93 protein-coding genes, 5 tRNA genes and 3 rRNA genes (2 of these 101 cut by a window edge) are annotated in these 115,343 nt (G+C 50.9%); 63 read left to right on the top strand and 38 right to left on the bottom strand.

The features are described 5' to 3' along the window. The 8 genes in view from HUU59_07240 to prfA are tightly spaced (at most 32 nt apart) and all read right to left on the bottom strand, a layout consistent with a single transcriptional unit that may run on beyond the window. On the bottom strand, positions 1-589 hold the 5' portion of the coding sequence (locus tag HUU59_07240; protein ID NUO19219.1) for a zinc metallopeptidase. 98 nt of this gene lie to the left of the window's left edge; the window shows 589 of its 687 coding nt (coding positions 1-589); it begins with the start codon at positions 587-589; its stop codon lies beyond the left edge, outside the window. 26 nt (positions 590-615) lie between these two features. Continuing rightward, positions 616-1,539, bottom strand: a complete 924-nt coding sequence (locus HUU59_07235) for a methionyl-tRNA formyltransferase (protein ID NUO19218.1) — start codon at positions 1,537-1,539, stop codon at positions 616-618. A gap of 2 nt (positions 1,540-1,541) precedes the next feature. Further along, positions 1,542-2,084 (bottom strand): peptide deformylase, encoded by a 543-nt coding sequence (gene def, locus HUU59_07230; protein NUO19217.1) that lies wholly within the window; start codon positions 2,082-2,084, stop codon positions 1,542-1,544. A gap of 32 nt (positions 2,085-2,116) precedes the next feature. Beyond that, positions 2,117-2,446 (bottom strand): preprotein translocase subunit YajC, encoded by a 330-nt coding sequence (gene yajC / locus HUU59_07225; GenBank protein NUO19216.1) that lies wholly within the window; start codon positions 2,444-2,446, stop codon positions 2,117-2,119. 12 nt (positions 2,447-2,458) lie between these two features. Continuing rightward, positions 2,459-3,601 (bottom strand): tRNA guanosine(34) transglycosylase Tgt, encoded by a 1,143-nt coding sequence (tgt, locus tag HUU59_07220; GenBank protein NUO19215.1) that lies wholly within the window; start codon positions 3,599-3,601, stop codon positions 2,459-2,461. Further along, entirely contained in the window at positions 3,598-5,658 is a 2,061-nt protein-coding gene (locus HUU59_07215) for a thioredoxin domain-containing protein (GenBank protein ID NUO19214.1), read from the bottom strand. Before HUU59_07215 ends, tgt begins: the two co-directional genes overlap by 4 nt. A 1-nt stretch (position 5,659) precedes the next feature. Continuing rightward, positions 5,660-6,517, bottom strand: a complete 858-nt coding sequence (gene prmC, locus HUU59_07210) for a peptide chain release factor N(5)-glutamine methyltransferase (GenBank protein ID NUO19213.1) — start codon at positions 6,515-6,517, stop codon at positions 5,660-5,662. Continuing rightward, entirely contained in the window at positions 6,514-7,590 is a 1,077-nt protein-coding gene (gene prfA, locus HUU59_07205; protein NUO19212.1) for a peptide chain release factor 1, read from the bottom strand. The genes prmC and prfA overlap by 4 nt, the downstream gene beginning before the upstream one ends. A gap of 316 nt (positions 7,591-7,906) precedes the next feature. Here prfA and HUU59_07200 point away from each other — a divergent pair, with 316 nt between their 5' ends. The 3 genes from HUU59_07200 (at position 7,907) to HUU59_07190 (ending at position 10,150) form a co-directional block, all read left to right on the top strand. After that, positions 7,907-8,230: a hypothetical protein gene (locus HUU59_07200; protein NUO19211.1), complete on the top strand. Its 324-nt coding sequence runs from the start codon at positions 7,907-7,909 to the stop codon at positions 8,228-8,230. Between the two features lie 62 nt (positions 8,231-8,292). Next, a complete protein-coding gene (locus HUU59_07195) occupies positions 8,293-9,264 on the top strand; it encodes a hypothetical protein (protein ID NUO19210.1) in 972 nt (323 codons plus the stop codon). 25 nt (positions 9,265-9,289) lie between these two features. Beyond that, positions 9,290-10,150: a sigma-54-dependent Fis family transcriptional regulator gene (locus HUU59_07190; protein NUO19209.1), complete on the top strand. Its 861-nt coding sequence runs from the start codon at positions 9,290-9,292 to the stop codon at positions 10,148-10,150. Positions 10,151-10,225: 75 nt separating this feature from the next. Here HUU59_07190 and HUU59_07185 read toward each other — a convergent pair whose 3' ends face one another. The 3 genes from HUU59_07185 to HUU59_07175 are packed head-to-tail and all read right to left on the bottom strand — an operon-like array spanning position 10,226 to position 13,138. Further along, positions 10,226-11,248 (bottom strand): TerC/Alx family metal homeostasis membrane protein, encoded by a 1,023-nt coding sequence (locus HUU59_07185; GenBank protein NUO19208.1) that lies wholly within the window; start codon positions 11,246-11,248, stop codon positions 10,226-10,228. A 16-nt stretch (positions 11,249-11,264) separates the two neighbouring features. Then, positions 11,265-12,290, bottom strand: coding sequence for a glycosyltransferase family 9 protein (locus tag HUU59_07180; protein ID NUO19207.1), 1,026 nt, complete (start codon positions 12,288-12,290; stop codon positions 11,265-11,267). After that, complete coding sequence (locus tag HUU59_07175) at positions 12,260-13,138, bottom strand: lysophospholipid acyltransferase family protein (GenBank protein NUO19206.1); 879 nt, start codon at positions 13,136-13,138, stop codon at positions 12,260-12,262. The genes HUU59_07180 and HUU59_07175 overlap by 31 nt, the downstream gene beginning before the upstream one ends. A 121-nt stretch (positions 13,139-13,259) precedes the next feature. Here HUU59_07175 and rsmB point away from each other — a divergent pair, with 121 nt between their 5' ends. From rsmB to miaA, 10 genes are read left to right on the top strand one after another with little or no spacing between them, the layout of a single operon-like run. Continuing rightward, complete coding sequence (gene rsmB, locus HUU59_07170) at positions 13,260-14,606, top strand: 16S rRNA (cytosine(967)-C(5))-methyltransferase RsmB (GenBank protein ID NUO19205.1); 1,347 nt, start codon at positions 13,260-13,262, stop codon at positions 14,604-14,606. A 2-nt stretch (positions 14,607-14,608) separates the two neighbouring features. Continuing rightward, the gene (locus HUU59_07165; protein ID NUO19204.1) at positions 14,609-15,415 is read left to right on the top strand and encodes a PASTA domain-containing protein; all 807 of its coding nucleotides are present in this window, start codon (positions 14,609-14,611) and stop codon (positions 15,413-15,415) included. Then, positions 15,416-16,090: a ribulose-phosphate 3-epimerase gene (gene rpe / locus HUU59_07160; GenBank protein ID NUO19203.1), complete on the top strand. Its 675-nt coding sequence runs from the start codon at positions 15,416-15,418 to the stop codon at positions 16,088-16,090. After that, positions 16,084-16,710, top strand: coding sequence for an MBL fold metallo-hydrolase (locus HUU59_07155; protein ID NUO19202.1), 627 nt, complete (start codon positions 16,084-16,086; stop codon positions 16,708-16,710). The genes rpe and HUU59_07155 overlap by 7 nt, the downstream gene beginning before the upstream one ends. Beyond that, the gene (locus HUU59_07150; protein ID NUO19201.1) at positions 16,670-17,629 is read left to right on the top strand and encodes a tyrosine recombinase; all 960 of its coding nucleotides are present in this window, start codon (positions 16,670-16,672) and stop codon (positions 17,627-17,629) included. Before HUU59_07155 ends, HUU59_07150 begins: the two co-directional genes overlap by 41 nt. 7 nt (positions 17,630-17,636) lie before the next feature. Then, positions 17,637-19,091, top strand: coding sequence for a D-alanyl-D-alanine carboxypeptidase/D-alanyl-D-alanine-endopeptidase (gene dacB, locus HUU59_07145; GenBank protein NUO19200.1), 1,455 nt, complete (start codon positions 17,637-17,639; stop codon positions 19,089-19,091). 7 nt (positions 19,092-19,098) lie between these two features. Then, positions 19,099-20,145 (top strand): glutamate formimidoyltransferase, encoded by a 1,047-nt coding sequence (gene ftcD, locus HUU59_07140; GenBank protein ID NUO19199.1) that lies wholly within the window; start codon positions 19,099-19,101, stop codon positions 20,143-20,145. A 10-nt stretch (positions 20,146-20,155) separates the two neighbouring features. Next, complete coding sequence (locus HUU59_07135) at positions 20,156-20,809, top strand: cyclodeaminase/cyclohydrolase family protein (protein NUO19198.1); 654 nt, start codon at positions 20,156-20,158, stop codon at positions 20,807-20,809. Further along, positions 20,802-22,550 (top strand): DNA mismatch repair endonuclease MutL, encoded by a 1,749-nt coding sequence (gene mutL / locus HUU59_07130; GenBank protein NUO19197.1) that lies wholly within the window; start codon positions 20,802-20,804, stop codon positions 22,548-22,550. Before HUU59_07135 ends, mutL begins: the two co-directional genes overlap by 8 nt. Continuing rightward, a complete protein-coding gene (gene miaA, locus HUU59_07125; protein ID NUO19196.1) occupies positions 22,534-23,478 on the top strand; it encodes a tRNA (adenosine(37)-N6)-dimethylallyltransferase MiaA in 945 nt (314 codons plus the stop codon). The genes mutL and miaA overlap by 17 nt, the downstream gene beginning before the upstream one ends. A 50-nt stretch (positions 23,479-23,528) precedes the next feature. Here miaA and HUU59_07120 read toward each other — a convergent pair whose 3' ends face one another. The 5 genes from HUU59_07120 to HUU59_07100 all read right to left on the bottom strand — a co-directional run bounded on the left by HUU59_07120 (position 23,529) and on the right by HUU59_07100 (position 29,019). After that, on the bottom strand, positions 23,529-25,148 hold the full coding sequence (locus HUU59_07120) for a response regulator (protein NUO19195.1): 1,620 nt from the start codon (positions 25,146-25,148) through the stop codon (positions 23,529-23,531). 26 nt (positions 25,149-25,174) lie between these two features. Further along, positions 25,175-26,257, bottom strand: a complete 1,083-nt coding sequence (locus HUU59_07115) for a response regulator (GenBank protein ID NUO19194.1) — start codon at positions 26,255-26,257, stop codon at positions 25,175-25,177. Then, on the bottom strand, positions 26,254-26,925 hold the full coding sequence (locus HUU59_07110) for a hypothetical protein (GenBank protein ID NUO19193.1): 672 nt from the start codon (positions 26,923-26,925) through the stop codon (positions 26,254-26,256). The genes HUU59_07115 and HUU59_07110 overlap by 4 nt, the downstream gene beginning before the upstream one ends. A 209-nt stretch (positions 26,926-27,134) precedes the next feature. After that, positions 27,135-28,712, bottom strand: coding sequence for a hypothetical protein (locus HUU59_07105; protein NUO19192.1), 1,578 nt, complete (start codon positions 28,710-28,712; stop codon positions 27,135-27,137). A gap of 40 nt (positions 28,713-28,752) precedes the next feature. Next, positions 28,753-29,019, bottom strand: coding sequence for a hypothetical protein (locus HUU59_07100; protein ID NUO19191.1), 267 nt, complete (start codon positions 29,017-29,019; stop codon positions 28,753-28,755). A 291-nt stretch (positions 29,020-29,310) separates the two neighbouring features. Here HUU59_07100 and HUU59_07095 point away from each other — a divergent pair, with 291 nt between their 5' ends. From HUU59_07095 to HUU59_07085, 3 genes are all read left to right on the top strand, one after another. Then, positions 29,311-30,510: a PDZ domain-containing protein gene (locus HUU59_07095; GenBank protein NUO19190.1), complete on the top strand. Its 1,200-nt coding sequence runs from the start codon at positions 29,311-29,313 to the stop codon at positions 30,508-30,510. Between the two features lie 80 nt (positions 30,511-30,590). Further along, a complete protein-coding gene (locus tag HUU59_07090; protein ID NUO19189.1) occupies positions 30,591-31,031 on the top strand; it encodes an NUDIX hydrolase in 441 nt (146 codons plus the stop codon). A 73-nt stretch (positions 31,032-31,104) separates the two neighbouring features. Next, the gene (locus HUU59_07085) at positions 31,105-33,150 is read left to right on the top strand and encodes a CPBP family intramembrane metalloprotease (protein ID NUO19188.1); all 2,046 of its coding nucleotides are present in this window, start codon (positions 31,105-31,107) and stop codon (positions 33,148-33,150) included. Here the strand turns inward: HUU59_07085 and HUU59_07080 are convergent. Next, complete coding sequence (locus HUU59_07080; GenBank protein ID NUO19187.1) at positions 33,139-34,341, bottom strand: MFS transporter; 1,203 nt, start codon at positions 34,339-34,341, stop codon at positions 33,139-33,141. The two genes, HUU59_07085 and HUU59_07080, sit on opposite strands and share 12 nt — an antisense overlap. A 24-nt stretch (positions 34,342-34,365) precedes the next feature. Here HUU59_07080 and HUU59_07075 point away from each other — a divergent pair, with 24 nt between their 5' ends. Next, the gene (locus HUU59_07075; GenBank protein ID NUO19186.1) at positions 34,366-35,337 is read left to right on the top strand and encodes a D-2-hydroxyacid dehydrogenase; all 972 of its coding nucleotides are present in this window, start codon (positions 34,366-34,368) and stop codon (positions 35,335-35,337) included. Between the two features lie 11 nt (positions 35,338-35,348). On the opposite strand, the gene HUU59_07070 is transcribed toward HUU59_07075, so the two are convergent. The 3 genes from HUU59_07070 to HUU59_07060 form a co-directional block, all read right to left on the bottom strand. Further along, on the bottom strand, positions 35,349-36,272 hold the full coding sequence (locus HUU59_07070; GenBank protein NUO19185.1) for a cation transporter: 924 nt from the start codon (positions 36,270-36,272) through the stop codon (positions 35,349-35,351). Between the two features lie 10 nt (positions 36,273-36,282). Beyond that, positions 36,283-37,770 carry a S8 family serine peptidase gene (locus tag HUU59_07065; protein NUO19184.1) on the bottom strand — a complete coding sequence of 496 codons (1,488 nt, stop codon included), beginning with the start codon at positions 37,768-37,770 and terminating at the stop codon, positions 36,283-36,285. Between the two features lie 159 nt (positions 37,771-37,929). Next, entirely contained in the window at positions 37,930-38,661 is a 732-nt protein-coding gene (locus HUU59_07060) for a hypothetical protein (GenBank protein NUO19183.1), read from the bottom strand. A 498-nt stretch (positions 38,662-39,159) separates the two neighbouring features. Between HUU59_07060 and HUU59_07055 the strand changes: the two genes are divergently transcribed. From HUU59_07055 to HUU59_06960, 20 genes are all read left to right on the top strand, one after another. Beyond that, positions 39,160-40,639: ribosomal RNA gene (locus HUU59_07055) — 16S ribosomal RNA — on the top strand. 189 nt (positions 40,640-40,828) lie between these two features. Then, positions 40,829-40,902, top strand: a tRNA-Ile gene (locus HUU59_07050). 29 nt (positions 40,903-40,931) lie between these two features. Next, positions 40,932-41,004, top strand: a tRNA-Ala gene (locus HUU59_07045). Positions 41,005-41,334: 330 nt separating this feature from the next. Further along, positions 41,335-44,230: ribosomal RNA gene (locus HUU59_07040) — 23S ribosomal RNA — on the top strand. Between the two features lie 110 nt (positions 44,231-44,340). Then, positions 44,341-44,457 (top strand): 5S ribosomal RNA (gene rrf / locus HUU59_07035). The 16S, 23S and 5S rRNA genes sit together here with 2 tRNA genes alongside, the layout of an rRNA operon. Before the next feature lie 81 nt (positions 44,458-44,538). Then, positions 44,539-45,369, top strand: a complete 831-nt coding sequence (locus HUU59_07030) for a hypothetical protein (GenBank protein ID NUO19182.1) — start codon at positions 44,539-44,541, stop codon at positions 45,367-45,369. Positions 45,370-45,502: 133 nt separating this feature from the next. Beyond that, on the top strand, positions 45,503-47,155 hold the full coding sequence (hutU, locus tag HUU59_07025) for a urocanate hydratase (GenBank protein NUO19181.1): 1,653 nt from the start codon (positions 45,503-45,505) through the stop codon (positions 47,153-47,155). Then, a complete protein-coding gene (locus HUU59_07020; protein NUO19180.1) occupies positions 47,155-47,937 on the top strand; it encodes an enoyl-CoA hydratase/isomerase family protein in 783 nt (260 codons plus the stop codon). Before hutU ends, HUU59_07020 begins: the two co-directional genes overlap by 1 nt. Positions 47,938-47,939: 2 nt before the next feature. Further along, the gene (locus tag HUU59_07015; GenBank protein ID NUO19179.1) at positions 47,940-49,199 is read left to right on the top strand and encodes an imidazolonepropionase; all 1,260 of its coding nucleotides are present in this window, start codon (positions 47,940-47,942) and stop codon (positions 49,197-49,199) included. 13 nt (positions 49,200-49,212) lie between these two features. After that, on the top strand, positions 49,213-50,595 hold the full coding sequence (locus tag HUU59_07010; protein ID NUO19178.1) for a GGDEF domain-containing protein: 1,383 nt from the start codon (positions 49,213-49,215) through the stop codon (positions 50,593-50,595). Further along, entirely contained in the window at positions 50,592-52,076 is a 1,485-nt protein-coding gene (locus HUU59_07005; GenBank protein NUO19177.1) for a glycogen synthase, read from the top strand. Before HUU59_07010 ends, HUU59_07005 begins: the two co-directional genes overlap by 4 nt. Continuing rightward, positions 52,073-52,927 (top strand): hypothetical protein, encoded by an 855-nt coding sequence (locus HUU59_07000; protein NUO19176.1) that lies wholly within the window; start codon positions 52,073-52,075, stop codon positions 52,925-52,927. The genes HUU59_07005 and HUU59_07000 overlap by 4 nt, the downstream gene beginning before the upstream one ends. Before the next feature lie 19 nt (positions 52,928-52,946). Further along, a complete protein-coding gene (locus tag HUU59_06995; protein ID NUO19175.1) occupies positions 52,947-56,360 on the top strand; it encodes a hypothetical protein in 3,414 nt (1,137 codons plus the stop codon). Positions 56,361-56,383: 23 nt separating this feature from the next. After that, positions 56,384-58,051, top strand: a complete 1,668-nt coding sequence (locus HUU59_06990; GenBank protein ID NUO19174.1) for a BamA/TamA family outer membrane protein — start codon at positions 56,384-56,386, stop codon at positions 58,049-58,051. Between the two features lie 59 nt (positions 58,052-58,110). Then, positions 58,111-59,673 (top strand): Rne/Rng family ribonuclease, encoded by a 1,563-nt coding sequence (locus HUU59_06985; protein NUO19173.1) that lies wholly within the window; start codon positions 58,111-58,113, stop codon positions 59,671-59,673. 53 nt (positions 59,674-59,726) lie between these two features. Continuing rightward, a complete protein-coding gene (rplU, locus tag HUU59_06980; protein NUO19172.1) occupies positions 59,727-60,041 on the top strand; it encodes a 50S ribosomal protein L21 in 315 nt (104 codons plus the stop codon). Between the two features lie 18 nt (positions 60,042-60,059). Beyond that, positions 60,060-60,323, top strand: coding sequence for a 50S ribosomal protein L27 (gene rpmA, locus HUU59_06975; GenBank protein ID NUO19171.1), 264 nt, complete (start codon positions 60,060-60,062; stop codon positions 60,321-60,323). A gap of 118 nt (positions 60,324-60,441) precedes the next feature. Continuing rightward, a complete protein-coding gene (gene mdh, locus HUU59_06970; protein NUO19170.1) occupies positions 60,442-61,365 on the top strand; it encodes a malate dehydrogenase in 924 nt (307 codons plus the stop codon). A gap of 21 nt (positions 61,366-61,386) precedes the next feature. Continuing rightward, entirely contained in the window at positions 61,387-62,052 is a 666-nt protein-coding gene (gene elbB, locus HUU59_06965; protein ID NUO19169.1) for an isoprenoid biosynthesis glyoxalase ElbB, read from the top strand. 427 nt (positions 62,053-62,479) lie between these two features. Continuing rightward, positions 62,480-64,270, top strand: coding sequence for a PAS domain S-box protein (locus HUU59_06960; protein ID NUO19168.1), 1,791 nt, complete (start codon positions 62,480-62,482; stop codon positions 64,268-64,270). A gap of 48 nt (positions 64,271-64,318) precedes the next feature. Here the strand turns inward: HUU59_06960 and metG are convergent, their stop codons facing one another. Genes metG through HUU59_06940 form a run of 4 tightly spaced genes read right to left on the bottom strand, consistent with a single transcriptional unit; the run spans position 64,319 to position 69,855 of the window. Further along, positions 64,319-66,247 (bottom strand): methionine--tRNA ligase, encoded by a 1,929-nt coding sequence (gene metG, locus HUU59_06955; protein NUO19167.1) that lies wholly within the window; start codon positions 66,245-66,247, stop codon positions 64,319-64,321. A gap of 6 nt (positions 66,248-66,253) precedes the next feature. Beyond that, on the bottom strand, positions 66,254-67,588 hold the full coding sequence (locus HUU59_06950) for a hypothetical protein (GenBank protein ID NUO19166.1): 1,335 nt from the start codon (positions 67,586-67,588) through the stop codon (positions 66,254-66,256). Positions 67,589-67,600: 12 nt separating this feature from the next. Beyond that, entirely contained in the window at positions 67,601-68,770 is a 1,170-nt protein-coding gene (locus HUU59_06945; protein NUO19165.1) for a hypothetical protein, read from the bottom strand. Continuing rightward, a complete protein-coding gene (locus tag HUU59_06940) occupies positions 68,743-69,855 on the bottom strand; it encodes a peptidoglycan DD-metalloendopeptidase family protein (GenBank protein ID NUO19164.1) in 1,113 nt (370 codons plus the stop codon). Before HUU59_06940 ends, HUU59_06945 begins: the two co-directional genes overlap by 28 nt. 131 nt (positions 69,856-69,986) lie before the next feature. Between HUU59_06940 and HUU59_06935 the strand changes: the two genes are divergently transcribed. From HUU59_06935 to HUU59_06900, 8 genes are all read left to right on the top strand, one after another. Then, on the top strand, positions 69,987-71,921 hold the full coding sequence (locus HUU59_06935; GenBank protein ID NUO19163.1) for a T9SS type A sorting domain-containing protein: 1,935 nt from the start codon (positions 69,987-69,989) through the stop codon (positions 71,919-71,921). Then, positions 71,921-72,394, top strand: coding sequence for a 23S rRNA (pseudouridine(1915)-N(3))-methyltransferase RlmH (locus HUU59_06930; GenBank protein NUO19162.1), 474 nt, complete (start codon positions 71,921-71,923; stop codon positions 72,392-72,394). The genes HUU59_06935 and HUU59_06930 overlap by 1 nt, the downstream gene beginning before the upstream one ends. 79 nt (positions 72,395-72,473) lie before the next feature. Further along, positions 72,474-73,538 (top strand): Mrp/NBP35 family ATP-binding protein, encoded by a 1,065-nt coding sequence (locus HUU59_06925; GenBank protein ID NUO19161.1) that lies wholly within the window; start codon positions 72,474-72,476, stop codon positions 73,536-73,538. A 53-nt stretch (positions 73,539-73,591) separates the two neighbouring features. Further along, a complete protein-coding gene (locus tag HUU59_06920) occupies positions 73,592-73,891 on the top strand; it encodes a DUF59 domain-containing protein (GenBank protein NUO19160.1) in 300 nt (99 codons plus the stop codon). 121 nt (positions 73,892-74,012) lie between these two features. Beyond that, the gene (pyrR, locus tag HUU59_06915; protein NUO19159.1) at positions 74,013-74,561 is read left to right on the top strand and encodes a bifunctional pyr operon transcriptional regulator/uracil phosphoribosyltransferase PyrR; all 549 of its coding nucleotides are present in this window, start codon (positions 74,013-74,015) and stop codon (positions 74,559-74,561) included. Further along, positions 74,558-75,496 (top strand): aspartate carbamoyltransferase catalytic subunit, encoded by a 939-nt coding sequence (locus HUU59_06910; GenBank protein ID NUO19158.1) that lies wholly within the window; start codon positions 74,558-74,560, stop codon positions 75,494-75,496. The genes pyrR and HUU59_06910 overlap by 4 nt, the downstream gene beginning before the upstream one ends. A gap of 34 nt (positions 75,497-75,530) precedes the next feature. Beyond that, positions 75,531-76,841, top strand: a complete 1,311-nt coding sequence (locus tag HUU59_06905) for a dihydroorotase (GenBank protein NUO19157.1) — start codon at positions 75,531-75,533, stop codon at positions 76,839-76,841. Between the two features lie 85 nt (positions 76,842-76,926). Continuing rightward, complete coding sequence (locus HUU59_06900) at positions 76,927-77,877, top strand: hypothetical protein (GenBank protein ID NUO19156.1); 951 nt, start codon at positions 76,927-76,929, stop codon at positions 77,875-77,877. 84 nt (positions 77,878-77,961) lie between these two features. On the opposite strand, the gene HUU59_06895 is transcribed toward HUU59_06900, so the two are convergent. The 3 genes from HUU59_06895 to HUU59_06885 are packed head-to-tail and all read right to left on the bottom strand — an operon-like array spanning position 77,962 to position 82,108. Then, positions 77,962-78,180: a hypothetical protein gene (locus HUU59_06895; protein NUO19155.1), complete on the bottom strand. Its 219-nt coding sequence runs from the start codon at positions 78,178-78,180 to the stop codon at positions 77,962-77,964. Beyond that, positions 78,180-79,229, bottom strand: a complete 1,050-nt coding sequence (locus tag HUU59_06890) for a class I fructose-bisphosphate aldolase (protein ID NUO19154.1) — start codon at positions 79,227-79,229, stop codon at positions 78,180-78,182. Before HUU59_06890 ends, HUU59_06895 begins: the two co-directional genes overlap by 1 nt. Before the next feature lie 32 nt (positions 79,230-79,261). Next, positions 79,262-82,108 carry a hypothetical protein gene (locus tag HUU59_06885; GenBank protein ID NUO19153.1) on the bottom strand — a complete coding sequence of 949 codons (2,847 nt, stop codon included), beginning with the start codon at positions 82,106-82,108 and terminating at the stop codon, positions 79,262-79,264. Positions 82,109-82,604: 496 nt separating this feature from the next. Here HUU59_06885 and HUU59_06880 point away from each other — a divergent pair, with 496 nt between their 5' ends. The 7 genes from HUU59_06880 (at position 82,605) to dusB (ending at position 93,474) form a co-directional block, all read left to right on the top strand. Further along, positions 82,605-83,063, top strand: coding sequence for a hypothetical protein (locus HUU59_06880; protein NUO19152.1), 459 nt, complete (start codon positions 82,605-82,607; stop codon positions 83,061-83,063). Positions 83,064-83,121: 58 nt separating this feature from the next. Beyond that, complete coding sequence (locus HUU59_06875; GenBank protein ID NUO19151.1) at positions 83,122-84,786, top strand: methylmalonyl-CoA mutase; 1,665 nt, start codon at positions 83,122-83,124, stop codon at positions 84,784-84,786. A 99-nt stretch (positions 84,787-84,885) separates the two neighbouring features. Then, on the top strand, positions 84,886-85,611 hold the full coding sequence (locus tag HUU59_06870; protein ID NUO19150.1) for a hypothetical protein: 726 nt from the start codon (positions 84,886-84,888) through the stop codon (positions 85,609-85,611). Further along, positions 85,608-88,361, top strand: coding sequence for a response regulator (locus tag HUU59_06865; protein NUO19149.1), 2,754 nt, complete (start codon positions 85,608-85,610; stop codon positions 88,359-88,361). Before HUU59_06870 ends, HUU59_06865 begins: the two co-directional genes overlap by 4 nt. An 88-nt stretch (positions 88,362-88,449) precedes the next feature. Next, entirely contained in the window at positions 88,450-91,125 is a 2,676-nt protein-coding gene (locus HUU59_06860; GenBank protein ID NUO19148.1) for a hypothetical protein, read from the top strand. A 488-nt stretch (positions 91,126-91,613) separates the two neighbouring features. After that, on the top strand, positions 91,614-92,414 hold the full coding sequence (locus HUU59_06855; protein ID NUO19147.1) for a methyltransferase domain-containing protein: 801 nt from the start codon (positions 91,614-91,616) through the stop codon (positions 92,412-92,414). A 16-nt stretch (positions 92,415-92,430) separates the two neighbouring features. Continuing rightward, the gene (dusB, locus tag HUU59_06850; protein ID NUO19146.1) at positions 92,431-93,474 is read left to right on the top strand and encodes a tRNA dihydrouridine synthase DusB; all 1,044 of its coding nucleotides are present in this window, start codon (positions 92,431-92,433) and stop codon (positions 93,472-93,474) included. Here the strand turns inward: dusB and HUU59_06845 are convergent. After that, a complete protein-coding gene (locus HUU59_06845; protein ID NUO19145.1) occupies positions 93,471-93,902 on the bottom strand; it encodes an arsenate reductase ArsC in 432 nt (143 codons plus the stop codon). The genes dusB and HUU59_06845 overlap by 4 nt on opposite strands. Continuing rightward, the gene (locus HUU59_06840) at positions 93,899-95,395 is read right to left on the bottom strand and encodes a bifunctional metallophosphatase/5'-nucleotidase (protein NUO19144.1); all 1,497 of its coding nucleotides are present in this window, start codon (positions 95,393-95,395) and stop codon (positions 93,899-93,901) included. Before HUU59_06840 ends, HUU59_06845 begins: the two co-directional genes overlap by 4 nt. A gap of 88 nt (positions 95,396-95,483) precedes the next feature. Here HUU59_06840 and HUU59_06835 point away from each other — a divergent pair, with 88 nt between their 5' ends. The 6 genes from HUU59_06835 to HUU59_06810 all read left to right on the top strand — a co-directional run bounded on the left by HUU59_06835 (position 95,484) and on the right by HUU59_06810 (position 102,050). Then, entirely contained in the window at positions 95,484-96,608 is a 1,125-nt protein-coding gene (locus tag HUU59_06835; GenBank protein NUO19143.1) for a glycosyltransferase family 4 protein, read from the top strand. Then, entirely contained in the window at positions 96,605-97,387 is a 783-nt protein-coding gene (locus HUU59_06830) for a glycosyltransferase family 2 protein (protein NUO19142.1), read from the top strand. Before HUU59_06835 ends, HUU59_06830 begins: the two co-directional genes overlap by 4 nt. Continuing rightward, on the top strand, positions 97,362-98,345 hold the full coding sequence (locus HUU59_06825; GenBank protein NUO19141.1) for a glycosyltransferase family 9 protein: 984 nt from the start codon (positions 97,362-97,364) through the stop codon (positions 98,343-98,345). The genes HUU59_06830 and HUU59_06825 overlap by 26 nt, the downstream gene beginning before the upstream one ends. Before the next feature lie 73 nt (positions 98,346-98,418). Continuing rightward, complete coding sequence (locus tag HUU59_06820; protein ID NUO19140.1) at positions 98,419-99,309, top strand: glycosyltransferase family 9 protein; 891 nt, start codon at positions 98,419-98,421, stop codon at positions 99,307-99,309. Continuing rightward, a complete protein-coding gene (locus HUU59_06815; GenBank protein ID NUO19139.1) occupies positions 99,306-100,169 on the top strand; it encodes a glycosyltransferase in 864 nt (287 codons plus the stop codon). Before HUU59_06820 ends, HUU59_06815 begins: the two co-directional genes overlap by 4 nt. 12 nt (positions 100,170-100,181) lie before the next feature. Continuing rightward, the gene (locus HUU59_06810; GenBank protein NUO19138.1) at positions 100,182-102,050 is read left to right on the top strand and encodes an oligopeptide transporter, OPT family; all 1,869 of its coding nucleotides are present in this window, start codon (positions 100,182-100,184) and stop codon (positions 102,048-102,050) included. Positions 102,051-102,093: 43 nt separating this feature from the next. Here the strand turns inward: HUU59_06810 and HUU59_06805 are convergent, their stop codons facing one another. The 6 genes from HUU59_06805 to smpB form a co-directional block, all read right to left on the bottom strand. Continuing rightward, positions 102,094-102,765, bottom strand: coding sequence for an energy-coupling factor ABC transporter ATP-binding protein (locus tag HUU59_06805; protein NUO19137.1), 672 nt, complete (start codon positions 102,763-102,765; stop codon positions 102,094-102,096). A gap of 20 nt (positions 102,766-102,785) precedes the next feature. Further along, entirely contained in the window at positions 102,786-103,400 is a 615-nt protein-coding gene (locus HUU59_06800; GenBank protein ID NUO19136.1) for an ABC transporter ATP-binding protein, read from the bottom strand. Next, a complete protein-coding gene (locus tag HUU59_06795) occupies positions 103,387-104,652 on the bottom strand; it encodes a hypothetical protein (GenBank protein ID NUO19135.1) in 1,266 nt (421 codons plus the stop codon). Before HUU59_06795 ends, HUU59_06800 begins: the two co-directional genes overlap by 14 nt. A gap of 1 nt (position 104,653) precedes the next feature. Next, positions 104,654-105,514 carry a glycosyltransferase family 9 protein gene (locus tag HUU59_06790; protein ID NUO19134.1) on the bottom strand — a complete coding sequence of 287 codons (861 nt, stop codon included), beginning with the start codon at positions 105,512-105,514 and terminating at the stop codon, positions 104,654-104,656. A 125-nt stretch (positions 105,515-105,639) separates the two neighbouring features. Continuing rightward, positions 105,640-106,620: an FAD:protein FMN transferase gene (locus HUU59_06785; protein ID NUO19133.1), complete on the bottom strand. Its 981-nt coding sequence runs from the start codon at positions 106,618-106,620 to the stop codon at positions 105,640-105,642. Positions 106,621-106,640: 20 nt separating this feature from the next. Beyond that, positions 106,641-107,111, bottom strand: coding sequence for an SsrA-binding protein SmpB (smpB, locus tag HUU59_06780; GenBank protein ID NUO19132.1), 471 nt, complete (start codon positions 107,109-107,111; stop codon positions 106,641-106,643). A 95-nt stretch (positions 107,112-107,206) separates the two neighbouring features. Between smpB and HUU59_06775 the strand changes: the two genes are divergently transcribed. Both HUU59_06775 and HUU59_06770 read left to right on the top strand, forming a co-directional pair. After that, a tRNA-Leu gene (locus tag HUU59_06775) sits at positions 107,207-107,293 on the top strand. Between the two features lie 431 nt (positions 107,294-107,724). Beyond that, positions 107,725-108,984 (top strand): T9SS type A sorting domain-containing protein, encoded by a 1,260-nt coding sequence (locus HUU59_06770; protein NUO19131.1) that lies wholly within the window; start codon positions 107,725-107,727, stop codon positions 108,982-108,984. A 341-nt stretch (positions 108,985-109,325) separates the two neighbouring features. Here the strand turns inward: HUU59_06770 and HUU59_06765 are convergent. Both HUU59_06765 and HUU59_06760 read right to left on the bottom strand, forming a co-directional pair. Further along, a tRNA-Arg gene (locus tag HUU59_06765) sits at positions 109,326-109,399 on the bottom strand. Positions 109,400-109,462: 63 nt separating this feature from the next. After that, positions 109,463-109,535: transfer RNA gene (locus HUU59_06760), tRNA-Thr, on the bottom strand. Positions 109,536-109,592: 57 nt separating this feature from the next. On the opposite strand from HUU59_06760, the gene HUU59_06755 reads away from it, so the two are divergent. Continuing rightward, positions 109,593-110,186 carry a DNA-3-methyladenine glycosylase gene (locus tag HUU59_06755; protein NUO19130.1) on the top strand — a complete coding sequence of 198 codons (594 nt, stop codon included), beginning with the start codon at positions 109,593-109,595 and terminating at the stop codon, positions 110,184-110,186. Positions 110,187-110,208: 22 nt separating this feature from the next. On the opposite strand, the gene HUU59_06750 is transcribed toward HUU59_06755, so the two are convergent. After that, positions 110,209-111,321: an SPASM domain-containing protein gene (locus tag HUU59_06750; GenBank protein NUO19129.1), complete on the bottom strand. Its 1,113-nt coding sequence runs from the start codon at positions 111,319-111,321 to the stop codon at positions 110,209-110,211. Between the two features lie 117 nt (positions 111,322-111,438). Between HUU59_06750 and HUU59_06745 the strand changes: the two genes are divergently transcribed. Next, a complete protein-coding gene (locus HUU59_06745) occupies positions 111,439-114,231 on the top strand; it encodes a T9SS type A sorting domain-containing protein (protein ID NUO19128.1) in 2,793 nt (930 codons plus the stop codon). Next, positions 114,228-115,343, top strand: partial view of a T9SS type A sorting domain-containing protein gene (locus HUU59_06740; GenBank protein ID NUO19127.1) — the 5' portion only. 120 nt of this gene lie beyond the right edge of the window; the window shows 1,116 of its 1,236 coding nt (coding positions 1-1,116); the start codon lies at positions 114,228-114,230; the stop codon falls past the right edge of the window. Before HUU59_06745 ends, HUU59_06740 begins: the two co-directional genes overlap by 4 nt.

The raw sequence follows: 115,343 nt of genomic DNA, 5'->3' as shown, positions 1-115,343 counted from the left end.
GCCGGGCTCCGGCCACTTCATCGGGGGCAAGGAAACTTCCGTTGCCGAGAATCGCCACGGCACGGCTGGACGCATCAAACTCAACCGGTAATGTCACCAAATGAAACAGCACGGCACCGGCAAAAAAGATTATTCCAAGATCCATCAGCCAACTGATGTTGGGAATGAACATTCCGATGAAGAAGAGCGGCATCGCGGCCATACTGCCGATATTTGCAACCGGAACCAGAGACGCGCGCCATGTCATCGGCGCATACCCGGTTTTATGTTGAATGGCATGTCCCACCTCGTGCGCGGCCACGGCAAGTGCTGAGAGACTTGTTGAACCAAAGATGCCTTCGGACAGCCGTACCTTACGGTCACCGGGATGATAGTGGTCGGTCAATTCTCCGGCAATGGGTTCAACGGCCACATCGTAGAGACCGTTTTGGTCAAGAATTCGGCGCGCCACCTGTTCACCAGTCATTCCGAGACGCGAGCGGACTTCACTGAATTGGCGATAAGTACCCTTCACCTTGAACTGTGCCCACAACGCCAACGCGAAGGCAGGCAGAATGAGAATCATCGTCCAATCAAAAATCGGTAACATAGGTTCTTTTTAGCTCCATAATGGGTTTAATCAAATCTTTCCGGGAGTTGCGGTCGGCCGCGCAAATATTCTGCGACAGGCATGGCCTTGCCTCCGGAAGGTTTCACATACTTTAACGAGAGGGGATGGTCGGCCGTTCCAATGCTCATAGAGTCATGGAATAGCTTGAGTTGCGCCGCGGGAATCGGGCTTGCCTCAGAGTCGATCTGAGCGGACAGAATCTTCAGGCTGAATTGACCGGCCTTGGCAATTGCTCCGGGGAACGGAGCAAATGCACGAATTCTGTTCAGGAGATCGGTTGCCGGCAGATTAAAGTTCAGCAAGTAATCTTCCGGCTTAAGCTTCCGCGCGGTGGTGACTTGCGACTCGTCCTGCATGACGGGCTGGAGACTGATTCCGGACTCAAGAGCATCCAGGACTTCAACAAGCATGCCGGCACCCATGCGTGCAAGACGATCATGCAGGTCACCGAAACTCTCATGGCTTTGAACGGGAGTCCTCCGCTGGTCGAGGATACCGCCGCCGTCAATCTCTTCTGTCAGCCGGATTATAGAGACACCAGTTTCGGTTTCACCTCGAAGCAGAGTCCATTGAATCGGAGCCGGACCGCGCCCTTTCGGAAGCAGGCTGGGGTGGACATTGAGCGCGCCCCAACGCGGCAAAGTGAACATCTCATGCGGCAGGATTCGAAAGGCAACGACGATGAGCGCATCGAGGTTCAGGCCGGTCAGTTCAAGCAGAAAGTCCGGGTCTCTAAGTTTTTGAGGAGTGAGGACCGGTAGATCCTTCTCCAATGCGAACTTCTTGACGGGCATGGGCGCGAGCTTGCGTCCGCGTCCCTGCGGCCGGTCAGGGCTTGAAATGACGGCAACGACTTCATGGGCACTTTGCAGCAACGCTTCAAGAGTAGGCAACGCAAAAGCCGGATTGCCGCAAAAGGCAACACGCACTGTCAGGACTCCTGCGATTCGCGTTCGAGGCGTTTAAGCTTGCTGCTCAACAAGGCACGGCGAACCGGAGAGAGGTGGTCAATGAAGAGAATCCCGTTCAGGTGATCGATTTCGTGCTGCAGGACACGGGCGAGCATCCCCGACGCGTGCAACGTTTTGTGTTCACCTTCGAGAGTGTCGTATTCGACGGTAATGGACTCCGGCCGCGTGACGGTTTCACGAATATCCGGAATAGACAAGCATCCTTCTTCGTAATCGAGTGTGCCCGAGGATTCCTTGACAACGGGATTGACCGCGGCCATAAAGAACATGTCTTCGCGTTCTTCATCAGGAATGCCGACGACAATCAGGCGGACAGACCTGTCCACCTGCGGCGCGGCAAGTCCGACGCCTTCGTATTCCTCCATGGTGGCAAACATCTCGCGCGCAAACCGGCGCAGGTTATCGTCAAAGACGGTAACATCGGCCGCGCGCTTGCGCAGCGTCGGATGACCGTAGATGATAACTTTGTGGGTTTCTGTCGTCTCGTCGAAGGGCTTGTTCATCGTTGTAGTTTCGTACCGGCGAAGGCGTTTAATCAGGCGCTGATGACGCGCGCGATGGAACTGCGTTCGACCTTGATTTTGACTTCGTTTGCTATCTTCAGCCACATTGTATTCTCTTTCTCATCGATGCCGGCAATCGTGCCGTAAACTCCGCCCATGGTGACGACTTCGTCGCCCTGCTTCAACGCAGCGAGCATGGCGGCGTGTGCTTTCTGCCTTTTTTGCTGGGGCCGAATCATCAGGAAGTACATGACGACGATGATGAGCACAAACGGCAGTAATGCGCCGAGCATACTTGGAGCCTGCTGGCCTTCGGCTTGAAGAAGGGGATAGAAAACAGGTGACGTGAATAGGTTGGGCATTTTGCCTCCGGTTTAGGAATCTTTTTGTTCAACAGTCGGCAGGACGGATTCGAGCCACGACTTAAAGTCACCGGCTTCGATGTGTGTCCGGATCTGCCGCATCAGGTCTTGATAGAAATGGACATTGTGCAAAGAAATCAGTCGTAATCCGAGCAATTCGTCACAGACGAAGAGATGGCGGAGATACGCGCGATCATAGGTTTGACAGGTGTAGCAGCCGCAGGAGTCATCAAGTGGAAAAAATGACTCTTTGTGTCGGGCGGCTTTGATGATGACGCGGCCGTTCCAGGTGAATGCGCAACCGTTGCGGCCGTTGCGCGTAGGAAGAACGCAATCAAAGAAGTCAATTCCCCATGAGACGCAACGCAGCAAGTCTTCCGGAAAGCCAACTCCCATCAGATAGCGCGGTTTGTCCTTTGGCAGCAAATCAGCTGTAAGCGGCACGAGTTCGTTAAAGATGCTTTTGGGCTCGCCAACGGCCATTCCACCAATGGCGTAACCGGGGAAGTTCAAGTCGATTAGCGCGGCAGCAGACTCGCGGCGCAAATCGGGATAAGTGGAGCCTTGTACGATACCCCAGAGGTTTTGGCGATGGCCGTAGAGCAACGGTTGTTCGAGTTCGGCTACTTGTGCCATTCTCGCCCACTTTACAGTCAGTCGATTCCATTCATCAGCCTGTCCATGCGAGCATGGATAGGGCGGACAAAGGTCAAGCACCATCATGATATCGCTGCCGATGTGGCGCTGTATGTTGACGACGGATTCGGGCGTGAATTCGTGATAACTGCCGTCCAAGTGCGATTGAAAACGGACGCCGTCTTGGTGTACTTTGCGAATCTCTGCGAGTGAAAAAACCTGAAAACCACCGGAGTCGGTGAGAATCGGTCTGTCCCACTTCATGAAACGATGCAAGCCGCCGGCTTGTTTCAGAATGTCCAGACCGGGTCGGAGGTACAGGTGATAGCTGTTGGACAGCATCGCCTGCACATTGGATTCATGAAGCTCGCGCGGTGTCAATGTCTTGACGACACCCAGTGTTCCGACGGGAAAGAAGTGCGGAGTGTGAATGTCGCCGTGTTCGGTAGAAAGAACAGTTCTGCGCGCGCTCGTGCCGGAGGAATCTTCGTGTAGCACGCGGAACGGGTGCGCGGTTATCTCTGTTTCCGTATTGGATCCTCCCACGGCTTCACAACTCGTGCATAGGCCGCCGCGGCGTCCGTCGTCGGCAATTCGCAGATGAAGTTGCGGCAAATGTAATAGGTCTCTTTGCCATCTATCATTGATTTGCCGTCGAGAAGGGCAAGCAATGGATGCTTAGGAGGAAGACTGTGAATGAAGTCCTCAGTTACGTAGAGAATCTGCCGGTTGATCCGCGATGCGAACCCAACGTTTTTATGCGAAGGCTGAACTATGATAATCTGCTCCGGCGGAAACATCAGCCATTCGGCAGTTAACAAGGCTTGTGAAAAGGCAGTCGGCATGCGCTCCAGATAAGGCATTAGAGCGTTAATCTGCTTTTCTGCGCGTTCTCGAAACTTCTCTTCGCCGGTCAGGTAGTAGAGCTTGATAAAGAGATTTCCCGCGAGGGAGTTACCGGAAGGCATCGCGCTGTCATACAAGTCTACTGAGCGCACTCCGGCGACGGAGTCTTCACTCATATAATAGAGGCCATCACCTCTGGCGAAGCGGCGTTCTATTTCATCTGCGAGTTTATACGCATTGTCGAACCACCTGACGTCACTTGTCATATGGAAGAGTTCGAGACACCCATTTCCAAGGGACGCGTAGTCAAGAAGCAATTGTACCCGCAGTTCCTTATTACCAAGGAACGAATGCACTAACTCACCGTCGGACTCAAATGCCGAGACGAATCGTTCGGCAGCGGGAATAACAGACTTTTCTCCGGGCAAAGCTGAGATTAAAAAGCCATTCCAATCGCAAAGTATTTTGTCATCTTGCAATGGTTGGACACGGGAATCCCGCGCCTCCCGCAGCGCCGTCAAGCTTCTGTTTGACGACCCCTGTTTGAACAAGACTTCTCCGTCGTAGGCAAGAAGATTAGGAATGGAAAGCCCGTGTTCAAAATTGCCCTGTTCAGTAATATCGTATTCAGTGCAGAACGCTGATGCGTCATCTCCAAGCACGTTTTGAACCTGCTCTGGATTCCACAAGTAAAACCACCCCTCTTCGCCTTCGGAATCCGCGTCAAGAGACGAAGCAAAACCGCCTTCCTGTACGGCTAATTCACGAAACATCCAACGTGCTGTTGACTCAATGGCTCCAACTGGAATGCGCAATCCTGAATTTAGAGCGTCAAGCATGACACCTGACAAAAGCGCGTTGTCATAGAGCATTTTTTCGAAGTGCGGGACGAGCCACTTCTCGTCAGTCGAGTAACGATGGAATCCACCGCCAATCTGGTCAAAGATTCCGCCGCGTACCATTTTGTCCAGTGTGAATTCGACCATGTGCTTGACCGAGTCGTCACCAGTGCGGGAATAGTATCGCAGGAGCATGGCGAGTTCCATGGCGTGCGGAAACTTCGGCGCTCTTGAGAAGCCACCGTTAATCGGATCGAAATTGCGTTTGGACTCCGCGACCGCGCTGTCGAGCAGAGCGGGGGAGAGCTTGCTTTGAGCAGGGGCTAAGACCAGCTCCTCGTGTATCGCATTGTGCAACTGCGTTGCGGATGAAAGAACAGAATCGCGCTGAGTCTCCCACGCTTTAGAAAGCCCTTTCAGAACATCCATGAAACCAGGGCGGCCATAACGGGCTTCGGGTGCGAAGTAGGTTCCGGCGTAGAACGGTTTGCGGTCGGGAGTCAGAAAAACAGACATCGGCCACCCGCCCGAGCCTGTCATCTTCTGCACGGCCTGCATGTAGTGATGGTCCACGTCGGGACGCTCTTCGCGATCAACTTTTATGGAGACGAAGTGCTCGTTCAAGAACTCGGCAATCTGCTCATTCTCGAATGACTCATGCTCCATGACGTGACACCAGTGACAGGCCGCATAACCAACCGATAAGAACACAGGCTTGTTTTCAATTCGGGCCTTTTCAAATGCAGCGTCGCCCCACGGCAACCAATCGACGGGATTGTGCGCGTGCTGCAGTAGATAAGGGCTGGCTTCGTGAATGAGCGCGTTGGTGTGCACGTGTGGCTTAGCGGAGCAGGATGTAAGCAGTAATAGCGAAACGAATGCGATTCTCATTCTAATAATTCCCTATGAGATACCGCTCAACTCCCTGCATATCGTGATAGATATCAAACCTTGTAAGTATCGATGTGAACAGGCGTCGAATACGCCCGGCTTGATCGTGTCCAAACTCGAGCGCGAGAATTCCTCTTGACTTAAGCAGGCCGGGCAGCAGTTGTGCGATACGCACATAACACTCATCGCCCTCACTACCGGAAACCAGAGCGTGCTTGCGTTCAAAGTCTTTTACTTCGGTTTGCAAAGATTTCCACTCTGCTTCGCGAATATAGGGCGGGTTTGAAACGACGACATCAAAAGGCGCACCGCATTTAGCCGGGAAATTGTCATCGAACAGATCCGCCGTAATTGAAGCTATGTGTTCCGCGACTTCGTTGCGGCGAGCATTGAGTGAAGTGGATTCCACGGCATCGGGGTCAATGTCGGCGGCAACGACCTGACAATCCACACAGGATTTCGCAAGTGCGACACTGATGCAGCCCGTGCCAGCACCGATGTCGAGGATTCTGGCGCCCGACGGAACATGTTTGGATAGTTCGACCACGAGCTCTTCGGTTTCGGGTCGCGGAATCAGCAGTCCGGGCCGGGGGACGATTTCCACGCCGGCGAAGTCAAGTTTGCCGAGAAGATACTGCAGGGGTTCGCGGTTCGCCCGACGGCGAATCAACTCGCGCAGAGCGATGAGTTCGAAGTCATTGACCGGTCGGTCGTGCTGGACGTAGAGTTCAATACGCGGTACTCCAAGTGCATGCGCGAAAATCGCTTCCGCATTTCGGCGCGGAGATTCGATACCTTTACGTAGGAAGAACTTCTCAGTTGAAGCGAGCAGATCAATCAAGCGATTGCTATCGCTCACGCAACGCTCTCCGCCGCTCGATTAAGTTTCTCGGTTCTGTCGGCCATTCGCAGGGCTTCTATCAGCTCGCTGATGTCGCCCTCCATGACGCGATCGAGCTTGTACAGAGTAAGATTGATGCGATGGTCGGTGACACGATTTTGCGGATAGTTATAGGTGCGGATTTTCTCCGAGCGGTCCCCGCTGCCGATTTGGCTCTTGCGCTCAGCGGATAGCTTGGCGGCCTCTTCGTCACGTTTCATTGCCAGCAGTCTTGAGGTAAGCACCTTCATCGCCTTTGCTCGATTTTTGATTTGCGAGCGCTCATCCTGAATTGCCACGACCAGTCCAGACGGCAAGTGCGTAATGCGAACGGCAGAGTCTGTCGTATTAACGTGCTGACCACCGGCGCCGGAGGAGCGATAGACGTCAATCTTCAAATCCGTCGGTTTGATTTCGATGTCGGTTTCTTCGGCTTCGGGGAGTACCGCAACGGATGCGGCGGACGTGTGAATACGTCCTTGAGCTTCAGTAACAGGCACACGTTGGACGCGATGCACGCCACTTTCCCACTTGAGCATTCCGTACACTTCCTGACCGCGAATTTCCACGACAACTTCCTTGATACCGCCCGCCTCTGCTTCGTTCAAGGATGCGACTTCGAACTTCCAACGCATAGTCTCGCAGTATCGGGAATACATTCTGAACAGGTCAGCGGCAAACAATGCAGCCTCTTCACCACCCGTGCCGGCTCGGATTTCGAGAATGGCGTTGCGCTCATCCGCCGGGTCGCGCGGCAGGAGAAGCGTGCGAAGGTCTTCTTCAAGCTGCTGAAGCTGAGTTACGAGACTTTCCAACTCAAGAGACGCCATTTCGCGCATGGCACTATCGGATGAGCCAGCCAGTTCCCGCGCGCCATTGATTTCCTCGGTGACCTTCAGATACTCCTTCGCCTTCTCGACAAGGGCAGACAGTTCTTTGGCCTCTTTGAGCAACGGAGTAGCAAGGCTTGGGGTGCTTGCGATCTCGGGGTTCGAGAGCCTGGCCTGAATGTCATCGTGGCGTTTTAGAATATGTTCAATTTTGTCAAGCACTTAATTTGTTGGAGTAGGTTGCCAAGGGGAGTAGTTAATCCAACTAATTTACACAACTTCAAGTCTGAACACAAGCTTGGCAAATTGAGGTAGACGCAGTGCCCGGCGGTCTGCTTTTGGGAAATCATGCCTCTCGAAAAGGGCGAAGAAATTGGCGGGAACCGAGGAGGGGTCAGTAAGAGTATATGGTTACATGACATAACATGCTCAAGAATTATATGAGGTATTTCGCAATCTCTTGACAACATGTTATAGTTTCGCTAATTTTAGGACGTCTGCTACGGGTGGGCCGTATAAATTTAGGAAGAGGATGAGCATGAAGAAAATCATCACCGTAATTCTGGTTGTAAGTGTATTTAGTTTGGCGAGTTACGCTGCATTGACGCCAGTTGTGCCGCCGCAGCCCGGTAAGGGAATCTCGGCATTGACGCCTGTTGTACCTCCGCAACCTGGCAAGGGAATCTCGGCCTTGACACCGGTCGTGCCTCCCCAGCCTGGTAAGAAGCTTAGTGCTTTGACGCCGGTGGTGCCTCCTCAGCCGGGGAAGAAGCTGAGTGCTTTGACGCCAGTTGTGCCGCCGCAACCCGGCAAAAAGCTGAGCGCCTTGACTCCAGTAGTCCCTCCGCAGCCTGGTAAGTAATTAGAATTCGCGGGTTTTACCCGCAGCGACCATTGGCTTGAGGATTGCAATTCCTCGACCCAATGGTCGCTTTTTTTGTTTACAGCATTATCACCCTTGGTTTGCTGAGCGCGGCGCTCCTGCATCCGGCAACTCCAGAATGGGTTTGGGAATTCAGCTTTTTGGTGAACATTGCCATTCTAGGCCTGATGTCCCTACTAAGCTTTCTGGCTTTCCGACGAGAACAGCACTACCGCCACGTCTTTTTCGCACTCTGGCTTGTGTTCGCGTTCAATGCGCTGGGGGCACCGTTCATGACCATGTTTCATATCGCAGGTGACTTTGATAATTACCTGCGATACTATGTGTGGTACCCGATCATTGGAATCCACACGCTATTTGCGTGGGCGGTGACGACCATCACGGCAGGGTATATCGCTCCGCCAAGGAAGCGACTCTTGCATGTTGCAATTGCAGGTTTGGCTCTTTTCATCGTAGTGGGATGGTTGTATTCCCCCTACATATGGGATCCGCTGAAGGCGGTGGCGACAGCGGCGGACGGCTCACAGTCCGTAAGTTACGATGAAATCAATCGTTCCTCGGCGATTTTGAATGTTTACAGTCTGCTGGTACTTTTGGCATTCTATGTGCATAAGTACAAGACGGATAGACCTATTGGGGCATATGCCGACACGCTGCTGTTCCTGTTTGGAATTGCGCTGGCAATAGACACAGCGGAGATGTTATTGCCGTCGGCGGAGATGGAACTTCTGGTAGTCTCACAGTGGGCCATGATGTTCACGAACATTGCGATGACGGTTTGTCTGGCATTGCGATTGAAATTCAAGTCACAAACGATCGCTGATTACTATGAATCCCAATGCATATCTGATGACCCTTCTATTGATCGGCGGATTGGCCGGTTTGACCGCCTTATTCTACGGACTTTTTTTGATACGGAAAAGGTTGGGAAGAAGATATTCCTTGGGACCGGCTCGGCCCGAATGAAAGTACGGAGGACACCGACGCACGTTGCAAGACGGGCGAGTAGTTAAGGTGTAACGGAGAAAGGAGACCACGATGTTGGACAAGAACTGGATGGAGAGCAGATACACGATTGGATCGCTGGTCGCGCGCAGCGCGGCCATGCAGCGCGTCGTGAAGCTTGCCAGCCTTCAAATAGAAAGCCCTGCGCGACTATTGATCGTCGGCGAGACTGGCACGGGCAAGACTGTCCTTGCCCGCGCGATACATAATTCGTCATCTCGTGCAGGGAAGCCGTTTGTCGCAGTCGCCGCGCACAGATTGACTCCGAACTCGCTGGACAACGTCCTGCTGGGAACACCGGGCGAACCGGGTGTTTTCGCACGCGCAGAAGGCGGAACGATGGTCTTAACGGGAATCGAAGACCTCTCTCCGCTCGCACAAGAGCGGATTGGACAAGTGCTGGATTCGGGAGTCTATACGAACACCGCAGGACAGCGGGTCCCGGTTGAGACACGCATGATGTTCACCGCTCACAGCGGAGAACTTGCTGAGAGAATTTCACGCGGGATGTTCGCAGAGGATATGTACAGCAGGATTTCGCAAGCTGTTATCAGCATGCCGACATTGGCTGAACGAAATGCGGATATTCCATATCTGGTATCTGATGTGCTGCAGGCTTTCGCGGCACGTGAGCGGGTCACCCGGCCATCCGTTCCGTATCACTATATGGAATTGCTGACTCGGGTGGAGTGGCCTGAGAACGTCCGGCAGCTCAGAAACCATGTTGAAAGTGTGATGTCGCTTTCGAGTGGAAAGTTTGATCCTGAGATTCTGCTGGCGCACTTCGAAGAGATCGAGTCGCCGCAAACACTGCGCGGACTCGTGCACGACCTTCTGCAGAAGCTTGTAGCCGCGCCGAAGACTGCCTCGGCAATGGCCGGAGCAAGACAGTAGAGACATTCAACAATGGCAAAGAGAGAGCCGCCGAAGAATCTTCGGCGGCTCTTTTGACATTTGGACGAATGCTGACTACACCGACTGAGAGCGGTTGTTCCTTGTCACCATCAGACTTGCTGCAATCGAAACAGCGAGGATGACGCCGATAATTGCCAAAGACCATGTAATTGGAAACTTGCCTCCGAAAGCTTCGTTCAGCCAGACCATTTTCAGACCCACGAAAACCAGAATAAGTCCCAGACCGTATTTCAGGAGACGGAATCTTGTTACGAGTCCTCCGAGCAGGAAGTAAAGGGAGCGAAGGCCGAGAATGGCAAAGACGTTCGATGTGTATACAAGAAACGGCTCTTTGGTAATGGCGAAAATCGCGGGCACCGAGTCAACGGCGAAGATGATATCCGAGACTTCTATAAACACAAGGCAGACGAGCAGGGGAGTCGCGTGGAGTACACCGTTCAGGCGGACGAGGAATTTCTGTTCGTGCAGTTGAGGCGTAACAGGCAGGAATTTCTTCAGCAACTTGATCAGCGGGTTCTTGTCGGGATCAACACCCTTTTCAGGTGCCAGAAAGATCTTGACACCGGTCGCGATCAGGAAGATTCCGAAGATTATGACCAGCAGTTTGTACTGCATTAGCACTGATCCGAGAGCGATGAATATGATGCGAAAGAAAAGCGCACCGAGTATGCCATAAAAGAGGATTCGGTGCTGGAACTTCGGCGGGATTGCAAAGAATGAGAAGACGACCACGAAGATGAACACATTGTCCACCGCGAGTGACTTTTCAACCACGAATCCGGTCAAATATTCAAGCGTAACCTGCTTCGCGGATGCGGCCGCGTCGAAGCCGGGCAGAGCCAAGAGTCGCGCATCCTGCGGGAATTTCCACAGTGAGTACTCATAGAGTGCCCAGCCAAACGCCAGAGCAAGCACCACCCAAATCGTTCCCCACGTTGCCGCCTCCTTGAAACTGACTTCGTGAGCTTCGCGGTGAAACACGCCGAGGTCCAGGGCGAGCATGACAAGGACAAATGCGGTGAATCCGGCATAGAATTCCCAATACTCAGCAAACGGAAACAGTAAGACCTGTTCCAATCCTTCTCCTTATAGATTATTCAAGAATCAACTTGAGCACACGTTCGCGGGTAATCTGGTTCATGCACCACGCAGCGCCGCCCGTCCACGCGCAGACTTTTTCGCCGTGACCAGTCCGGGGCAAGCAGCAGGGAACACCAGCGGCGATTGCCCGGTGAGGCGGGGGGAATTGATAATTAATCTGAGTGCTGCCGTAGAGAACCAGAACTTTACGGCAACCGGCTGCAATTGCGAGAAACGATACGCCTGTATCATTACCGAGGGCCAGTTCGCAACGGTTCAGAAGCGCGGCACAATTTCTCAGGGACTGTTCAACGATGATGAATCCGGAGTTGCCGCCGGTCGGGAATTGAGACTTCAGAGAAGACTCATTTGGCCCGAGAAATACCAGGACACATCCGTGCGGGGATTGATTGAGCCACGCACTTCCGATTTCATGGAAGTTTGATGTCGTCCATTGCTTAGTTTTGCGTGCGCTACCGGGTATCAGGGCCAGAAAGCGGTTTCGTCCGGGGCAGTTCACGCGTAAGAATTCTTCAGCGTGGGCGCGTTCCTCCGAAGTAAGTCCGATTTTCAGAGGCGGGGTGTGACGGACCGGTAAGATGGCCCGCAACAGGTTCAGCCTGCGCTCAACGTGATCGGGCTCAACTGCCAGGTCGTTATGAACGCAGTGTGTGAAGGCCTTCGAACTGAGAAATCCGTCGTGTCCGACTCTAACCTGAGCGACAAGCATGGAGCAAAGGAGACGTGACCGGAAGGAAGGATGAGCATTCAGCACCAAATCGAATTTCATTGCATTCAACTCAGCGGCAAGTTTTCTTAACGGCGTGAAACCGCCTTCGGAACCGCGCTTATCAAACACGCGGATGGTAGTTAAATCGGGATGGTTTGCCACAAGTTCCCGCGCGCGGGGAGCTGTCAGGAAGTGAATTTCGGAATGCGGCCAAGCGGCGCGCGCGGCACCGATCAGCGCAGTGCTGAATAAGACGTCGCCAAGCCAGGCGGTGTCAATTATGAGGATGCGGGAGGGGTTGATTTCCATCTTTTGTGCATCCAGAACCATTGTTCAGGCGCAACACGAATTGCTTGTTCAAGCCGAGCTGTCAGCTTAGCCATGATCTCTTCCTGCGATTGAGCCTCAGAGATGTCAACCGTTTCAAGAACAAATTTATACCGTTCGCCGGGAAGCCGATAGGAAGACATGAAAATAAGGGGACATCCGGTTCTAAGGTGAAAGACAGCGGGGCCGCGGGGAGTAGAGCTTAGTTTACCAAAGAAGGGCACGAATACACCTTCCTCATGGGCGTCCTGGTCAATCAAGATCGCAACGATTCGATTCCGGTGGAGAGCAGAAAGAACTCCCTTGATGGCTTGTTTTCGCGGGATGATTTCGACTCCGGCGCGCCTGCGAACGTTGTCCAGCCACTCCTGGACGAGCTTGTTTCGTTGAGTCGTGACTACAAAAGAGACTGGGTAGCCGAGTCGGGCACATGCTGTACCGACCATCTCCCAGTTCCCCAGATGACCAGAGACGACAATTGCTCCCTTCCCGGACGCGACGGCGCGATCGAGGTGTTCGAGTCCACAGGGGAATAACCAATTTCCGCAATCAGACGCGGTTATCTTGTGGACCACGGAGAGGCTCGTCGCCACGGTCCCAAAATGTTCGAAACAACGCCGAATAATGGTAGATTTTCCTATCTGTGGAATCCCTGGAAAGGCAATCTCGAGGTTGCTGCGCATAACCGACCTGCGAATTCCAATAGCACTTGCAGCCCATCCCAGCGCCACCCCGCACCAGCCTCTGGCTCTTCTGGGGAGGAGCCCGAGGGCAAAGTACAGCGTTCTGACCACCCAGAACTGGAGATAGTGTGCAGGTTTGTGGCGCATGGAAACTCTATAGCCGTTGGCGGAGTCTAAGTAACAGAAATTCCCTTGCGTTGTCAACAGAGGGGAATCCACAGTCTTGCGTTTCTCTCATAGATTTGCTTAATTTCACAAGGATTGACCTATGCCAACGGGGACCACGGCATCTTCGGCACGAGTTGTGGCGGCTGATGCACTAACGGAACTGGAAAAGACGGAGGAGTATGCCGATGAGGTGCTTTCAAAGTACCTCGGTTCGTCGCACCTTCGTGGCAGTGACCGTGCGCTTGCAGCGGACTTGTATTGGGGGACAATACGCTGGCGGGGACGGCTGGACAGCATCCTGACACCAGTATTTCACGGGGACTACCGGCGGGCGGACCCTGTTGCAAGAATACTGCTTCGAATGGGCGCATATCAGCTTTACGGTCAGGACAGAATACCCGACCATGCTGCGGTCAGTCAGACCGTCGAGCTGGCGATCCAGCGACTCGGCAAGAAGGCCGGAGGACTTACGAACGCTATCCTGCGGCGGCTGGCACGTGAACGGGAACGCTGGAACACGCCTCCTGAGGGTGCGGATGAGCTTGCGCGGTTGGCTTTTCTGTATTCGATGCCTCGTTGGATCGTCCGCGAGTTGGTTGAGCGGTTCGGGCAGGAAGAGGCAGAGCTTGCGCTGGACGTAGCAAACCATCGGCCTCCGATAAGTGTATTCTTGATGGATGAAAGCGGCGCGGAGGCCTTTGAGCACAAACTTGACGAGCACGAAGTCAAGTGGGAGCCTTCGCCGTTTCTTGATGGATATTACAGACTGCATGCACCTTCATTCCCGGTAATTCAGCCTTGGCTTGATGAGGGGCGAATTACGGTGCAAGACGAGAGCGCGGGGCTGGCGGCGGCGCTGCTTGATCCAGCGCCGGGTGACAGTGTGCTCGATTTATGCGCAGCACCGGGCGGAAAGACGCTTGCCGCTTGGCGGAAGATGGGTGGAACCGGGGCGATTACCGCTGTGGACATCGACTCTGCCCGGTTGGTTCGTCTCAAGGAGAATTTGGACAGGGTGGGGGCGAAAAACGTCACAGTCGTGGAATCGGACGCCACAAAGTTTGAATCAGAGCAATATGACCGGGTGCTTGTTGACGTGCCATGCAGTGCAACGGGGCTGCTGAGAAAGCAGCCGGATTTGCGGTGGAGGAGGAAGAGCCATCATGTCGGATTGCAGCACGCGTTGCAGCACGAAATACTTGATCATGCAGCAGAGCTTGTTAAGCCGGGCGGAGTTCTGGTATATTCGACGTGCAGTATTCTTCCTTCGGAGAACATTGAAATCGTGCAGTCATTCTTGAAGAATCATCCGGAATACTTGCGGGAAGACGCACGAGGATTTCTGCCGGAATCGGTAGTCGGGGAACACGGAGATCTTGAAACTTTCACACACATACACGAGACGGACGGAGCATTCGCAGCGCGGCTGCGGCGAATGTCCCATTAGACATGACTGAACCTCGTGTGTCAGGCGGTCGTCTGCGCACGTTTGGCGCCGGCGCACTTCTCATTTTCTTGATCGTATTATTTGCGGGCATGGTGACGGATTTGGTCATCATGCCCCTTTATACTCGTCACGGAGCAGAGAAGCCAGTGCCTTCATTTATTGGCATGACAGTTTTGCAGGCCAAGACGCTTGCGGAGCAGGAGGGTTTTCGCCTCGTTGAGCAGCCGGCAAAGATCGGCGGTAAGGTCCCGCAGGGGACGGTGCTTGAGCAGAGACCGCTTGCCGGATCATTCTCGAAGCCGGGAAGAGTAATTCATGTAGTTCCGGCAAAGGAAGGCATGGCCACGGAGATTCCTGATCTGACAGGTTTAGATCAGCGGTCGGCGGAAATCGAATGCAGGAATCTTGGTTTGCTGGTGTCACCCTCAGGGACGAGTTATGATTTTTCCGCCATAGTTCCGCGAGGGGGGATTGTTCGTCAGCGCCCATCCCCGGGTTCACCGGTCATTTCGGGGCAGGCAGTGCAATTGACCATATCGCTCGGTCCGCGACCGAATGCAATAGTAGTGCCTTCGCTTGTAGACATGTCACTTCACGAAGCGAGACAAGCCATTTTGGAGGCGGGTTTGAAGTTGGGCGAGGTCACGCGCAAGCAAACGAATTTATTTACGGCGGGCACGGTAATCGCGCAAAGCCTTGCATCGGGGACTGAGGTCGAACAGGATACAGAATTAGATTTAGTTGTGGCTGTCCCGGAGAGCAGCTCTGGGCAGGCCGCAGAAGAAACTCCTCCGCCGGAGGCTGATTAAATGGTAAGACTCGCCGAGACACAAGTTCATATTGCACCATCACTGCTTGCGGCGAACTTCATGCAGTTGGAGCATGAGGTGAAGCGATGCACTGAGGCCGGTGCGACGGTTTTGCATTGTGACGTGATGGACGGTCAGTTTGTCCCGAATTTAACGTTCGGTCCACCGATCATTTCACAGCTTCGAGAGATAACGAGGCTTGAATTGGACGTTCATTTGATGATCGAAGCTCCGGAGCGCTCATTGGAGCAATATGCCCGCGCCGGCGCTGACGCGATAACAGTGCATGCGGAGGTCAGTCCCCACTTGCACAGGACTCTGACGCGGATAAAAGAGCTTGGCTGCAGGTCAGGAGTTGCGCTTAATCCATCCACTCCGATATCTCAAATTGAGAGTGTATTGCCGGTCTGCGATATCGTGTTAATCATGAGCGTGAATCCCGGATTTGGCGGACAGAAGTTTATTCCAGGGGCACTTGAAAAGTTGGCCACACTTCGAGTCTTGCAGCAATCCGGACGCGGTGACTTCATGCTGTCGGTGGACGGGGGAGTAGATGCGCAGACAGCACCGTCTGTGGTGGAGGCGGGGGCAGAACGGCTTGTGGCAGGGAACGCGCTTTTCGGTCCGGACTTGCACGCCAATATGAAGCGGCTTCGACAGGCAGCGGGATGCTGAGAATCTACTCACTTGAGGTTGGTCCATTCGCGATGAATACCATCGTGGCGTGGTGCGATGAGACTCGAGAGGCTATTTGGTTCGATCCGGGTGCGGAAGCAGAGGAAGTTTTGCGGTGGATTGAGAAGAACGATTTGCGGGTAACGCGAATTGTCAATACACATGGACACGTGGACCACATTGCCGACAATTCCATTGCCAAAGCTGCGCTCAAGGCGCCACTGTGTATTCATCCGTTGGACAGGCCGAAACTGACGGATCCGGCGCTGAACCTATCGATATGGACGGGTAATGCAGTAACCTCGCCCGACGCCGATGAGACTCTTGACGAGGGCGACAGACTAAGCTGCGGGAATGTGTCGTTCGCGCTCTTTCATGTACCCGGGCATTCGCCTGGTTCTCTCGTGTTTTTCGCAGACAAGACTTTAATTGCCGGTGACACGCTTCTTTGTGAGTCTATTGGAAGAACGGACTTTCCTGATTCTGACGAAGCGGCGCTACATGAGGCAATTCGCAGGAAAATATACAGTTTGCCAGATGACACTGTAGTATACCCGGGGCACGGAGAACCCACCACAGTTGGCCACGAAAAAAAGTACAATCCCTTCGTCCGTCCTTGATCCTCAGCAGGAGCATCTTATTGAGGAGTGGTTGCGCGCCCGTAAGTACGAACGGCAGATCTCCAAGAATACTATAATCGCGTATCGGCGGGACTTGAGTTTGCTGGCAGGCGAACTTGCGAGGATTGGCGAGAGACTTGAAGAGATCAATCACGACCAACTGGAAACAGCACTGCGTTCACTGGAAAGCGGATCGGCGCGATCGGAAAACCGCAGGTATTCTGCCATACGCAATTTCTACAAGTGGCTGTTGCGCGAACGACGGATTGAACGGAGCCCTGCGGAGGACTTGCGGGGAGTTTCTGCAGGAAGACGGCTGCCCAAGGTGGCCCCGTTGAGAATAATAGAAGAGCTGCTTTCCGCCTCTGAAGGCGAAGATGCAGTTGCTCTGCGAAATCGAGCAATGATTGAGTTAGCCTATTCCGCAGGCCTCAGAGTATCCGAGCTGTGTGACTTACGTGTTTCACAGTTGAATGCCCGTGAACGAGTGCTGCGTATTCGCGGGAAGGGGGGGAAGGAGCGATTGTGTCCGTTTGGCGAGGCCGCAGCTTGTGCGGTTGACAAGTATCTTGAGCACGGTCGCCCTGTATTATGCGCCGGTCGCGAAAATAACAGCACAACTGACTTGAGGTCAGTGGCAGGGGACTTCTTGTTCCTTTCCACGCGGGGCAGGCCGATGACCCGGTTCGGCTGCGGGATTATGCTCCGAACCTTGAGTAAAAAGGCCGGACTCGGCAATCACATAACTCCCCATACCCTTCGCCACAGTTTCGCGACGCATCTGCTTGAAGGCGGAGCGGATTTGCGAGTGGTACAGGAATTGTTAGGCCATTCTTCCATCTCCACGACAGAAGTATATACACACCTTGACCGGGAGTATCTCACTGAGACCATCCGGTCGTTTCATCCTCGCGGTTAAAAGCATCTTGAGCAAGAGAATTTCTTCGTGCAGTATTGCGATTGCGACGCTGCTCTTTCTAACTACGCACGTTTCGCGGGCAGCCGGTCTGGAATCACAATTGGATTCATTAATAAATCTTGAACCGGTCAAGGGTGCCTCATGGAGTATCTTGTTTGCTGACGTGGAGTCCGGCCACGACATCGCGGCAATTGACGCGGAACGTCTCTTGATACCTGCATCGGTCACCAAGCTCTGGAGCACCGCAGCTGCATTTCAAACACTTGGCCCCGACTACAGGTTTTCGACAAAAATAGTGTCGGGTTCAGGCATGGATGCTCAGGGCGGAGTGAGCGGAGCGGTCAAAGTAATCTGCACGGGCGACCCAATGTTTGACCGCAAGTATCGCAAAGACATTGGCAAACCTGCGCTCGACAAAATGGCCGATGAGCTCTATGCCAAAGGTCTTCGCAGCATTAACGGCGACCTTGAGATAGTCGTCAGCCGGTTTAAACGATCCTGCGGCAATGGGGTATGGGAGATGGGGGATTTGCGTGAGGGATTTGCCCCAAGTGTTGACGGCACGGGCTACAACAGCAATGTTTGTCACATTGCCATTGGTCCCGGAATGGCAGAGGGACTTGGCGCGGACGTCATCATTGATCCTCCGTTTGCGCCCGTGAAAGTTCTGAACAACGTTGTGACGAACTCCGGTGCAGATGAGAGCTGGATAGAGTTCAATGTGACGCCGTGCAGGGATGAACTGGAGATAAGCGGAGTCATGGCGCGCGGCGACGATCCGCAATACATTTGGTTTCCGATTCAGGAGCCGGCATACTATTTCGGGCTTGCTTTGAAAGACGCGCTGGCACGAAAGGGAATCACAGTGAGCGGGAAAGTGATTGTGTCCCGAAACTCGAACGGGAACGGGACAGTTCTGCTGGAGTTTTTCTCTCCGCCCGTGACCGACATAGCCGCTATCACAAACAAGGACAGTGACAACTATCTTGCCGAGTATTTGCTGTCCGCTTCGGGCTACAAGGAGTTCGGGGAGGGTTCGCCTTCGTCTGGACTTCGGGTGGTGCAGAAGATTGCGCGCCAGTTTGGAGTCCACAGGGATCAAGTTTCGCTGCAAGACGGTTCAGGACTATCGAGACAGAACATTGTATCGGCGCGCGCGAATGTTCAACTGCTTATTAAGATAGCAAAATCAGAGTTCGCAAATGACTTTGAGGCATCGCTGTCACAATCGGGTGTGGACGGGACCGTGGGAGGACGGTTGTCCACAGACGGATTGCTTGGAAGAGTGAGGGCAAAGACGGGGACAATGACGAATGTTTCGGCATTGGCAGGTTACATTGGCTTGGACAGCGGAAGAAAGCTGGCCTTTGCGATTTTGTGCAACAATTTCAGATGCTCAAGGAATTTTGTGAGAAACATCCAGGATAACATGGTGCGCGCGGTTTATCGCGCGGCGAATTGAGTTTACAATGAGCAATAAGAAGATCGTAGAGTGTGTTCCAAACATTTCGGAAGGCCGGGACAGGGAGAAGATAGAGCGAATCGCAGGTGCGGTTCGAAGAGTGCCGGGAGTGAAACTGCTTGATGTAGATCCGAACGGGGACTATAACCGCTGTGTGATTACGTATGCCGGAGAGCCCGACGCTTGTGTCGAAGCCACTTTCCGGTTGACGGCTGCGGCGGCTGAGGAGATTGACATGACGGTGCACAAGGGCGAGCATCCGCGCAGCGGCGCTGTTGATGTGGCACCTTTTGTACCCGTGCGCAACATCACGATGTCCGAGTGTGCGGAACTTTCGAGGCAATACGGCCGCAGAGTCGGCGAGGAACTTGGTGTGCCTGTTTATCTGTATGAGGCCGCGGCATCAACTCCGGAGAGACGGAATCTTGCCAAAGTCAGAAAGGGCGAATACGAGGCGCTGCCTGAGAAAATGCAGAGTCCGGAATGGACACCTGATTTCGGGCCGCACAAATTTGTGCCGAAATTCGGTTGCGTAATCACAGGGGCGAGATTCTTTCTGGTCGCGTACAATGTCAACGTGCAGACTGCGGACGTTGCCGCGGTTCATGATGTTGCCTTGCATATTCGTCAGATGGGATGGCCACTGAAGCATGACAACGGTGAGGACGTATTGAGCGCGACAGGCAAGACCGTGTATCATCCGGGGCCGCTGCAAAACTGCAAAGCGATGGGTGTCTACCTCGATGAGGCACGCTTCTGTCAAGTATCCATAAATCTGACAAACTACTTGATAACCGCACCGCATATTGCCTTTGAGCAGTCAAGATTCGAAGCGGAGAAGCGCGGTTTGAATGTGTTCGGCTCGGAAGTTGTCGGGTTGATTCCGCTTGAGGCGCTTCTGTTGGCATCCGACTATTACGTATGGAGGGAAAAGCTTGCACGTCCAAAGCAGACGTCTGAAGCGATTGCGCTGGTTGAGGAGAAACTTGGTCTTTCTTCCTTTAATGTATTTGATCCAGTAAAGAAGATTATCGAATACGCGATTTCAGAATAGGAACTTAGTCATGTCATATACGCCGGAAATGCCGTCAAAGCTTGTTTATCAGCCTGTGGCGGGATTTGTAGAACAGATCGCCGCAAAGTCACCTGCACCCGGTGGCGGAAGTGCAGCGGCCTTGTCAGGGTCTGTTGGTGCCGCATTACTCGTCATGGTGTGTGAATTCACGATTGGGAAAAAGGGATATGAAGCAGTTTCGACCGAACTTGCAACTGTCCGCGACAAGCTGGAAGAGCTCAGATTAAAGCTGCTTAAGCAAATTGATGAGGACACATGGGCGTTTTCAAGATTCAGGGTAGCAGTCAAACTTCCTGAAAGTACAAGTGAGGAAAAGTCGCGCAAGGAGAAGGAAGTTGCAGAAGCCACGACGGACACAATTGAAGTGCCTCGTCAGACAATGCATCAGTGCCGTGCCGCGCTTGAATTTGCTTTGACTATTGTGAGTAAAGGAAATCCCAATACTGTTTCGGACGCGGCGACGGGAGCTGAAATGCTCTTGGCCGGGCTTGAAGGCGCTGCGAATAATGTGCTGATAAATCTGCTTGGTCGGTCTGACGACAAAAGCAATCTGCTGCGAACCGAAGTTGAGCGCACGCGAACAGAAGCACGCAGAGAACTCGCGGAAGTCCGCAGTCATGTTGAGATGAAGCTGCGTGGCTAAAATTAGAATATTGCCCGAGCAATTGGTCAATCAGATTGCGGCGGGAGAAGTCATTGAACGTCCGGCGTCGGTATTGCGCGAACTGATCGACAATTCGCTTGATGCGGGTGCGTCGAAAATCGACATTGAATTGGACGGATCGGGCAGAGAGTTGATCGCCGTGCGCGACGACGGCGGGGGTATGTCCCGCGACGATATGCTTCTTTCCCTCGAGCGTCACGCGACTTCGAAACTGACGTCGGAGTCAAATCTCTTCGCAATCGCGACACTTGGTTTTCGAGGCGAAGCGCTGCCAAGTATCGCGTCGGTCAGCGACTTGGAAATCGTCTCACGAGATGCAACGTCAGACTTTGGATTTCGTCTGCATGTGATAAGCGGAGACATCGTGCACGAAGAGGCAGTACCCTCACCAAGAGGAACACTTGTCCGAGTGCGATCAATCTTTTTCAACACTCCTGCGCGGGCGAAGTTTCTCAAAGCAGATGCGACCGAGCTTTCGCATTCCATCCGGACACTTCGAACCTATGCTTTAGCGTACCCAGAAGTGTCGTGGTCATTCCGTCATGGCGATTCACTGCAGTTTGTGTGGCCAGCGGGAACTTTTCGAGAGCGAGTTGCTGACGTATTTGGTGCGGGCATCGATGAAAAGCTGCTCGTAATTGAGCACGAGATCAGGGGCGTTCGTGTGCACGGAGTGTTGGGACGGCGCGAATTGAACCGGCGAGGGCGCGGCGATCAGTTTCTTTTCGTGAACAGGCGGCCGTTTCAGAGCACTGGACTTGCGGGGGTTGCTAAAGGTGCTCTCCGCGATTGGCTTGACGAAGGCGAGTGGCCGTTCTACATTCTGTTCATAGAGCTTGAGGCCTCAGGTGTTGATGTCAATGTTCATCCTGCCAAAAGGGAAGTTCGGTTTTCCGATGAACGGCTTGTTCACGCGGCGGTTTTTGAAGCGCTGCGTGAGGCACTGAAAGGACAGCAGACCACACTGAACGAATTACGACAAGGATTCACGTCGCCGATTCCTGAAGGAACTGTCGAGCCTCCATCACTGTTCACTGCGAAACCTCCCGTTTATTCACTGCCGATGGTGCAGAGCGTTTCGACCAGCAGCCCTGCCCAGCACACTCCGATAACCTCTTATCAGTCGTCGCAGCCGACTCCGGCTGCAAAGCTTCGCGCGCAAATCTACCAAGTTCATGCAAAGTACTTAATCGCGCCGATTCGGTCAGGGCTGGCGATTATTGATCAGCATGCAGCGCACGAGCGGGTTTTGTATGAGCGCGCGCTGCGAAGTTTTGACAACAGGACTTTTGCATCGCAGCAGCTGTTGTTTCCACTGCTTCTTGAATTGAACCCGGAAGAAGATGCATCGTTTCGCGAGATGCAAAGCGAGATATCTGCATTCGGTTTTGTGGTTCGCGAATTCGGGCCCAGGGCATACAGTGTTGAGGCGGTTCCAGCGGGTCTTCGACGCGCATCCGAGGTAAGTATGCTCCACGAAATGATCTCGGAGTACGATGAGTTCAGGCGCGCCAGATTGGGACCACGTGAGGCTTTGGCAGCGGGGTTTGCCTGCAAAGCGGCAATTCGCACCGGGGATGAACTTTCCACGGAGGAAATGACCGTGCTTGTAGACGAGCTTTTTGCAACGCAGCAGCCCGGAAGCTGCCCGCACGGCAGGCCGACATTCATCGAGATAAAGCTTAGCGAATTGGACCATCGATTTGGACGAACAGGTTGACAAAATACCTGAAGTCGTCGTATTGGCGGGCACGACTGCATCGGGAAAAACCGATGTTTCAATTCCTCTTGCGCAGCGACTAGGCGCGGAGATCATTAATGCCGATTCACGGCAAGTTTATCGCGAACTGAGAATTGGTTCTGCTCCTCCCTCAAAGGCGCAGCTTGACGCGGTAAAACATCATTTTGTCGCGAGCAAATCGATATCGGAGAGATGGACTGCAGGTGATTTTGCGCGTGAAGCTCGGCAGGTAATTAATGACCGCTGTTCATTCGGCCGCCGGACGCTGGTGGTGGGCGGTTCAATGCTTTATCTGCGCGCACTGATCGACGGACTTTATACGGTTGATGATGAACCTCTGATCGACTACTTGGCGCTGAGGCGGGAGTGGGAGAGACGGGGAGCGGAGGAGATGCTTCGTGAACTGCAGAGCATTGACGCTGACATTGCCGGGAAAACGCGTGTGAACGATTATCATCGAGTAATGCGTGCAATCGGAGTTTACCGGGCAACGGGGTACCGGCTGTCAGAACTTCGCAGTCGACCTACAACGGCACTGACCGCAAGATTCAGGATGTTCTTCCTTTACGGCGACCGTACTGAAACGTATGCTCGCGTCAATGAACGGGTTGACAGAATGCTCGAGGCCGGGCTTGTGGATGAAGTGAAAGGACTTTGGCAGAACGGATACGACGAATCTAATACGAACGCCTTGCGCACTCATGGCTACCAAGAGGTTTTCCCGTTTTTGCGAGGTGAGTACGATTTCGGCGTAATGCGGGACAAGATCAAGCAAGCCGTTAGGCACTATGTCAAGCGACAATTGACGTGGTACAGGAATGACGCTCGGGTGCAAAAGGTTGAGCGAAGTTTTGCCGATTCAGCCGACGAGATAGCGATTCGGATATACAGTGAATTGAATGAATAAGGAAAGCCCGCCGCATATGCGGCGGGCTTTCTCTACAATTACTGTGCGTATCAGTGCATTGCCTTCAGCTCTTCCTCGGTTGGCTGGTTCTGCTCAATTGGAATAAAAAGTGTAAAGGCAGTGCCTTCACCAACCTTGCTCTGTACGTCAAACCTGCACGAATATGGCAGAAGCAACTTCTGCACAGTCGACAGACCGAGGCCGGTCCCCGTGGGTTCACCGTTGTTTGATTTGCCTACCGGCGGTTTGGTCGTGAAAAACGGGTCAAAGATCTGGTTCAAGTTTTCGGCCGGAATTCCCGAACCAGTGTCCTTAATCGTAACGGCTATGTTACCGTCGACCTTTGAGGTGATCACGTGAAGCTGCTTACGGGGCGAATCGTGCATCGAGTCAAGCGCATTCCTGATTATGTTTACAATGGACTGCGAGAAGTCGCTGTACCTGCCCCAAATAGGCGGTAAGTCCGAAGCAAATTCAAACATCTTCTCGACATTGTGCTTGAACATCATATCGGCCTCTAGAAAGCGCAGTTCTTCCTGCAACAGAATATTAAAATCAATGTCCTGTCTAGCCTGCTCCTGCTCCTGACGACTTTTCCACATTAGATTGCGTACGATGCCGTTGATTCGCTCGACTTGCGCGATGACACCGTCAATATCTTCAAGTTCCGGATGTTTAATCTTGATGATTTGCGCCAGACCGTATATACCCATAAGCGGAGTGTTGATATTGTGCGCGACACCGCTTGCGAGCAGTCCGATGTTAGCAAGACGCTGTTCGCTCATCAATTCCAATTCCATCAAACTTGCGCGTTGAGCGAGTTCCCTGTTATCGCCGCCGGAGTCACGCGCAACAATCTGCAGAACGGTTTCACCTTCAAGCTTAATCTTGTTCACCGTCGCTGCAGTCAGATGTTCATTTAACTCGTGGTCGCGAAAAACGAGTTCGGGAATTCGCCAAACCTGGAACTCTGAATCGTCATTAATCAGGCACCGATCGAGCTGTTCGCCTACGTAGTTTCTTATGCTTGTTCCGACGATATCAAATGACTTGCGTCCGGCAAGCTTCACGGCAGCGCCGTTCAGTTCGATAATCAACCCGTCCTTGGGGTTGACAAGCATGATGGCGTCAACGGCATTGTTGAAAAGAGTCCGATAGCGCAGTTCACTGTCACGCAATTGATCAGTGCGTTGCCCAACAAGCGCTTCGAGCTGAATGCGATAGCGCTCGTTTTCTTCTTCCAACTCGACTTTCCGAATCAGCAACTTGTATTTGTCAAGCGCCAATTCCGTTACACGCAGGAGTTCTTCGCGGCGAATCGGCTTCAGCAGATAGTCGTAGGCTCCTGTTTTCATAGCATGCCGCATACTTCCGACGGTTGGATCTCCTGTTATCATCACAACCTGAGTGGTCGGGTACTTGGTTCTCAAGTTCTGCAGCAATTCGCCGGAGTCTCCGGGCAAATGCACATCGCACAAAACGACCGGCCAGCGGTTCGAGTCCATGCTTAGAAGTGCTTCTGCAGGCGTGCAGGCATGACCTGTCGTCCAGCCGGACTCGGCCAGAATGCTTTCAGCGATTTCGCATATGACCGCATCGTCGTCAACAATAAGAATTCGTTGACCTTCGTTTTGTGACTTGCCTATAGGCGAGTTCGTACGTTCAATCACGTTGTTTTCCTGCTTGATCATCATTTTCAAGCGGCGGCGTTGCTGGGCAACGCACGCTCGATGATTTGGCGAAGTTCTTCGATACGGAACGGTTTTCCAAGGAATCCGTCCGCCCGGTACTCACCGGCCGTTTTTCGCGCGTCTTCTACACCATAACCTGTGACCAGAATGACTGGGAACTCCGGATTTCTGGACTTAATGGACGTCATTAGCTCTATTCCGTTCATATCAGGCATATGTACATCACTGACCACAAGGTCAATCTTCTCTACCATGTATTTCTCATAAGCTTCACGGCCACCGAATGCGGAGATTACGTCGTAGCCCAGAACTTCAAGAATCTTTGCCAGCGTGTGCACCATGAATTGCTCGTCGTCAACGACGAGAATTTTCTGGCGCCGGGTTCCATCAGACGCAATCGAAACCGCCTTTGCCCGCGGGACGTCAATGTCAATCATGTGATGCTGTCCCACAGAGTACTCTCGAGTCCGAGAAGGACTCGCGACTGTGGCAAGCTTCTGAATCACTGACTTGATCTTTGCGACTTCTTGCACAATGAAATCCAAAGACTGGCGGATATCGATTGCATCCGGCATTCTTGTCAGTCTAATGTATTCCGCGCTGTTCAGGATGACATTGAGTGGTGTATTGATCTGGTCGTTCACTGTCACAGCGGTCTGAGCAATCGCTTTCATCTTTTCAGAATCCAGCTCTTTTGCTTTTAGTTCCGCGCGCAAGTCAGCTCGTTCAATACCCAACTTAATCCGGTGCAGGAGTTCGTTGTCGTCGCAAGGTTTAATAATGTAATCCGCGGCACCACGCCGAAGGGCGTCCACGGCACCGCGAACGGAAGCGAATCCAGTGACCACAATGACCACGCAATCGGGATCGGCTCCAAGGGCAGCTTCCAGTACGTCCATGCCTGTTACCTTTGGCATGAACAAATCAGTCAAAACAACGCTGAACCGTCGTGCATTCAAAGCATCAATCGCTGCCTGTCCGGACGAACAGGCCACGACATTGTATCCGGCCCGGCTCAACACCTCACGGAAACCTGACAGCACTAACGGATCATCATCGACAACCAAAACTTGTGTCAAATCTGTCATGAATAAATCTCATCATTTTCAATCTTTTCCTCGCGAGACCATGCTGCTATGTCGATATCCAGCTCAAACGATCCCAAACTGTCTTCCATTACTTCAGCGGCACCGCCAGCCGCAATCATAAACTCACCGATAGCGGCGGGGTATCCGGCCACCTCGCTTGCCAATCCATGCTTGGTGATTGAATCTCGATCACCTTTCCTCAGTGTCGCCTGCAGAAGCCAGCGGTCACCTTTCGGCCGCAAGGCGATATGCAGACAGTTTCCGCGGTCTCTGGAGATCGATGCCCAATTTGCTATTAGAACGGGCAGTACAACCGGGTGCATTTTCAGTGCAACTTGAGACGACGGCCAATCGTCGATATGCAAGGTTACTTTTGCATCTGCGCATTCACTAGCGATATCAGACCTGAGCTTGTCACTTGAAACCGAGGTTGGCGGGAGACAGGAACTTTCCTTCACGGCTTGAACCGTTTTGATAACGGCTGCCACTCGGTCGAGAGCGGTCTCGATTCCATGCAGACGGTCCTGGCGGTCGCGGTCGACATTCTCCGTATGCCAAAGATTCATGGCAGTCCTTGCGGCCTGAACCGGGTTAGCCAGCTCATGAATCAAGACTTCGACCAGCGCCAGCGCGGGACCGAGGGGTTCGTGTGTGTTTTGCTCAGGCACTATTGCGCTTAAATTGGCGTTATTGTCCACATGGTAACCAAAGTTACATCGGACATATTGAAAGAGCAATTCTCTTACTGGATCAGGTAGATTATATTGGGTTCATGATATAGTTACTACACTCTGACCAGCGCTTGACTACACTAACTATACTTCGCATACTCAATTAAAAGAAAAAGCGGCTGTCGCCGCTTTCCAGAGAGTCTGTGTTACTTTGCCTGAACAGAATTTGGCCTAAGCTCTCCGGCAATAGACGCCATTTGTGAGCGTAGAAAGGGTGCCAGTTCGAGTAACGTCCTAAGCTCTTGGACCTGCGGGTGTGTGTATGAGGCGACACCAAGTGTCTTTTGCTGCCTCAACCACCTGAGCAGATGAATCTGCACGGTATCGGGAGTCACGGTCTGCAGAATTTCAGCGCCAAAAATCTCCGTCAGACGGGTCATTTGCCTCCGCAGGGTAAGCATAGCGTCCTCACCAGCGGCTTTCTGTTCCGCGAGCAGTTTCTCTTTGTTGAAATGGATGAAATCATTGTTTGTGGATACCGCAGCGTAAGCCTCGGCCACTCCTCCGACAATCTTCTCCGCGACAATTTCACGGGCAAAGATTGTACAGTCGACAGCCTCTCCGATGACTTGGGCAGTCAAACCGACTTCGCACATAGAACCTCTCATTTTCCCTTGCACGACCATGTGCTGTCCAACGGCGATCGTCGCTTCACCGACGTGTCCCATGATTCTCAAACTGCCGGAAACCTGAATTTGACAGCCGCTGCCGACGTCCCCCGTTATCACGCAGTCGCCGGACACAGTTAGACGAACGTTTTCCGAGAGGCTTCCGTCAACCCAGATGGATTCCTCCCACCGCTCATTTTCAGCTTTTTCCGCCAATACATTCCGGAATTTCTGGACTTCTGCCTCCAAAACAGTTGGCGTTTCGCGCGGAGAATCCTTTTGCCGGCGATCGTGGTACTTTCGCTGAAAGACAAGCACACCTGTTTCTCGCGAAACAAGCCTTTTCTCGGTGGTACTGAGGGTGATTCCATGTCCCGCGCTAAGCCTGCAAGGGGCACCACGACGGGGAGAAAGTTCCTTGCCAAACACGTTCTTGCCTGCCCGCAAACCGGATACGGGCACATTGAGCTCTATGATCTCTTCTCCCGCGACCACGCCTCTTAAACCCAGCCATGCAGTCACAGAAGCGGGATCATCGTGAGGTTTCCAACGATAATAAAGGCGGGCCGGCATTCCCACATCGGGGAGATGTCCCTGCCCAATAATCTGATCCTGCAACGGAAGTTGCGTGTCAAGGCATTCCTGAATCAAGCCCCGCAATTTGGGCCAGTCTATCAAACCCGTTTCTATGCCTTCAGACTTAATTCGTTCTTCAACCCCTGCAAGGGTTATCGGACGCTCAAAATCATCAAGTGGAAAGAGGTCAATCACAACCTGCATATCCGAGAACACAGTTCCATCCGAAGCGGTCAGCGGAAGAAATCGAATGCGGACGGCTCCCGCAGGAATTTCCTGCCTCCGAATCTGCATTTCGACCAGGATTCCGGACTGGACATTCTTCTTCGAATGGAGACCCACATACTCAAGGCGGTGATCTGCTACTCCGAAGCTATGCGCCAACTGCGCTTTGATTTGACGGAGCTGTTCCGGAATTTCGTTGGCCCGGTGCTTTGGAAAGAGCATACGGACCCGCCAGAGGTTGCTGCCCTGTGCCACCAGCCGGACTTTGGTGTCAGAATCCCCGAGGTTGAGGTTGTTATTTGCTTTCTCACTCATTGTCCAGACAATAATCGCAAATTCCGCTCCTCCGAACGGGCTAGCCCAATCTGAACCGATGGTACCTCAAATCGTCTTCAAGTTGACGCAGACTAGCAATTGTTAAGCTAAAATAATCAACAGGTTGAGTATTCTTCTGGGGATGACAGTGAGTAAAATAGGTGAGGCATAGCTGCTCGATTTCCAAGGCTACCTCAAGGACTTCGGCCAAAGAAACAACAGAATTGCCCTTTTTCGCTCCCCAATTGGGCTTCTTGACAGCATCCTCCAGGTCCAGCCTCAATGTCAAGCCAGTCTGAGTTTCCATGTCAGAAACTTCTATATTTATTGAATTTCTGAAAGAGACTGCCTGTTCAAGCCTGTCCCTGAAAATCGGGTCAGGGATTCTGGGCATCAATGCTGAGTAGAAATTGCTTCGATTCTGCAACAAATAATTCATAAGTTGGCTCTGATTTTACGAGCTTTCCAAATAATAGCAATTTTGGGAGGGCTTGGCAATTCGTTTGAAAATACTCGGAACTTTGGCCTCTCTTCTTGGGTGTAACACCAGACGAGGGGAGCTGGGGATTGAGATAAGCTTCTTTAGGAGACTTAAGAGATGACAAATCGCGCTATCAGCCTTTCACTTCTGACCGGACTATTAGCCTTTTCCTTGGGCTTTGCGGGTGACCATGTTGCTTCGGAGAAGGCCAAGGAAATGCTTGCCTTGGCCAAAGCAGAAATGAAGGCGAATACCGGGGCCTTTCTTGGCGTTGTCCCCGAAGAGGTCACTTCCGATGTGGCAGGTGACTACGGGGTAGCCGCGGGGCAAGGCGTTCTTATTGAAGAAACGGTCAGCGGCTCGCCTGCGGATGATGCAGGCTTGCGTGCAAATGATATCCTGGTATCCATTAACGGCAATCGACTGACCGGTCCGTCTGAGTTACGTGTCCAACTGGACAAGTACAAAGAAGGTGATGAGGTTACCATAGCCTATATGCGGGGCGGCAAGGAGCGCACGGCGACTGTCAAGTTGGATAGCCGGAATCGGGGTGAGGATTTTGACTGGTCTTGGGGAGAAGCCGCACCAATGGCACCCAAGATGTTCAAGTTTGAGTCCCGGGACGGTAGCAAGTCGGCGTTTGCCGGTATTGTGACACAGGAACTCTCTTCCGGCTTGAAAAGCTACTTCAAGGTGGAAGGCGGAGCTTTGGTCTCAGAGGTAGTTGAGAAATCTCCTGCTGAAAAAGCTGGGCTGAAGGCAGGTGACATCATAACCAAGATAGGGACGGAGTCCGTTGAAGACCAGAGCGATGTTTCATCTGCGATCCGTGATCTTGACCCCGATCAGACAGTGGATTTCCACATCATCCGTGAAGGCAAGGCCATGGTCATTCCAGTTACTTTGACGAATCGGAAGGATTTCTACGGGGATGCTTCAGACGGCGAATCGTGGGAGTTTGCCTTTTCTGAAAAAGACGCAGAACAGCTTGAAGCCGAAATGGAACGCCTGAGCGAGGAACTTGAAAATATGGGAATTGAGCTCGAATCCATTCCGGACATCAAGTGGGAAATGAAAATGGATGCCGACCACCCGAAAGTGTACATTGGGTCAGGAGAATCTCGGGCAATCACGAGCGATCGGGGCTGGTGGAATTGGAGTTTCAAGGACTTGCGGGAGCGTATTGATCTGGGAATGCAGGAGCTGAAGAAAGACCTCGAAAGATTAAAAGGCGAGCTCAAGCAGCTTCGTGCGGAAATCAAAGACCGGATGTCAATCATGTGGGGTCCGCGTATCGATGTTGCTCCGCAGGCATGAGTTCTGTATAATAATGCACGTTAGAGCCCGGAAGTTTGCCGGGCTCTTTTTTTGATGATACTTTGAACAGGAAAACCGCCATGCAAGAGTATTTGGTGTGCCCCAATTGCGGAGAAAATGTCATTAAGTTCACAAATCCCGCTCCGACCGCGGATATTGTCGCCTTGCGGGATGACAAGGTATTGATGATTTTGCGCAAGAATCCGCCTGAAGGGTGGGCTTTGCCGGGCGGGTTCGTTGAGTACGGTGAGACAGTCGAAGCGGCAGCAATGCGCGAACTATTTGAGGAAACGGGATTGACGGCGCACTCACTCCGATTAGTCGGTGTGTATTCAGATCCCAGCCGGGACCTGCGCCGTCACACGCTTACTGTGGCGTTTGCGGCCGAGGTTACCGGTGAACTTAGGGCTGGCGACGACGCCGCCGACGTGAAGTGGTTTGGCCTTAGTGACCTGCCAGCAAAGATCGCTTTTGACCACCTGCAGGTAATCCGTGATGCAGCCCGTCAACTGTCCTCATAGCAGTTCCGGTTGCCCCGACCGGAACTTCTGTGTATATTAATGCTGAATATCGAATACTTCGAGTGGCAAAAATATGAACATGACATCAGTGAAGACCGTGCTTGTCAAGGAACTGCGCGACCTCTATCGGGACCGCAGAACGTTGATGGTGACCGTTGTCTTGCCGCTGCTGATGTACCCCATCATCTTTATCGGAATCATGCAGCTCACTCTGCTTCAAGCTGGCCGCATGAAGGAACAAAAGGGTGTCGTGGCGGTCTTGACACCGGAGTATGTGCCCGGCAATCTATTTGGGGATACTGTACGATTAGACCTCACTGACTCAGCAGGCTGGCATGACCGGCTGAAAGAAGGCGAGATTGACGCGGCAATTGCCTTTTCGCCCGGATTTCGTGACAGCCTGTTGGCAGGTCGGACAGGCGAAGTGACTGTGCATTTCTTGAGCAGCCGTGATTTCTCCGAACAGATACGCCGCAGAGTGGAAGAGCAGGTAAAGGTCTATCGTGAGGAGATTGTCGAGCAGCGGATCGCCGGACTTGGAGTAGATTCGAGTTACATCCATCCTGTGGCCTTTGCAGCCATTGACGAGGCTACTGAGCAGGAACAGGCCGGTTCCGCGCTTGGCCGGATTCTCGGCTATTTTCTGATTTTGACGACTTTGACCGGCGCATTTTACGCAGCCATTGACTTGACAGCAGGCGAAAAGGAGCGCGGTACATTAGAGACATTGCTGGTAAGCCCGGCATTGCGACAAGAACTTGTTCTGGGCAAGTTTCTCGCTACCGTCGTAGCTGCACTTCTTTCGGCGATTCTCAATCTGGTAAGCATGGGTTTCACGACCTTGTATGCCGTCAGCACCCTGGGAGGCGCGGCCGGGTTCGGAACCGAAATGGTTATCTCGTTTAAGTCCCTCCTGCTTGTTCTGGTCACTTTAGTTCCGCTGGCGGTTCTGTTCGCAGGCGTGACGATGGCGGTTGCCGTGACGGCGCGGACCTACAAGGAAGGGCAGGGGATGTTAACTCCCCTCATGATGATAAGCATACTTCCCGCTATGATCTCGATGATTCCGGGGGTCGAGTTGTCTCCATTACTGGCCGTGATTCCGATCGCAAACGTTTCGTTGCTTACCAAAAGCCTGCTCTCCGGTCAGGCACCCTGGCTTGAGTTTGCGATTACGATATTGAGCACGGCGGGTTTGGCGGTGCTGGCGCTTCACTGGGTCACTGTGCAGTTTAATCGAGAGAGCGTCTTGTTCAGGCATGCGGAAGACGTGAAATGGGCGCTTTTCACAAGACCTGTTCGGGAAGCGGGCAAAGTGCTTTCACCAGCCGGCGTTGCTTTGCTCAGCGCCGTTTCTGTGATTGTCGTAGGAATGGCGGGAGGATTGGCTTCTTCCGACTCGCCGTTTCAAGGCATACTCTTAGTGCAAGGGGCTTTGGCGGCACTGAGCTTCGTGTGGGTATATCAGGGTGGATTCGATCCAAGTGTGGCTTTTGGATGGCGGGTTCCAGTACCGAGAAGCTGGCTGGCGGTCATATTGGCCGTTTCAGGCGGTTGGATCTTGACGGTAGAGCTGGCCACACTACAGCATCAGTTCTTTCCGTTTCCGGAGGAGATGATCGAGCAGTTTTCAGACTTGTTTGCCGGTCTTGAGAACCTGAGTATCTGGCAGGCACTGCTGTTGATTGCGGTGTTGCCCGCAGTGGTCGAGGAGCATCTCTGTCGCGGGCTCATGCTGCGCGGTATGAGCAGAGTTTCTGGTGCATGGCCTGCCATTCTGGTCGTCGCATTAATTTTCGCCTTTCTGCACCTGAACCCGTACCGCCTACTCCCGACCTTTGCCCTTGGCATTCTGTTGGGGTACATCGCGATCAGGACTAACTCAATCTTTCCCGCGATTCTTGGGCACTTCATGAATAATGCGGCAAGTGTTCTTGTATATCGTTTTGATGACTGGTTCATCAACATGGGATGGGCGGCAGCCGAAGATGCAGCCTGGGTGCCGCTGCCATGGATTCTTGCGGGAGTGGTACTCCTTAGTGCCGGGATCGCGTTGCTGCCAAGAACGAACTTGACGGCAGCCGGCCGAGAAGGAGTTGACGAGAGTTCATCTGAGTGATCGCAAAGACTTGTTTGTGAATCCGACAGCCCCGACAATTCCTGCGGCGAGTCCGAAGTATAAATACAAATCTTCCGGGGGTGTGTATGTCAGGACTATGCCTACGACTCCGGAGCTTAGGGCCGAAAGACCGACTACGGTTAGCTGAACAAGACTGAAGACTCGACCCTGCATGTAGGACGTAACTTCGGTTTGAACGAGTGACGTGCGAGGAATAAGTATGAAGGGAATGCCGATGCTGTGGATGAACCAGATGATTGCCGCCGTGAACAATGTATCGGCGAAATAGAGCGGCATGAAGCTGATACCATCGAAAACGATGGCAAACAACAGGGTTTTCCCGCGAGGCAGGCGGCTGCCAAACCTGTGTACTAGAATGCTGCCGGCGACGATTCCCAACGCAAAGCAGCTTTGCAAAACTGCATAAGCTTCTGCACCAAGTTCCAGGTGATTTCTGACGTAAATTGGCGTCCCGACAATAGCCAATCCCATGATGAAAAAATTGTCAACGGCCGTCACCCATAGTAGTCCGTGAACCAATCCAGACTGTCTTGCGTAGGCCAATCCTTCCTTAACCATTCGTAGCGGAGGTTCTGCTGCCGCTTGAATTTTAGTGCCTCGTTTAAGCGAGAGCAGGAAAAGGAATGAGATTGCGTAGGTCAATGCGTCAAGCCCGAACAGGCCAGCCAGTCCCACTATCGGCAACATAACTGCTGCCAGGAGTGGACCGACAAAATAGGCGACTCCAAGACTGCTTTGTAGAGCCGAAGTCGCACGATTAAGTTCACTTGCTGACACAAGTTGAGGAACGAGGGCGTCGCGCGCCGGAGCAAAGAAGACAGTGCAAACCGAGACAGCGAAAGCCAGGACATACAGACCAAGCGGTCCGATACTGTTCACAGCAACGAATCCGGCAATCAATCCGACGAGCAGAATTCGAATTGCGTCACACCAAAGCAGAACGGACTCTCTCGACACACGATCGACCCAAGCGCCCGCAAAGATTCCGATCAGTATAGAAGGCAAGTAGCGTGCGACTCCAAGAGCACCGGTGGCCGAGGGCGAGCCGGTCAGATCATAAATCAGCCACATGATTGCAACATCATGCAGGGAGTCGCCGATAAGTGACACATTTGCGGCAGCCCATAGGGGCTGAACAGCGCGAGGAACAATGCGATTCAGAAAATTCAATACAGTAATACTGTAACCGGATAAATGGACGAACTGAGAATAGTATCATATGCTTCGCAGAATTCTGATCGTCAGGCTGAGCTTCGCGACGCGTTGCGCGAGTTTGACGCAGGTGTACGTATTGAATTTGCGAATACCGAAGAAGAGGCTTGCGAGTTGCTCGCAGATGCCCGTGTCCTGCTCGCGCACCGGCTGACTCCCGCAATGTTTAAGGCCGCTCCTCACCTTCGTTGGGTACACTTGACCAGCGCGGGCGTGGAGCGCAGTCTTTTTAAGGAGTTCGTGGAAAGCGAAGTGCTATTGACAAATAGCAGAGGTATGCACGCTCGACCAATGGCAGAGTGGACTTTAGCAGGCTTGCTCTACTGGGCTCAGCGATTTCAGTATGTCGACGAGTGGCGCCTTTCGAGGGACTGGAAGGAACCCAAAAGGAAAATGACAACGACAAGGCGCACTCTGTACGGCCTTCATGCATTGGTTGTCGGTTTTGGAGAAGTCGGAAAAGGGATATCCGAGCTATTGAAGGCAAACGGGCTTGTAGTCGAGGCAATTGCCACTCGTCCGCGAAAAGACGTAGTGGAGGTCTTTCCAATGGAGCAGCTTGAAGAACGGTTGCAGGAGGCGGATATCGTGATCATCGCGCTGCCCGCAACTCCAAAGTCAATAGGGCTGTTTAACCGCAGGATTTTTCCGCTGATGAAGTCCGGGAGCGTCTTTGTCAATATTGCAAGAGGATCAATCGTTGACGAATCAGACTTGATTTCTGCCTTGAAGGCAGGTAGGCCTGGTTACGCTATTCTCGATGTGTTTGCCGAAGAACCGCTGCCCGGCGAATCCGAACTCTTTGACCTGCCCAATGTATTCATGACTCCGCACGTGTCCGGGAACTTTCCCGAGTACACGCACAAAGTCCATGAGATATTTGTGGAGAATGTCCTGCGATTTGTTGAAAACAGACCGCTGAGATTTGAAGTTGACAAAAAGCGCGGTTATTAAAACCGCGCTTTTCATTCCGGGGCTCTGTCGAGTCCGATGTCTTTCCACGATGCCGGATCTTCAAGAGATTCCAGATGCGTAAGTACGGTAATATTCGGAACCGCCTGAATCAGCTTGTTCTCGATCTGCTCAAGCATCTCGTGTCCTTGATGAACAGTCCAATCGCCGGGCACGAGAATATGAACGGAGACAAATCTGCGTCTTCCGGCCTGCCGCGTCCTAAGCGCATGGTAGGTGACCTCATCCTCCTCATAGCTCTGTAACACGGAGACAATGCGGGCATGTTCCTCGGCAGGAATTGCAGTGTCCATGAGTCCGAGCACTGAACTTCTTACAATGTGAATTCCTTCGCGTATGATATTCGCTGCAACGACAAGTGCAATGACCGGATCCAGGAATTGCAGTTTGCTAAGAGCAACGATACCAACAGCGGCAATCACTCCGGCAGATGTCCAAACATCCGTCATGAGATGACGGGCATTTGCGTCCAGAGTAACCGAGTGATACTCCTTCCCGGCCCGGCGGATTACTATAGCAACAAGAAGATTGATCAGAGTGGCGGCAAGAGTGACCGCCAAGCCCAACCCGACCTGTTCTAGCGGCTGTGGATTAAGTAATCTGTTCACAGCAGCAACGGCAATACTGCCGGCCGCGAAAATGATCATGGCTCCTTCGGCACCGCTGGCAAAATACTCCGCTTTGCCGTGGCCAAACTCGTGGTCCTCATCCGGGGGCTTGGCGGCAATGCTCAACATTACCAATGCGATGACGGCACCCGCCAAATTGACCAATGATTCAAGTGCATCCGATAGGATTCCTACTGAACCGGTGAGGAAGTAGGCACTTGTCTTCAGCGCGATTGTTGCAATTGCAGCAGCAACCGAGAGCCACGCAAAGCGCGTTAGCGAGACCTTCGCCGTTTGCTGTACACGCATCTTGAAAGTTCTATTTCAGAATGACGATCGGAGCTACCTGAGACGTAAGTCGTCCCTCAAACCGGACAAAGTACTTTCCGCTGGCGAATGCATCGACAGGAACGGTGAATGAATTCTCACCAATCTGCACGCGTTGTTGGAAAGATGCGACGACACGTCCGAGTGCGTCATACAGCCGGAAATCACCTTGCTGGTCGATCAAGGAACTTAACGTCAATCTCAAATGACCATTCACCGGATTCGGAAATGCAGTTAGTGCTGGAGACTCCGGAATGGTTATCGAACGGTCAATTGCAGAGAATATGTAATCTGCGGCGGCGACGGCGTCTACAATTCCGTAGCCCAGGTCATTGTCCGGTGCACCTGCCTGTGAAGCAGTAGCCATCATGGCATGCCGAACTTGCTGGGCAGTCCAGTCCGGATTGGCTTCCATGACAAGAGCTGCGATGCCGGCGGCAATTGGAGTTGCAAGCGAAGTTCCCGATAATCTCCAATACTGATCAGTCGTGAATGCCATTGCGCACCAGACGTCCGAAGCTTGCGCCGAAACATCCGGCTTGATACGGCCGTCCGCGGTAGGCCCGGGTGATGAGAAACCAGACAGATTAAGCATGGAGTCAACGCCTCCGATAGCAAGAATGCTGTCAGCGTCTGCCGGGGAAATGACTGTTCCCCATTGCGAGTTTCGCTCGTTACCTTGCGCCGTTAGAACGAGAATTCCCCGCCGCTGTGCCTCCGTGACAGCTTGCGCGACGACGGTGGAGCGACCGTCCATTTGATCTTGTGTGTACCAATCAATGTAGCCCAAGCTCGATGTGGTGATATCGGCGCCTGCGCTGTCCGCCCATTCCATTCCGGCAACGTAATAATCTTCCTCGACTTCGGTTTCGGTTGGAACATATTCCGTTTTGGCAAGCATCCAAAGTGCTCCGAATGCAGGACCAATGATGTTGTTGCTGTCAAGTCCGGCAGCGGCAGACAGGACGGCAGTGCCGTGAGAATGCTGTTCGGCCGAGTCTTGTCCAGCTTCGTTTGCGACAATTGAATCCCCAAAGATGAAATCCCGCATCGCAAGGTAGTTCAAATCCCGAAGCGCAACATGCTCCGTCCGAAAGCCCGTGTCCAACATACATAGAAGAACGCCGCTTCCGGATAAGCCCCTCGCATGGAGCTCCGGGATACGGCAAATTTCGTTCTGTCTGAAACTGTTTCCGTACTGCGTGCTGTCGAGGCGGGAAGATCCGTTGCTGCGGGGCAAGTCGATGGCCAATTTCTTCGTGAACTGCCGGGTATCCTTAACAAATGGGAGAGATCGAATGAGCTCAAGTTGCTGAGTGGATGCATCAACACTAACTGCATTCAGCCACTTGCTAACGGCACGTACCTGAGCTCCCGTTTGCCGGACTTGACTGATGTAATCGGCATGCACCGGAATATCTCCCAAACTTACAACGTCGGTACCGTTTCGCAACCGCCGTTCTATCGACCGCTCGGACAACTTCGCTCGCGCGTTATCGAGTTCCCGCTGCTCTTGGCCGGGAACAATGCATTTATCGTGAAAAAAAACCCAGTTGCGCGAGGTTTGTGACAAAACTTGCCCGGCAAAAGTTAATACTATAAATGAAAATATACCTATCAAACGCATTCTTTGGCCTTTCTATAACCGATATGACATACCCAGTGTCCAATCCGTAGGCGCTTTCCTTTCGACAGGAAAAGACCAGCCTGCCTGTATCAATGTGCCGCCCTCTATCAATCCGACGGCGCCGCCGATTGTTATTCGATGTACATCTGACCAGATGTAACCGCTGCGGACGATTCCATAATTTCCGAGAATATACTCCAGGCCAAGCCTTGAGGCGGAATAGGAGTATTTGACCTCTTCAATAAGTTCACCATCCCATTGGTAACTCAATGAGAATTTTCCGTTGTCGGATCGCGCAGCTATTCCCCACTGTGCAGTCTTCTGCACGACCGATGTACCTCCAAATGCGTGCTCGACGCGCGCACCAAAATTGAGATTCTTCCCGGCCGTCAGAACTCCAAGGTCAATCGAATTGCTCCACTTATCATCCAAGGAATCCGCACGCGGGATTTCGTGGATGAGTCTTAGATTGGCGCCAACAGCCAGTCGCGGCAGTGGACTCCAAAGGGAGGCAACATAAGGGACATAGTACTTCCACTCCGAAGGCCGGATCTGACCGTCAACATAAAGTCCTGTTCCGAGGCGGGCTCCTTCTTCTGAGGCTGGATTGGCGTATGCAATAATCACTCTGTCGGTTGCCGATCCTGTGGTGGTACCGTATGTGAAATCGGATCCCATACCCTGCATTGCGAATAGCCCGGCGGGATTGAATAATACTCCGGTAGGGTCTGCGGACAGTGCCACGACAGCTCCAGCCAAACCCGTGGACCTTGGCTCAATGATCGGGGACAAACTTTGGGCGAACAACTGTCCAATCGCAAGAAGCAGAAGAAAAGGAAGCATAGGTCTGAATTTACGATACTTTGAGGGGAGTGGCAACCGAAAAGTGAAGCACGATTCGAGAGAAATTAGTCCTCCCGAGTTGGCGGGTCAGAAATAGAACTCCTCTCTAACAAAAACATAAAAACATATTTTATATACACATAAACAATAAAGTTAGTCAGAAAGTGGTTAAGAATCGCCTTGACAGGAAAGTTGGAGGTGCTTATATTATGGCCTGCTTCAAATTACGGTAGGTCATGCGCGCCGGGTAATGCCCGGCGTTCTTACCCACTAAGGGCAGTTGAAGCGCCAAATGATCTTTGTCAATGGGAAATGTGCGATTCTGACAGGTTCCGCCCGAATTATGTCAGAAAGGCCCTGAACAATTTATTGGACAAATTCACATGTAAATAATTTACAACGGAGAGTTTGATCCTGGCTCAGGACGAACGCTGGCGGCGTGCTTAACACATGCAAGTCGAACGAAGTAGCAATACTTAGTGGCGAACGGGTGCGTAACACGTGACTAACTTGCCCAAGACTGTGGAATAACGGAGGGAAACTTCCGCTAATACCGCATGTTGAGCTTGGATGGCATCATCTGAGCTTGAAAGATTTATCGGTCTTGGATAGGGTCGCGGCCTATTAGCTTGTTGGTGGCAGCCACACTGGGACTGAGATACGGCCCAGACTCCTACGGGAGGCAGCAGTGAGGAATATTGCGCAATGGGCGAAAGCCTGACGCAGCAACGCCGCGTGAAGGATGAAGGTGCTCTGCATTGTAAACTTCTGTAGGGAGGGAAGAATGGCCTGCTATTGGCGGGTTTGACGGTACCTCCAAAGTAAGCACCGGCTAATTCCGTGCCAGCAGCCGCGGTAATACGGAAGGTGCAAGCGTTGTCCGGATTGACTGGGTGTAAAGGGCGCGTAGGCGGAGAGGTGTGTCGGGAGTGAAATCGTGCGGCTTAACCGTACAATTGCTTTCGAAACTACCTCCCTTGAGTGCAGAAGGGGTTGATGGAATACCTGGTGTAGCGGTGGAATGCGTAGATATCAGGTAGAACACCGGAGGCGAAGGCGGTCAACTGGTCTGCAACTGACGCTGAGGCGCGAAAGTGTGGGGAGCAAACAGGATTAGATACCCTGGTAGTCCACACCGTAAACGATGATCACTAGTCGTCGGAGGATTCGACCCCTTCGGTGACGTCGCTAACGCATTAAGTGATCCACCTGGGGAGTACGCTCGCAAGGGTGAAACTCAAAGGAATTGACGGGAGCCCGCACAAGCGGTGGAGCATGTGGTTTAATTCGATGCAACGCGAAGAACCTTACCTGGGCTCGAAGTGTAGTGTAAACTCATGAAAGTGAGGTATTCCTTCGGGAAGCGCTACATAGGTGCTGCATGGCTGTCGTCAGCTCGTGTCGTGAGATGTTGGGTTAAGTCCCGCAACGAGCGCAACCCTTGTCCTTAGTTGCCATCAGGTAAAGCTGGGAACTCTAAGGAGACTGCCGGCGTTAAGTCGGAGGAAGGTGGGGATGACGTCAAGTCCTCATGGCCCTTACGTCCAGGGCTACACACGTGCTACAATGGCTGGTACAAAACGTCGCAAAACCGCGAGGTCAAGCTAATCGTAAAAAACCAGTCTCAGTTCGGATTGTACTCTGCAACTCGAGTACATGAAGTCGGAATCGCTAGTAAACGCGAATCAGCAGGTCGCGTTGAATACGTTCCCGGGCTTTGTACACACCGCCCGTCACACCATGGGAGCCGGTAGGACCCGACGATCCCTCGCCAACCGCAAGGAGGTAAGGATCTAAGGTAAGCCCGGTGACTGGGGTGAAGTCGTAACAAGGTAACCGTATCGGAAGGTGCGGTTGGATCACCTCCTTTCTAAGGAGAATCCTTTGTGCGGATTTATTCGCACAGGATATGGTCGAAGGCCTTTATTGACTCGTGGCGGAACCTCTCAGATCGCACATTTCCCATTGTAATAGTAGACGGACAAAGCAGTCTTTGTGTGGCTGCGCCTTGGTCGGCAATAGGCCGATCAAGGTCGTTCTCCGTCGTTAAATTTGCTGGTCGTTGTTCGGGCCTGTAGCTCAGTTGGTTAGAGCGCACGGCTGATAACCGTGAGGTCACAAGTTCAACTCTTGTCAGGCCCACTATGCGCGGGCTTGACGGAATCGGACTTGGGGCGTTAGCTCAGCTGGGAGAGCGCCGGCTTTGCAAGCCGGAGGTCATCGGTTCGATCCCGATACGCTCCACAATGCGATTGGGGCGGAATATATCTGTTTGTAAAAAGTTTTTTGAAAGTCTCTGTCGCGACAAGCACTCCTGCCGAGTATAGTTGTCGCTGACTAGAGAGCCGGATGTAAGTCCGGTCCACATCCGCCGGTGAATGATGAAGCCGGTGAGTATCTACCCTGCGGAGGGGTAGTTGAAAGCTCTTTGACAATTGGAAGGAAAAAATGCAACTTCGTTGAGAAGTTCATTTCTCGAGCATAATAAGATACCGAGGATAGCAGTTCAAAGTTCTTGGAAGTTTTGGGTAGCGGTTGGCATTCAACGGCAATTGCAAGCTTCAAAAGGATTTTTTTGATCAAGCTACTAAGGGCGTTAGGTGGATGCCTTGGCACAAGAAGGCGATGAAGGACGTGGTAAGCTGCGATAAGCGTCGGAGAGGTGCAAACAACCATAGACCCGGCGATGTCCGAATGGGGAAACCCGATCAGGGTCATGCCTGATCACGTAAAGAGTAAACGCAGGGAACTGAAACATCTAAGTACCTGCTGGAAAAGAAATCAACCGAGATTTTCAGAGTAGCGGCGAGCGAAATGGAAAGAGCCTAAACCCGCGTTGTGTGAAAGCGTTGCAGCGTTGCAGCGTGGGGGTTATGGGACTCGACAGGACTGTGTAACCAGTCTGAGTGAGTTACAAAGCTAATTGATAGTCGAACCGACTGGGAAGTCGGAGCGCAGAGGGTGAAACTCCCGTAGGCGAAATCAATTAGTCTCACGTCGATGTTCCCGAGTAGGGCGGGGCACGTGGAACCCTGCTTGAATTTGGGTGGACCATCATCCAAGGCTAAATACTCTCTTGTGACCGATAGTGAACCAGTACCGTGAGGGAAAGGTGAAAAGCACCCCGGGAGGGGAGTGAAATAGTACCTGAAACCTAGCGCTTACAAGCTGTAGGAGCCCGCAAGGGTGACTGCGTACCTTTTGCATAATGGTCTGGCGAGTTACTCGTCACTGGCAAGGTTAAGTGTTTCAGACACGGAGCCGCAGCGAAAGCGAGTCTGAATAGGGCGAAGAGTCAGTGGCGGTAGACGCGAAGCCGGGTGAGCTACGCATGGCCAGGATGAAGTTTCAGTAACATGAAATGGAGGTCCGAACTAATTGGGGTTGAAAACCCACTGGATGAGCTGTGCGTAGGGGTGAAAGGCCAAACAAACTCGGAGATAGCTCGTACTCCCCGAAATATATTGAGGTATAGCCTCAGGGATGAATGTTGAAGGTAGAGCACTGGAAAGGTTAGGGCCGTCACCACGGTACCGTCCCTTACCAAACTCCGAATGTCAATCATTTGAACCCTGGGAGTCAGCCTACGTGGGATAAGCTGTGTGGACGAGAGGGGAAGAACCCAGACCGCCAATTAAGGCCCCCAAGTGATACCTAAGTGATTAAAGAGGTGGGTCCGCAAAAACAACCAGGATGTTGGCTTAGAGGCAGCCACCATTTAAAGAGTGCGTAATAGCTCACTGGTCGAGTAGATCTGCGCTGAAAATCCACGGGACTCAAGGTATCCGCCGAAATTGCGGGATCGTTTTACGATCGGTAGGGGAGCATTCCAGTTGCTGATGAAGCGGTAGCGTGAGCAGCCGTGGAGGTCCTGGAAGTGATTATGCCAGAATGAGTAGTGAGAAAACAGGTGAGAAACCTGTTCACCGTAAGCCCAAGGGTTCCTGGGTAAAGATAATCTTCCCAGGGTTAGCCGGTCCCTAAGTTGAAGCCGACAGGCGTAGACGATGGAAACCATGTTAATATTCATGGGCCGCTGAAGGTTCGTTTGTACGATGGAGTGACGCAGAAGTGAAAGGACAGCCGGGTGATGGATATCCCGGTTTAAGGTCGTAGGCTGGTCAGTAGGAAAATCCGCTGGCTAAGGCTGAAAGCCGAATACGAGGGCTTAGCCCACAAAGTGTCCCTAATCAAGCTGCCAGGAAAAACTTCTAAGGAGAATCGAGGCGACCGTACCCGAAACCGACTCAGGTGGGCGAGGAGAGTATCCTAAGGTGCTCGAGAGAACCAAGGTAAAGGAACTCGGCCAACTAACTCCGTAACTTCGGAAGAAGGAGTGCCCGCGCAAGCGGGTCGCAGTGAAGAGGCCCAGGCGACTGTTTACCAAAAACACAGGGCTCTGCGAAGTCGTAAGACGACGTATAGGGCCTGACACCTGCCCGGTGCTGGAAGGTTAAGGGGATCTGTCATGGAGCAAGCCCCAGTAAACGGCGGCCGTAACTATAACGGTCCTAAGGTAGCGAAATTCCTTGTCGGGTAAGTTCCGACCTGCACGAATGGTGTAACGATCTGGGCGCTGTCTCTACCTTGGACTCGACGAAATTGCAATCTCAGTGAAGATACTGGGTTCCCGCGGCAGGACGGAGAGACCCCGTGGACCTTTACTATACCCTGACACTGACATTTAGCTTCTGATGTGTAGGATAGGTGGGAGGCTTTGAAGCTGGCGCGCTAGCGTCGGTGGAGCCAACGTTGAAATACCACCCTTTAGCTGTTGAATGTCTAACCTTGGATTACCAGAGACACTGTCAGGCGGGTAGTTTGACTGGGGCGGTCGCCTCCCAAAATGTAACGGAGGCGCCCAAAGGTTCCCTCAGCACGGTCGGCAATCGTGCAAAGAGTGCAAAGGCATAAGGGAGCTTGACTGCAAGACAAACAAGTCAAGCAGGTAGGAAACTAGGGCTTAGTGATCCGGCGGTAGTGAATGGAAATGCCGTCGCTCATCGGACAAAAGGTACCCCGGGGATAACAGGCTTATCGCCGCCAAGAGTTCACATCGACGCGGCGGTTTGGCACCTCGATGTCGGCTCGTCACATCCTGGGGCTGGAGAAGGTCCCAAGGGTTTGGCTGTTCGCCAATTAAAGTGGCACGCGAGCTGGGTTCAGAACGTCGTGAGACAGTTCGGTCCCTATCCGCCGTGGGCGTAGGAATCTTGAGGAGTGCTGTGCTTAGTACGAGAGGACCGGCATGGACGAACCTCTGGTGTACCGGTTGTGGCGCCAGCTGCAGCGCCGGGTAGCTAGGTTCGGATCGGATAAACGCTGAAAGCATCTAAGTGTGAAACCGACTCCAAGATTAGGATTCCCTGAAGATCCCTTGAAGATGACAAGGTTGATAGGCTACAGGTGTAAGTGCAGTAATGCATTCAGCCGAGTAGTACTAATAGATCGTTCGGCTTGATCAATATAATTGTCTTCGGAAGCCAACCGCTTCCCGAAGCTTCCACTGAGAATTGCTTCCTCGGGCTCGAGAAATTGGGTCTCGCGAAGATTGCATCCTTCCAATTGTTGTTGTTTTTTTCCGCTGGTCATAGAGAAAGGGCCACACCTCTTCCCATTCCGAACAGAGTCGTTAAGCCTTTCTTCGCCGATGGTACTTGCCGGGCAACTGGCTGGGAGAGTAGGGCATCAGCGGGAATATTATTTGACAAGCCCTTGACTTTCTGAGTCAAGGGCTTTTTCTTTGGGTATGATTTTCAGGATGCAAGAGGTGTCAAGATGCGACTGACGTTGCTGATTTCAATCTGTTTGTTCGCAATTTCCTGTTCAAGCACTGTTAAGCATGTCTACCGACGCGAAACTCACGAGTTACTTCACAGTGTTCTCTGGATGCAGAGTTCAGCCGAGTACTATGCGTCGTGTGAGACGGTGTATTTGGGAGCGCTGGACGCTCTCGAGCGCGCGCTTGACGATACAAGCTGGACGGCCGCCGCGGAGCAGAAACCTCCATTTGGAACGAAACCTCCTGCAATCATAGTTGACGTCGACGAGACGGTACTTGACAATTCGGCCTATGAGGCCCGATTGATTTTGGACAAGTCAAGCTACCCCGACAAATGGGATGAATGGTGCTGCGAAGAGAAAGCCCCCGCGATTCCGGGCGCGGTAGAATACCTGAAGGAGGCGGACAAGAAGGGTGTGGCAATCTTTTATGTTACGAACCGCGACGCGAAAGTGGATGAATGCACGTGGCGGAACTTGAGAGCACAGGGCTTTCCACAGACTACAACCGCGGAGCAAGTGATGTGTAAGGATGAACGCGACGGTTGGGGTTCTGACAAGAGTACGCGTCGCGATTACATCGCCAAGACCCATAGAATAGTGCAAATCGCAGGCGACAATCTCGATGATTTTGTGGGATACAAGAAGACAACGGACGAGCGGGAGAAACTGGCCAAGGACTATATGAGTTGGTGGGGCACTCGTTGGTTTATGCTGCCAAATCCTGCATATGGGTCATGGGAAAGAGCATTACTCAGGTACGATAGCGGACTCAGCGATAGTTTAATGTTACGACTCAAACATGACTCACTTGAGCCGCTCCGATAGGACCTGTAATCGAATTGAGTGTCAAGCCGCTTCACAAGCGGCTTGTTTTTTGTAGATTTAGTAGCTATATTCCGTATTGGTGGAAAGTTGCAGTGATTCCGAATCGAAACACTTTAAGCACAGTAAATATATTATGTTAGAGATACCAAATACACCCACAGGAACCAATCTAGTCTGCCGGGGATGGTTGCAGGAAGCTGCATATAGAATGCTCCTGAACAATCTCGACCAATCTGTTGCCGAAGATCGTGAGCAACTGATAGTGTACGGTGGGACCGGAAAAGCGGCCAGGAATCGTGAAGCACTTGAGCTCATACTCGAGTCATTGAAGAAACTCGCCAATGACGAGACGCTGCTCGTGCAATCCGGTAAGCCAGTTGGTATTGTGACAACACACCCGGATGCTCCGCGTGTACTTATTGCCAACTCGAATCTCGTTCCACAATGGGCGAACTGGGAGTATTTCCACGAGTTAGAGGCAAAAGGCTTGATAATGTATGGCCAGATGACAGCCGGTTCGTGGATTTACATCGGGACTCAAGGCATACTGCAGGGAACGTATGAGACTTTCGCAGCAGCCGGCCGCAAACACTTCGGCGGGACTCTGGCCGGTACCTGGACACTGACAGGCGGATTAGGAGGAATGGGCGGCGCACAGCCCCTTGCTGTGACACTGAATGGCGGTGCCGTGCTTTGTGTCGAAGTGGACCCCATTAGACTTAGGAGACGGGTAGAAATTGGCTACTGCGATCGCGCGAGCGAATCTCTTGACGAAGCACTGAATCTTGTGAAAAACGCTGCAAGAAATAAGCAGGCTCTTTCTGTTGGTCTGCTTGGTAACTGTGCCGATGTTTTTCCTGAATTGGTCCGACGCGGGGATCTGCCGCAGCTCGTGACAGACCAAACTTCCGCGCATGATGAATTAAACGGCTACGTGCCGAACGGGATGCTCTATGCGGAGGCTCTTGAACTTCGCAGGCGGAATGCAGCAGAGTACATCAGGTATTCGATGGGTGCCATGGTACAGCACTGTCGGGCAATAAAGGAAATGCAGGATCAAGGTGTCGTGGCGTTTGATTATGGAAATAATCTGCGAGGACAAGCTCTGAAAGGCGGCTACGCCGAGGCCTTTGCCTACCCGGGATTTGTTCCGGCATACGTCAGACCGCTATTCTGTGAAGGCAAAGGTCCATTCAGGTGGGCAGCACTTTCAGGCGATCCGAAAGACATAAATGCAATTGACCGGAAAGCCCTTGAGCTGTTTCCAGATGATGCCGGACTGCAACGGTGGATAAAAGAAGCGACCACTAAAATACCGTTTCAAGGCTTACCCGCTCGCATTTGCTGGCTTGGTCAAGGAGACCGGGCAAAACTTGGATTAGCGATAAACGCCATGGTTGCATCAGGAGAAGTAAATGCGCCAATCGTTATCGGTCGCGATCATCTGGATTGCGGAAGCGTGGCTTCACCGAATCGCGAAACTGAGTCCATGAAAGACGGATCAGACGCAATTTCAGATTGGCCATTGTTAAATGCATTGGTGAACACAGCAAGCGGAGCCACATGGGTGAGCTTCCATCACGGCGGCGGAGTCGGAATTGGTGCATCACAGCACGCCGGCCAAGTAGTTGTGGCTGACGGTACTAATGATGCAGCCAGGCGAATTGAGCGAGTATTGACAAACGATCCGGCAATGGGCATATTTCGTCATCATGATGCCGGGTACGAATTGGCGACAGAAACCGCAATTACGAAAAACGTCAGGATACCGGGACTAAACTACTAATGATGAACTACGAGAACATAATCTGGAGTACTTCGGGTCCGGTCGGGCAGATTACGATAAACCGACCGAAGGCGCTGAACGCCTTGAACGGGGCGACACTTACTGAACTTGAGCACTGTCTGGATAAAGAAATCACGCCGGAAATCCGGGCACTCGTGATTACAGGTTCAGGCGAGAAGAGTTTTGTCGCAGGCGCGGACATAATTGAGATTCGGGAATTGGATTCTAAGACAGGCAAACTATTTACCGAGCGCGGCAATCGGTTGTTTTCGCGGATAGAGTCTTTGCCGATACCAGTCATCGCCGCCGTAAATGGTTTCGCGCTTGGTGGAGGATGCGAATTGGCAATGTCGTGCCATCTTCGAATTGCGTCAGAGAAGGCGAAATTCGGCCAACCTGAGATAAAGTTGGGCATTATTCCTGGATACGGCGGCACCCAAAGACTTGCGCGGTTAATTGGCGGTGGCAGAGCACTAGACCTGTTACTTACGGCGCGAATGATAGATGCGAATACGGCATTGCAATGGGGTCTTGTCAATGAAGTTGCTGCACCGGAAACAATTCAGACCAGAGCAATTGAACTTGCAACACAACTTGCGCAGCTCGCGCCGCTTGCACGCAAAGCGATCCTAGAAGCCGTCTATCGCGGCGCAGGAAAGCCTCTTACCGATGCACTAAGAATTGAGGAAGAGTTGTTCGCCCTTTGCTGCGGCACAAAAGACAAGCTGGAAGGCACCACCGCCTTTCTCGAAAAACGTGAAGCAGCATTTTCCGGGGAATAAGGTTGAATTCAGCTCTGATTTTTGATATCGGGACTTTAGCGACACCGCAGCTGAAGGACGCTGACGATCTGCGGCGGCCAGTACAGGAACTTCATAACGCTGCCGTATGGATTGAGAACGGTCATTTCAAGGAAATAGGCAGGTCGTTTGACTTGCTAAATCGGGTTCCAACGAGCGTTCCTCGATACAATGCTCTGCACAAGCTAATGCTTCCCGGTTTTGTCGATTGCCATGCACATCCGATATTTGTTGGCAACCGTGCGGGAGAGTTCTACTTGCGTAACCGCGGAGCGTCGTATCAAGAAATATCCGAGAAGGGAGGAGGAATTCACGCAACTGCTCGCAGAATTGCTGCTGCCTCGGTCGAGCAGATCGTTCGTGAATCACTCCCGAGATTCGAGATGTCTTTAGCCGGCGGAGTGACAACGATCGAATGCAAGAGCGGATATGGGTTGACCTGGGCCGGTGAAGAGAGACTGCTCGTCGCTATGCGCGAAATAGAGAAGATTGTGCCACAGAGAATGGTCAAGACCTTGTTGATACATGCCGTTCCTTTGGAACTAGCGAGCAAGCGCGACACTTTTGTTCAAGAAGTGACAGATCAGATCATACCTGAAACTCGAGAGCGCGGACTGGCTGGGAGGGTGGACGTATTTTGCGAGCGCGGCGCATTTTCGGTGGAAGACTCAAGAACTATTCTGAGTGCCGCAAAAGCACTTGGAATGGACATAACGATACATGCCAATCAATTTGGACATTCGGGCGGTGCTCTCCTTGCCGCTGAGCTCGGTGCACGCAGCGCAGATCATCTTGAGTATTTGAATGACGATGAAATTACGCGTTTGCATAACGCAGGTGTCGTATGCGTTGCTCTTCCCGCGTGCGTCTATTGCATGAACTCAATACCATATCCCCCGATGCGGAAAATGCTGGATTCGGGAATAAGATTAGCTGTTGCAACGGACATGAATCCGGGGACGTCAATGACGGAATCAATACCGTTTTGCATGACTACCGCGGCAATATACGGCAAACTCACCATGAACGAGCTGCTTTGGTCTGTGACTCTGGATTCAGCGCGGGCACTTGGAATTCAAGATTTGGCGGGATCGATAGAACCCGGCAGGCAAGCGGATTTCAGCTTGTGGAACTTACCTTCACCGGAGTCCCTACCTTATTTTATGGGAGCATGCCACGCCGACGAAGTCTGGATCGCAGGGGAGCAGGTGTACGAGTTTACATCAACAGTCAAGCGCTATTGAAACTTCCCCAACAATGACTTCTCTTATCGCTAGACTGCATGCGTCAGACAAATTGGTGAATTGGAGACTTTTGCGCGCTTCAGGCGAAGAACTTCGGGCGGTGGACGACTTTCTCGTTGGCCATGCGGATAGAATGGAGTCAGAGTACGGCAGCACGACCATAGACATCTTTGCGGACGAGAACATCTTAGTTGTCGTTGAGCCGGAGCCCTTGTGCCCCGCATTATTCCACGTGCACGGCGAGAGATTTACTATTGGTTTGGCAGACTTGGATAAAGTGCAATCAGAACTTGTTGCGTTCGGAGTACGGCTCGACCAGCCGAAGCGAAGTACTGAAGGAAACGGCATACGAAATGTTATTGAGAACCTCTGGAAGCTGTGGGAGCAGCGATGCCGCTGCAGAGCGCTTGAGTGTATTCAGGCTGAGCATAGATTTGATAGAGAGGGCGCGGACTTTTTCGATGCAATTGAGCAACGACTTCGCAGTTTGTTTGCTCCTGATTATCTGGAGATAGCACCTGCAAATTCGAGCACATACTGGCCAGACCGACCTGAAGGGTGGTCGTGGATTTTCGCGTCTCGTTCCGAGTTTCAATGGCCATCGCCGCTATCTCAAAACTACGAAGAAGGCTTGTTTCGGAAAGGAAGCACGGAGTTTGTCGCCGAGTTAAGTGAGCGCGAGATGCCGTTGTTTGCAGCGAATCAGGCAAGCGGACTCACATCCGGGCTATTCGTGCCTCTCGTCCACCGCGGGCAACGGCATGGGATAATTAAGCTACTCTTTGTCCGCCGTCCACTGATATCAACTTCCGAGGAGTCTTCACTTCCAACAGTTCAGCATGGACTATCGCTAGTATTTGACCGTAGCGCCTTGCACTTTAGAACACAACGCATGGCAATGGTGGACGGACTGACAAATCTGTTCAATCATCGGTTCTTCCTGACGCAGTTAAGAACGGAGTATCAGCGGTCCTTGCGGTATGGCGGTGTTATCAGCCTTCTTATGATAGATGTAGACGGGTTCAAGAATTACAATGATACTTATGGCCACCAAGCCGGGAACCGTGTATTGACGTGGGTAGCCAGCATGATTCGCCGTACGGTACGTGACATTGATGTTGTTGCACGGTACGGCGGAGAAGAGTTTGCACTTATTCTCCCTGAAGTTCGCGCCGAGCAAGGGCTAATTGTTGCCGAGAAAATCCGCAAGGTGATTTCATCCGGAGAGATCGTTGCGGATACAGGCGAAAAATTGGCGCCGATCACGATTTCTTGCGGCGTAACGGACAGTGCGGGCTGCAAGAGTCCTGAGGACATGATTGACCGCGCCGATCGTGCCCTATATTGGGTGAAGCGAAATGGCCGGAACTTGGTGAGACTTGCAACTCTTGAATGAATAAAGACAAACTCAAAGTAATTCATGTTTCCTCTGAGGTTGCACCATTCAGCAAGAGCGGAGGGCTTGCTGATGTTGCCGCGTCGTTGCCGAAAGCTTTGGCTGAACATGGACATGAGGTTGTGGTTGTATCACCGTTCTATGGCAACATCAGGTTATTCGAATCAAACGGCTACTGGAATGCGGCTAAGATACAGATTAACTCACGGACTTTTCCAGTAGTTTTTGCAGAGCACAAGCATGACACCGAGAGACTCAAATATGTTTTTGTCAAATGCGATGAACTGTTTGACCGGTCGGGATATTACAATGATCCCATAACGAACCGTGACTATGAAGACAATGATGTGCGTTTTGCGCTTCTTGCCTGCGCAGCGTTGACTTGGTGCCAGAGCAACGATTGGAGACCCGACATTGTTCATGGACATGACTGGCAATCAGGCGGGTTGCCTTTGTTCATTCGATCTCCTCGTTTCAACGGTTTCTTTGATTTATCCAGGTTTGTTTTCACCATCCACAATATGGCATTTCAGGGCCGGCTGCACGGCGGGTCGAGGGCTTGGTATGATCATGCTGAGGATTATGCGGAACTTGGCGGGCCTGCAGAATTTCACGGTATGTTCAATCTACTTAAGCTGGCTATTGAAATGGCTGATGCAATCAATACTGTCAGTCCTACGTATGCACATGAACTGCGAACCGTTGAACATATGGGATTCGGCTTGAGTTCATTGCTGCATAATCGACATGCACACTTTTCGGGCATCCTGAACGGATTAGATACGACGGTATGGAATCCCGAAACAGATGCGGCACTTGCAGTCACATACAATTCAACAACGCTTGTAGCACGAAACCGAAACAAGAGAGCGCTTTGCGAGCATTGTTCATTTGACTACAAGCAGTCGACACCACTTGTAGGTATGGTGACACGCATCTCAGAACAAAAGGGTTTCGGGATCCTGCTGCCAATTATCGGGGAGATTATTAGCGCCCCGGCACAAGTTGTCATTCTTGGCAGCGGTGATCCAGATTATGAGTCAAAACTGCGAGTATTGGAGCGAGCTTACCCGAATCGTATTCGTTTGATTACAGAGTACAACGAACCCCTATCTCATCTGATTTATGGGGGATGCGATATCTTCCTAATGCCGTCCCTCTTCGAACCCTGTGGTTTGAGTCAGATGATGGCCCTTCGATATGGAGCACCACCCGTTGCAAGGGAGACGGGTGGACTCGCCGATACTATATCCGATTTTCATCATAATCCCAGAGGTGGTACCGGATTTCTTTTTCGAGAGTACAGTTCTCATGCGCTTTCCCTGACATTAAAGAAAGCGTTTAGCGCTTTTCGTAACACTGAGAAATGGCGGAGGATTCAGCGAAACGGAATGAAGGAAGACTTTAGTTGGCGCCGTTCGGCGCGAGTATACGAAGAGATGTATCGACGGGTTCTTTCTTCAGAAAGATCATATCGATGATTGTGTTGTGCTTGTCATTGATTCTCGTGGTAAGCAGTTACGCTCAGGAGGACCCTGTAGTCAAGGAAATTGTCGGTCGCAACAAGTTGTTTAGGAGAGCGACATCACTAGCGATTGGATTTGACAACTCAATTTATGTCGTTGATGCCGGAAACAGTAAGGTAATAGCCCTCAATGAATCCGGGAATGTGCTCTATGAAAGCAGTCAGGGGGGCTCGGACGGGGAACTTCGGTGGCCAGTAGACGTTGCAATTAGTGGAAGTGGCGGCGTTTATGTCGTGGATGCAGGCAACAAGCGAATTGTGGAGTATTCAAGACTGCTTGAGTGGCGCGGAGAATTTGTAATCAGAGATGCAGCCGGTGAAGTACTTGAACCGAGAATGATTGCATCTAATATCGAAGGTGATTTGTTCATATATGAGAATAGCAACAATCAAATCATCAAGTACGACCGTTTTTTCACGGCTGTCGGTAGAATTGGCGGTCAAGTTGGCGGAATCTTGACGGCACCGGTGTCATTAGATTGCATATCTGACGACTTGTATTGGATAGATGATGCCACCCAGAAGGCATACACTTGTGACAATAATTTAAGTAATGCAAGACTCTGGCAAGCAGGCTTCCCATCGACCGATTTATATCAATTGACCGGAGTAGGTCAGACGTGGTTTGCTGTGTCAGATCAGGGGATTGTGCGTACAGACCAGGGAAACTTCTCAGTTGTTGCCTTGGAAGTGATTGACATCGCGTCGCAATTCGCGAAAGACTTACGCTTGGAAGCACGATCCTCCAATGATCTATATATTCTAGATTCTCGCAGCGGGCGCATTCTCCTGTTACATTGGCCATAGTCATGAAAAGCACAATACTGTGCGAACACTATTCACTTCCACAATAGTAACTCTAATTCTGCTTTCTTGCTTAAGCCATTTGGGTTACTGCGAAGGCGGAAGCTATTGGAGGAAGGGGCAGACTGAATATGTGGCAAGCGGTGGAGAGTTGATTGTCACACTACGACACACGTGGATAAGCACCGAGTCCATAACGGTACAGAAGAATGAGTTTTATCTTGAACCTTTGAAGGATTACAGAGTCGATCTGCAGGGGAATTCGATTCGACTCCTGGCGCCTTTAGCAGAAGGAGACACAATTCTTGTAGATTATGTGTATGCGCCGTTTTCGCTGCTTAGATCCTATTCGCGCCGTTCCCTTGCGGATTTGAAGCCATGGGTACCACTTTCAGACAGAGGCAGAAGTAATCTGGATTCATCACGTTCCGATGCTGTCGAGCAGAACTGGACGAGTCTGAGACGAGCTGGTTCGTTGATTCGAAGTATTCAGATTGGTACAAATCAAGACTTGTCTTTTGAGTCTGCTCTTTCGTTGCAAGTTGAAGGAAAAGTGGGGTCAAACGTCGAAATTGTGGCGGCCCTGAGCGACCAAAATTTGCCGATACAGCCGGAAGGAACGACGGAATCAATTCGCGAACTGGACAAAGTTTTTGTAACTGCCAAGTCGGAGCATTTCAAGGCGACTATTGGCGATTATGAACTGGAACTGGCGGGCGGCCGCTATGACGCCTATTCCAGAAAGCTCACTGGTTTGACACTTGGTGCGATCCACGAATCTGCATCAGCTCAAGTCTCTGCGGCGGTGGGGCGAGGTGAATACGCTTCAAATCGCTTCTCAGGCGAGGAGAGCGTGCAGGGCCCTTACAGTTTGACAGGACGAAACGGCGAGTCTCATATCGTCATTCTTGCAGGCACCGAAACTGTCTGGCTTGACGGACTTCAGTTGCGCAGGGGGAGCGATAACGACTATATTATTGACTATTCTGCAGGTCAGATTACCTTCACGTCTCGTAGATTAATTACGTCCGATTCGCGAATATTCGTCGAGTTTGAATACGCCAATGAAGATTATGAGAGGCAGTTCTGGGCGTCGCGTGCAACGGCACATTCGCGGAAACTGAATTCTAATGTTTTCGCAACATTCATCACTGAACGAGACGACAGAAACAGGCCGCTTGGATTCGCACTCGACAGCCTTGATCGAAAGGCACTCGCATTTGCTGGCGACTCTGCGGGATTAGCAATTACAGAGTCGGCCGATTCTGTGGGTCCGAACCTGGGAGATTACGTTCGGCGGGATACACTTATTGAGAGTCAGGAGTACTCGTACTTTGTGTATGTCTTTCCGTCCCCCCAGGGCGTCCCGCAAGGTGATTGGCAAGTGTTCTTTGATGACTTTGGCAACGGTGGTGGCGAGTATGTTGCGGAAGCAGACTCCCTTGGGAGGACATACTACCGATTTGTCGGCATTGGGGTTGGTCGTTACAAGGCTGCTCGCAGATTACCTTTACCTTCATCCAAGGATTTGGCGGCGATTCGAGTTGCACATGGACGGGATGTAGGTTTCAACGGAAGTGCGGAAATCGCATTGAGTAATCATGATCGAAATTCTTTTTCCGGTCTAAATGATTCAGACAATAATGGCGCAGCGGCAACCGTCCAGTTGGGCTACAATGCCCCTGAACTGGATCTATACAAGTTCAAACTCAGAAACTTTGTCGCAAACTTGGAGGGTAATATTCGGGACAAGTCATACAGTGACTTGAGTAGAAGCGATGAGGTTGAGTTTGACAGGATGTGGGCAGGATCGTTGGCCAGACAAGAGGATGAGCAGAATGCTCAACTAAGTGTTGGTGTTTCACCGATACGCTCATTCAACATCGGCGGAAGTGTCGGTGCGCTTGCCAGAGGCGAGGCATTCAATAGCACCCGGATTAGCACGAACGCGACATTTCAGCCGATGAGATCAACCTCGTTGTATGCAGAACACTTAAGCATTATTAGCGATGACAGCACTGATGAGCGACACACGGATTGGGTTCGGCAGCGCATGGAGGGCAGGACAGCTTGGAGGGGTTTCCTGCCACGAGCAACTTTGAATCGTGAACGGCAATTGCGAGATTCACGTTCTGCTGAGAGCGGCTTCAGGTTTAACGACATTTCGTTTGGCAGTGCGTACAAACTTCCTTCGGATATTGAGATTGAAGCTGAAGCCGGATTTCGACAAGATGACACACGATCAAGCGGAAGCATCTTCAGTAAGGTATCGGAGTCAGTCGGGTGGGCTGGCGAGGTACGCTGGATGCCTAATGAAACCGGACGTGGCAGTGTTAGATGGAGTCATCGGGACAGAAATTACGAGAATCCAGATTCCATGTCAGTTTCGTCAGATGCTGGAAGATTTGAACTATTTGTGTCGCCCCGTAACAGAGTACTTGAATTTAATGCAACCTATGATGCCTTGAAGTCTCGGACAGAGCAGCAATTGCAGCTTTTCGTCCCCGTTACTCCTGGCAGCGGTTCCTATAGTCTTGTCAACGGTACGTATGTACCCGATGACCAAGGAGACTTTATTCTTGTCAGTCGCAATACGGGTGACTTTAGTCCTTCGTCGGAAATTCGCGCATCAAGCCAAATCTGGATCCGGCCAGACGAGACTAAAGGGGAAGGAAACCCAATCTGGAGCCGCCTTTCCTTCGAGACCGAAGCGACCGTAGAAGAGCAAACGCGCGACGCCATTACAATCGGGCTTTTGTTACTTGACCGTCGCAAACTTCGAACCCCATCGACGATTGACGGACGATTCTCATTAAGACAAGACGTTCATTATAATAGGCTATCAAGGAAGTGGTCTCTTCGACTAAGAGTTCAGAACTCCGGTTCGCAAGTTTCAAGATACACGAACGGTTCGCAGTTGACAACAGGAAATACGGGCACATTGCGCGTGAGGTACGTGATATCAAGTGCATTTCGCGGGGAAACGGAGATATCATGTGATCTTGAACGTCAGATCTATCAAGGATTGGCGGCTGAGAGTTCCGATATTCGAAGATTCAGAGTCCAAGAGGATGTAGTTTGGTCTTCTGCTTCCCCTTGGGAAGCAGGCCTGAAGATAGTGGGTGTTGAGAGTGCTGACGAGAAATCAAGAACACAGGCGTCCATACGAACATTAGCTCCAAGGATATCGTACACAAAATATCAAAGGGGCAGAGCGGACGGAGAATTCCAATGGACACATGTCGGATCAAATCGAAGCAGGTTATCCCAGTCAATCGGTGAAGGATCGAATCGCGGCGAGAATTTTCGCTGGTCGTTTAGAGTGACTTATTCATTCTCGGCAAACTTTTCTGGTTCAATTGAATATTCGGGTCGGCGTGACGCGGGCGAGGACATTATTAATGTTGGCCGCGTAGAGGCAAGGGCTAATTTCTAATGCTCGCTTTTCGAATATCCATAATGTGCCTCGGCATAATTTGCACGCTTGGCAGCGCATTTGGCAAGGGAATCGAGAGCCTCCATGTAAGGGGATTCAGTGAACCGGTCGTACAGACGTGGTTAAGTCTTGTCGGCGGCGAAGAGGACATTGACCCAGCAGCGATAGTCGGTGATTCTCTCATTTGCCTCGGATATTTGGAGTGCAACGTTTACCAGCATGGTGATACGATATTCGTAAACACGGGCAAACAGTATCATTTCCGGAGTGCCAATGTCTCCGGAGACTCTGCAGTACTTTGGAAGGTGTCCAATGAGACTCTCCCGTGGTCGCGCAGCGGTGAGTTTGATCTCGCCAGAATAACCGAATCTGCGAACGAAATTCTGTCATGGTGCGAATCAAATGGCTACCCATACGCACGTGTAGAATTAGATTCGTTTTCAGTGAACGCCGATTCTCATTTTGTTACACCTTATGTGAGAGTACTGGCTGGTCCTTTGGTGAGCATAGACTTTATTGGATTTGAAGGAAATGACATTTCACAGTCATGGATGCTTGCCAAAGAGAGCCGGCTTAAGAACGGAATGAGTTTTAACCAACTACGAGTTCAATCAGCACATCGTCGACTGTCTCAGCTTGAATTCATTCGCAGCGTGCGCGAACCAAGAATAGTAGTTGGTGAAGCAGGTAGGACCGGCATTGTGTTTGAAGTTGAGGAGAATAAGCTTTCCAGGCTTGATTTGGTTGCAGGCTTGAGTCCGAGAAATGACATCGGCGAGCAGACATTTACCGCATATGTGGACCTGCAATTTCTAAACTTGTTTGGAACTGGCAGGCGTGGCAAGGTAAAGTGGACAAAACCAGCAAAAGGAATTCAGGAACTTTTATTTGCATGGAGAGAGACATGGCTCGCACGCTTGCCACTTTACCTGGAAGGTTCATTTGCTCAACGAGTCGAGGACACCTTGTATGTGACTCGTGATTATGGCGCGCGGCTTGGTGTGCCGATTGCGTCCAATACTGACATCTTTGGCGGCGTCACGCGGTCGGAATTGTTGGCGGATTCCGCAGTAGCATCATTGCTTAGTATTTCGCCGCACAATACCGTCTTTCTTGAGCTTGGCATTCTTGTCGACACGCGAGACCACTTCAGAAATCCCCGGAGCGGTTATAGATTTGAGACAAGCGGTTCACGGGGTCAACGTTTGACTGATAGTCGACCGCAAGGGTCAAACAGACGTAGCTTTGAATTGCGCCGTGCGGTTCTTGATCTGGAATTCAATCATGAGGTTGCCAGGTATTGGATTGTCCATCTCAGCGGGCATGCCAGGTTGATCGAATCGGATGAGCCGCGCATTCAGTCATCTGACAGGTTTCGGCTGGGAGGAGCGAACTCGCTGAGGGGGTATCGTGAAGAGCAATTCCTAGGTTCCAGAATTGCGTGGACGTCAGTTGAAGCTCGATATTGGCTCGGATTGTCGTCAAGAGTCCATTTCTTCACGGATTGGGCAGCAATAAACGACTCCCCTGCTGCAGCCGCCGGTACGCCACGCAATCTAATTCGGGGCGCTTACGGAATCGGGGTCCGATTGGAAACGGCAATAGGCGTATGGGGGATAGATTACGGTATAGCAGACGGCAGTTCTCCCTTGAACGGGCAACTGCACGTCTCACTTTTGAGTTTATTTTAAGCCATTAAAATGGCTAAGACACTTTTGGGAACGCACGATAAAAGTCGTGTGACATCTGCTTGAAGAAAGAACTAGTAATTAATTCGACCACTACCGAAACTCGCATTGCGCTTGTTGAGGATGGGTCGTTAGCCAATTTGTTTGTTGAATTCCCGGATGCTGAGCGAAATGTCGGGGACATTTACAAGGCGACTGTACGAAAAGTACTTCCCGGAATGCAGGCGGCATTTCTTGATATTGGTTGGGAAATCGACGGATTCATTCATTTTTCCGACTTGTATCAAAGTGCAGTCGATATGGCAGAAGGCACGGACATGGAAGAGGTGACTCTTCCAGAGAAGCGTGAAGGCCGTAAACGGGCATGGAAGCCACGAGCCGAACTGAAACAGGGTCAGGAGATTCTTGTACAAATCATTAAGGAACCTCTTGGAACGAAGGGGCCCCGCCTTACATCGCAAATCTCTTTGCCAGGGCGTTTCCTTGTGCTTGTTCCGGGGGATAATCTTGTTGGCGTCTCAAAGCGTATTCCAGATGTGAAAGAGCGGAAACGTCTGAAGTCAATATTGAAGCAGATTAAGCCGGAAGGATTTGGACTGATTTGCAGAACAATTGGCGAAGGCAAAACAGACGCTGAAGTTCGACACGACCTAAGCATGCTGTTACGACTTTGGAGAATGATCGAGTCGAAAATTGAAACGGCTCCTTCACCGAGCCGGATTCACAAGGAGGCGCCGCTTACATCCAGCATAATACGCGATTTGTTTGGGCCGGACATTGCTCGAGTAGTGATTGATGATAAACGCCTTTACAGAGAAATTCGTGCGTACGTTCGCGCAGTAGCACGTCCGTTTCTCGATAGAATCACCTATCATGAAGGCCCCGGCCCCGTTTTCGATTTGTATAATATCGAACAGGAAATCGAAAAAGGTCTGTCGCGAAAAGTCTGGTTTGGTGGTGGAAGCTACTTGATCATTGAGCAAACGGAAGCGGTTGTCACGATTGACGTGAACTCCGGGCGTTTTGTCGGCAAGGAAGACCAGGATGAGAATAATCTGCGAGTTAATCTAAAGGCCTGCCGTGAGATCGCACACCAGATCCGACTTCGTGATCTCGGCGGGATTATAATTATTGACTTCATAGATATGTATCATGAAGGGAACCGAAAGAAAGTCTTTGACGCAATGCACCAAGCTTTGTCAGGTGACAGGGCAAAATGGGACATCGCGCCGATCAGTCAATTCGGCATCATGGAGATGACTAGGCAGAGAACCAAATCGTCACTGGTTCACGCGTTTAATGAACCGTGTCCGACTTGCCATGGGTCGGGATTAATTGAGTCGAAGGAAACTGTAGTGACGCGTTTGCAATCCTGGGTACGGAGATTCCGGGCTCAAACAGGAGAAATGGGATTGACAATTCGTGCACATCCGGTAATCGTTGATTATATAACACAGGGCCTTCGATCTCACCTTCGTCGAATAATGTGGGATGCACTTCTCTACATAAAGCTCGAACCAGACTCGAGCTTAAATATAGATGAATTCAAGGGTTACAGTTGGAAGCAGCGACGAGAAGTAACATCGGAGTTTCAATCGAAGGTGCCTGACAAATCAAGCACTTGACACTAAACGCAAGGATTCATATATTTAGGGTCTGATAAATCTTACAGGCAAAGATGTACGCAATCTGCAATCTCAAAGGGCACCAGGTCAAAGTCAGACCAGACGAGACCATAAAAGTGCAATACCGCGGCGACACCAAGCCGGGTGACATTATCGTCTTAGACGATATTTTGCTGCTTCACAACGGAAAAGAACTGAAGATCGGTAAACCTACTGTTTCGGCCAAGGTGCATGCAAAGGTTGTTGAACACGGCCGCGATCCGAAGGTGATCGTATTCCGCAAGAAGAAGAGAACTGAATACAAGAAGCATAAGGGCCACAAGCAATGGTTCACGCTTCTTCACATTGAGAAGATAGAAGCAAACTAAGCAAACCGTTAACACGTCATGGCACATAAAAAAGGACAAGGTTCAACCCGTAACGGCCGGGATAGTCAACCCAAGATGCTGGGTGTCAAGCGGTATGCAGGCCAACACGTACACGCGGGCGAGATACTCGTCCGCCAACGCGGGACGAGGATTCACCCGGGTGAATTAGTTGGCATGGGACGTGACCACACGTTGTTTGCGAAAGCAAATGGCGTTGTCAAGTTCACGGATGGCGGTCGTTCTAACCGCAAGTTTGTGCACATTATTCCTGCGTCTGCGTGATCGCCAGCCGCACGGCGTAGTCTCGGGAAATTCGCAAGTATCGGTGCGGCTTCAGTTTTGAAGCCGCACTCTGTTTTTGAAGGCCTCACCATAATAAAAACCAATCATCAAGAGTTCCATGAAAGTAACCGTAATTGGCGCTGGTAACGTCGGAGCCACATGTGCCTACATCCTTTCCGACAAAAACATATGCAAGGAAATAGTCTTACTTGACATCGCAGACGGAATTCCGCAAGGCAAAGCACTGGACATGTGGGAAGCCGCGCCGATAGGCAGTTCAAGCACGTCAATTGTCGGGACAAACAGTTATGCGGACACAGCCAATTCAGACATTATAGTAATGACTGCCGGCAAGCCCAGGACTCCCGGGATGTCAAGAGACGATCTGCTGGCTGCTAATATTGAGATCATGCGCTCGGCCATCGGTGAAGCGGCAAAGGCGTCTCCCAATGCGATCATTATCGTCGTATCAAATCCGCTGGACGCGATGTGCTACACAGCTTTGAAACTGACCGGATTCCCACCACATCGCGTGTTCGGAATGGCCGGTATTTTGGACACAGCTCGATATCGTACGTTTATTGCAATGGAACTGGGTGTATCAGTCAAAGACATATCAGCCGTCGTATTGGGTGGTCACGGGGATACGATGGTCCCATTGCCAAGACTAACAACGGTGGGTGGAGTGCCACTTACTGAATTGGTTTCAAAAGAGAGAGTTGAGGCGATTGTTCAACGTACACGCGACGGCGGTGCGGAAATCGTGAAGTATTTGAAGACAGGGTCGGCGTATTATGCTCCGGCTGCTGCGGCTGTGGAAATGGTCGAGTCGATTATCGTGGATCAGAAGCGCGTTTTGCCTTGCGCAGTTTGGCTGAACGGTGAATACGGCTGCAAGGAAATCTACATGGGTGTTCCAGTAGTCATCGGTCGATCTGGTGTGGAACGTATCCTTGAGATTAAATTCACTCCCGAAGAGCAGAAGATGTTCGATCATTCGGCGGAGGCCGTACGGTCAGTAATTGTGGCAACCAAACTCTAATCATCAGTGGAGGATTCGGCCATGCCACGAGTTGGAGTTGTTTTGGCCGGCTGCGGATTCATGGATGGCGCGGAAATCTATGAATCAACGTTGACTATGCTTTCATTAGATCGGCGGGGGATCGAATATCAGTGTCTTGCGCCAGATATTCAACAAATGCACGTCGTGAATCATCGCACTGGTGAGGTAAGTACCGAGAGTCGCAATGTTCTATCAGAGGCGGCGAGAATAGCGCGAGGAAAGATTGAGCCGCTATCGGATTCTTGGATTGAAAGACTCGAAGGGTTCATTTTGCCTGGCGGATTCGGAGCGGCAAAGAACTACTGCGACTTTGCAGTAAAAGGAGAGGAGTGCAGCATCAATCCTATCCTGGAGTCGTTTCTGCGGAAGGTTGTTACTGCGAAGAAACCACTAGGTGTGATATGCATTTCACCGGTGGTGTTGGCGCGTGCTCTTAAGGGCACGAACATGTCACCTCGGCTGACGGTAGGTGGAAATTCAGCGGCATCCAGAGCTGTGGATAACTTTGGCTCTGTACACACAAACTGCGCAGTTACTGATTGCATTGTGGATAAGTCGTATAACATCGTTTCTACACCGGCATTTATGTACAATGCTAGAATCAGTGAAGTTGAACAGGGCATCGACAAAATGATTGAAGAGTTTTCCAGGCTGTTAGGAAAATAGTTCACAGTTGCCCGAGTTCGTTGTGTCGATGAAAGGGTCAGCTACTGTCAATAGTTAAGTAGACCCTCAGCTTCAATCTACAAAGCACTAGAATTCAATTCTCTACAAGAGACCCGTTTCTGCGAAACGGGTCTCTTGTTTTGAAAGCAAAACATGTAAGTATTGCCTCTTGAAAGAGGCTTGGCAATTGCTATATTACTGTTACTCAGATCTCCCGTGATTTCAAGAAATGCAAGACTCCGTACTCATCATACATTCAGACAAGAAAGTGCGCGAAAGGATAGAAGGCCTTTTGCAAGGGCATGGAATTGTCTGCATATGTTGTCGGAGTGCAACTGAGACAAAACAAGTCTTGCAAGAAGTCAAGCCTTTTGTGGTAGTGGCCGCGCCAGATGAACTTAAGAGCGGCGCTTTCAGTGAAATTTCAATGCACCTGCGGGCAACGACACAGGTTGTTGCTCTCTTAAAAAATGAATCAGAGTTGCATGAGTTTACATTTGACGCACACGGACTATTCTGTGTGCTTAATGTCAACGCAAGCACAGATTTTCAGATTGGACTTGCCTTACAACGTGCTTTCGATCACGCAGTCGCCCTGGAAGCTCAAGAAACGCCGGCCGGCAGAGCATCGCGTTCACTATTCAACTCGATAGAATCACTTCAATCGGCAGGGTCCTTAAGCGTACTTTTAGATATTGCATGTCGTGAGATTGCGGCGAATACTGGATTTAGGAAAGCGACCATTGTCCTTGGCAATGAGAAGAATCGCATTCAGAATATCTCTTTCTATTCGCAGCACGAAACTGTGCACACTCTAAGGGAAAGAGTGATTGGGCAGCCGCTTTATCCGTATGTCACTCAAACTGATGTTCTGCCTATCGGTGCAGGACTTAGCTTCAGTAGTGCGCGACCGCAAGCTGAAGGTCAGATGCAGGCTATCGTAATTCCAATTGAGAGGGATGGTGGGGTCGTTTACGGATTTGTGACTCTCGAGGATCCCATAAATGAGAAAGCAGACATAGAGTCATTGAGCTGGCCAATTGCAAAGCTCCTTAAACTGGTGTCCTTTCTAATCGAAACTCAAAGACTTCGAGCAGATTATCGGAATCGTAATATGGACAGTGAGTCCGCGTTAATCGAGCGTAATACTGAACTTCGAATGGCACAAGAGCGCTTCAGCAGACTCGTTAGCTTGACTGAAGACATCATCTATATGACTGACGCTTATGGTCGAATAACTTATCTCAACGACTCCTTTTCGCAGTCTCTTGGATATGTCCGAGAGAATTTCATTGGCCAGAGTATACACAAAATTATCAGCGAGTTGTCAAACGAGAATGAGCAGAGCAAACAGCTTGTTGAAACGCTCGAATCACACAGTAAGGACCGTTTCACCCAGGAAATCGAGATATTTACGAAATCGGGGTATCGGAGGTCGTTCAGGATAACTCATCATTGGATTCGACAAGGTGGCGACATAGTAGCCGGTCAGGGATTGATGCGAGATGTGACGGAACCAAACGAACTTCGAAATAGACTTGCACGCTCCGAGCGATTCGAAATTGCGGGCAAACTGGCTACCGGCGTTGCTCATGAGATAAACAACCCGCTTCAGGCAATCTCGTCCCACTTGGCAGGTATAGCCGGCAGCATAAACAGCGACAGCAGTGCTGCAACGAGTATGGACATAGTTTCAGATTCAGTTGAGCGAATCAGATTGTTGACCAGAAGTATGATGGACCTGCAACGATCGGAATCTTTGGCCCGTTCAATTGAAAGTATGAATACGGTAGTGGAAAAAAGTATTGCCCTGATGGGTCCTCAGCTCCGCAATTGCAATATTGAGGTACGCGTTGAGGCTGAGCCAGATTTACCAAAGTGCAGAGTGAACGCAGGTGAAATCAGCCAAGTTCTCATAAACCTGATTCTTAATGCAATTGACGCAATGCCTTCAGGCGGAAACTTGACGATTACCACAGTTAGCGACGACAAGAATGTCATTGTAAAGGTTGCAGACACAGGAAAGGGTATTCCACCTGACGTTTTGGAATCCTTGTTTCAACCGTTCATGTCGTTTCGCGAGCAAGGGGGCGGGCTAGGTATGGGATTGTATATGTCTCAGAACATTATCCGCCAACACGGTGGCAGCATTGAAGTTGAATCTCCACCGGGCAGAGGTGCGGTGTTCACTATCACTCTTCCGATTGCAAACAATTAGCGGCGCACCAGAAGATACGCCGCTAATCGTTTTAGCCGCCATGATGTCTTAACTAATCGGTGATCCGCATGGCGCCGAGTCTGGTGCCGTAAGAATCTCAAGTTTATCTTCCCACTTTACCGCGAGCAACATTCCCTCCGAAAGTTCACCGCGCAGATTTGCCGGTTTTAGATTAGCGACTATTACTGCACTTTTTCCTATTAGATCTCCTGGTGAGTAATAGGCTGCAATGCCCGCAATAATCTGCCGAATCTCGCCACCGACATCCACTTTCAACTTAAGCAGTTTGTCAGCACCAGTAAGTTTTTCGGCCTCAAGTATTCTTGCTGTGCGAAGGCTAATCTTCTTGAATTCATCAATTGTTATGTGAGTTTGGTCCTGCTCACTATTTTGATTTTCGGTGAGTGCCATGCTCTTAACGGCACGCGAGTTCATTAGGTCTGAAAACGCTGCCGCTACCTCCGTCTCATCCAGTCTTGGAAAAAGCGAATCACCCTTCTTCATTCTAGCCTGAGATCTTACCTGTCCCCAACGGGCATGTTGCGAGAGTGTAAACACTTGTACAGGTTCGCCTATTCTCGTTAGCAAATCCGTCATCTTGCCGGGCATCACGGGGTAGAGAAGTAAGGCCGAAATTCGAAGCGCTTCCACGCAGTTTCGCAACACGGACGCGGCGGACGCCTTATCAGTCTTCACAAGCGACCACGGAGCGGACGATTCAAAATACCGATTCGTTGCTCTTACAAGTTGAAGAGTTTCCTCGATCAATACATGCCACTTCAATTCATTCACCCATTCCTCGACGGAGCTGCACAGGGCCTCGGCCTGAGATTCCAGTTCCGGTGCCCCGAGCACGGCATCGGGAATTCGGCCATCAAAATAGTCACTGACTAATTTTGCCACACGCGAGAAAAGATTGCCGAAATCATTTGCAAGGTCGCTGTTAACTCGCTTCATTAGCGCTTCCACGGAGAAAGAGGCGTCAAGTCCAACCACCATTTCCCGCAAGAGAAAATAACGTACGGCATCCGGTCCAAAGACCTTGCAGAGCGGTTCAACGGCGACAGGTTTGCCGCTTGATTTCGAAATCTTTGCGTCGCGAAAATTCCAGTAGCCGTGGACAGTCAAGTGCCTGAAGATTGGGATACCCGCAGCATGAAGCATTATGGGCCAATAGATTCCGTGCGGTTTGACGATGTCCTTTCCGATGAGATGCTCAGCGTTGCTCCATTTTCCCTCCCACGTTGGATCCACGAGATAGTCAATTCCTGTGAGGTAGTTTACCAGTGCATCAAACCAAACGTAGGTTACATAGTTCTTATCGAACGGCAGCTCAATGCCCCAGGACAGCCGTGATTTAGGTCGCGAGATACACAAGTCTTCCAGCGGTTCACGCAGATACCCAAGCACCTCATTCCGATAGCGTTCAGGTCGAATTGTGTCCGGATTATCCTCAAGGTACTTAAGCCACCACTCTTGATACTTGCTCATGCGGAAGAAGTAATTGGACTCCTTTACTACCTCCGGTACCGTGCCGTGATCGGGGCATTTTCCGTCAATCAGTTCCTTTTCCGTGCGGAACCGCTCACAGCCTGTGCAATATAGTCCTTCATACTCGCCAAAGTATGTATCACCTTGGTCATGAAGGGTCTGCAACACACCCTGCACTGTTCTCATATGTTCAGGATCAGTTGTACGTATGAAATGATCGGGCATCACGTACAACTGCGGCCACAGCACGCGGAACTTTGTACTTATCTCATCCACAAAGGCTTTCGGAGCCAGGCCCTTTTCGCTTGCAGCCCTTGCAATCTTGTCGCCGTGTTCGTCGGTTCCTGTCAAGAAGAAAGCATCTTTACCAAGGAAGCGTTTGTATCGTGCCAGCGAGTCAGCAAGTATTGTCGTATAGGCTGTCCCGATGTGTGGGGCCGAATTTACATAATAAATTGGAGTCGTTACATAATACGACTTGGTCATTGAATCTTAATCTCCGGTTTCCTCTTGCGCGCTGGAGCCTGAAGCAGTATCACCTCCACTGGCGCTGCCATGACGTCTTCTGCCACCGCGTTTGCGGTTCTTTCGGTGCCTAACGCTTGCACCTTGTTGTTCTGGTTGTGTTCGCGAAACTTCATTGCTCTGGGCGTCCGAAGAAGCACTCGCCTCTTCCCTCTGTTGTGCCCTGTTCCCAGTGATTGGAGCCGAACCAGATGCTGTCCCTACCTCGTTACGTTCCCCAGCCTTTTTCCTTCTCTTCTTGCGCTTGCGCTTTGCTGGGGAATCCATGGCCACATTTACATCAGTGGTTACATCCATTGACTCCTCATCATCATCTTCAAAGTCAACTCTGAACCCGCCTTCGGCACGAAGGGTGATACGATCACCCCGATTTGCCTCGCTGACGCTTGACTGTGCTTCAACTGGAAGATCAGTTGATGCCTTTGAGGCTGCCTCTGAAGTACCTGCTTTCTTACCGCAGGTGCAAATACATTCATTCTTCGGCATCTGCGGCCGCCAATTGGTCAATTCGACAAACTGCGCCTTGGTGTACCGTTCTGTTGCACCGCCCCCGTAGCGGATCTGAATCTGCTCCCTGACGACATCGATTTTTTCAACCTCACCAAGTCCCTTGTCTTCGTCCTTGATTGGGTGTCCGACTTTTGGACAATCCCGTTGAAACTCTTTATATGTGTCCAGCTCATATCTTAGGCAGCACTTCAAGCGGCCACAGACACCAGAGAGCTTTGAGGGATTGAGAGGAAGAAACTGGTCTCGCGGCATCTGCGTCGTGATCGGTTTGAACTCTGTGAGAAACGTCGCGCAACAAAGAGGACGACCGCAAACCCCGTAGCCTGAAATTTTCTTAGTTTCGTCCCGTGCGCCGATCTGACGCAGATCAATTCTTGTTCTGAACTTAGTTGCAAGTTCCCGTACCAAGTCCCTGAAATCGACACGGCCTTCGGCCGTGAAGTAGAAGGTCATTTTTCGGCCATCCCACTGCAACTCTACATCCACAAGTTTCATTTCAAGCTGATGCCTGATGATTTCTTCACGAGCTAATCTCTTCGCTTCTGCTTCACGCTCACGGATGACCCCCAGCTTCTCAATGTCCGTGGATCGTGCTCGTCGCAGAACGGTCAACGCGATCTTTTCTCCAGGTGAATCGCCAGTGCGAATTCCAACGTGAGAGACCTTGCCAAGATCGTGACCGCGATCGGTGACGACAATAGCCAGATCTCCTCTTGTGAAGGGGTACTGTTGGGGATTCACAGCGTATTCTGTTCGCCTCCCCTTGAACTCTAATTCGAGAAAGTCGTTCATATGATGCAATAGTTAGGCACGAATTCTCGTGCCAAGTGCGCGATTCAATTCAATTGCCAAAGCTGTAAGAACAAGTGCGGGCGTGTAACCCGACGCTCGTGACATAGCCGCTCGGTCGATTGCCTCCACCGCTTTGGCAAAATCTGCATTGGGATACGTAGCCGTCAACTTTGCGATGCGTTCGCGTTGAGACGGAAAGTGGGGAATCTGGCTGCTCGTCCGTGATGTAGCGGCATCCGACAAAAAAAGTGTAAGAAGTTCGAAAAATGCTTCGTCGATGAAAGTACCGTCTTCAAGCAGTTTGTCGACTTGCTCTTGAACTTTCTCCGGCGCAAGCACAGCGGAAGCGGCAAGAAAATCCACGGCAGTCTGTTCGAGCACTTCCGGCTTCATTGCAGCAAAGCTGATTGCCCTACGCATGTTTCCGCCGCAAAGTGCGGCCGCGAGCTCCGCAGCGCGCGGTTCGACTCCGCTTCGAACAAGCGCGTTCAGAATCTCTGTTCTCGTGTAAGCTAAGAGTTTCACTTGTTGACATCTAGAACGAACAGTCGGAAGGACGGCAAGCAAGTTCGAAGTCGTAAGTACAAACACTGCCGTTGCGGGGGGTTCTTCCAGCAGTTTAAGCAGTCTATTTTGGGCTTCGCGAAGCATTGCGTCGGCATTCAAAATGAGGTAAACGGAACGTGACGCTTGAAAAGGTAGCAAATGGGCATTATGGAGAAGCTCTCTTGAATCAGCGACCCGAGTCTTTGAGCCCGTGGCTGACTTCTTTCTTGCCGACTTGCTCTCGCTTGAACTTAACTCGGCCAGATCCGACGTAGAATACGGGTTGACAGTCAAGTTTTTGCGAAGAACCGCGAGTTCCTTGCTGAATGCCTCACTCCCGGGAGAATCGCTGTCCTTGGGCGATCCGGAAGGCGCGATGATATGCAAATCAGGATGATGTAGAGTTCGTAATGAAATACATTGCGAACAAGTGCCGCATGGTTCTGATTGTGGATTATCGCAAAGAAGCAAACACGCGAATTCGACGGCCACGGCACTCTTGCCGATCCCTTCAGGACCGCTGATCAAGTATGCGTGCGCAGTGCGACGGCCAAGCACAGCACTCGCAAGTCGTAATCTTGCTTCTTCATGTCCAACCCACTTGACATTTACTTGTTCTTTACCGGGGCGAGCCATGCTATCGGATCTTGTTTGTCTTTACCGGCCCAAATCTCGAAATGTACAATATAGTTGGCATGTTCCGAATCGAAACCTGGAAAACCAACGACATCACCCGCTCGGATGAAATCACCTTGGCGCACAACAACTTCCCCAAGTCTTGCGTAAACAGAGAAGTGCTCCCCTTCGTGCCGGACAATACAAACATTCCCAAATCCACGAAGCCAGCTGACGGAGTTGACTGTGCCACTTGCAACCGATCTTACCGGAATTGATGCTTCCGTCTTCACGTCAATGCCAGGGTTTTCGGTCACAGTCTCAAGTTTCTTATGCCTCCGTTTGCCAAAGCCACTTAAGAGGGAACCTTCGACCGGCCACGGCAGTGATCCACGCATATTGGCAAAAACAGTGTCCGCAACCAAACCCAAGCCTTGGCTTTCAATAATATCGGCTACCCTTGAGGCGGCGCTAGCACGTTGTTCTACTTGCTTCTTGAGCAAGTCATCGGATTTCTCCAGAAAAGTCTGCTGTTCCATCAGCACTTTTCGTCTGTGGTTTGCCTCATGTCGCGCAAGTTCGATTCTATTCTCTTGTCCCGCGATTTCAAATATTTGCTGTGCAACAAGAGCGTGAAGCGTGTTTAGCCGCTTCGCTTCATCAAGGCTTGCGTCTTCCAGGTCCTGAATCTCTCTTAGTCTAACAATTGATCCCGCGGATCGATGCTGAATGGCAGTTCGCAGTCTGGACAATGCAGATCTCTTGTTTAGGAAATCAGACAAATCATGGCTTCCGAGTAGAGCATCGATTAATGCCCATTTGCCGCATCTGGAATGTGCAAGCACTGATTGAGTCAGCAGTCGGAGAAGGGGTTGCCGTTCTCGTTCGATTATACGATATTGGCTATCGAGGCGAGCAACCACCCTGTTCTGGTTTGAAAGCGCCTGTTCAACGATTTGCAGGCTGTCAAGAAGTGCATTCCTTGTTGCTTGAAGCGCTCTGATTTGCCCATCCAGCTCGCTCAGAACGGCATAGACACTGTCCATTTCATCGAGAATCGCTGGTAACCGAGACCTTCCCGTGTCAGCCTTTGAAGAGCCAACCATGGTAATAACTACGATATAAATTATTGTAAATAATATTCTTAGCAAGAGAGTTTACAATAGTTAAGCACAAACCATATAATAACAGATATTTCGCCAAGTAGCAACACGGTGTATTCATCGGTGAGAAAAACATGCTTCCCATGATGCTTGCGGTATTCCTGCTATTCTGCCCTCTACTAGTTTTCGGCCAGCCGGGGTGGCCCGGAGGGAAGAGTGGCAACTCCGATTGCTGCGCAAGAGCAGACAGACCGTACTGGTTCAATTCTCTGGATGCCGAGAGCCTTCATAGCTATGACCAAGTTTCGCTTGACTTAAGTGTGACCATTGCCGACTGGAACACGCCCTTGGAGGCATGTGCGATCCTTACGGTAATCGCGCGTGAAGACTTGTCAGAAATTCCTCTAAACGCGATGGATCTGACGCTTGATTCTGTGCTGATAGACAGTCAGATCGCTCAGTATTCGTATGCCAATGATACTTTAAGAGTGTTCGCACCAATTAGCAGAAACGACACGGTCGTGGTGGAAGTCAGATACACGGCGCTGCCTGCAACGGATCCATTTGCGACCGGGTACCACAATGCTTGGGAACATGTTTACACTTTTAGCGAGCCGTACGGGGCCAGGAAATGGTTTCCCTGTTGGGACCAACCGTATGACAAGTTCATTCAAGTTCGGATAAGGGCTGACATCCCGGCTCACTGGTCTTTAGCATCGAACGGTCTGATGATTGAAGAAGGGGGAACTGATCCAGGCCGTAAGTTCCAAACATACTACCACAATCACCCTATATCACCATATCTTGTAAACATTGCAGCCGGCAATTTCTCTCGCCGTGAATTCAATTTGGACGGAATTCAGTACCGGTATTTCGCGTGGCCCAGGAGCGATTCTGCCCAAGCTGAGTATGATTGGGCAAGAACTCCAGAAATGGTTGAGTACTTTTCCGAGTTGTTTGGGGATTTCCCATTTGACGAGTACGGGATGGTTATGGCCGATCTGTTCGGAGGGTGGGGTGCAATGGAGCACCAGACTTTTACAACTTATGGGTTCCATCTCGTTGACAGTCTAAGGACATTTGAAGGAATTGTTGCCCACGAACTTGCGCACCAATGGTTTGGTGACCACCTTAGCCCCGTAGACTTCAGAAATATGTGGCTGAATGAAGGTTTCGCAACATATGGAAACGCACTTTGGACAAAGTTTGCATATGGTGATGACGCTTTCAGAAGTGACATGAGGAATGCCGCGTCATTCTGTTTTCAAGAAGAGCAGAGTTTTCCGAGTTATCCCGTTTATGACCCGCCAGAGGACCGCTTGTTTGGCGCAAATGTGTACTTTAAAGGCGCATGGGTATTGCATATGCTGAAGACACAACTTCTTGGGGATTCTGTGTACTTTGCTGCTCTGCGAGATTATGTTTCCAGGTTTGCAGGAGGAAATGTCGATACGCAGGACTTTATTGACGTCGTGAATGATCATTATGGCCAGGAGGATCTAGACTGGTTTTTCGAACAATGGGTTTATGGACTTCGTTTCCCGATTATTCGAACATCATTCCGGGAAGAAGGAGGCTTGGTGCGATTAACCGTTGAACAAACGACGCCCTATTTTCGATTCCCACTTGTTTTGGAACAAGGCACTGAAGGTTTCACGGAAACCGACACGTTATGGTTTGATGCTCAGCCATCTTCAACCCGTGACTTGACAGGCACTCCTTCTTTCTATCGTCTTGCGAGTGAACAAATTTCGCTGTTTCAAGATAACACGGCAAATTCCGAAGATCCTCCAGCATTACCCATACAGTTTGAGTTTAGTCCGCCATATCCGAACCCGTTTAATGCAAACGTTAATTTTGAGTTTCAATTCGAATACCCGGCACAATTGGAGATAAAACTGCTTGATCTAAATGGCCGCATGGCAGCAACAGTGTATTCGGGTCGTGTTGAAGCCGGCAAGCGTTTGATTTCTTTCAAAGCGCCCGTTGGTCTGGCTTCCGGTGTGTACTTTGTGAATGCCTCAACCGAGCGATCCTCAAAAACTCACAAACTTCTCCTGCTCAAATAGTGAAACTTCACGTCATCTCTGTTGGCCGTTTAAGAGAGGCTTATTTCAAAGCGGCTTGCGATGAGTACGCAAGTAGGATTCGGCACTATCTCCCGCTTGAGGAACTCGAGGTTCCTTCTGCGACGGGAGACATTGGAAATGGCTCGGGGCACGGCGCGCTGCGTGTTGAGGGCGAATCCATACTGCGCCAGGTTCCAAAAAGTTCAAAGCTGATCGCCATGGATGTCCGCGGCGAGCGGTTCACTTCGGAACAAGTGTCGCAACTTCTTCAGGCCGAAATGTCCGCAAGCACACAACACCTCGTCTTTGCTATCGGCGGGGCATGGGGGCTCTCACCGCAGTTGCTTGAAACTGCTAATCTGCGGCTCAGCCTCTCTTCAATGACTTTCCCGCACGAGTTGGCAAGGCTTGTCCTTCTCGAACAGATTTACCGTGCACTGACTATCTGGAGAGGATTGCCTTATCATAAGTAAAACAATGCTTTACAAAAGCCGCTTGAATAGGTGGCTTAGATTTCGTAATTTTGAAGCAAAAATTTGAGATGGCGAGCGAGTGATTTCCCAAGAACTGATAATTGAATCGCTTAAGAAAGTAAGATTTCCCGGTCTTACAAGGGACATCGTTTCATTTGGTCTAATAAAGGACGTCAGAATTGAAGGTGGAAACATCCACGTTCACGTTTCCGTTTCCGCAAAGGACCCTGAGACACCGGGCAAGATTGAAGAAGAAGTCGCAACTGTACTGAGGCAGTTGCCCGGAGTGACGGAAGTGCAAGTTCACATGAAGTGGGCACAGCCCGCTTCCGCGCCCCAGCAACCACATTCCCGACCAGCACCGGATGGACCGGTACTTGAAGACGTCAAAGTGAAGATTGCAGTTGCGTCCGGAAAAGGGGGGGTAGGCAAAAGTACTGTAGCCGCCGGACTAGCTTTGACACTTCAGCAGTACGGTTTCACAGTTGGATTGGCGGACTTTGACATCTACGGACCATCCGTCCCAACGTTGTTTGGAATACATGATCGCCCACGGGTCGTAGACAACATGATTTTGCCATTGGAACGCTCAGGTTTGAAACTGATGTCCATGGGATTCTTGGTCGAACCAGAAACTCCCATGATTTGGCGAGGTCCAATGGTGCACCAGGCGGCGGATCAGTTTCTGCGTGACGTTGCATGGGGGAGGTTGGACATACTTGTCGTGGACCTTCCACCTGGTACTGGTGATGCGCAAATGACATTGAGCCAGCGAATTAAACTTGACGGTGCTGTGATAGTATCCACTCCACAGGATCTTGCTTTGATAGACGCGCGCAAGGGTGTCGCGATGTTTCAGAAACTTAATGTTCCGATTCTGGGTATTGTGGAGAACATGGCGAGTTTCCGATGTCCGCACTGCGGTGGAGAGACACATATTTTCGGCCACGGCGGTGCAGGTGATGAAGCGGAGCGCCTTGGTTGCCCACTCCTGGCAAGACTGCCTTTGGTCCCACAACTAGTTGCGGCCGCGGACGCAGGAGAGCCGTTGCTTGCAATTGAATCAAATGAGGATCTAAGATCCGCGTTTCGGTCCATGACAGACTCAATCGTCCGCCAAGTAGAATTGGTCGCACGTGATTAGAGTGGACTGGGTAGAGTCCGTTAAATACAGGGAACACGCACGAGGTCTGCAACATGCCAACTGAAGAAAAAGTATTCGACGCGCTTTCAACAGTCTATGACCCCGAACTCCACCTTCCAATTACGGATTTAGGATTGGTGTATGCAATCGAGATTGACGGTGGAAAGGTCGATACAAAGATTACGCTGACGTCCATGGGCTGCCCTCTTGCAGGGACAATCATAGACCTTGCACGTGACGCGATTTTCCGCGTAGAGGGAGTCAATGAAGTGAATGTCGAGATTGTTTGGGATCCTCCGTGGTCAGTCGACATGATGAGCGACGAGGCTCGAATGCGACTCGGAATGTGGTGAAAGTTCTGTACGAGGAACCTACGCACACCTTTAAGCAGGCACAGAGAGGCCGGAAGGGTTCAGAAATTCGAATCCATCGGCCCAAGTCGATGGATTTTTGTATAAATTGTCAATAAATAGCATGAACACTAAAGTAAAAGCAAAACTGGTCGATGCGGCAGGTTTCTCACGCACCATCACGCGAATCGCTCATGAAATTATTGAGAGGAACAGAGGTACAGAGAGACTTGGTCTCGTTGGAATGCAAACTCGGGGTGCCTACATCGCTAAACGTGTTGCCGCAAAGATTCGCGAAATCGAAAGCATTGACGTACCTGTTGGAATACTTGACGCAACTCTTTATCGCGATGATTATCGGACTTCACTCAGACAACCTTCCGTCCAGCAAACAGACATTCCATTTGATTTGTATGACATGAATGTTGTTTTGGTAGACGATGTACTCTATACCGGCAGGACGGTTAGGGCAGCTCTGGAAGCAATTATGGACAACGGTCGACCGAAGCGTGTGCAGCTTGCCGTGATGGTAGACCGAGGACACCGTGAATTGCCGATAAAACCGGATTTCATTGGAAAGAATGTTCCAACAAGCATGAATGAAGAGGTTCAGGTGCATATGACCGAAATCGACTCGGAAGACGCGATTTATCTGGTGGAGGTTGAGAAATGAGTCTATTGTCCCAGAAGCATATGCTCGGTCTTGCGGACTACAGCGGCGAGGAGATTCAGACGATTCTCGATACATCGCTTCAGATGCGTGACATTCTGAATCGACCAGTCAAAAAGGTTCCCACGCTCCGCGGAGTGACGGTAGTCAACCTCTTTCTTGAAAATTCAACCCGAACCAGAACGAGCTTTGAATTGGCCGAGAAGAGACTCTCGGCCGACACCTTGAATTTTTCGGCTTCGGGAAGCGCGCTGGCGAAAGGCGAGACTATGCTTGACACAGCGCTTAATATAGAAGCGATGAAGGTCGATGTCGTTGTCATGCGGCACAAGTCTCCTGGAAGTCCGCATTTCCTTGCTCGCCACTTGGAGTCAATCATTATAAACGCAGGAGACGGGCGGCATGAGCACCCGACGCAGGCATTGCTAGATATGATGACATTGCGCGACAAGTATGGTGCACTGAAAGGACTGAAAGTCGCGTTAGTAGGCGATATCCTTCATTCGCGTGTAGCAATGTCCAATATTATTGGACTTAAGAAGATGGGTGCAGAGGTAATTGTATGTGGTCCAGCTACACTTATACCACGAGGGATTGAGCGTCTGGGCGTGAGTATCACACACTCGTTGGACGAAGCCATTGCCTCCGCTGATGCTCTTAACATTCTGCGAATTCAGTTGGAGCGGCAGACTGCGGGTCTATTCCCGTCACTGCGCGAGTATCACAAGTACTTCGGAGTTACACGTGCGAGGCTTGAAAAGGCAAGCGCACCTTTGACCATACTGCATCCAGGTCCAATGAACAGAGGTGTCGAAATTACGTCCGACGTTGCAGATAGTGATCATTCCGTCATTTTACAACAAGTGACGAATGGCGTCGCAGTTCGAATGGCAGTGCTTTATCTGCTTGCAGGCGGCCGCGCTGAACCAGGCGCATAGTTGAAGTCAAAAGTTGACATTAAGAATCCCAAAAATGACAAACAAGTATACGCGATACGACAAGCCCGCCTTGGCTTCAAACCTCTTTCTGAGCGGTGGCCGTGTAGTGGATCCCCGAACTGGCATCGACCAGATCTTGAATCTTCATATCCGCGACGGTGTTATCTCGGGAACGCCCGACAAGGCACCCCCCGAAGCAGACATTATTGACTTACGAGGTCACTGGATAACGCCAGGGTGGTTTGACCTGCATGTTCACTTGCGGGAACCAGGCAAAGAGGTTGCGGAAACGATCGCAAGCGGTTGCCAAGCCGCGATGAATGGCGGGTTCACAGGAATAGCGTGCATGCCCAATACACAGCCCGCGCTGGATGATGCAGCAATTGTGAATTGGGTCAGGGATCAGGGCAGGACCTTTCCAATCGATGTCAACGTCATCGCGGCCGTTACGCGCGGTCGTGAAGGCAAAGAATTGGTGGAAATGAGTGAGATCGTGGAAGCCGGTGTGCGTGCGTTTAGTGATGATGGAAACCCTGTGAAAAGCACATCAGTGCTCCTTCACGCTGTCGAGTATGCGAACATGCTTGGAGCCAGAATTTTCGAACACGCTGAGGACACATATCTGGCCGATGGCGGTTCGATGAACGAAAGTGAATGGTCAACGCGCCTCGGCATAAGCGGTATTCCGACAATTTCCGAAGCAATTGACGTGGCAAGGTGCGTTCTAATTGCGGAATACACAGGTGGTGCCATTCACATTTGTCACGTGTCGGCCAGGGAGTCTGTCGATCTAATCAGACAAGCAAAGAAAAAGGGACTGCGAATTACAGGCGAAGTGTGTCCTCATCACCTGCTTCTGACCGATGAGCACTGCAAGTCTTTTGACACCAACTTCAAGATGAACCCGCCGCTGAGGAGTGAAGCGGACAGACGGGCATGCTGGGACGCGTTTCTGGACGGGACACTTGAAGTGTATTGTACTGACCATGCGCCGCATTCGTGGGAAGACAAGACGCAAGAATTTGACATTGCACCATTCGGTATCGTCGGACTTGAAACATCCATGGGTCTGGCGCTGACACACTTCTTATCGAAGGGCATGAGTCTCCCGACGCTACTGGAGCGCGCGGTGTACTCACCAAGAGAGATTCTCGCTCAAGAATTGCCCGCAATTCGTTCAGGCGCAACTGCAAATCTCACTATTATTGACCCTAATCACAGATGGACGGTTAATCCCGAGGAATTCAAGTCACTATCGAGAAACACTCCCTTTGCAGGATGGGAGCTTACCGGTCGTTCGCGTGGTGTCATCAACCGTGGTTATGCACTGATTCAGGCGTTTTGATGTTCAGGAACAATTCAAGCTGTCTCGCGTTTCAGTTTTGACCTCATTCGAGTTAAGCGCAAAGTTTATCTGTCCAGGAGTTGGCATGAAGCGTCTTGAAATATTGATGTCACTTTTTCTTGTATTAGTGCTTTCAGGCTGTGAAACACGTGTGGCAGAAGGCACAATCATCACCCTGCTCTATTCGTCTGAAACCAGGGGCAAGATAGAAGGATGTGGTTGCAAGAAGAATGGAGGGGGGATCACGAAACGCGCCGCGAAAGTTATCGAGGCACGATCGGCCGATAGTGACGTTCTCTACTGCGACTCCGGAAACTTTTTAAGCGGTACGCCTGAAGTAGACAACAGCCAAGGTGCATTGGCAATTGATGTTCATAATTATTTAGGCACAAATGTGGTAAATGTCTCTGAGCGTGAGCTTGCGCTTGGAATGGACAACTTTCGAGCTGCACTTAAGTCCGCAAAATTCAGATTTGTATCGGCTAATGTTCGGGCGTCGGGTAGTTTAATAGCCGATGAGTATGTGATTGAGAAAGTTAAAGGGGCTCGCGTTGCCTGGGTAGGTTTATGCGGCACAAAGGAAATCATGCGCATTGATTCGACTAAGTTGCCTGCAGCGGTAAGTGTGGATGATCCAATAAGTGCGGCAAGGCGGGTGCTCCCTGAATTGCGAAAAGAGTCAGACTTGATTATCGTGCTTTCAACATGCGGCGACCGGGTTGACAGTCTGCTCGCGGCAGAGTTTCCTTTTGTTGATGCTATTGTTGGCGGCCGAAGTTTCCGTGCAAATGAGGACTCGCCCTGGATAATCGGAGAAACGCGTATAGTCCGAGCACAACGCGACGGTCGAAGTCTTGGCCGGCTTGACTTTGTGTTTGGCAAGGAAGGGCAGCTAGCCCAGGTGCAAGCCCGGCGCATCAACATGGAGACAACCGATCCAACGGATGAAGGGATGCTAGCTTTGGTCAGGGAGAAGATTCCCGGTTTTGTCGACAATCCACAAGAGGGCGTGCGAATTAGGAGCACATCTGAATAGTCGGCGGAAAATTCTGTTTCGGACCCAATAAACAAAGCGGCAGTTCTTTATTCTGCCGCTCTTGTCATTTCTGAAGTCCTGCTACTACTTGTTGCAGCGATTCATGATATCCTTCCATTCAACAACGGGCAATTCGGTTGCATTTACGACAAGAAAATCCACGATTCCAGCCTTGATCGTGTAGGCAAGTCGAGTCCTCTCGCAGGTTGATACCACAAGATTCTCGTGCTGCACCACAGATGCCTTTGAAACAGGGCATACAATCATGCTGATGAAAATATCGTCTAATTGCGGGAACGTCATTAGGCTACCGTAATGTTCTTGTCGAGGTAGACATCCTGAATGGCATTCAAAAGCTCAACTCCATCCTTGTACGGCTTTTGAAAAGCCTTGCGACCACTGATCAATCCCATTCCGCCTGCCCTCTTGTTGATTATCGCAGTTCTGACAGCATCGGCAAGGTCGTTATTTCCTGCGGCGCCGCCTGAATTAATCAAGCCGCACCTGCCCATATAACAATTGACAACTTGCCATCTTGTCCAATCAATTGGATGATCCTTCACAAGTGTTCCATATACCTTCTTGTGTGTTTTGCCGAAATTCAGGGCATTGTAACCACCATTGTTCTCGGCCATTTTTTGCTTAATGATATCTGCTTGGAGAGTCACACCAAGATGATTCGCTTGGCCACTCAGGTCGGCGGCAAGATGATAATCAACATCCATTTTGAAAGAAGGGTTTCGCAAGTAGCACCATAAGACTGTGAACATGCCTAATTGGTGCGCCTCTTCGAACATCATTCTAACTTCCTGAATCTGCCGACCGCTCTCTTCGGATCCAAAGTAAATAGTGGCACCTACACCCGCGGCACCCATGTCGTAGGCCTGTTGCACGGTGCCGAACTCGATCTGGTCGTATTTATTTGGATATGACAGAAACTCATTGTGATTCAACTTGACAATGAAAGGAATCCTGTGCGCGTACTTTCGGCTCATCGATCCAAGAACACCCAATGTAGACGCTACTCCGTTGCACCCACCGTCAATGGCTAGCTTCACAATATACTCGGGATCAAAGAACAGCGGATTTGGTGCGAAAGAGGCTGCGCCACTGTGTTCGATTCCCTGATCCACAGGAAACAACGACAGGTACCCTGTTCCGGCAAGACGACCGGTATTGAACATCCTTTGCAGATTGTTAATAACCGCCATCGGTCTATCCGTTTGTGTCCAGACTCGATCGAGGAAGTCAGGACCTGGAAGATGGAGCGACTCCTTTGGGATTCCTTCTACTTGGTATGAGAGCAATGCCTGGGCATCTTGTCCCAACAGCTCTTCAATCTTCGTTGCCATATCGTGCCTTTCTTGAAGTAAGTGTTCAGAATTCATTGTCCGCGCTGTTCAACAAGAGTAGAGCAGCTCAGCACAATTGAATAGACTTTGAAATCAACTGTCGGGGCGGAGTCAACCCATTCAGCATCGCCAGCCGGAAGTGGAATCGTTGCTTCGAGGAAATACAGCGGGTCAAGTCCGTTGTCAGGATCACCATCGCTTAATGGATCCTGAGATGAGTATATTCGGTAAGTACCGGGATAATGAGCAGTCCAGGTCAATGTGGTGACGAAGCCATTTGCGAACAGCGTAAGATCGTTCGGAGCAATACAGCGCGGCGGTATCAATCGGCACGGTGGCGGATACTTTACCACGGGATGCGCCCAGTCAATATCGGTAAAGTTCATCATTGCCATCGAGCCACCGTTAGAGTCCTCAAGTGCGGAAACCGCATAGCCTTGCAAACTGTTACTGTCCGGCGCGCACCAAGCGCTTGGAACCAACCCTGGGCCCGGCCGTGGCCCCAAATAGCCGGGGTCCGCATCCGTATAACACTGCACAAAGTCGTCCGGAGTACCTTGGTGCACCACAAGCAGGCTGTTTGAAAGATGTGCATAGTCGGCACCTGCGCACGACAGAGAAAAGTTGGAGCTTTGGTGCGGTAGAGCGTGCGGCCCCTGAATTACTACTGGCTGAAACGGATTGCTTAAATCCAATTCAAATGCCCGTGAGGATCCCGTATTTGAAGAGTCTCTGATAAGAACCCACATATGATTGTGGCTAGGATCGAAGGCGGCTCCAGACCAACGCATTATCGGGAGGCCAGGTATACTGGTCCAGGACTGTACGACTCCGCCACCGCTGGAAATACGGTATAGTTTGCCTATGCCACTAAAAAAGTCGATCGTGGTTCCGCACCAGAATTCACCACCATTTCGAGGATCGAAGGCAAGCATTCGATTGGGAGAGCTCTCCGCGGAAGTCCAGACGATAGGTGATAGCGTATCACAGGACTGACCGTCGAATCGTAAAATTGTCTGGGTTGTACCGGAGCCGGGATAATAGCTTTGGTAGAATACGTTGCCAACGCCGTCTCCCTCACCATCAAGATATCTGTTGCCGATCTGTCCCGGGCCCTGAAGATTTTCCAAACAGACTATGCCGTTGCAGTCGGCGATACAGGTAAGCTCAATCGTCACGAGACTGTCCGTATCGGCAAGCTTCTCAACGACGACAAAATACACCCCATTGGTCAGAGCTGAAACTGCTAATGAGTCGATACCAAAGGCCACACAATTCTGTGGTACGCATGACTCGAGCAGGAATAACGCAAAGTGATTTGCAGAGTCTTCAATCGCGCGAACTGATAGATTTCCCTGGTTTGGGACTTGAATTGTGCAAACTAACTCCCGCCCCGGGAATTGCAGATCCGTACAACAGTATCTTGTCACATTTCCCGTGCCTGGTAAAATTAACAGGTCTTGCAGCACAACTCCGGATTCCGAGCAAGATACTGTCAGGGCAGATTCGCAATCCAATAACTCGGATTCAGTATCACAAGACGAGGTAGGCACTTCACCACAACTGCCGCAAAGTGCAGAGAGTTCCAAGTTCGCCCAGGCTGAATTGTCTTGGCGGAATGACGACAAGTTTCCTTCTGATCCAGTCCACTGTTCGCAGACAAGCGGCGGATCGGCTTCGGTTTCAATCGAAGAGAATAGGAAGCTCGGCAGCGTGCTACCGCCGGATACAGAATCAATTATCACACCAAGCCAGAATCGTTCGTCAATACAGCAGGCCTCAGTAACGAATGGAACTTCTACTTCAAGAACGGTTTGAAACGGTGTACCCCGCCTGACACTCGCGAGTGTCTGGCAAAGAGCTTCACCGGGCGGGCAGCAAATGTCACCGAACCCCGGACATGCCAAAACGACACGAAGATAGATGATGTCATCAGCACTGCCGACGTTTTCAAAGTACAGGTCGAGACCAAGGGATTGAGGGCGAACGTGTGACTCAGCCTGGGAAGGATCAAACAGTTGATACACTGAAGTTGCAAACGGGTCATAGTACGCCGGGGGACCGGTATATCTTCTGAACGTGCAGAACTCAGCACACGGCGGAATCTCGATAGAGTCGTTGAGACCACAGGCAAAGTAGGCCGAAATTCTGGGACCGCCGGAATTAGGCCAAACACTAGTCCAGTCTATCAAGTCATCCGCTTCGACCAGAATTTGGCACGGTTCAATAGCAAGAGTGTCACTGTCATCAATACTGATCGACAAATCTGAAGATTCGCCTCGAAAACCAAGATTCGTTATCTTGATGAATCCACCTGTCGAGTCTAAAAGGATGCTTGGGAACAAAACTGTTTTCTGCAAGAGCTGCTCATTCCCATCAGGAATGTCCTCTTCGAACCCGACAAAAGCTGTCCTGAGTGACCTGACAGGTCCGGGACCGTCGCAGGAGTCATGCAACACTGCGGGACAAACCGCTTGAATATCAAAATCAATTGTGTCAGCCGCGCTTCCATCCGGACGAACAAACAGGAGACTGATAGAATCAACTCGCATTGGTTCTTCCGGAGTACATCCCGCACAAGCGCCGCTTTCAAGCTTTAGGTAGATTGAATTTCCGCTTTCAAGACCCCAACTTAATGAATGGGAAGGTCCATAACTCCCGTATTGAAGTATACACGGAACTTCGTCCAAGCGACCAAGATCACTTGGAAATTCAATGCGATCACGCGACTCGACAACTGCAATTGCAGGTCGTGCGTCCGGTAACTGTCGTATTACTGGTGGAGACTCTGTAAGCCGAGAAGGGCGCTTTTCGATGGCATTCGCTTCACAAAGTACCAACAGGATGTTGCCCAACAGAAACACTATTGCGAATTTCACATTCCTCCCTTCGATGCGACCGGATGAAAAACTGGGTCGAGCAGCCGCGCGAGAGGCACATCGTTCTGCAAATGACTCTCAAAAATGTCCTGTGCGTCTTCGACGTTTACGTGACTGTACCATATTGCTCCGGGGTAAACGACTAGTGCCGGCCCTCTCGCACAGTTTGACAAGCAGCCAGAACTATTTATTCTTATCTTTGAGTTCAGACCGTTTACTTTAACAAGTTCTCTGAGTCGTTCAAGGATGTCGTTGCTGCCCTTAAGAGAACAACACCCTTTCGGATCATCGGGAGGACGTCGATTTTCGCAGACGAATACGTGGTACTTGAATCGTGACATCAAATTGCGGAAATTACGCTATTCGTGAAGATGTAACCGGTCGGATAACATGAAATACATAGATGGAACGCAGCACGCCATTATGACGTTATAATATAAACAGTTATGTTCAAGTGCGCAAGGTCGGTAAACGAGTTTAAAGCGGAGCAATTTGCATGCGAAGAACAATTACTTTTTCTTTGTTAGCCTTGTTTGCATGCCTTTCGGGGGCAGAGGCAAAGGAAAGGAGTAGCTTCGGGATAGGGCCATTTGTCGGTGAACCAACGGGCTTAAATTCTCAATTTTACTGGGACAAGTCATCTGCCGTGGACATTGGAGCCGCATGGTCATGGGACGAGTGGATTCTTCTGTCCGCGGACTTCCAAATGTATGATTTTTTTATGGATATGCCGAGAGAATGGAAGTGGTTCTATGGGGGTGGAGTTTACATGACCTTGGCTAACGATGACCATGAGGACAACACACTTGGTGTCAGGGTGCCTCTCGGCTTGAGGTATCATTTCCCGTACTCAATTGTGGATATTTGGGGAGAGGTCGCTCCTGGAATCGAGCTTGCCCCAGACACAAAATTCGCATTTCAGGGAGGAATTGGTCTTACCTTCTGGATCTGGTAAGTTGCCAAGAGCGAGGATATTCGGTAAATTGTCAGCTTGTTAACCAATTGAGAATTCCATGACACCACTTGAAAAACTTCTCGCAGCTCGCCGCCGATGGGAAACCGAGTTCGGAAACAAGTCCTCTTCTGCCCAGACGTTCAAGACCACGTCGAGCGTCGAAGTCCCCCCATTAGTCTGGACAGAAGATCCGTCAAACGCTGAGTACTATATGGAAAAACTCGGTTTTCCGGGACAATTTCCATACACTCGGGGTGTGCACGCCTCGATGTACAGAGGAAAATGGTGGACGATGAGGCAATTTAGTGGGTTTGCGACTCCAGAAGAGACTAACAAGAGGTATCGTTATATACTCGAACAAGGCGGTGACGGTCTGTCTGTTGCCTTTGATCTGCCTACACTGATGGGTCGTGACCCAGACTCCGAGTGGTCCTTAGGGGAAGTCGGAAAGTGTGGGGTGTCGGTTGCCTCTCTGGAAGATGCTGAGATTCTGTTCAAAGATATTCCGTTGGGAAAGATCACGACCTCCATGACCATCAACTCTCCGGCAGCTATCATCTGGGCATTCTATATAGCAGCAGCTGAGAATCAAGGGTGGAATCGATCTGATCTTGGTGGGACTCTTCAGAATGACATTCTGAAAGAGTACATTGCACAAAAAGAGTTTATCTATCCGCCAAAGCCGTCACTGAAATTGGTAGTTGATACGATTGAATTCGCAACGAGGGAAATGCCCAAATTCAATCCAGTTTCAATTTCTGGCTACCATATTCGTGAGGCAGGATCAACCGCTGTTCAAGAGCTAGCATTCACGTTGGCTGACGGGTTTGCATATGTGGAAGCAGCAGTTGAACGCGGACTTGATGTTGACGAGTTTGCTCCCCGCTTATCACATTTCTTCAATTCTCATCTTGATTTCTTTGAGGAGATCGGAAAGTTCCGCGCTGCGCGTCGCATTTGGGCAACGAGAATGAAAGAGAAATATGGTGCCAAAAGTGAGCGATCTCTTTTGTGCCGATTCCATACGCAAACTGCCGGCTGTAGTCTTCAGGCCCAGCAACCCGAAGTGAATTTGATTAGAACCGCGACAGAGGCGCTTGCTGCCGTTCTTGGCGGGACGCAGAGTCTGCACACGAACTCAATGGATGAGACGTTGGCACTTCCCAGTGAAAAAGCGGTTACTCTTGCGATGAGAACTCAACAAGTACTGAAGCACGAAGTTTTGGCAAGTGCTCCGATCGATCCACTGGGCGGAAGCTATTTCGTAGAATGGATGACGGATAAGATGGAAGAAGGGGCAAATCACTACTTTGATCGCATCGAAGCAATGGGTGGCGTCGTTTCCGCCATCGAGAGTGGTTTCTTTCAGCGGGAACTTGCACGAGCTGCGCAGGTCTATCAGTCTGAGTTTGACAAAGGCGAGAGAGTGATTGTTGGGGTGAATAAGTACGTGCATGCGGACGAGCAAATCGACATTCCTATTCTTGACATTTCGGAAGATGATTGTAGACGTCATCAAATCGAGAAGTTGAACCGGTTGCGGCGGAGAAGGGACGGGAAGGCCGTCCAGGAATGCCTTGACAATATCAAACTGGCAGCTGAGAAGGGTGAGAATTTGATGCCGCATTTGATTAGTGGTGCACACGCTTATTGCACATTGGGTGAAATGGTTGATACTTTGAAGGAAGTTTATACTGAATACGAAGAACCAGTTACTTTCTAAAGTCTTGTAAATACAACCATTAACAGGTCACCAACAGGTGGCCTGTTCTTGTTTTTGTTCTGCTGAAATGGAATCGAAATTGCATATGATTCAGCGGAAATGAATATTGCAATCCATATCGCCATAGCACTTGCTATCGCATTGTCAGGCTGTGACATGCCGGAACGGCAAGCACTTCGAATCGCGATTTCGCCATCGCCCGGTTCGTCTATTTTCTATTGCGCACAGGAAGCTGAGCTTTTTCAGCGCTACGATGTGGCAGTCCAGCTCATAGAACTGAATTCGGCAGATGAATGCAGACTGGCATTCCTTGAAGGCAATGTCGACGCAGCAGTTCTGCCGCAATCAGAGTATGAAGTGTTGGAGGCTAACGGTGCTCTTGCGGGACTTGTCATGCTGATCTCCGCCCCAGTGAGTTATTCCGTTCTTAGTGCGGATAGTTCTCAGGAATCAGGATGGCAAGCACGTGAAGTGGAAATGCTTATCGGTGACCGGCCGGGCTTGATGCATCGCAGGCATGAGTGGCAAAAGGTGTTGCAGGCATACGAACACTCCCGTATGCTCATGAAAGGCGAGATGAATGCTCAAGCACTGGTCATATCAGGATTTGAGAGACGATCCGCAGAAGAAGTCGCAAGCGATTTGAAGAATTGGGAATTCTATGGAATCGTCCATCAGGACTCATTGCTCTCATCAAACGGGCCATTCTGTGCGCTCAACGCAAAATGGCAAGGCAGGCTCTACTTAACATCGGGTGTGCCTATGGAAAGTCGTGAAATCGAACGTGAAGTGCTTGCTATGCCCACTGGAGAAAAAGCGCGATGATCCAAGGGCTCTTGAGACGATTCAATTCGTCGGTAACGCTAAAGATCGGTACGCCTCTCTTTGTTGTGGGGGTGATTGTAGCGACGTCAATGACGCTCGGTATTCAGAAGCTCTTCGAAAAACAGCTAATCAGTCAGCTGCATTCACGTGCGGACCTGGTATACACGGCAGTTCGAGCGACTTCACAAACAGCGAGCGAAGAACACTTGGCACGGGCTGTCAAGTCGCTTGGTGTGGAGAGGGACATTGTCGATATTCTTGTATTCAAGGACAAGTCGTTCACCGTACTCGCTTCAACAAAGAACTCAGACATTGGAAAGAATGTCACTTCGCTGAAGCGGCTACAGAATTGCGGTTTCTCTGCTTCAAACGGTTTGGAAGGCGAAGTGTCCAAATTGGAGTATTTAGGCGGCAGGTACTTTGGATTTGTGAAGTCGATTGAACAAGTCGATTCCGTAGAATCAAGTTCAAGCAAGATACTTGTCATTCTTGACTCGAACAGTATTCGCCGTACCGTATTTGAAGATTCGGCACGAATGCTACTCTTCATGGCTGGCGCAATGGCAATTTTGCTTATTGTTGCCTACACGATGATTAGCCACCACATTTTGAAGCCGATTTCAAGCGTCCAGTATGCCATGAACCAGAGGGCCGCTGGCAATCAAAAGGCGATTTCATTAGTTGAGTCAAGTGATGAGATTGGAGAACTCTCGGGATCGCTAAACTATATGCTCCGCGCACTTGAGGAAAGCGAAGGCCGAAATCGCACGATTATTGAAGCAGCTCCGATTGCAATTTGTGTTGTTGACGAATGGACAGGTGAACTTCTCTACACGAGTAGAAACTTTCAAGAGTACTTCGAAACGGATACAGATGATCCGAACTGCGCTGCTGTCTGGGAACTCCTGTCGGATCCTGGTGACAGATTTCTCCTTGAGAAAAAGATTCGAACAGGAGGATCGACTGAGAATTGGGAAATTCCTGTTCGAAGGCGCGGAAAAGTAAATCAATGGTGCAGTCTCACAACCAAGGAAATCCTCTGGCAGGCCCATCCTGCGGTGTTATGTGGATTTGTGGATATTACCGAGCGTCGTGACCAGCAAGAGCAGATTACTCGCACCAATCACGAGCTTGAGGTAATGAACAAGCAACTCGAGAGCGCAATCGTCCGTGCGAACACACTTGCAAAAGAGGCGGAAGCTGCCAACGTCGCCAAGAGCAGTTTTCTCGCCAACATGTCACATGAAATCCGTACTCCGATGAACGGCATTGTTGGATTCACCAGGCTCCTGATGGATCGTCCGCTTTCCGTTGAGCAGCAAGAATATGCAAAGGCGGTTCAGGACTGTGCGGACTCGCTTCTGCACCTGATAAATGACATACTTGACTTGTCTAAAATCGAAGCCAAGCAAATGACTCTCGAGAGTGTCGAGTTCGATATTCGTGACTTGGTCGAAAGTGTCGTGATGTTGTTCTCACTTCAATCCTCCGCAAAACAGATAGACATTGGCTGTGACGTAACAGCAAGCGTCCCTGATATTGTGAAAGGTGACCCGACCCGACTAAGACAAATACTCTCAAACCTCATAGGCAATGCGCTTAAATTCACGAGTCGCGGACACGTGTTTGTTAGAGTCGTTGGCTCTGCCCGGGATGAAGTAATGCACAACCTTACCTTCGAGGTCATTGATACTGGCATTGGCATTTCACATGACCGTCTCGAGGTAATTTTCGAAAACTTCACGCAGGCCGATTCCTCGACATCAAGAAGATTTGGTGGAACAGGATTGGGACTGTCGATTTCGAAGAGTCTTGCGGAGCTTATGGGCGGCAGCATTCGAGTCACAAGTGTGCCGAATGAAGGAAGCATTTTCGCCTTGGACATTCCCATAGAGGGCCGCCACAGTGACGAGAACAGAGAAGGTGGCCTAAATCCGACGGACTGGGTAATTGTTGAGCCACGTTCACTCTTTGCAGATTCACTAATTTCACTTGTTGGTAGTGGCTGTACTTTGATTGGCGACTGGCGATCCGCCTTTGAGCACGTCGTTACATGCAATGGACAACGATCTGTTCTTATCGGCGATGGGTTGCCTTTATCTGACGTTATTGCTTTCTCTGATTCATTGCAAAGGCATCCTGATACTCGAAAATCACGGATCGTCGTGCTTGCTAACAGATCAAAACGGCAAATGTTGCAGAATGACAACAGTCCTCTATTTGCACTTACGTTGGAGGTGCCGAACAGGACGTCGGTCCTGCAATCTGCGCTTCGGACAACACCCGGAAACACCGAATTGGCAGGCGAAGCTTCGCCTCTCCAGTCTGAGGACCTTGGTCTCCGACTTCTAGTTGCTGAAGACAATCCGTTTAATCAGAAACTCGCCGTTAAAGTGCTCGAGAGAATGGGGTGCGAGGTTACTGTTGCAGATAATGGGAAACAAGCCGTAGACTTGCAGGTATTGCACGGATTTGACGCCATCCTGATGGATATCCAGATGCCAGTCCAGGACGGACTAAGCGCTGCACGTGAGATCAGGAATTTACCGGAGAACTCGGATGTACCCATTATTGCATTGACGGCAAATGCCTTGGCCAGCGACCGCGAGGAATGCCTTCAAGCCGGTATGGATGCGTTTGTAACGAAACCTTTTGCACCCGATCAGATTCGGCAAGTGCTTAACTCGCTTTGCGATCCGCGGTCACGAAGCAGAGTAAAGAGTATCTCAAATCCGGTTCGCACCGCTTGACATATTGAACGGAAATCCGTAGGATAAACAACAACAAGGAAATGGTTCTCTACTGACAAACATGCCGAATCGAAGTCTAAGAATCGCAATGGCCCTCCTCATGTGCGTTGCACTTGGGCAAGCCGGATTACACAACATAAAGCCGCGACCACAGCAAATGGGTCTTCTCTCTATTGCCCCGCTGGTCATCGATGGCGCTTTAGTACTGACGATTCCGGATAATCCATTGCCAAGCGAGGCAGTTGTCAGGGATGAATGCTTGGCCCAGTTGACGGCACTTATGGGGATTCCGCCAATCGTCGTGCCCTATTCTGAATGGCAGCAGGGCCAGGTGTCTTTGTGGGTAGGCACTCCGACCAGGTTCCCCGATTTAATGGATTCCCTGGCGGCATCGCAGATTCCTGGGTTAGGTCAGATTGGAAACGAAGAAGAGTATCAGGTTCTGGTCGACGACAGCATAATTTATCTTGCCGGTTCCGACCAACTTGGTCTGCAATGGGGTCTGATGAGTCTCATGAAACTGATAGCGCCGGTAAATGGTGTGTTTACGATAGACCGCGCATACATTCGCGATTGGCCAGACTTTGCAAAGCGAGTGTGCACTATCAACTCATCCGTTCGTATTCAGTCGCAATTGGACTACGTGGATTCACTTACCAACATGGCGTACAATTACAAGATGGATGAGATTGAATGGAACGATCCCGATGGCGGTCATCCGATTCGGAGTGATTTTGCCATGGCCAGCGCGCGTGCGATCAGGAGCAAGATTGATCGACGGGGACAGTTCTTGACATTCGGCGTGGACCGCACCGCCCTGCGGGTGCTTGATCTAAGCTGGCAGGAAGGAGTTCCGATCCGCAATGAGGCAATGACTGTCGGTGCTACCTACCTGACAACGAATTCGTACGGTATCAATGTCGCGAACGGCGGCTTTGAGAGCTGGAGCGCGAACGTTCCAAGTAGCTGGACAATGTATCCAGCCTCGAGCTACGCAACAATTTCAAGGGACAACACTCAACGGCACTCAGGCTCTTCATCGTTGCGTTGGGCAAACCTGGACCCGGGGTACGATCTTGACCGAACGGTCCATCAACGGCTGTACCTTGGAAGACACAGGCTGTTCAACCTTAAACTCTGGGTTAAAACGCAGAATTTCAGCGGAAAGCTGAGATTACTCGTACTTGGCGATGAACCTGTCAACAATCACTTTGAGAATCGCCGAATCTCATTGACTCCAACGGCTAACTGGACTCAAATCGAAATGGACTTCTCGATCTTCAATGAGGACACAGTCTCACTTTGGATAGGTCCTGATGTCTACAGTTCAGGAACCCTTTGGATTGATGACATTGTGGTCGAGCCATTGGGATTGAGAAACATGCTAAGACGGGATGACACGCCGCTGGAAGTGTACAAACAGCCGGGTAACATCCTGATGAGGGAAGGGGTTGACTATTCTGTGGCGGACCTGAATTCACCGCCGACAGATGACTATATCGTACTGCCAAGAATATCGAGAATAGCCGGCGGTCAGCTTACGCAGGGTAACAGTGTGACTGTGAACTACTACACGGCAATCATATTTCAGGATGGCCGGGAAACAGTGTGTTTTAGTAAATTAGAGCCATTGGAGTATTACCAGCGACAAATAGCAGTTCTGGATTCCGCGCTGGCGCCGGACGGATTCAAGATTCACATCAATGAAGTTACGTTGGCCGGCTACGATCCACTGTGCCTGAGTCGCGGCTTGTCCCCGGGACAGTTGTGTGGGTGGCATTGCAATGAGCTGGCAGAGATCATAAACGCGCGCCGCCCGGACGCTCCCATTCGCATATACGGTGATGCGTTCGATATCTGGGTAGATGACAATCGATGTCATCCAGTAGAGACTTCACCATGGACGGTTGGAGCGCTGCAGCAACTCATGCCGGAAATCGAGATCATGGCCATGAGTGATTACAGCACGAATCTCGACTCGAGTTTCGCCTATTTCAATGCCAACGGGCACTCGGCGGTAATGGCATACTATGGAAGTGAAAATTTCTCCGAAGCGGTGAATGGTGCAATATCTGCCAGGAAGGCTCCCAACTGCACAGGCTTTCAATTCTATGATTGGGATATTTCGGTCACCAATAAGCTGCTGGATTTCTCCTGTCTCGGCTGGAACTTCGGACCATTCTTTATTCACTCACCGGTCGAGTACAGTGCCAGACCAGACACAGTAAGTCTTGTATTTGAAGCGTGGGCGGATTCATTCCGCATTAATCAAGTCCCAAGCTTGACGGCCAAGTCTGTAACTTATCGCTTTCTTCCGGGGGGCAATTGGGCGACGGTGACGCCAACGTCACTTGGCTCGAATCGCTACCGGTTACAGGTTGTTCCACCCGCAAATGCGACTTCCATTGAGTACTATTTCCGGGCTACCGATCACAGGAATCAGGTGCGTCTCCACCCACCGGACGCGCCTCTGCGAGTCTTCAGCGCTGCACTGCCCCCGGCAGGTGGAAATGATCAGTTTGAAGACAGGGAGTATTCGGGCGGTATTTTGCCAAGAGTCTCTGGCTCTATGATAGAGTGGGACCACGTGAAAGATGCTTCCAGCTACGAGATTCACTGGTGCCGTGACGCCGGTTATGACCAGAAGCGCCAGTCATTGGTTTCCGTCGTCCCGGGAATCCAAACTGAGTTCTTCCTTGACCCCCAGTTGTACGACCAACTTGATCCCAAGTATTTAATTGTTTATGCAAGATTTAAGAAATAGTTCTGCGTTTCTTTTTCGCCTGCCATAACCTCTTTTTCGTTGCATGACCCGGAAGTCTTTCATCCCACATCTTTCCTCTTGATTCTACTGTACTAAAGACTTATCTTTCTGATTAGCGACCCCCACGTGCGTTTTTGTCGCACTGTTATTGGAATCACAATTCTCCAAGTCTCGAATCGCCGCTCACCTTATGCCTGCCGAAGGCCGAACACCTCGTGGTCAGGTTCTGAGGTGTGGCAGTACAGAATTGACTTGTGTTGAAATGCTGCCCACAACTCTTGCGGTTGCTTAATTCCAAAACAAGAAACAGAAGAGAAACGGCATGAGTTACTAGTGTTCTTGAGAGCAAGTGTAGCTCGATTTTTGGTCAACAAACAGATTACACAGTTACGAAGGAGTTTCCTTTTGAAACCCTACTGCCGTGGGTAAGAACAAACTCAATAAAGATTCTTAGACGAAATGACTGACGTGATGATGAGGCGTTATAATTGTTGAATAGAAAGCAATTCAAAAGAGTAGAGAAGACGTGGGACGAATTCTGGGCGGAGTTTTGGAGAATTCGACTTGTAGGAAATGACGACGCTGCCGATTTCAAGAGCCAACAGGTCGTCGAATTCTGCTGGAAAGTCCTCGGAATTCGAAAAGGGCATCGCGTGCTTGATCTTGCCTGCGGAGCGGGCTATCAAGCCAGGTACTTTGCTGAAAAAGGGGCGATAGTACACGGGATTGATATCACGCCTGTGCTCGTGCGACATGCTGAAAAGAGTTTTGAAGCACGGGGTCTTCAGGGCACCTTTGAAGTTGCTGACATGCGGACCTTCAAAGTCAATCAGCTCTTTGATCATGTTGTCGTTCTTGGCATGAGCTTCGGCTTCGGCTCTGACTCCGAAAATATCCAGACGCTTAAGCATATTTTCAGCGCGTTGAAACCGGGGGGAAAGGTGCTGTTGACGGGACAGCATCCGTATGGTCTCTCCAATCACCTTGGCCCGGAATGGCTGGAATGCGATGAAGGCATTCTCGTGCATCGAGCGGAGTTTGACGAAGAGACTTGCCGGCTTGGTGGATCATGGGAGCTTGCGTGCCCTGACGGGACCATCATTACCGAAGGAGACAATCCGGAGCAGAACGGCGTTCGATGCTACACCGTACCGGAAATCCGCCGTATACTTCAGGAATCGGGTTTTACGAATGTTGAAACGTATGGTGCCTGGTACCTGCCGCCACAGCCGATACAATGGTTCTCAATGGAACTGATTGCGAGTGCGATCAAACCAAAAGCCAATTAGGCTCTTGACAGAAGACATGATTCACTCCGCAACGAATACCCGCTTAGGGCCATTCACGCTGAAGAGTCCAGTGGTCCTCGCGCCCTTGGCGGGCTGGACAGACACGGCTATGCGCAGGATTTCGCGCAGACAAGGTGCCAGCATGGTGTTCTCCGAAATGCTGTCCGGCGAAGGTGCGCGCCGAAAAAACGTAAAAACCCGCAAAATGGCGGGTTTTCATGAGGAAGAAAGACCATACATCATTCAGTACTTCGCGACTTCGCCGGAACAAGCCGCGGACGCGGCCAAACTGTTTCGCGATTTGAATCCTGACGGTCTTGATTTAAACTTTGGCTGTCCCGTTAAGAAGATCATTCTTAATCAAGGCGGCGCCGCGCTTCTGAAGGACGTGGGTCTGCTCGCCCGAATAGTTGAGGCAGCAGTCAAAGCCGTTGACATTCCCGTGTCGGTGAAAATGCGCTCAGGATGGGACCATCGATCGCTCAATGCTGTCGAAGTAGCGCGGGCAGTTGAAGACGTTGGAGCCGCATGGGTGACGGTTCATGCGCGAACGCGAAGTGAGTTTTTTCAAGGACGGGCTCACTGGGAATGGATTGGAGAAGTGAAACAATCCGTGAAAATACCCGTGGTCGGAAATGGGGATGTGCGAAATGCGGAAGATGTTCAACGGCTTATTGACCTTACTTCATGTGATGCTGTAATGATTGGCCGAAGTGCGATGGGTTACCCGTTTATCTTTCGCGAAGTGGAGCACTTCTATAAATACGGGACCGCTTGTCCGCCTCCGACTCCAAGCGAGAGGCTCGAAACAGCCGAACGGCACCTTGAGTGGCTGGTTGAATTCTATGAACATCCGCGTCGTGCAGCCCTTGAATTCAGAAAGCATCTACTAAGATACTTCAAAGGTTTGCCCGGGAGCACACGATTTAAGACGCGGGCGATGAAACACGAATCACCGGAGTTGGTCAAACAGGAGATGCGCGACTTTGTGGCCGGAATTCCTGACTTGCCTTTTGCGCGTCCGGAAAACGTCCTCGATGACGCTCCGACCTGGAGTTAATCTACAAACCCAAACTCCTGCCGAACCAATTCCACTAATTCTTCAGTCATCTTGTCCCGAAGTTCGGCGAAAATGGCAACAGGGTCGTCACTCGGCGCCATGTGATACGGATCCCAGTACGGTTTGTGGACGACCTTGATTGCACCCGGAAGAGTGGGGCAGTTCGACCTTGCGCTGTCACACACTGTAATAACGAGATCAATTTCTTCACCAATGAACTCATTGATGCTCTTTGACCTCAATCCCGTCGTGTCGATGCCAGCGTTCGTAAGCGCCTCAAGAGTTCTCGAGTGAACAAAGCTCGGATGTGTTCCTGCAGAATACACGTCTATTCTGTCGCCAAGGTGGTGACGTAGAATACCTTCGGCCATTTGGCTGCGCATGGAATTTCCGGTGCAGATCACAAGTACTTTTGGTTTCTGTTTCATTTGTTTGCGTGGTATATCCTTGGCTGATGATCAGGTGCTATTGGCCCGGTCGACTTCTGAAGTTCCTGTGTTACAAAATCACTGAAAAGGAGTCCGGTGTTTTCCAGATTATCCGGCGTAAATCCCAGGTACTTTTCAGGCTGCGAAACCAGGACATAGTCAATGGAAACGCCGCGATAAGTCCTCGAAGAATCAAGCTCCGAACCATCGACAAAGCAGTTGACACTAAAGCTCTCAGATGATTCGCCGGTAACTTCGGCTGCAATACCTGACACTTGGAGCACCTCAGAGTCTTTGTCCAGAAAGCTTACGGCCTGTTTGTTAATCATTGTGGCCAAATCTTTGCCGCTTGCTTCAAAGAGCGTGATCGTATTGAAAAACGGTAACATTTCAACGACGTCAAGCTTTCGTATGGGACCTCGTGCAAGGTCCTTTCGAATTCCACCGGAATTAATGACGGCGAAATCGCAGTTATAGTGTTTTCTCAGTAAGTCACACAGCAAGTTCCCCAGGGAACTTGTAGATGAGTATGCTCGAGTAAGTGTCTCGCTGGCGTTCGCTATGATTTCACCATACACAAGTTCAATTTCTTGGCGATACTCATTGCACAAGAGAGAAACACTTGCATCCGGTGTATATCGGTTTGACTCCAGTTCAATCAAATCACCTTCATGCTCTACGATTTCATCCTTGGCAACACGGATTTTCAAGACTCCGAGGTGTTTCAAGTGTGATCCCGCCTGCACGATTATAATGCCGTTTTCTACTTGGGGATTTGAAAGCCTGGTGTGACTGTGACCACCGACGATAATGTCTGCACCAGTAACAGATCTTGCAAGAACTTTGTCTTGCTCAAACCCGTTGTGAGTGAGTAGTATTATGACATCAGTGATTGGATCAATCTCATCGATAAGCACTTGCGCCCGTTGTTCAATTGGCTGAACTTCAAATGGTTCGACGGCATGGCTTGCGACGACACTCTTAAGATCTGTCAGTAACAATCCAATTACACCGACTTTGAGGCCGTTCTCCTCAAGGATTACGTAAGGATCGCAGATCGACGCGCCGGAGCTCTTCTCCACAACATTTCCGCAAAGCCACTTCAGTTCTCCGTTCGATAAGAATTTCTTGGCATGTTCGGGTCCCAAATCAAACTCGTGGTTTCCAACGGCGGCTGCGTCGCAGTCGCACAATTGAAGGAGCTTAAGAAGTGCTCCACCCTCAACTCCATCCGCAACAATATTGCAGATTGGATTACCGGTCATTAAGTCACCTGCGTCCAGATAGATGCAGGACTCATCGATTAACCGGACGCTATCAAGCGCACCTGAGAGTGCTGCAAATCCTCCAACAAGAGCGCTGTCAGCCCTCCACATAGCCTTTGAAGGAAGAAATTGTCCATGAATGTCATTTGTGTGAAGTATAGTCAATTGTCGGCTTTGTGCCATACAGCCTATGAAAAGAGGCAGTAAAAGGGCCAATGTGTACATCATGGATGCTCCGATTGTTCAGCGCCAATATAAGCAGGTCGCGTGAGATTTTCAAGATGCACGGGGTGGACTTCAAGATTGACGGAGTAGTATGCGTGTACTTTTGACCTGCCACGTGCGATTTGCCAGCGCAATGGCATGGTATACACTTCACCTGGCGCGTGGGCTGAAAAAGGCGGGACATGAAGTGTATCTGTCGTCACAGCGAGGGTCGCCACTTGCTGAGTGGTCGGCAAAGCACGATATTCCCGGATCGTCCGAGCATGATTTTCACAGTCCAAATCCAGTCGAGATATGCAGATCAATATCGAAGCTTAGTTCTGCGATACGATCGTTTGGACCCGATATTCTGAACCCGCATTGCCCGCCCGGCCATGCACTTCTTGCAATTGCCTCGCATGGTCGTTTACCAATTGTAAGAACTGTAGCCGAGCCCCGGTCACCAAAACGGCATATTGCCAACAAGCTGTTACACGAAAAACTAACTCATGGGATCATCTACTCGACGTCATCCAGTCTGCCAAGATACCTGAAGGCATTTGATCTCACGGGAGTTTTCCAAGAAGTTATTCATCCCGGCCTTGACCTTGAGATGTTCCCGCCGGTCGCCGCTGGCGGCTATCGCAGTGCATTGGGAATAAACAGTGAATGCACTTTCGCCGCAATAATTGCGCGAATGAGTCCGGAAAAGGGTCAGGAGCTGGCTATCTCCGCACTTGCACGTCTGACTCCACATGAGCGAAGTCAAATTGCAGTCCTATTGACTGGTGATGACAGCAAAGAGAGAACTGCCGCCGATCTGCGAAACCTTGCAATACAAAAGGGCACCATTGAGTGCTTGCACTTTTTACCGCGGCTTGAAGATGTTCGGCCGCTTCTCTCTGAGATTGACGTCGGTATCATAACATCGATTCGCAGCGAAGCTGTTTGCCGGGTGGCACTGGAATACATGGCCTATTCTAAACCAATCATTTCTACTGACGTGAACATTCTCAGTGAAGTTGTACGTGACGGTGTGAATGGATGGAATGTCCCTGTGAATAACATTGAGGGAATGGCTCACGCGTTAAGAGAGGCAATTGCGAATTCAGTTTTGCGTCGCAAATTGGGCGACGCCGGCAGAGCCCTTCTAGAACGGGAGTTCACGCTTGAAAGCATGGTAGAAAACACGATTGAACATTATAAACGTGTTATTGCACTCAGGAACTCTGCATGAAACTTCCGATTTCACTTGTTATCGTTACGTTTAACGAGGAAGAGAATCTTAAAAGGTGCCTTGACGCAGCGGACTTCTGTTCTCAAATTGTTGTAGTTGATTCGGGTTCCACTGATGGAACAATACACGTCGCCGAAAAGGCTGGTGCAACTGTCTTGACGCGTGCTTGGCAGGGATACGGACCGCAAAAGAACTTCGCCATGGAACACGCGACGGAGCCTTGGATACTCTGCATTGACGCTGATGAAGTCGTATCGCCGGAGCTGCGTGGTAGCATCATTGAAGCATTTGAACGTGAATCAGAGTGCGATGGATTTGATATCAACAGACACGGCGTCTACTCGGGCCAGAAGATTAACTTCTCCGGGTGGTATCCACAGTGGCGGACATTTCTGTTTCGGAACGGCAAGGCCGTTTGGGCTGGCGCAGAGCCTCATGTGATTATACAATTCAGAGGTGGAGTAAAGCGCAGATTAAAGGGGGATCTCTACCATTTCACGTATCGGTCCATCGACGAACACATTCGTAAGAACGTATCTTCAGCACGCGCGGCAAGTGTGGCTATGTTCCAGAACGGGCGAAGGCCCCGCTGGTATGATCTTGTGTTTCGGCCCGCGTGGGCATGGGTGAAAAGCTTTATCATTCAGCAGGGTTTTCGTGATGGCTTTCTAGGACTAGTTATTGCCAACGGCCAGTTTCATTATACATTTCTGAAATACGCATTTCTTGAAGAGCGTTGTAGAACGATGAGCAATGGCGAGAAGAGAACAACAACTTGATGATGGCGGAAAATTAGCCGCACTTCTCTTCCGACGCCTTGGCGACAGTCTTCTTGCAACTCCAGCGCTTCGAAGCCTGAAACAAAGTTTCCCAAAATCAACTGTTCAGGTCATCTGTGAACGGCATGTCAGCAGAGTGTTTGAGCACCTTGACTATGTTGACGATGTAACGGTTGTTTCTGGTTCACCGGGTATCAAAGAGCTTGTGCAGGCAATTCGAAGCAATGTCCGGTCGTCCGTAGCCACGGTGGACTTTCTCTCTGACCCTCGAACATCACTTGCCTCACTCATTTCCGGAGCAACAGTGCGCGTGGGAATAGCGAAGTCATGGCGCAGATTTGCCTATACACGGGCTGTAAGCGTTCAAGACATAGTTAGGCCTGAATATTCTGCGATTCATAAACTTCGCCTGGCGGAATCCCTTGGTGCGGGAAGTGTTGACTGCATGCCTGACTTTCGTTTGGATGAAGAGAGTATCGAAAATGCCGAACGAATTATGAAATCATTGGTTTCACGAGACGAAGGAATTGTTTCGATATACGTGACAAGCCGGCGGGATTACAAGAAGTGGCCTATGGAAAAGTTTAAACAAGTTGTGCATACGATTCGTAGTGGATATAGGATCGCTTTGGTGGGAGCAGTCAGTGAATACGACGACATTGCCCAATTCTGCGATTATGCACGTATTGAACGTAACGCAATTACGTTGTTCACAGACCTGGGTGAATTTGGCGCTTTTCTCCAAAAGTGCATTTTGTTTGTCGGAAACGACGGAGGCCCCAAGCATTTGGCAACGGCGGTTGGTACGCCGACTGTTGGCATTTTTCAGAATGACCCTTGGGAATATTGGACTCCGCCGAATTCAAACCGTCATCTGGGTGTCGGAGGAAGGGGTGTCACTCCGGAAGTGTCAGACGTAATGGATGCCATTCACGTCGTATTGTCCTCAAATGCGTGACTTCAAGCGAATCCTTTTTCTTCGAAGCGGTTCGATAGGAAATACGATTGCAGCGATTCCAGCACTCAGATGCGTGAGATCACATTTCCCATCCTCACGGATTGGTATTGTAGTAAGTACGCTTGGATACGAACTTCTTAGACACTGCCCCTTCATCGACGACGCTTTCATATACGATAAGCAAGGCGGCTCAGCCGGAATGGTCGCATACTTCTCAATCATTCATTCAGTAAGGAAGTGGCGGCCGGATTGCATCGTACAACTGAAGCGATTTAGGCGCAACGGGATTATTGGATTGCTGAGTGGTGCACGATTCCGCTGCGGATTCAGAACAGATGGAAGTGCTCCCTTCCTGACTCATTCATTGCCATATCGTGAAGACGTGCATGTATATACTCAGAACATACAGCTGCTTTCCCTGCTCGGTATCACAGAATGCAGTGAAGTACGATCTGAGTTGCACTTGACGGAAACTGAATTATCTGAAGCAAGAAAATGGCTGAATGAACAAGGCATTGTCCGCGAGTTTTCAGTTGCGCACTTTGGTGGAGTTACAAGTGGTGCTGCATTTCTGTCGCTCAGTGCACGTGCATCGGTCCTGAAAGAACTTAATCATGATGGATACTCTGTGCTCATAGGATCAGGTGACAGCGAGCAACGGGATGCGACTTCTCTTGCATCTATGGTGCCAAATAGTTTGGTTGCATGTAATTTGCCTTTGCGACGCACGATGGCAGTCATGTACTTCTCGTCATTGTTTATTGGCACAAATAGCGGCCCCATGCATATTGCAGCCGCACTCGGAAAGAACGGAGTTGCCTTCTTCAATGGTGATGAGAAGTTCAGGAATGACATCAAGAAGTGGCGGCCGCAATTCGACGGACTGAAAATCATCCCTGTGACACCTGCTTCCGCGGATCTGGATCTGATTCGTCAAGTCAACATAGCGTTGAAAAGAGCATGATGAAGCCGGAGATTGGAATTGCCATACCCGCCTACAAGAGTGTCACAAGACTGAAGCGCTGCTTGGAATCCATTGAACGAGTCAACAAGTGCCTCCTTGAAGCAACAACTGTGGTGGACGACAGCGGGGACGGTTCTGTTGCCTCAGTTCTTGCGTCGTGTTATCCTCAAGTAAATTGGATTGAAAACCAATCAAACACCGGATTTGCATGTGCAGCAAATACCGCAGTTCGAGAATGCGCTTCAAAGTGGGTACTGCTCCTAAACGATGATGTAGAACTTGTCGAGGATTTTAGCACCTACTTGTTGCCAATGCTGGATGACAACAAGTTGTTTGCAGTTGCTTTCCGATCAATTGACGAGCATGGCGCATTTCGCGAAGGGGCAAAAAGGCTCTCCTGGCGCTTCGGAATAGCAAAAATCTTTCATAATCCTTCAGACCAGAATTGGACAGGAATTGGAGTCGCGATGACGGCGTATGCCGTTGGCGGGCATGCGGTTTTCAATCGCGAGATCTTCACTCAACTGAATGGATTCGACGCATATTTTGCGCCGTTTTATTGGGAAGATGTCGATCTTTCGATTCGCGCGGCAAACACGGGACACCGGATTATCTACCTCGAATCATGCAAGGTGATGCATAGGCAAGATGGCGCAATAAAATCGTCTAGTTCATCGGCTCAGATTCGATATTACACATGGCGCAGCAGAATCAGATTCTCTTTGCGACATGCAAGTGGAATTCACCGAATCCTGTTGCCAATTGGTGTATCCTGGCATTTCTTGCAATCAATCGTTGTTGGTGATCTTGCCAGAACAAGAGCAATCGCGTCCTGTTTATATTCAAGCTCACGAGGATGAAAGCCCAAATAAATGGATGATAAAATGTCAATTAGGGAATTCCGTCCATATGTAAGCTCGGGGACCAATATGGCCGAGTCTACAATACGTGCGCTTGTACTCGGTGTCGTGCTTGGCATCGTATTTACGGCAGCAAATGCGTATCTGGGATTGTATATTGGAATGACAGTAAGTGCTTCCATTCCTGCGGCCGTAATGTCGATGTTCATACTGCGGCGTATGTTTCGAAACGGTACTATTCTTGAAAACAATATCGTTCAAACTACTGCCTCCGCCGGAGAATCAATGGCAGCAGGAATCATTTTTACGATTCCCGCGCTGTTCATTTGGAATCAAACCGGTAGAAATGTGGAGATACCAAGTGCATGGACCATCGCCTATATTGCCCTGATTGGTGGTGCACTTGGAATTCTTATGATGATCCCGCTTCGACGAATGCTGATTCGAGACGAGCATGAAACTCTTCCGTACCCGGAAGGAACTGCATGTGCAGAAGTCCTCATTGCCGGTGAAAAAGGCGGGGACCATGCAAAAAAGGTATTCTGGGGACTAATAGTTGGGGCCGGCTACAAATTGTTGACAGGAGCCGCTGTTCTTCGCGAGTCCGCAAGCGTTTTCTTCAAGACTCCGCAGAAATCATATATTGGCATTGATGCAATTCCTGCCTTGGTCGGTGTTGGATACATTATTGGGCTTCGCGTATCTGCGATCATGCTCGCGGGAGGACTCTTAAGTTCAGTGGTGCTCGTCCCAATAATTGCGTTTTTTGGCTCAAGCTCTGTCGTACCGATCTTCCCTGCAACCGAGCTCATTTCGACACTGGATAGCGAGTCCATACGATCCGATTATGTCCGTTATATCGGTGCAGGCGCAGTAACGATGGGTGGAATCCTGAGTCTGCTGAAGGCAACTCCGTCTTTGGTAAGATCTTTGTCAAGATTACGCGGCAACTCACGGTCAATTGAAGGCAATAAACGCACAGATAGGGACCTTCCGCCGCGAGCTGTTCTGATAGGCACCGTGCTGGTATCACTTGCGTCATGGCTGCTCGTCCCGCATGTACCCATCGCCATTATTCTTGTCGCGGTCTTTGGTTTCATTTTTGTCATGGTAGCGTCGCGTATTGTGGGAATTGTCGGTTCCTCTTCTAATCCGGTAAGCGGAATGACAATTGCAACTCTACTCGGCACTACACTTCTCTTTACGGCTCTCGGAATCGGCGGGGTAGAAGGCATGACTGCCGCACTGCTCGTTGGTGCGATTGTCTGTGTTGCAATTTGCTGCGCGGGCGATATGTCGCAGGACTTGAAAACCGGCTTTCTCTTGGGCGCGACTCCGGCTAAACAACAGATTGCGGAATTTATCGGCTTGCTTGGCGGATTGGTAGTTGTAGGTTGGGTCGTGCATCTACTCGGCTCTACCTATGGATTTGTGGCGGATGCGACACATCCCAAGCCTCTGCAAGCGCCTCAGGCCAATCTCATGGCCATTTTAATCGAGGGGGTTATGCATGGGGAGCTTCAGTGGAGCCTAATATTCTTTGGCATGTTCATCGCCGCAATTGTTGAGTTGTTTGCAGTGAATTCCCTCGCGTTTGCGGTTGGATTGTATCTGCCCGTCGGATTGTCGGTAGGTGTGATGGCTGGAGCCCTTGTGAAGCACTTCCGTTCAAGTGGTGTTTCGGAATCCGAAGACGGCGGTGTGCTATTCAGTTCCGGCTTGATTGCGGGAGAAGCATTGATAGGAATTGGCCTTGCGCTCGTTGCAACTGCCGGGATATCGATAAGTGCATTTGCCGGAATACTCGGGATGGCCGAACTGCCGATTACGGCACTCGCGTACGGTACATTGGTGTATATGCTCTGGCGATCAGCAAAATAGCTTCAAAGTTCCACGAAAATCAGGCCCGTAAGTTCGGGCCTGTTTAGTTAAGATTAGTCAGATTCAGAATGTCTTTGCTTCTGAGGAGTTCTCGTGTCTCCCCGCTCCAGACAATCTTCCCTCGATCTAATGCAATTACAGTTCCCGGAAGCTGTTTCATCAAGTCAAGATCGTGTGTAACAACAATTGCGCACATGTCATTGTCACATCGCGATTTTATCCAATTTGAAATCACGCTAAGATTTCTTTCGTCGAGACCGAGCGTCGGCTCATCGAATATCATTACCGAGGCCGACAGCGCAGTTTGCAAGGCGGCCGCGAACAGCCGTTTCTGACCGAATGACAGACTTTTGAGCCGCTGATTGAAAATGTCAGAAAAAGGGAGACCAAGTTCATTAAGCGCTTCAAGCACAACGCCTTCGGCTTCGCTGTCTGGAATCAGCGCAAGCTCTTCTTCAACGGAATCGGTTAGAAAGAGTTCCTCAGGAAATTGAAGTACGAGGCCGGGTAATTCGAATTGGGGTCTCCTGACATTGCCGGATTCGGGTGTAAATACACCCGCAAAGAGCAGAGCGAGAGTCGTCTTTCCAGCACCTGACGGTCCGACAATGTAGTTAACCGTGCCTCTGAAAAAGCGCGCACTTACACCTTGAATTGCACCGGATCGCCCGCCGTGTGTGTAGACCAATTCACAACACGAAATGACTTCTGTCATCCTGTCTTCTCCGTTGGAGCTCAGACCTCCACAAGTGTTCCTGATTGCAGCCGCAGGCCACGAGCATTTGGAGGCAGCTCATTTATGCGTGATACAATCCAAACAATGCCAGCCCGAAAGTTGCTGAATAGAAATGACCTGAACTCGGATCGTGACCTGCCGTCAAGAAAGCTGTCTGGCTCATCCAGGAGAAGAAGTTCAGGTTCCCTGCACAGTAGAGCTGCAAGTGCAAGCTTCTGCTGTTGGCCGCCAGAAAGTGATGCAGGCGGCAAATCCGCACGATCTTGAAGTCCAAATCGCATTAATTGTGCGTGTACTCTGCCGTCCAAATCAGGCTCGTCGGGATAATTCATCACCATTGAATACTCAATTTCTTCACGCACCGTTCCGCACAACATCTGTTGCTTCGGATTCTGAAGAAGAAAGGCGGGATTTGACTTCCCGGTATAAGTGACGATTCCTTTTCTTGGCTTGCACAGCCCGGCAATTACACGCAGTAACGTTGACTTCCCACTTCCGTTCACACCGACTATTGCAACACATTCTCCGTTTTCAAGAGAAAGTGAAACACCTTTTAGAACATCCGGTCCGTCCGCGTATCCGGCATAGACATCTTTCAAACTAAGCAATGGCATTTTGCGGCAAGACCAGCTTCATCACCCGATCAACGACGCCTGAGCGTTGTCGGACAAATTCCTTTGGGTTGGTGTCAACATGGGTCGAGTAAAAATCCGCAAAAGCTTGCTCCAGTCCCGCCGCGTCGAAAACAACTCTTAAAATGCCTTCTTCCAAAGCTTCATTCGCTTCTCGTGACACTTCAATTCGAGGCCCCGTAATTACCCGCAGACCATGAGCCATCGGTTCAAGCACGCTGTGAACGCCGCGGTCAAACCCGCCTCCGACAAACGCAAGTTTGCCATACCTGTAGATGTCCGCAAGTATACCTGAGCGATTCATCACTATGATGTCCGCACCTAACGAGTCAGTCCCGATTTCCTTGCAATCGAATCCCGAACGTTCTGCATGGCCCTTTATCCTTTGAAACTCATCGTCAGAGGGATCATGCGGAACAATGATTAGCTGTAGATTAGGGCATTTGTCACGCATTCCGCCTAAAGCCGAAACGAGGAGTCCGACATCCGCGTCATGTGTACTTCCTGCGACTAAGAACGTGCGTGCAAGCAGTTCCTTTTCAAACTCCGGATATGGAGACTTGGAGTTCTTAGCTCTGGCCAAAACCCGGTCAAAGCGGGAGTCACCTACGGCCAGAACAGTTTCGCGTTCCCCGGCGAAGCGTCTTGCCCGCTTGGCGTCGTCATCAGATACAGTCAAAATACCCGTCAGGTCAGAGTAAACGCACCTGTGGAACTGAATGACACCTGGAATGGACTTTGTTGAGGCGGCGTGAAAATTCCCGTTAATAAGCCAAATCGGTATCTTCAATCTCTTTGCTTGCCAAACCAGATTTGGCCAGACGTCGTGTTTGCTGATAAGTATCACTTCCGGCCTCAATGCACCAAGGAATCTTGAGACAGCGCGAGCGGAATCGAATGGGCTGTAGTCTGCAAATTCGAATTCCCCTGGCTTAAGGCTGGTTTCGGCTGAAGGAGAAAAGTAGCTTACGCACGGTAAGTAGCCTTGTTGACGACATGCGGCGGCCAACGGTTTGACTCCTTCGAGTTCGCCTGCCGAGGCACAGTGAAACAAGACCAATCGGGCGTTTGGTTGTGAATGACGGAATTGCAATGCATGCCGGACTACCCGACGTCTTCCGGAAATTCCAATCCGCAACTTGCGCGAGAAAAGGGCGGCCGCATGGGCACCGGCAAAGAGCAACGGATAACCGATGACATTGTATAACAACTTTGCCGTGAACTTGGCTAACACGTCATTGCCTTTGCGAGAATTCGAGGGTTGCGGCCTTCACCGCTTCGGGAGTAATGTGGTTCATGCAGTTGTGATGTCCCAACGGACACTTGCTGCCTCCGAAAGCCGAGCAGGGCCGGCAATTCAAGTCAGTTTGAATCACTTCACTTTGTCCTCGAAAAGGAAAGAATCCGAATTGCTCCACGGTTGGCCCAAACAACGCGATGACACGGGCCCCAACCCCTGTCGCGAGGTGCATCAAGCCAGAGTCATTACAGACGACTGCCGCGGCTGACTGCATTTCCTGTGCTATTTCCGACAGCCCTGCGCTAATCAACTGACGAGCACTTGGAGCGACAGCCCTGCACAACTCGGCTTCGTCCTGTGTGCCACAGACAACGATTTCGAAACCTGCGAATTGCAGGGCGCGTGCGAGTTCAGACCAGTGCTCAATCGGCCAGCGCTTGGTCGCGTGCTTTGAGCCCGGGCACAACATGATCGTATTCGTCGTGGAATCCTTCTTCTGGGCTTCCGGCACACGCAGACCGAGTCCTCTTTGATCGTCGACAGCGCCAAGCACGGCAAGCGAATTCAGATAGCGCAGCGGCACAGGTACGGATGCACGGTAAAGATTCAGTTTGAAGCGAATCAGCAGCCATCGTCGAAGTCGGTACCGCTTGGCTTTTGTCCACATCATGGGGAAGGTGAATGTTCGCAGAAATGCGCTGCGCGGACTGTTTTGAAAGTCGCAGATCAAATCATACTTGCGAAAAAACAAACGGCGCAGCTTAAGTATGCCGCGCCATCCGTCTCGTTTGTCGAACTCGATAATGTTGTCAATTCCTGGAATCAGCCGCGCAGCGTCGGCAAATTCGGAGGCCACGAGAAAGTCAAGGGTCGCCTGGGGAAATCTTGTTCGAAGTGAACGTATCGCAGGGGCACACAACAGAACGTCTCCCAATGAAGACAGCCTGATGACAAGGATACTGCTGCCCGGCTCGGACAAGATTAGTTGCGAGTGGAGAGTTTATCCTTGAGCACGCCTTCGGCGGCTATAGAATAGCTTGGCCGGGAACCACTAATGCGGATATGTCCCATGAGTTCCGCTTTGCCCTTATCCGTCAACTTTGTCAGGTCGCCGTCCACATTCAAAGCGTATGCCAATCCGAACGCTGTGGCGCAATCCTTCGCCGCGACTATCGCAGCACCTTTCGCCTCCTCGCCCGTGCGAGGATCGAGGACAAGTCGGCCTCCTTGACCGACCGCCGGAAGGAAGGCAAGTCCACCTTGTCCGATTTGGAGCGTCGCCCAAGTGCTGTCGCCCGAAACTGGATCCGCGATGTTGAACGTGCGAAACTGTGAGTTTTGTGGCATGCCGACTACCCGGATGGCATAGGGTGTACGTATTTCGAATGCAGACAATCCCTTTTCGACCAGTCGCTCCGCAGCTCGGTCAATAGCCCAGGCTTCCACCAGTCCGCGGGCATCAAATCGCATTTCTGGTTTCGAGAGCAGGATGGATTTGCCTGCCACGAACATACCGCCGGTTTTGATTAACGCAAGCGCGCTGTCCAAGTCGGCTTGTGCAGGTTTGGAAGGCTTTCCGGTTGCCAGCCAGGCATCGAGCAGCGGTCCATAGCGCAGGTCAAACGCTTCGCCGGTCATGTCATTCAGTTGCAATCCGCGCATGATAAGATTGTACACGGCCGTGTCCACGGGCACTGACTCGCGGCCGGCACCGGAAGCGATGCGTTCAAGCTGATTGTCTTTTCCGGAAGTGTATGCAGCTCCTTCGTACCATTTCAGAGTATTGAAGACCGCGTCAAAGGCTCCTTGCACTTCGTCGGGTTTGGCATCGGAGATGAACACAGTGACGGTAACTGGCAGACCGAAGACGGTCCGGGTTTCACTGGGGAATTTCTCGCCGCCAGCTCCGCAGCCGGACAGCATGATTGCGGCGATGAGTAAACACAATGCGGCAAAACGCATATTTGGTTCTCACTAAGGTATTAGCGGTTTCGACGATTCTTGATTTCGCGGTCAATCTCGCGCTTCATTCGCTGTTCCTCTTTGGCATCGCGCTTATCGTATTCGCGTTTGCCTTGGACGACTGCGAGTTCAACTTTCAGGAACTGGCCTTTGAAGTAGAGGGACAGCGGGACAAGAGTGTAGCTTTTCTCCAGAACCTGCCGTTGAATCTTCCGGATCTCGGTTCTGTTCAGGAGAAGCTTGCGGACCCGTCGTTCGTCCACCTCGGTATAGCCGCGGTTCTTGTAGGGGTTGATCCCCATCGAGTAAAGGAGGACTTCGCCATCCTGAACCCGGGCAAAGGCGTCGCGGAGGTTGACATGGCCTTCCCGGACGGACTTGACTTCGGTGCCGAGCAGGGCAATACCGGCTTCGTAGGTTTGGATGATGTGATAGTCGTGCCGCGCTTTGCGGTTTTGGGCGACGATCTTCATGCCTTCCTTAGCCTCCATGACCAGCTAAAGTAGCAATAATTCAGAGGAAAGGCAAGACGGCGGACGGCCTGACTTGACAAAGCGGGGGGAATTCCGTATCATTTCGGTTCCTTGCAGGAGTGGTGGAATTGGCAGACTCGCTAGTTTCAGGTACTAGTGTCCTTCGGGACGTGCGGGTTCAAGTCCCGCCTCCTGCACCACCCACTTGAAAAGTGGGCGACAATGCGCTGACGCGGCGGCTTGAAAGAGTCGCCGCGTTTCTTTTGGTGTGGTTTTTGGCGAGGCGAGGAGGGGTTGTAAGGGGTTGTTTCTGTGAAAAACGCTAACAATTGACCAAACAGGAGTATTTGATAAACAGGGGGTTAACTTTTGGGGGTGCACCAATATTCACAAAGTCCTATCTCATTGATTTTTGTCATGTCCTAATATACAAAAATTTGAACGGATGGTCAAGAGAAATTTTCTGAATATTGAACTTAGGAAGTTGTTGCTGGGGTTGGAGTTAGGGAGAAAGTGGGGGTTGGGGAGGCGGGGGTGGGTCACTTCGACAATCTTCATAGTACTGCTTGACATTGTTAACCCCCCCCGTAAATTAAGGAGTTACGTAACTTCAAAAGAATAGGGGAATGAAATGAAACTCGTGATTGCTTTGCTGCTATTTGCTGGAATTGTTTGTGGCAATTGCCCAGGCGGCTACGCTTTGCAGTTCGATGGAGTCAACGATTACGTTAGAATTGCAGACGCATTCTTTGATGGTCAGGAGACAAATTCTTTTACTGTTGAATGCTGGTTCCAAACGGCAAATGATAACCAACAGTATGGTTCATTCATTTGGAACAAGACAGCATTTTGGCAAGAGGCATACTTGTCATATTGCTGTGACAGAAGCTTTTCGTTCCTTTATGCTTATCAATTTGCCTACAACAACGCTTATGTCGAGCATTTTCCGCTGCAAACCGGTCAATGGCGCCATCTTGCTGCCAGCATGGAAAACAGCACTTTAAGACTGTTTCTCGATGGACAAATGATCGCGTCTTCAGCAACGAACGGTCTGATGAGTTGGGCAACGGATGTGGGCACAAATCGAATTGGAGGTGGAATTGTAAGCGGCAACTCTTATTACTTTGAGGGAGCCGTCGATGAAATGCGTTTCTCGTCTGTGGCAAGATATGTAGCAGATTTTTCCGTCCCGACCGAGCCTTTCGCTAATGATCAATTTACTGAGGCTCTTTATCATTTTGATGAAGGAACCGGGAACACGTTAACTGATGCATCGGGGAATAACCATCATGGCACTCTCATTGACGACCCGCAATGGATTTGTTCAGATGCGCAGCTTCCTATACACCTTCTTTCCTTCACCGCGACACCGAGTGACAATCGTGTTACATTGAATTGGAGCACGGGTTCTGAAAGCAATGTAAGTCACTTTGAAATTGATCGTGACGGTGCTTCGCTGGCGCGAGTTGAAGCTACGAACCAAGCAAGCGGACACGCTTACACTTGGCTGGATGATGATGTGACTAATGGGCGGAGCTATAACTATAAGCTCACGTCGGTTGACCTTGACGGTTCGCGTGTTGTGCATGGAACCGTTGAAGCCACGCCACATGAAGCCGCGTTGCCGATGGAGTTGACACTATTACAGAATTATCCGAATCCATTCAACGCTTCGACGACGATTGAGTATTCGTTGCCCGAGGCCACAAATGTTTCGCTCAAACTGTTTAATCTTGCCGGTCAGGAAGTTGCTGTGCTTGCGAACGGTGTCCACGCGGCTGGTCGGCATGTTGTCAGTTTGAATGCGAGTGACTTGGCGTCGGGAATTTATTTCTACCGTCTTGAGTCGCCGATGCGGTCGGTTCAACAGAAGATGGTTTTGTTGAAATAGGGGGAGATCAGAGTCGAGCCTGGAAGCTCGACTTAGTGTGGGGGGCGCCTCGGATTCCGGCGGGGAACCGCTACGTGCTTGTCAAGCACTTCGCTAAATCCCCGCTCGGCGTAGTGGTGAGCAGAGAGATCCTTCAGGCCGCAGCGTCCTTCAGGATGGCGACAGGGTGAAAATAAAAAGAAGGTCGTGCTTGGGAGCACGACCTTCTTGTGTTGGGGGATTTTGCCCAGCAAGCTGGGCGCTACAGAAGGCAGGTGACGGGAGCGCCAAGCTGGAAAGTGAGGAACCGTACGGTAAGGTGGCGGCTTTCCTCTCTTATCTAATTTGGCTATATTGACTTGTGCGCCCACCGCGACTCGAACGCGGAACCCTCAGCTTAGAAGGCTGATGCTCTATCCAGTTGAGCTATGGGCGCGGGGCAGGCGTCTGGCCGACCATTGAACCAGAAAAGCAGGACGTAAATCCTGCTTTTACAATGAGCCGCTGAACGGACTTGAACCGTTGACCTGCTGATTACGAATCAGCTGCTCTACCAACTGAGCTACAGCGGCGGGCCTGTTTCGAGGAATCACAACTATACCAAATTCAAAGGTTTTTGTCAAGCGGCAGTGCTGACCCTCCCGCCCGAGTTTTTCGCCCGCCCGACCCTGGAAGTAGCCCCGGAGCTGGTTGGCTGCCTCATGCGCTACCGCTCCTGCCTCGTTCGAATCGTGGAGGTTGAGGCCTATGCGAATGACGAGGCATCGCACGGATTCCGCCGATCCGCCCGCTCGGCCATCATGCACGATAGCTTTGGGCATGTCTATGTCTATCGGAGTTACGGTGTGCACTATTGTATGAATTTCACGACGGACAGACAAAACTCAGGTGCGGTGTTGATTCGCTCGGCCGAAGCACTTGAAGGTCTCGGCCGGATGCGGAGGCGCCGAGGACAGGTTGCTGACACTGCGCTCTGCCGTGGGCCGGGAAACCTGACCTGTGCGCTGGGGGTCACCCTGGAACTGAACGAATCGATGATCGGTGACAAGATTGAGGTCTATCGCGGTGAAGCAACTCAGATAGCTTGCACGACTCGCATTGGGATATCAAAGGCCAAAGAGTTGCCGTGGAGATTTTTTGATCCGAGTAGTTTGTGCGTTAGCGGATCGAAAGCTTTGAACGCATCGGCACACCGGATTCCGGCAGGGAACCGCTTCGCTTAATCCCCGCTCGGCGACTGTAGGATTACTCTTTGACTGGCAGATCGAACAAGTCCGAATAGTCAAGCTTCAGGGGAATGTTTTCAGGTGGTACTGGCGGAATATCCGGCGGGGCAAGGGCCTCCAGCTTGGACAGAGGGATGTAGTAGCTTTTTAAACCTTCGGTGCAGTTGCGGCACATCTCTTCGATGCGGCCTTGACGAATCAACTTCGTGCGGAACGAGTTATACTTTTCTCCGTGCCAGATGGTTTTGAAATCCTGTGACAAGGCATTTCCCATGAGGAATTGCTCGTCTTTATCAAAGCAACAGGGCACGACGTTGCCGTTCCAGTCAATCATCGTCGAGAACCAAAGTCGCTTGCAGGATTGATAGCGCCGCTTGGTTTCCCAGCGCTGACCTTGTCGCTCGTAGCGGCGCAGCTCTTCCATGTCCGGCAGATACTGTGCGGCCTGATAATCCGTGTACACTTGCGCGGTTTTGATTTCAACGGTGTCCGCACCCCATTCTTTGGCTTTGGCGCGCAGATAGGGTATCTCGTGCTGGTTGTGCTTCATGGGAAGCCACTGCATAATCAACTTGGGAGACTTGCTTCCGCGCGCATCGCGCAGTTTCCGAAACTCTTTCATATTCTCGACGACGACTTCAAGCTCGCCGCCGATGCGATAGATTTTGTAGCTTTCCGGAGTCAACCCGTCAATCGAGAACACTAGCTCGGAAAGACCCGCGTCCAGCAGTCGCGTCATGAGGTTCCGGCGGTGCAGCAGCGTACCATTTGTCGAAACCATCGTGTAAATACCGCGCTTGGTCGCTTCGGCGATCATCTCGGGCAACTGATCGTTAATGGTGGGCTCGCCTTGATTCCACAATGCGATGACTTTTACATATCTGCCGACGTTATCGAGAATGAGCTTGAAATTCTCAAGTGTCATCACGCCGAGATCACGTTTCAGTTCACGGGCGCCGATTGGACACAATGGACAACGCAGATTGCAGCGGCTAATGGGCTCAATCATGATGCTGATGGGATAGCCCCACACGAGAGGTCGTTTGACGACGTGCGACAACGCATGGCCGCTCGAGAGGGCGGCCAGATTAGCCAGTAAGTCGGGTTTGAGGGACAGGCCGCGGGGCTTCAAGCGATTTGCTCCAAGGATGAGTATCAACGTATCGAATCTACGTGCTTTTACACAAAAATGCAATGAGACAGGGCACCAAGTTGAATCCTATTCGGTTTGGTTGGCTGTAATTCAAACATGTATCGTTGGATAATTATCGTATTTGTTGGGCTGGTTGCCGCTTGGACATATCTTGCGGACAAGGATAGATTTCCGCAGGACGGAGAGCCCGGTCCATTTCCGTCGGACTGGTTCATGCTTCAGCGGACCTGGCCGGAAACGCATTTGAATGCTGACAGGGTTCGGCAGGGCGCAGAACATGCGGCACGAATGCGCCGAAGCACTCTTGATGAAGATCCGTTTTGGGTTCAGCGCGGGCCGACGAATATCGGTGGACGAGTCACTGATATTGCAGGGCATCCGACAAATGACAGTATCTACTATGTGGCAAGCGCATCGGGCGGAGTATTTAAAACGGTAGATGGTGGGCGAAACTACACAGCCATCACGGATGACCTTCCAACGCAATCCATCGGCGCGCTGGCGATAAATCCGACGACTCCGGAGATTGTCTATTGCGGCACGGGTGAAGCGAATTCGGCGGGTTTCAGTTATTTCGGGTTTGGCGTGTACAAAAGTGTCAATGGCGGCCAGACGTGGCAGCCCAAGGGGCTGGAAGAGAGCAGGTACATATCCCGCATAGCGATACATCCGCAGAATCCGGAGCAGATATGGGTGGCGGCGATGGGAGAACTATTTGCGCCGGGCGGTCAGCGAGGCATATTCTACAGTGAGAACGGCGGGGATACATGGCAGCAGAAACTTTTTGTCAACGATTCGGCGGGCGCGAGCGATGTTGTTTTGCATCCGACAAATCCTGACATTGTCTATGCTGCGATGTGGCAGAGAGTGCGCACACCAGAAGTACGGCGCGTTGGAGGGCGGTGGTCAGGGATTTACAAAACCATTGATCGGGGCGAGAATTGGACGCGGCTGTCAAGCGGTCTTCCTCCGATCGGGGAGAATGTCGGTAGGATTGGTTTGGCAATATCGCACTCGAATCCCGACGTTTTATATGCGTGTTACGCGGATGACCCCGGTTATTTTCTTGGAGTATTCCGGTCTTCCGATGCCGGTGAATCATGGACACGAACAAATGATTCAGGCCTTGACAACATGTACTCGAATTTCGGCTGGTACTTCGGGAATATTCGAGTTCGGCCGGACAATGAAGACATGGTGTTCGTGCTTGGCGTCACGCTTCACCGATCAGAGAACGGCGGAGCGAGCTGGAACGAGATAGGTGAAGACGTTCATGTTGACCATCATGCGCTTTGGTTTGATCCGCAGCAATCGTTCCGGTTCCTACTCGGCAATGATGGCGGGTTCTACCGAACCCTGAATAACGGAAACAGCTTTCAGGACTTGAATAACTTTCCTGCGGTTCAGTATTATGCCGGCACGTATGACGCATCGCAACCGCATAGACTCTATGGCGGAACTCAGGATAACGGAACTCTTCGAAGCATGACCGGCGCGATTGACGAGTACGAACGAATATACGGCGGCGACGGGTTCTACACGCTTGTTGATCCGAACAATAACAACTATGTGTATGCCGAATATCAATACGGCGGCTTGGGGCGGAGCACGGATGGCGGCGAGGACTTTTCATGGGCGCTGAACGGAATTGATGATTCGGAGCGTCGGAATTGGTCAACACCCGTGGTATTTGATCCGGCAAATTCCAACACGCTGTACTACGGTGCACAACGGCTATACAAAAGTACAAACAGAGCACAAAGCTGGATGGCAATCAGCCCGGACTTGACCAGCGGGCCGGGACAAGGAAATCTCGTGTTTGGAACGATCACGACGATCGGAATTTCGCCGGCGAATTCGAATGTTATCTATGTCGGAACAGATGACGCCAATGTCTGGGTGACGACGGATGGGGGTGAGAATTGGACGTTGCGAAATACCGGTTTGCCTCGTCGATGGATAACTCGAGTGACTCCTCATCCAACGGATGCAAATGAAGCGTTGGTAACCATTTCGGGTTACCGAAATAATGAACAACAGGCTCACTTGTATCGCACGACGAACCAGGGAGAAACCTGGGTTGAAGCCGGTGCGAGCCTGCCGGACGTTCCGCTTAATGACGTCCTTTATGATCCGCAGGCAATCAACGTGCTATATGCCGCTTCCGACTTCGGAATATTCTGGAGTCAGAATTACGGAGATAGCTGGGCTGCATTGGGGCGCGGACTTCCTCCAGTGCCGACTCTGGACATGATTCTGGACAATTCGAATCGCAAGTTGATTGCGGCGACATATGGCCGATCATTTGTGACGCTTCCGCTTGATTCGCTTGGCATAAACCGCAGACCAATTATCACTTCGCGAGTTCCCGAAGGCGATCCCGTTGTCGTGACTCAGCATGTTCCGGTTACATTTCGCATTGCAGCAGAAGATCCGGACGGTGACTCGTTACGGTATATGTGGCGCTATCACGGCGAGATTCTGTCAATTTTGGACAGTTGTATACTGGCTTTCGGGACTTTGGGACCCGATTGCGTGTCAGTTGACGTCAGCGACGGGTTTCTGCACACTCAGGCCCACTTTGAGATTGACGTTGTGCTGAGTTCACTTGAACGATCTCTGCTTCCCGACAAGATTTCAGTGAAAGCGTATCCCAACCCGTTCAATAGCGCGACTCGGATTTCGTTCATATTGCATCGTACTGACCACGTAAAACTTGACATATACACTATAGACGGCCGTCAGGCAGAAGTACTCATTGACGGAATCATGCAGGCAGGCGAGCATGAAATTTCCTGGTCGCCTCGCGAGTTAAGTTCGGGAATATACTTTGCTCGATTGAAATCCAAATCCTCTACAGAATCAACAAAACTGCACTTCATCAAGTGACTCGACTCATCCTTTTCGCAGCGTTTTTTTCAGTACACGGCGTTTCAGCGACCGCGCAGGACACTCTGCGCATTATGACGTACAACATTTTGAATTTTTCCGGATCGAGCTCCGATCGGCTTGACGAGTTGCGGATGATTGTCAGCAGCGTCAGGCCGGACATTCTGGTCAATCAGGAGGTCATTGATCAAGCGGCAGTGAACAATATCCTGAACCAGGTGCTTCATCAACTGGACACAGACTGGCAGGCGGCAAATTTCGTGAACGGCCCGGATACTGACAACGCATGCTTTTACATGTCATCCCGGGTTTCACTCGTGAGTCAACGTCAGATTTCGACATCGTTAAGGGACTTCAGCGAGTACGTTTTTTCGAGTCAAGCAATGCCTGACGAGGATTTTCTGATTTATTCCGGTCATTTGAAGGCGAGCTCTGGTCCGGACAATGAGGAGCGCAGGCGGGCCGAGGCAGAAGTCCTTCGAAACGAACTCAATGAATTGCCGGCTGGGTCGCACTTCATGTTTGTCGGAGACTTCAATTTGTACAGCTCTTTCGAACCTGCCTACCAATTACTTCTGGCACTGGGAGATAATCCCAACGGGCGGCTTCTGGATCCAATCAATCGCCCCGGCGCCTGGAGCAACAGCGTCTCGTTTGCGGACATCCACACTCAGTCACCCCGTACTCAATCATTTGGTGGCGGATCAACAGGCGGAATGGACGACCGGTTTGATTTCATTCTGGCTTCCGCGGCATGGATGGACACCAGCGGCTCATATGTGATTCCTTCAAGTTATCATGCATATGGAAACGATGGGCTTCATTTCAATGATGCCATCAATGACGGTGCAAATCAAGCCGTACCTGACAGCGTAGCGGACGCACTTCACAATTGCGCGGATCATTTGCCGGTTGTGGCGGATGTCGTCCTGCGGCCAACCGTAACGCCGGTTTCGCCACATCTGCCTGTAGCTAATTCGCACATGATGATCAACTGTTATCCAAATCCATTCAACTCCCGGATTAGCATTGAGATTAGCCCGTCGACACAGTTTGGGGAGCTAAAGTTCTTTGATGTCCTTGGAAGACTTGTAAGCGGGGAAGAAGTTGCG

This window comes from bacterium (assembly GCA_013360195.1).
Taxonomy (GTDB): domain Bacteria; phylum Electryoneota; class RPQS01; order RPQS01; family RPQS01; genus JABWCQ01.
This window is presented reverse-complemented; position numbering and strand designations above follow the sequence as displayed.

Coding starts and splice junctions, on each gene's coding strand:
- hutU (NUO19181.1), top strand. CDS start 45,503: ATGTTAGAGATACCAAATACACCCACAGGAACCAATCTAGTCTGCCGG.
- dusB (NUO19146.1), top strand. CDS start 92,431: ATGATTCACTCCGCAACGAATACCCGCTTAGGGCCATTCACGCTGAAG.
- HUU59_07200 (NUO19211.1), top strand. CDS start 7,907: ATGAAGAAAATCATCACCGTAATTCTGGTTGTAAGTGTATTTAGTTTG.
- pyrR (NUO19159.1), top strand. CDS start 74,013: ATGAACACTAAAGTAAAAGCAAAACTGGTCGATGCGGCAGGTTTCTCA.
- HUU59_07020 (NUO19180.1), top strand. CDS start 47,155: ATGATGAACTACGAGAACATAATCTGGAGTACTTCGGGTCCGGTCGGG.
- elbB (NUO19169.1), top strand. CDS start 61,387: ATGCCACGAGTTGGAGTTGTTTTGGCCGGCTGCGGATTCATGGATGGC.
- HUU59_06800 (NUO19136.1), bottom strand. CDS start 103,400: ATGCCATTGCTTAGTTTGAAAGATGTCTATGCCGGATACGCGGACGGA.
- yajC (NUO19216.1), bottom strand. CDS start 2,446: ATGCCCAACCTATTCACGTCACCTGTTTTCTATCCCCTTCTTCAAGCC.
- HUU59_07085 (NUO19188.1), top strand. CDS start 31,105: ATGAACATGACATCAGTGAAGACCGTGCTTGTCAAGGAACTGCGCGAC.
- rplU (NUO19172.1), top strand. CDS start 59,727: ATGTACGCAATCTGCAATCTCAAAGGGCACCAGGTCAAAGTCAGACCA.
- rpe (NUO19203.1), top strand. CDS start 15,416: ATGGTAAGACTCGCCGAGACACAAGTTCATATTGCACCATCACTGCTT.
- HUU59_06890 (NUO19154.1), bottom strand. CDS start 79,229: ATGGCAACGAAGATTGAAGAGCTGTTGGGACAAGATGCCCAGGCATTG.
- HUU59_06900 (NUO19156.1), top strand. CDS start 76,927: ATGAAGCGTCTTGAAATATTGATGTCACTTTTTCTTGTATTAGTGCTT.
- HUU59_06910 (NUO19158.1), top strand. CDS start 74,558: ATGAGTCTATTGTCCCAGAAGCATATGCTCGGTCTTGCGGACTACAGC.
- HUU59_06830 (NUO19142.1), top strand. CDS start 96,605: ATGAAACTTCCGATTTCACTTGTTATCGTTACGTTTAACGAGGAAGAG.
- HUU59_06815 (NUO19139.1), top strand. CDS start 99,306: ATGATGAAGCCGGAGATTGGAATTGCCATACCCGCCTACAAGAGTGTC.
- HUU59_07075 (NUO19186.1), top strand. CDS start 34,366: ATGGACGAACTGAGAATAGTATCATATGCTTCGCAGAATTCTGATCGT.
- HUU59_07190 (NUO19209.1), top strand. CDS start 9,290: ATGTTGGACAAGAACTGGATGGAGAGCAGATACACGATTGGATCGCTG.
- HUU59_07030 (NUO19182.1), top strand. CDS start 44,539: ATGCGACTGACGTTGCTGATTTCAATCTGTTTGTTCGCAATTTCCTGT.
- HUU59_06950 (NUO19166.1), bottom strand. CDS start 67,588: ATGAACGACTTTCTCGAATTAGAGTTCAAGGGGAGGCGAACAGAATAC.
- mdh (NUO19170.1), top strand. CDS start 60,442: ATGAAAGTAACCGTAATTGGCGCTGGTAACGTCGGAGCCACATGTGCC.
- HUU59_07070 (NUO19185.1), bottom strand. CDS start 36,272: ATGCGTGTACAGCAAACGGCGAAGGTCTCGCTAACGCGCTTTGCGTGG.
- HUU59_06940 (NUO19164.1), bottom strand. CDS start 69,855: ATGGTTGGCTCTTCAAAGGCTGACACGGGAAGGTCTCGGTTACCAGCG.
- HUU59_06805 (NUO19137.1), bottom strand. CDS start 102,765: ATGACAGAAGTCATTTCGTGTTGTGAATTGGTCTACACACACGGCGGG.
- HUU59_07100 (NUO19191.1), bottom strand. CDS start 29,019: ATGGAAACTCAGACTGGCTTGACATTGAGGCTGGACCTGGAGGATGCT.
- HUU59_06840 (NUO19144.1), bottom strand. CDS start 95,395: ATGATGTACACATTGGCCCTTTTACTGCCTCTTTTCATAGGCTGTATG.
- HUU59_06785 (NUO19133.1), bottom strand. CDS start 106,620: ATGCGTTTTGCCGCATTGTGTTTACTCATCGCCGCAATCATGCTGTCC.
- HUU59_07155 (NUO19202.1), top strand. CDS start 16,084: ATGCTGAGAATCTACTCACTTGAGGTTGGTCCATTCGCGATGAATACC.
- HUU59_07135 (NUO19198.1), top strand. CDS start 20,156: ATGTCATATACGCCGGAAATGCCGTCAAAGCTTGTTTATCAGCCTGTG.
- HUU59_07000 (NUO19176.1), top strand. CDS start 52,073: ATGATTGTGTTGTGCTTGTCATTGATTCTCGTGGTAAGCAGTTACGCT.
- HUU59_06990 (NUO19174.1), top strand. CDS start 56,384: ATGTGCCTCGGCATAATTTGCACGCTTGGCAGCGCATTTGGCAAGGGA.
- HUU59_07175 (NUO19206.1), bottom strand. CDS start 13,138: ATGCGCCACAAACCTGCACACTATCTCCAGTTCTGGGTGGTCAGAACG.
- HUU59_06745 (NUO19128.1), top strand. CDS start 111,439: ATGTATCGTTGGATAATTATCGTATTTGTTGGGCTGGTTGCCGCTTGG.
- HUU59_06905 (NUO19157.1), top strand. CDS start 75,531: ATGACAAACAAGTATACGCGATACGACAAGCCCGCCTTGGCTTCAAAC.
- HUU59_06835 (NUO19143.1), top strand. CDS start 95,484: ATGCGTGTACTTTTGACCTGCCACGTGCGATTTGCCAGCGCAATGGCA.
- HUU59_07165 (NUO19204.1), top strand. CDS start 14,609: ATGACTGAACCTCGTGTGTCAGGCGGTCGTCTGCGCACGTTTGGCGCC.
- rsmB (NUO19205.1), top strand. CDS start 13,260: ATGCCAACGGGGACCACGGCATCTTCGGCACGAGTTGTGGCGGCTGAT.
- HUU59_07180 (NUO19207.1), bottom strand. CDS start 12,290: ATGGAAATCAACCCCTCCCGCATCCTCATAATTGACACCGCCTGGCTT.
- HUU59_07105 (NUO19192.1), bottom strand. CDS start 28,712: ATGAGTGAGAAAGCAAATAACAACCTCAACCTCGGGGATTCTGACACC.
- HUU59_06945 (NUO19165.1), bottom strand. CDS start 68,770: ATGGCTCGCCCCGGTAAAGAACAAGTAAATGTCAAGTGGGTTGGACAT.
- HUU59_06810 (NUO19138.1), top strand. CDS start 100,182: ATGGATGATAAAATGTCAATTAGGGAATTCCGTCCATATGTAAGCTCG.
- HUU59_06875 (NUO19151.1), top strand. CDS start 83,122: ATGACACCACTTGAAAAACTTCTCGCAGCTCGCCGCCGATGGGAAACC.
- HUU59_06870 (NUO19150.1), top strand. CDS start 84,886: ATGAATATTGCAATCCATATCGCCATAGCACTTGCTATCGCATTGTCA.
- smpB (NUO19132.1), bottom strand. CDS start 107,111: ATGGAGGCTAAGGAAGGCATGAAGATCGTCGCCCAAAACCGCAAAGCG.
- rpmA (NUO19171.1), top strand. CDS start 60,060: ATGGCACATAAAAAAGGACAAGGTTCAACCCGTAACGGCCGGGATAGT.
- HUU59_06880 (NUO19152.1), top strand. CDS start 82,605: ATGCGAAGAACAATTACTTTTTCTTTGTTAGCCTTGTTTGCATGCCTT.
- HUU59_06825 (NUO19141.1), top strand. CDS start 97,362: ATGGCGAGAAGAGAACAACAACTTGATGATGGCGGAAAATTAGCCGCA.
- HUU59_06845 (NUO19145.1), bottom strand. CDS start 93,902: ATGAAACAGAAACCAAAAGTACTTGTGATCTGCACCGGAAATTCCATG.
- HUU59_07090 (NUO19189.1), top strand. CDS start 30,591: ATGCAAGAGTATTTGGTGTGCCCCAATTGCGGAGAAAATGTCATTAAG.
- metG (NUO19167.1), bottom strand. CDS start 66,247: ATGACCAAGTCGTATTATGTAACGACTCCAATTTATTATGTAAATTCG.
- HUU59_07195 (NUO19210.1), top strand. CDS start 8,293: ATGGTCGCTTTTTTTGTTTACAGCATTATCACCCTTGGTTTGCTGAGC.
- HUU59_06865 (NUO19149.1), top strand. CDS start 85,608: ATGATCCAAGGGCTCTTGAGACGATTCAATTCGTCGGTAACGCTAAAG.
- HUU59_06935 (NUO19163.1), top strand. CDS start 69,987: ATGCTTCCCATGATGCTTGCGGTATTCCTGCTATTCTGCCCTCTACTA.
- HUU59_07005 (NUO19177.1), top strand. CDS start 50,592: ATGAATAAAGACAAACTCAAAGTAATTCATGTTTCCTCTGAGGTTGCA.
- HUU59_07095 (NUO19190.1), top strand. CDS start 29,311: ATGACAAATCGCGCTATCAGCCTTTCACTTCTGACCGGACTATTAGCC.
- HUU59_07010 (NUO19178.1), top strand. CDS start 49,213: ATGACTTCTCTTATCGCTAGACTGCATGCGTCAGACAAATTGGTGAAT.
- HUU59_06770 (NUO19131.1), top strand. CDS start 107,725: ATGAAACTCGTGATTGCTTTGCTGCTATTTGCTGGAATTGTTTGTGGC.
- HUU59_07115 (NUO19194.1), bottom strand. CDS start 26,257: ATGACAGATTTGACACAAGTTTTGGTTGTCGATGATGATCCGTTAGTG.
- def (NUO19217.1), bottom strand. CDS start 2,084: ATGAACAAGCCCTTCGACGAGACGACAGAAACCCACAAAGTTATCATC.
- HUU59_07215 (NUO19214.1), bottom strand. CDS start 5,658: ATGAGAATCGCATTCGTTTCGCTATTACTGCTTACATCCTGCTCCGCT.
- HUU59_06920 (NUO19160.1), top strand. CDS start 73,592: ATGCCAACTGAAGAAAAAGTATTCGACGCGCTTTCAACAGTCTATGAC.
- HUU59_06895 (NUO19155.1), bottom strand. CDS start 78,180: ATGACGTTCCCGCAATTAGACGATATTTTCATCAGCATGATTGTATGC.
- HUU59_06960 (NUO19168.1), top strand. CDS start 62,480: ATGCACCTGCGGGCAACGACACAGGTTGTTGCTCTCTTAAAAAATGAA.
- ftcD (NUO19199.1), top strand. CDS start 19,099: ATGAGCAATAAGAAGATCGTAGAGTGTGTTCCAAACATTTCGGAAGGC.
- HUU59_06860 (NUO19148.1), top strand. CDS start 88,450: ATGGCCCTCCTCATGTGCGTTGCACTTGGGCAAGCCGGATTACACAAC.